The 115,343-nt window shown below is 66.8% G+C and carries 103 protein-coding genes (1 of these 103 running past the window's edge); 42 read left to right on the top strand and 61 right to left on the bottom strand.

Annotated features, from left to right (window positions below):
- Both A5658_RS26705 and A5658_RS26700 read right to left on the bottom strand, forming a co-directional pair.
- On the bottom strand, positions 1-203 hold the beginning of the coding sequence (locus tag A5658_RS26705; protein WP_231997456.1) for an acyl-CoA dehydrogenase family protein. Its footprint begins 913 nt before the window's first position; only the first 203 of its 1,116 coding nucleotides appear in the window; its start codon is at positions 201-203; its stop codon lies off the left edge, out of view.
- Positions 200-1,099, bottom strand: coding sequence for an alpha/beta hydrolase (locus A5658_RS26700; RefSeq protein ID WP_067342482.1), 900 nt, complete (start codon positions 1,097-1,099; stop codon positions 200-202). Before A5658_RS26700 ends, A5658_RS26705 begins: the two co-directional genes overlap by 4 nt.
- A gap of 157 nt (positions 1,100-1,256) precedes the next feature.
- Here A5658_RS26700 and A5658_RS26695 point away from each other — a divergent pair, with 157 nt between their 5' ends.
- Positions 1,257-2,057: a hypothetical protein gene (locus tag A5658_RS26695; protein WP_156751666.1), complete on the top strand. Its 801-nt coding sequence runs from the start codon at positions 1,257-1,259 to the stop codon at positions 2,055-2,057.
- 13 nt (positions 2,058-2,070) lie between these two features.
- On the opposite strand, the gene A5658_RS26690 is transcribed toward A5658_RS26695, so the two are convergent.
- Both A5658_RS26690 and A5658_RS26685 read right to left on the bottom strand, forming a co-directional pair.
- Positions 2,071-2,940 carry an alpha/beta fold hydrolase gene (locus A5658_RS26690; RefSeq protein ID WP_067342478.1) on the bottom strand — a complete coding sequence of 290 codons (870 nt, stop codon included), beginning with the start codon at positions 2,938-2,940 and terminating at the stop codon, positions 2,071-2,073.
- Between the two features lie 63 nt (positions 2,941-3,003).
- Positions 3,004-4,254 (bottom strand): fatty acid desaturase, encoded by a 1,251-nt coding sequence (locus A5658_RS26685; RefSeq protein WP_067342476.1) that lies wholly within the window; start codon positions 4,252-4,254, stop codon positions 3,004-3,006.
- Positions 4,255-4,705: 451 nt separating this feature from the next.
- Between A5658_RS26685 and A5658_RS26680 the strand changes: the two genes are divergently transcribed.
- Entirely contained in the window at positions 4,706-4,957 is a 252-nt protein-coding gene (locus tag A5658_RS26680; protein WP_067342474.1) for a hypothetical protein, read from the top strand.
- Positions 4,958-5,237: 280 nt separating this feature from the next.
- On the opposite strand, the gene A5658_RS28580 is transcribed toward A5658_RS26680, so the two are convergent.
- Complete coding sequence (locus tag A5658_RS28580) at positions 5,238-5,396, bottom strand: DUF6307 family protein (RefSeq protein ID WP_197503233.1); 159 nt, start codon at positions 5,394-5,396, stop codon at positions 5,238-5,240.
- A 530-nt stretch (positions 5,397-5,926) separates the two neighbouring features.
- Between A5658_RS28580 and A5658_RS26675 the strand changes: the two genes are divergently transcribed.
- Positions 5,927-7,105: an alpha/beta hydrolase fold domain-containing protein gene (locus A5658_RS26675; RefSeq protein WP_369830573.1), complete on the top strand. Its 1,179-nt coding sequence runs from the start codon at positions 5,927-5,929 to the stop codon at positions 7,103-7,105.
- Positions 7,106-7,132: 27 nt separating this feature from the next.
- Positions 7,133-8,551 carry a wax ester/triacylglycerol synthase family O-acyltransferase gene (locus tag A5658_RS26670; protein ID WP_067342470.1) on the top strand — a complete coding sequence of 473 codons (1,419 nt, stop codon included), beginning with the start codon at positions 7,133-7,135 and terminating at the stop codon, positions 8,549-8,551.
- 32 nt (positions 8,552-8,583) lie between these two features.
- Here the strand turns inward: A5658_RS26670 and fadD12 are convergent, their stop codons facing one another.
- Together fadD12 and A5658_RS26660 are read right to left on the bottom strand one after the other, a co-directional pair.
- The gene (gene fadD12 / locus A5658_RS26665) at positions 8,584-10,194 is read right to left on the bottom strand and encodes an acyl-CoA ligase FadD12 (RefSeq protein WP_067342468.1); all 1,611 of its coding nucleotides are present in this window, start codon (positions 10,192-10,194) and stop codon (positions 8,584-8,586) included.
- A 2-nt stretch (positions 10,195-10,196) separates the two neighbouring features.
- The gene (locus tag A5658_RS26660) at positions 10,197-11,003 is read right to left on the bottom strand and encodes a 1-acyl-sn-glycerol-3-phosphate acyltransferase (RefSeq protein WP_067342466.1); all 807 of its coding nucleotides are present in this window, start codon (positions 11,001-11,003) and stop codon (positions 10,197-10,199) included.
- A gap of 86 nt (positions 11,004-11,089) precedes the next feature.
- Between A5658_RS26660 and A5658_RS26655 the strand changes: the two genes are divergently transcribed.
- From A5658_RS26655 to A5658_RS26645, 3 genes are all read left to right on the top strand, one after another.
- On the top strand, positions 11,090-11,869 hold the full coding sequence (locus A5658_RS26655; RefSeq protein WP_067342464.1) for a crotonase/enoyl-CoA hydratase family protein: 780 nt from the start codon (positions 11,090-11,092) through the stop codon (positions 11,867-11,869).
- Between the two features lie 87 nt (positions 11,870-11,956).
- Positions 11,957-13,474 (top strand): class I adenylate-forming enzyme family protein, encoded by a 1,518-nt coding sequence (locus tag A5658_RS26650; protein WP_067342462.1) that lies wholly within the window; start codon positions 11,957-11,959, stop codon positions 13,472-13,474.
- A gap of 21 nt (positions 13,475-13,495) precedes the next feature.
- Positions 13,496-13,792, top strand: a complete 297-nt coding sequence (locus tag A5658_RS26645; protein ID WP_067342460.1) for a hypothetical protein — start codon at positions 13,496-13,498, stop codon at positions 13,790-13,792.
- On the opposite strand, the gene A5658_RS26640 is transcribed toward A5658_RS26645, so the two are convergent.
- Together A5658_RS26640 and A5658_RS26635 are read right to left on the bottom strand one after the other, a co-directional pair.
- Positions 13,789-14,409 (bottom strand): TetR/AcrR family transcriptional regulator, encoded by a 621-nt coding sequence (locus A5658_RS26640; RefSeq protein ID WP_067342458.1) that lies wholly within the window; start codon positions 14,407-14,409, stop codon positions 13,789-13,791. The genes A5658_RS26645 and A5658_RS26640 overlap by 4 nt on opposite strands.
- Before the next feature lie 14 nt (positions 14,410-14,423).
- Positions 14,424-14,612, bottom strand: coding sequence for a hypothetical protein (locus tag A5658_RS26635; protein ID WP_067342456.1), 189 nt, complete (start codon positions 14,610-14,612; stop codon positions 14,424-14,426).
- A gap of 229 nt (positions 14,613-14,841) precedes the next feature.
- Here A5658_RS26635 and A5658_RS26630 point away from each other — a divergent pair, with 229 nt between their 5' ends.
- Both A5658_RS26630 and A5658_RS26625 read left to right on the top strand, forming a co-directional pair.
- Positions 14,842-16,212: an NAD(P)/FAD-dependent oxidoreductase gene (locus tag A5658_RS26630; protein ID WP_067342453.1), complete on the top strand. Its 1,371-nt coding sequence runs from the start codon at positions 14,842-14,844 to the stop codon at positions 16,210-16,212.
- 31 nt (positions 16,213-16,243) lie between these two features.
- Complete coding sequence (locus A5658_RS26625; RefSeq protein ID WP_067342451.1) at positions 16,244-18,079, top strand: acyl-CoA dehydrogenase; 1,836 nt, start codon at positions 16,244-16,246, stop codon at positions 18,077-18,079.
- On the opposite strand, the gene A5658_RS26620 is transcribed toward A5658_RS26625, so the two are convergent.
- Positions 18,076-18,693 (bottom strand): TetR/AcrR family transcriptional regulator, encoded by a 618-nt coding sequence (locus A5658_RS26620; protein ID WP_082993436.1) that lies wholly within the window; start codon positions 18,691-18,693, stop codon positions 18,076-18,078. The two genes, A5658_RS26625 and A5658_RS26620, sit on opposite strands and share 4 nt — an antisense overlap.
- Before the next feature lie 61 nt (positions 18,694-18,754).
- On the opposite strand from A5658_RS26620, the gene A5658_RS26615 reads away from it, so the two are divergent.
- A complete protein-coding gene (locus tag A5658_RS26615; protein WP_067342448.1) occupies positions 18,755-19,915 on the top strand; it encodes an SRPBCC family protein in 1,161 nt (386 codons plus the stop codon).
- Between the two features lie 35 nt (positions 19,916-19,950).
- Positions 19,951-21,288, top strand: a complete 1,338-nt coding sequence (locus tag A5658_RS26610) for an adenylate/guanylate cyclase domain-containing protein (RefSeq protein ID WP_067342446.1) — start codon at positions 19,951-19,953, stop codon at positions 21,286-21,288.
- 20 nt (positions 21,289-21,308) lie between these two features.
- Here the strand turns inward: A5658_RS26610 and A5658_RS26605 are convergent, their stop codons facing one another.
- Both A5658_RS26605 and A5658_RS26600 read right to left on the bottom strand, forming a co-directional pair.
- Positions 21,309-22,790 carry an aldehyde dehydrogenase gene (locus A5658_RS26605; RefSeq protein ID WP_067342444.1) on the bottom strand — a complete coding sequence of 494 codons (1,482 nt, stop codon included), beginning with the start codon at positions 22,788-22,790 and terminating at the stop codon, positions 21,309-21,311.
- A 96-nt stretch (positions 22,791-22,886) separates the two neighbouring features.
- Positions 22,887-23,654, bottom strand: coding sequence for a class I SAM-dependent methyltransferase (locus A5658_RS26600; protein ID WP_067342442.1), 768 nt, complete (start codon positions 23,652-23,654; stop codon positions 22,887-22,889).
- Positions 23,655-23,695: 41 nt separating this feature from the next.
- Between A5658_RS26600 and A5658_RS26595 the strand changes: the two genes are divergently transcribed.
- Positions 23,696-24,850 (top strand): glycosyltransferase family 4 protein, encoded by a 1,155-nt coding sequence (locus tag A5658_RS26595; protein WP_067342440.1) that lies wholly within the window; start codon positions 23,696-23,698, stop codon positions 24,848-24,850.
- Here the strand turns inward: A5658_RS26595 and A5658_RS26590 are convergent.
- From A5658_RS26590 to A5658_RS26580, 3 genes are all read right to left on the bottom strand, one after another.
- Positions 24,847-25,290 carry an SRPBCC family protein gene (locus tag A5658_RS26590; protein WP_067342438.1) on the bottom strand — a complete coding sequence of 148 codons (444 nt, stop codon included), beginning with the start codon at positions 25,288-25,290 and terminating at the stop codon, positions 24,847-24,849. The genes A5658_RS26595 and A5658_RS26590 overlap by 4 nt on opposite strands.
- A 64-nt stretch (positions 25,291-25,354) precedes the next feature.
- The gene (locus A5658_RS26585) at positions 25,355-27,049 is read right to left on the bottom strand and encodes a hypothetical protein (protein ID WP_067342437.1); all 1,695 of its coding nucleotides are present in this window, start codon (positions 27,047-27,049) and stop codon (positions 25,355-25,357) included.
- A gap of 12 nt (positions 27,050-27,061) precedes the next feature.
- Positions 27,062-28,306, bottom strand: coding sequence for a DUF3068 domain-containing protein (locus A5658_RS26580; protein ID WP_082993435.1), 1,245 nt, complete (start codon positions 28,304-28,306; stop codon positions 27,062-27,064).
- Between the two features lie 185 nt (positions 28,307-28,491).
- Here A5658_RS26580 and A5658_RS26575 point away from each other — a divergent pair, with 185 nt between their 5' ends.
- Positions 28,492-29,655, top strand: coding sequence for an acyltransferase (locus A5658_RS26575; RefSeq protein ID WP_067342432.1), 1,164 nt, complete (start codon positions 28,492-28,494; stop codon positions 29,653-29,655).
- Here A5658_RS26575 and A5658_RS26570 read toward each other — a convergent pair.
- Genes A5658_RS26570 through A5658_RS26560 form a run of 3 tightly spaced genes read right to left on the bottom strand, consistent with a single transcriptional unit; the run spans position 29,621 to position 33,957 of the window.
- On the bottom strand, positions 29,621-31,087 hold the full coding sequence (locus A5658_RS26570) for an AMP-binding protein (RefSeq protein WP_067342430.1): 1,467 nt from the start codon (positions 31,085-31,087) through the stop codon (positions 29,621-29,623). The genes A5658_RS26575 and A5658_RS26570 overlap by 35 nt on opposite strands.
- A complete protein-coding gene (locus A5658_RS26565; protein WP_067342427.1) occupies positions 31,084-32,064 on the bottom strand; it encodes a phosphotriesterase in 981 nt (326 codons plus the stop codon). Before A5658_RS26565 ends, A5658_RS26570 begins: the two co-directional genes overlap by 4 nt.
- A gap of 57 nt (positions 32,065-32,121) precedes the next feature.
- Complete coding sequence (locus tag A5658_RS26560; protein WP_067342525.1) at positions 32,122-33,957, bottom strand: acyl-CoA dehydrogenase; 1,836 nt, start codon at positions 33,955-33,957, stop codon at positions 32,122-32,124.
- A 159-nt stretch (positions 33,958-34,116) separates the two neighbouring features.
- Here A5658_RS26560 and A5658_RS26555 point away from each other — a divergent pair, with 159 nt between their 5' ends.
- The gene (locus A5658_RS26555; RefSeq protein ID WP_067342425.1) at positions 34,117-34,791 is read left to right on the top strand and encodes a TetR/AcrR family transcriptional regulator; all 675 of its coding nucleotides are present in this window, start codon (positions 34,117-34,119) and stop codon (positions 34,789-34,791) included.
- A gap of 9 nt (positions 34,792-34,800) precedes the next feature.
- Positions 34,801-35,736 carry a R2-like ligand-binding oxidase gene (locus A5658_RS26550; RefSeq protein ID WP_067342422.1) on the top strand — a complete coding sequence of 312 codons (936 nt, stop codon included), beginning with the start codon at positions 34,801-34,803 and terminating at the stop codon, positions 35,734-35,736.
- 52 nt (positions 35,737-35,788) lie between these two features.
- Here A5658_RS26550 and A5658_RS26545 read toward each other — a convergent pair whose 3' ends face one another.
- Entirely contained in the window at positions 35,789-37,162 is a 1,374-nt protein-coding gene (locus A5658_RS26545; RefSeq protein WP_067342420.1) for an NADP-dependent succinic semialdehyde dehydrogenase, read from the bottom strand.
- A gap of 80 nt (positions 37,163-37,242) precedes the next feature.
- Between A5658_RS26545 and A5658_RS26540 the strand changes: the two genes are divergently transcribed.
- Positions 37,243-38,892: an acetolactate synthase large subunit gene (locus A5658_RS26540; protein WP_067342419.1), complete on the top strand. Its 1,650-nt coding sequence runs from the start codon at positions 37,243-37,245 to the stop codon at positions 38,890-38,892.
- 19 nt (positions 38,893-38,911) lie between these two features.
- Here A5658_RS26540 and A5658_RS26535 read toward each other — a convergent pair whose 3' ends face one another.
- The 5 genes from A5658_RS26535 to A5658_RS26515 form a co-directional block, all read right to left on the bottom strand.
- Entirely contained in the window at positions 38,912-40,345 is a 1,434-nt protein-coding gene (locus A5658_RS26535; RefSeq protein WP_067342417.1) for a lipase maturation factor family protein, read from the bottom strand.
- 36 nt (positions 40,346-40,381) lie between these two features.
- A complete protein-coding gene (locus A5658_RS26530; protein ID WP_067342414.1) occupies positions 40,382-42,010 on the bottom strand; it encodes an alpha/beta hydrolase in 1,629 nt (542 codons plus the stop codon).
- 3 nt (positions 42,011-42,013) lie between these two features.
- The gene (locus tag A5658_RS26525; RefSeq protein WP_067342412.1) at positions 42,014-42,307 is read right to left on the bottom strand and encodes a hypothetical protein; all 294 of its coding nucleotides are present in this window, start codon (positions 42,305-42,307) and stop codon (positions 42,014-42,016) included.
- 116 nt (positions 42,308-42,423) lie between these two features.
- On the bottom strand, positions 42,424-46,653 hold the full coding sequence (locus tag A5658_RS26520; protein ID WP_231997455.1) for a DUF3367 domain-containing protein: 4,230 nt from the start codon (positions 46,651-46,653) through the stop codon (positions 42,424-42,426).
- A gap of 13 nt (positions 46,654-46,666) precedes the next feature.
- Positions 46,667-46,840 (bottom strand): DUF2613 domain-containing protein, encoded by a 174-nt coding sequence (locus A5658_RS26515; protein ID WP_067342410.1) that lies wholly within the window; start codon positions 46,838-46,840, stop codon positions 46,667-46,669.
- A 75-nt stretch (positions 46,841-46,915) separates the two neighbouring features.
- Here A5658_RS26515 and A5658_RS26510 point away from each other — a divergent pair, with 75 nt between their 5' ends.
- The 3 genes from A5658_RS26510 to A5658_RS26500 all read left to right on the top strand — a co-directional run bounded on the left by A5658_RS26510 (position 46,916) and on the right by A5658_RS26500 (position 49,986).
- Positions 46,916-48,055 (top strand): glycoside hydrolase family 3 N-terminal domain-containing protein, encoded by a 1,140-nt coding sequence (locus A5658_RS26510; protein ID WP_067342408.1) that lies wholly within the window; start codon positions 46,916-46,918, stop codon positions 48,053-48,055.
- Positions 48,056-48,116: 61 nt separating this feature from the next.
- A complete protein-coding gene (locus tag A5658_RS26505; RefSeq protein WP_067342406.1) occupies positions 48,117-48,746 on the top strand; it encodes a TetR/AcrR family transcriptional regulator in 630 nt (209 codons plus the stop codon).
- 4 nt (positions 48,747-48,750) lie between these two features.
- Positions 48,751-49,986, top strand: a complete 1,236-nt coding sequence (locus A5658_RS26500; protein ID WP_067342404.1) for a chloride channel protein — start codon at positions 48,751-48,753, stop codon at positions 49,984-49,986.
- On the opposite strand, the gene A5658_RS26495 is transcribed toward A5658_RS26500, so the two are convergent.
- Both A5658_RS26495 and A5658_RS26490 read right to left on the bottom strand, forming a co-directional pair.
- Positions 49,972-50,814, bottom strand: a complete 843-nt coding sequence (locus A5658_RS26495; RefSeq protein ID WP_067342401.1) for a MaoC/PaaZ C-terminal domain-containing protein — start codon at positions 50,812-50,814, stop codon at positions 49,972-49,974. The two genes, A5658_RS26500 and A5658_RS26495, sit on opposite strands and share 15 nt — an antisense overlap.
- Positions 50,815-50,816: 2 nt before the next feature.
- Positions 50,817-52,169 carry a 3-oxoacyl-ACP reductase gene (locus A5658_RS26490; RefSeq protein ID WP_067342399.1) on the bottom strand — a complete coding sequence of 451 codons (1,353 nt, stop codon included), beginning with the start codon at positions 52,167-52,169 and terminating at the stop codon, positions 50,817-50,819.
- A 121-nt stretch (positions 52,170-52,290) separates the two neighbouring features.
- On the opposite strand from A5658_RS26490, the gene A5658_RS26485 reads away from it, so the two are divergent.
- Positions 52,291-53,637, top strand: a complete 1,347-nt coding sequence (locus A5658_RS26485; protein ID WP_067342397.1) for an acetyl-CoA C-acetyltransferase — start codon at positions 52,291-52,293, stop codon at positions 53,635-53,637.
- 209 nt (positions 53,638-53,846) lie between these two features.
- Here the strand turns inward: A5658_RS26485 and A5658_RS26480 are convergent, their stop codons facing one another.
- Complete coding sequence (locus A5658_RS26480) at positions 53,847-55,682, bottom strand: acyl-CoA dehydrogenase (protein WP_067342395.1); 1,836 nt, start codon at positions 55,680-55,682, stop codon at positions 53,847-53,849.
- Between the two features lie 191 nt (positions 55,683-55,873).
- Here A5658_RS26480 and A5658_RS26475 point away from each other — a divergent pair, with 191 nt between their 5' ends.
- Together A5658_RS26475 and A5658_RS26470 are read left to right on the top strand one after the other, a co-directional pair.
- A complete protein-coding gene (locus tag A5658_RS26475; RefSeq protein ID WP_067342393.1) occupies positions 55,874-56,887 on the top strand; it encodes an isopenicillin N synthase family oxygenase in 1,014 nt (337 codons plus the stop codon).
- A gap of 40 nt (positions 56,888-56,927) precedes the next feature.
- On the top strand, positions 56,928-57,416 hold the full coding sequence (locus A5658_RS26470; protein WP_067342391.1) for a flavin reductase family protein: 489 nt from the start codon (positions 56,928-56,930) through the stop codon (positions 57,414-57,416).
- Between the two features lie 11 nt (positions 57,417-57,427).
- Here A5658_RS26470 and A5658_RS28575 read toward each other — a convergent pair whose 3' ends face one another.
- The 6 genes from A5658_RS28575 to A5658_RS26445 all read right to left on the bottom strand — a co-directional run bounded on the left by A5658_RS28575 (position 57,428) and on the right by A5658_RS26445 (position 62,181).
- Positions 57,428-57,589: a hypothetical protein gene (locus A5658_RS28575; protein WP_197503232.1), complete on the bottom strand. Its 162-nt coding sequence runs from the start codon at positions 57,587-57,589 to the stop codon at positions 57,428-57,430.
- 62 nt (positions 57,590-57,651) lie between these two features.
- Entirely contained in the window at positions 57,652-58,398 is a 747-nt protein-coding gene (locus tag A5658_RS26465) for a succinate dehydrogenase/fumarate reductase iron-sulfur subunit (RefSeq protein WP_067342389.1), read from the bottom strand.
- On the bottom strand, positions 58,398-60,323 hold the full coding sequence (locus A5658_RS26460) for a fumarate reductase/succinate dehydrogenase flavoprotein subunit (protein ID WP_067342387.1): 1,926 nt from the start codon (positions 60,321-60,323) through the stop codon (positions 58,398-58,400). Before A5658_RS26460 ends, A5658_RS26465 begins: the two co-directional genes overlap by 1 nt.
- 41 nt (positions 60,324-60,364) lie before the next feature.
- On the bottom strand, positions 60,365-61,195 hold the full coding sequence (locus A5658_RS26455) for a hypothetical protein (protein WP_067342385.1): 831 nt from the start codon (positions 61,193-61,195) through the stop codon (positions 60,365-60,367).
- A gap of 77 nt (positions 61,196-61,272) precedes the next feature.
- Positions 61,273-61,569, bottom strand: a complete 297-nt coding sequence (locus A5658_RS26450; protein WP_067342383.1) for a hypothetical protein — start codon at positions 61,567-61,569, stop codon at positions 61,273-61,275.
- Positions 61,570-61,665: 96 nt separating this feature from the next.
- Complete coding sequence (locus A5658_RS26445) at positions 61,666-62,181, bottom strand: helix-turn-helix domain-containing protein (RefSeq protein WP_067342381.1); 516 nt, start codon at positions 62,179-62,181, stop codon at positions 61,666-61,668.
- 50 nt (positions 62,182-62,231) lie between these two features.
- Between A5658_RS26445 and A5658_RS26440 the strand changes: the two genes are divergently transcribed.
- Entirely contained in the window at positions 62,232-62,747 is a 516-nt protein-coding gene (locus A5658_RS26440) for a hypothetical protein (RefSeq protein WP_067342379.1), read from the top strand.
- Between the two features lie 48 nt (positions 62,748-62,795).
- Here the strand turns inward: A5658_RS26440 and A5658_RS26435 are convergent, their stop codons facing one another.
- From A5658_RS26435 to ligD, 6 genes are all read right to left on the bottom strand, one after another.
- The gene (locus A5658_RS26435) at positions 62,796-63,236 is read right to left on the bottom strand and encodes an Hsp20/alpha crystallin family protein (RefSeq protein WP_067342376.1); all 441 of its coding nucleotides are present in this window, start codon (positions 63,234-63,236) and stop codon (positions 62,796-62,798) included.
- Positions 63,237-63,372: 136 nt separating this feature from the next.
- A complete protein-coding gene (locus A5658_RS26430) occupies positions 63,373-63,918 on the bottom strand; it encodes a GNAT family N-acetyltransferase (protein WP_067342374.1) in 546 nt (181 codons plus the stop codon).
- A gap of 21 nt (positions 63,919-63,939) precedes the next feature.
- A complete protein-coding gene (locus A5658_RS26425) occupies positions 63,940-64,845 on the bottom strand; it encodes a 5-oxoprolinase/urea amidolyase family protein (RefSeq protein ID WP_067342372.1) in 906 nt (301 codons plus the stop codon).
- A 3-nt stretch (positions 64,846-64,848) separates the two neighbouring features.
- Positions 64,849-65,496 carry an allophanate hydrolase subunit 1 gene (locus A5658_RS26420; RefSeq protein WP_067342521.1) on the bottom strand — a complete coding sequence of 216 codons (648 nt, stop codon included), beginning with the start codon at positions 65,494-65,496 and terminating at the stop codon, positions 64,849-64,851.
- A complete protein-coding gene (locus tag A5658_RS26415; protein ID WP_067342370.1) occupies positions 65,457-66,449 on the bottom strand; it encodes an ABC transporter substrate-binding protein in 993 nt (330 codons plus the stop codon). Before A5658_RS26415 ends, A5658_RS26420 begins: the two co-directional genes overlap by 40 nt.
- Before the next feature lie 18 nt (positions 66,450-66,467).
- Positions 66,468-67,697, bottom strand: a complete 1,230-nt coding sequence (gene ligD, locus A5658_RS26410; protein ID WP_067342368.1) for a non-homologous end-joining DNA ligase — start codon at positions 67,695-67,697, stop codon at positions 66,468-66,470.
- A 66-nt stretch (positions 67,698-67,763) separates the two neighbouring features.
- Between ligD and fadD2 the strand changes: the two genes are divergently transcribed.
- The gene (gene fadD2, locus A5658_RS26405) at positions 67,764-69,452 is read left to right on the top strand and encodes a long-chain-fatty-acid--CoA ligase FadD2 (RefSeq protein ID WP_067342519.1); all 1,689 of its coding nucleotides are present in this window, start codon (positions 67,764-67,766) and stop codon (positions 69,450-69,452) included.
- Position 69,453: 1 nt separating this feature from the next.
- Here fadD2 and A5658_RS26400 read toward each other — a convergent pair whose 3' ends face one another.
- The 6 genes from A5658_RS26400 to A5658_RS26370 all read right to left on the bottom strand — a co-directional run bounded on the left by A5658_RS26400 (position 69,454) and on the right by A5658_RS26370 (position 76,428).
- Positions 69,454-69,966 carry a DinB family protein gene (locus A5658_RS26400; RefSeq protein WP_067342366.1) on the bottom strand — a complete coding sequence of 171 codons (513 nt, stop codon included), beginning with the start codon at positions 69,964-69,966 and terminating at the stop codon, positions 69,454-69,456.
- 36 nt (positions 69,967-70,002) lie between these two features.
- The gene (locus A5658_RS26395; RefSeq protein WP_067342364.1) at positions 70,003-70,326 is read right to left on the bottom strand and encodes a hypothetical protein; all 324 of its coding nucleotides are present in this window, start codon (positions 70,324-70,326) and stop codon (positions 70,003-70,005) included.
- Between the two features lie 1,144 nt (positions 70,327-71,470).
- Positions 71,471-73,669: an acyl-CoA dehydrogenase gene (locus tag A5658_RS26385; RefSeq protein ID WP_067342360.1), complete on the bottom strand. Its 2,199-nt coding sequence runs from the start codon at positions 73,667-73,669 to the stop codon at positions 71,471-71,473.
- Positions 73,670-73,719: 50 nt separating this feature from the next.
- Positions 73,720-74,685 carry a 2-hydroxyacid dehydrogenase gene (locus tag A5658_RS26380; RefSeq protein WP_197503231.1) on the bottom strand — a complete coding sequence of 322 codons (966 nt, stop codon included), beginning with the start codon at positions 74,683-74,685 and terminating at the stop codon, positions 73,720-73,722.
- On the bottom strand, positions 74,661-75,794 hold the full coding sequence (locus A5658_RS26375) for an alpha/beta hydrolase (protein WP_067342358.1): 1,134 nt from the start codon (positions 75,792-75,794) through the stop codon (positions 74,661-74,663). Before A5658_RS26375 ends, A5658_RS26380 begins: the two co-directional genes overlap by 25 nt.
- A gap of 1 nt (position 75,795) precedes the next feature.
- Positions 75,796-76,428: a TetR/AcrR family transcriptional regulator gene (locus A5658_RS26370; protein ID WP_067342356.1), complete on the bottom strand. Its 633-nt coding sequence runs from the start codon at positions 76,426-76,428 to the stop codon at positions 75,796-75,798.
- 123 nt (positions 76,429-76,551) lie between these two features.
- Here A5658_RS26370 and A5658_RS26365 point away from each other — a divergent pair, with 123 nt between their 5' ends.
- A complete protein-coding gene (locus A5658_RS26365; RefSeq protein WP_067342354.1) occupies positions 76,552-77,127 on the top strand; it encodes a VOC family protein in 576 nt (191 codons plus the stop codon).
- A 5-nt stretch (positions 77,128-77,132) separates the two neighbouring features.
- On the opposite strand, the gene A5658_RS26360 is transcribed toward A5658_RS26365, so the two are convergent.
- Positions 77,133-77,774, bottom strand: a complete 642-nt coding sequence (locus tag A5658_RS26360; protein WP_067342352.1) for a TetR/AcrR family transcriptional regulator — start codon at positions 77,772-77,774, stop codon at positions 77,133-77,135.
- A gap of 72 nt (positions 77,775-77,846) precedes the next feature.
- Here A5658_RS26360 and A5658_RS26355 point away from each other — a divergent pair, with 72 nt between their 5' ends.
- A complete protein-coding gene (locus A5658_RS26355; RefSeq protein WP_067342350.1) occupies positions 77,847-78,734 on the top strand; it encodes an oxygenase MpaB family protein in 888 nt (295 codons plus the stop codon).
- A gap of 5 nt (positions 78,735-78,739) precedes the next feature.
- Here the strand turns inward: A5658_RS26355 and A5658_RS26350 are convergent, their stop codons facing one another.
- From A5658_RS26350 to A5658_RS26320, 7 genes are read right to left on the bottom strand one after another with little or no spacing between them, the layout of a single operon-like run.
- Entirely contained in the window at positions 78,740-79,846 is a 1,107-nt protein-coding gene (locus A5658_RS26350; RefSeq protein WP_067342348.1) for an enolase C-terminal domain-like protein, read from the bottom strand.
- Positions 79,847-79,855: 9 nt separating this feature from the next.
- A complete protein-coding gene (locus tag A5658_RS26345; RefSeq protein ID WP_067342346.1) occupies positions 79,856-80,311 on the bottom strand; it encodes a hypothetical protein in 456 nt (151 codons plus the stop codon).
- Positions 80,308-81,321, bottom strand: coding sequence for an SDR family oxidoreductase (locus A5658_RS26340; RefSeq protein WP_067342345.1), 1,014 nt, complete (start codon positions 81,319-81,321; stop codon positions 80,308-80,310). Before A5658_RS26340 ends, A5658_RS26345 begins: the two co-directional genes overlap by 4 nt.
- A gap of 31 nt (positions 81,322-81,352) precedes the next feature.
- Complete coding sequence (locus A5658_RS26335) at positions 81,353-83,146, bottom strand: glycoside hydrolase family 15 protein (RefSeq protein WP_067342343.1); 1,794 nt, start codon at positions 83,144-83,146, stop codon at positions 81,353-81,355.
- Positions 83,139-84,827 carry a GMC family oxidoreductase gene (locus A5658_RS26330; protein WP_067342340.1) on the bottom strand — a complete coding sequence of 563 codons (1,689 nt, stop codon included), beginning with the start codon at positions 84,825-84,827 and terminating at the stop codon, positions 83,139-83,141. Before A5658_RS26330 ends, A5658_RS26335 begins: the two co-directional genes overlap by 8 nt.
- Positions 84,827-85,573, bottom strand: coding sequence for a gluconate 2-dehydrogenase subunit 3 family protein (locus A5658_RS26325; protein ID WP_067342339.1), 747 nt, complete (start codon positions 85,571-85,573; stop codon positions 84,827-84,829). Before A5658_RS26325 ends, A5658_RS26330 begins: the two co-directional genes overlap by 1 nt.
- A 5-nt stretch (positions 85,574-85,578) precedes the next feature.
- Complete coding sequence (locus tag A5658_RS26320) at positions 85,579-86,058, bottom strand: hypothetical protein (RefSeq protein WP_067342337.1); 480 nt, start codon at positions 86,056-86,058, stop codon at positions 85,579-85,581.
- Between the two features lie 511 nt (positions 86,059-86,569).
- Here A5658_RS26320 and A5658_RS26315 point away from each other — a divergent pair.
- The 12 genes from A5658_RS26315 (at position 86,570) to eccE (ending at position 103,274) form a co-directional block, all read left to right on the top strand.
- Positions 86,570-88,363 carry a thiamine pyrophosphate-requiring protein gene (locus A5658_RS26315; protein ID WP_067342335.1) on the top strand — a complete coding sequence of 598 codons (1,794 nt, stop codon included), beginning with the start codon at positions 86,570-86,572 and terminating at the stop codon, positions 88,361-88,363.
- Positions 88,364-88,798: 435 nt separating this feature from the next.
- Positions 88,799-90,640 (top strand): type VII secretion AAA-ATPase EccA, encoded by a 1,842-nt coding sequence (gene eccA / locus A5658_RS26310; RefSeq protein ID WP_067342333.1) that lies wholly within the window; start codon positions 88,799-88,801, stop codon positions 90,638-90,640.
- On the top strand, positions 90,637-92,193 hold the full coding sequence (gene eccB / locus A5658_RS26305) for a type VII secretion protein EccB (protein WP_067342331.1): 1,557 nt from the start codon (positions 90,637-90,639) through the stop codon (positions 92,191-92,193). The genes eccA and eccB overlap by 4 nt, the downstream gene beginning before the upstream one ends.
- Positions 92,190-96,140, top strand: a complete 3,951-nt coding sequence (eccCa, locus tag A5658_RS26300; protein ID WP_067342328.1) for a type VII secretion protein EccCa — start codon at positions 92,190-92,192, stop codon at positions 96,138-96,140. The genes eccB and eccCa overlap by 4 nt, the downstream gene beginning before the upstream one ends.
- A gap of 24 nt (positions 96,141-96,164) precedes the next feature.
- Positions 96,165-96,470: a PE family protein gene (locus A5658_RS26295; RefSeq protein WP_067342326.1), complete on the top strand. Its 306-nt coding sequence runs from the start codon at positions 96,165-96,167 to the stop codon at positions 96,468-96,470.
- 3 nt (positions 96,471-96,473) lie between these two features.
- On the top strand, positions 96,474-97,910 hold the full coding sequence (locus A5658_RS26290; RefSeq protein ID WP_067342323.1) for a PPE family protein: 1,437 nt from the start codon (positions 96,474-96,476) through the stop codon (positions 97,908-97,910).
- A 46-nt stretch (positions 97,911-97,956) separates the two neighbouring features.
- Positions 97,957-98,250, top strand: coding sequence for a type VII secretion system protein EsxG (gene esxG / locus A5658_RS26285; protein WP_067342322.1), 294 nt, complete (start codon positions 97,957-97,959; stop codon positions 98,248-98,250).
- 27 nt (positions 98,251-98,277) lie between these two features.
- Complete coding sequence (locus A5658_RS26280) at positions 98,278-98,568, top strand: WXG100 family type VII secretion target (RefSeq protein ID WP_067342320.1); 291 nt, start codon at positions 98,278-98,280, stop codon at positions 98,566-98,568.
- A gap of 13 nt (positions 98,569-98,581) precedes the next feature.
- Positions 98,582-99,451 carry an ESX secretion-associated protein EspG gene (locus A5658_RS26275; RefSeq protein ID WP_067342318.1) on the top strand — a complete coding sequence of 290 codons (870 nt, stop codon included), beginning with the start codon at positions 98,582-98,584 and terminating at the stop codon, positions 99,449-99,451.
- Positions 99,452-99,502: 51 nt separating this feature from the next.
- Complete coding sequence (gene eccD / locus A5658_RS26270) at positions 99,503-100,906, top strand: type VII secretion integral membrane protein EccD (RefSeq protein WP_156751664.1); 1,404 nt, start codon at positions 99,503-99,505, stop codon at positions 100,904-100,906.
- Positions 100,903-102,291: a type VII secretion-associated serine protease mycosin gene (mycP, locus tag A5658_RS26265; protein WP_067342314.1), complete on the top strand. Its 1,389-nt coding sequence runs from the start codon at positions 100,903-100,905 to the stop codon at positions 102,289-102,291. Before eccD ends, mycP begins: the two co-directional genes overlap by 4 nt.
- Positions 102,288-103,274 (top strand): type VII secretion protein EccE, encoded by a 987-nt coding sequence (eccE, locus tag A5658_RS26260; RefSeq protein WP_067342313.1) that lies wholly within the window; start codon positions 102,288-102,290, stop codon positions 103,272-103,274. The genes mycP and eccE overlap by 4 nt, the downstream gene beginning before the upstream one ends.
- Here the strand turns inward: eccE and A5658_RS26255 are convergent, their stop codons facing one another.
- The gene (locus tag A5658_RS26255; protein WP_067342311.1) at positions 103,275-104,156 is read right to left on the bottom strand and encodes an amidohydrolase family protein; all 882 of its coding nucleotides are present in this window, start codon (positions 104,154-104,156) and stop codon (positions 103,275-103,277) included.
- Between the two features lie 84 nt (positions 104,157-104,240).
- Between A5658_RS26255 and A5658_RS26250 the strand changes: the two genes are divergently transcribed.
- The gene (locus A5658_RS26250) at positions 104,241-105,008 is read left to right on the top strand and encodes a trans-aconitate 2-methyltransferase (protein ID WP_067342310.1); all 768 of its coding nucleotides are present in this window, start codon (positions 104,241-104,243) and stop codon (positions 105,006-105,008) included.
- Position 105,009: 1 nt separating this feature from the next.
- Here A5658_RS26250 and A5658_RS26245 read toward each other — a convergent pair whose 3' ends face one another.
- From A5658_RS26245 to A5658_RS26230, 4 genes are read right to left on the bottom strand one after another with little or no spacing between them, the layout of a single operon-like run.
- On the bottom strand, positions 105,010-105,813 hold the full coding sequence (locus tag A5658_RS26245) for a Stf0 family sulfotransferase (RefSeq protein ID WP_067342308.1): 804 nt from the start codon (positions 105,811-105,813) through the stop codon (positions 105,010-105,012).
- Positions 105,814-105,847: 34 nt separating this feature from the next.
- Complete coding sequence (locus A5658_RS26240) at positions 105,848-107,248, bottom strand: sulfatase (RefSeq protein WP_156751668.1); 1,401 nt, start codon at positions 107,246-107,248, stop codon at positions 105,848-105,850.
- Positions 107,245-107,928: a hypothetical protein gene (locus A5658_RS26235; protein WP_067342306.1), complete on the bottom strand. Its 684-nt coding sequence runs from the start codon at positions 107,926-107,928 to the stop codon at positions 107,245-107,247. Before A5658_RS26235 ends, A5658_RS26240 begins: the two co-directional genes overlap by 4 nt.
- 49 nt (positions 107,929-107,977) lie before the next feature.
- Entirely contained in the window at positions 107,978-108,298 is a 321-nt protein-coding gene (locus tag A5658_RS26230; RefSeq protein ID WP_067342305.1) for a WhiB family transcriptional regulator, read from the bottom strand.
- Positions 108,299-108,615: 317 nt separating this feature from the next.
- On the opposite strand from A5658_RS26230, the gene A5658_RS26225 reads away from it, so the two are divergent.
- Positions 108,616-109,713, top strand: coding sequence for an FHA domain-containing protein (locus A5658_RS26225; RefSeq protein WP_082993434.1), 1,098 nt, complete (start codon positions 108,616-108,618; stop codon positions 109,711-109,713).
- A gap of 3 nt (positions 109,714-109,716) precedes the next feature.
- On the opposite strand, the gene bluB is transcribed toward A5658_RS26225, so the two are convergent.
- Positions 109,717-110,382: a 5,6-dimethylbenzimidazole synthase gene (gene bluB / locus A5658_RS26220; protein ID WP_082993439.1), complete on the bottom strand. Its 666-nt coding sequence runs from the start codon at positions 110,380-110,382 to the stop codon at positions 109,717-109,719.
- Between the two features lie 108 nt (positions 110,383-110,490).
- On the opposite strand from bluB, the gene A5658_RS26215 reads away from it, so the two are divergent.
- The gene (locus A5658_RS26215; RefSeq protein WP_067342303.1) at positions 110,491-110,820 is read left to right on the top strand and encodes a hypothetical protein; all 330 of its coding nucleotides are present in this window, start codon (positions 110,491-110,493) and stop codon (positions 110,818-110,820) included.
- Here the strand turns inward: A5658_RS26215 and A5658_RS26210 are convergent.
- Complete coding sequence (locus tag A5658_RS26210) at positions 110,804-111,286, bottom strand: hypothetical protein (RefSeq protein WP_067342301.1); 483 nt, start codon at positions 111,284-111,286, stop codon at positions 110,804-110,806. The two genes, A5658_RS26215 and A5658_RS26210, sit on opposite strands and share 17 nt — an antisense overlap.
- Positions 111,287-111,338: 52 nt before the next feature.
- Here A5658_RS26210 and A5658_RS26205 point away from each other — a divergent pair, with 52 nt between their 5' ends.
- Positions 111,339-112,580, top strand: a complete 1,242-nt coding sequence (locus tag A5658_RS26205; RefSeq protein ID WP_067342299.1) for an HNH endonuclease signature motif containing protein — start codon at positions 111,339-111,341, stop codon at positions 112,578-112,580.
- Between the two features lie 49 nt (positions 112,581-112,629).
- On the opposite strand, the gene A5658_RS26200 is transcribed toward A5658_RS26205, so the two are convergent.
- Positions 112,630-114,996 (bottom strand): ATP-binding cassette domain-containing protein, encoded by a 2,367-nt coding sequence (locus A5658_RS26200; protein WP_067342508.1) that lies wholly within the window; start codon positions 114,994-114,996, stop codon positions 112,630-112,632.
- Positions 114,997-115,343 lie beyond the last annotated feature (347 nt).

Below are 115,343 nucleotides of genomic sequence, written 5' to 3'. Positions count from 1 at the left end.
CCCGCCCCGGCGCCGCCGTGCTCCTCGCCGACTAGCAGGCCGGTCAGACCCATGGCCGCGAGCTCTCGCCAGACCGTGGGGTCAAAACCCTTGTCGGTGGCCATTTGTGCACGTACCTGAGCCTCGCCGGAGTGGCGGGCCATCAGGTCGGCGACCGCGCCGCGCAGCGCCCGCTGTTCGTCGCTGACGGCGAATGGTGTCACGCCGTCGCGGCCAGCGCCGACCGCAGGCTCTCGCACTGGCTGGCGAAAAACGCTTTGGACACAGAGGCTTTCGGGACGATGAGGTCGAAGCCATGGAACGCGCCCGACACCGTCTCGACGTGGCACGGCACCCCGGCCGCCGTGAGCCGCTCGGCGTAGGCGAGGTCCTCGTCGTGGAACAGGTCGTTGGTGCCGACCCCGATCCACGCCGGCGGCAGCCCGCTCAGATCCTCGTGGCGCGCCGGAACCGCGACGTTCGGGTCGGCGTTGCCGAGGTAGGCCGCCCAGCCGAAGCGATTGCTCTTCGGGCTCCACAACCGGTAGTTCGGCTTCTCCGGCGTCGACCCGCTGCGGTCGTCGAGCATCGGGTAGGCGAGCAGTTGCAGGCTCGGCTTGATCTCGCCGCGGTCGCGCGCCAGCAGCGCCAAGGCGGCGGCCAACCCGCCGCCGGCACTCGCCCCGCCGATCGCCACCCGGGCCGGGTCGACCGCCGGCAGGGCGGCCAGCCAGGTCAGCGCCGAATAGCAGTCCTCCAGCGGCGCGGGGTAGGGGTGCTCGGGAGCCAAACGGTAGTCCACCGCCGCGACGGTGATGCCCAGTTCGCGCGCGAACCGGCGGCACAGTTCGTCGTCCTGCTGCGCGTTGCCGATGACGTAGCCGCCGCCGTGAATCCAGAGCAGCGCAGGACCGGGCTGGCTGACGCCCGCCGGACGGTGCAGCCGCACCCCGACACCGGAACGCAGGATGAGCGCCTCGACATCGCCCTTGCCGCTCCCGCCGCGCTGGATCACCGACGAAAGCTTGCGGATCAGTTTCAGCGATCTCGGACCGACGAGTGAACGGGGCGCGAAACGGGCGATTGTGCGGAGGTCGGGATGGAAATCGGTGCTCGGCATCGATCCAGTATGGCAACGTCGTCGGGCGCCATGTCCCGGGCTCCGCCGTTAACGCGGAAAACTTGAGTGCGTCCCAATATTGGCTCTTCGCTACAGCACAGTCACGGCGCCGGAGCTTCAAGAACATCATCCGATCCGCCTGTTCATCGGAGCCGGAATGCCATTCGGGTTGTGGCACAGGGTCACCGAGCGATTCGCCTCAGCCCGAGTGCTGGAATTCTATGCATCCACCGAGGGAGATGCGGTGCTAGCCAACGTGGCGGGGACAAAGATCGGGGCCAAGGGCCGGCCGCTGCCGGGCAGCACCGAGATTCGGCTCGCCGGATACGACGCCACGACGGGCCGGTTCATCGAAGATGAGCACGGTTTCGTGCGCCCCTGCGCGAACGACGAGATCGGCGTGCTGTTGGCGAAGTCGCGCCCGGGACTCGACGCCGCGCGCGTGTCGATGCGCGGGGTCTTTGCCCAGGGAGACACCTGGATCACCACAGAGCACCTGTTTCGCCGCGACCGCGACGGCGATTATTGGTTTGTCGATAACAGGAACACCGTGATCCAGTCGATGCGCGGGCCGGTTTTCTGCCAGCCGATTTGCGACGCCCTGGGCGACATCACCGTGATCGACTTGGCCGTGGTCTATCCCGTCGCTACCGACGCCCACGACGTCGCGGTCGCAGCTGTGATGCTCGGCAGCGGCGGCAGCCTCACCGCGGCCAGCCTGACCGCCGCGTTGAGTAGCATCCCGCTCAGGCAGCGTCCCGCCATCGTGCATGTCGTTCACCGGATACCGCTGACGCCGTCTTACCGCCCGCTGTCGACCACACTGCGAGCGGCCGGGCTGCCGGCGCCTGGGCAGACAACCTGGTACCACGACCACACCGATGGCAACTATCGACAATTGGCCACCGCTGTCGGCCCGTCACTGCGTCTGCTCCCGGAACCCGCGCCGAGCGTCTGAGGCCGATTCCGCGTCAGGCCTTTCGATCAGTCAGATCGGCATCGCGCCCTGTGGTGGCGATGAAGTCATCGAGGATGTGGACCACCGCTGCGGGTGACTCGACGTGCGGGAAGTGCCCGACACCGGCGAGCACCTCCAGCCGACTGCCGGGCACGGCTTCGTGAGCGGCGCGGCCATGGGCAACGGGAATGATCCGGTCCTCTTCGCCCCAGATCAACAAAGTCGGCAAGCCATGGCTGACATGGATTTTGCCGAGCGCGCTGACCGCCTGGCCGCGGTAATCGACTACCGAGCGCAACGTCCGTAGGAACGCCTGCCGCGTCTCCCGATCTGCTAACGACGAATATGCGCTCCACATCTCGCCGGCGCGGGGTGACTGGATTCCGGCCGCTGTGAGCCACGAACCCAGTTTGTTGCCGATGTTCAATACTGGCTGCGGCGCAACCACCGGCAGCACCAGCTCCGTTCCGGGGGCCGACAGTATCCGCAATATCCAATTCAGGTCTGGGCCCAGGCCGCCGCTGCTGATGAGAGCGAGGCGTTCGCAGCGGTCGCGATGTTGATAGGTGAACTGCATGGCTACACCGCCGCCTAGCGATTGACCGACCACCGTCGCCCGGCTGATGCCCAGTTCGTCGAGCAGATCACGCAGCAACGCCGCGAACGCGCCCAACGAATAATCCCCGCGCGGCTTGGTCGATTCGCCATGCCCTAGCAGGTCCGGTGCCACCACCCGGTACTTCTTCGACAATGCAGGGATGATCGCCCGCCAGGTCGCCGAGCTTCCCGCCATGCCATGAATCAGCAGCAATGCGTCGCCGGTCCCAGCGTCCCGATAGGCGACCCGTTCGCCGTGAAGATCGAGATAACGCATCTCGTTCATCTGAATCGGCCTCCGCTTGACGGTCTTCTGGCGTGCTCGCACCGTTACCTACGATACCGTAAGTTACCGATCAGTAGTTTTCCGACGCCGCTGGCGCACCGCCGCAATCGCCGTCTTGAGGCCGCGGCGGCGCCCCGACGCCAGGTCGGTCTCACCGGAACCGGGCCGAAGTCCGGCGAACATCCGCTCGCTACGCGTTTCCGCAGCGTCGTCAGCGGTGTCGCGTAAGAAGCGGTCTGGCAGCGATAGTTTGGCGATAGTGCGCCACGTCTTGCCGTACTGCGACAGGAAAGGGCCTGTGGTGTACGGCAAGTCGTACTTGTCGCATAGCTCGCGCACGCGTAGCGAAATCTCGTGTAACCGGTTGCTCGGAAGATCGGAAAACAGGTGATGCTCGATCTGGTAGCACAAGTTGCCGCTCATGAACCGCAGCACCGGCCCGCCCTCGAAATCGGCGCTGCCCAACATCTGGCGCAGATACCATTCGCCCTTCGATTCGCCGATCATGTCGGTCTTTGTGAATTTCTCTGCACCATCGGGGAAATGCCCGCAGAAGATCACCGCATTGGCCCAGATGTTACGAATGATGTTGGCCACCGCGTTAGCCAGCAGTGTCGATTTGTAGGTCGCCGCCGGTGACAGTGAGGTCAGCGCCGGGAACGCGACATAGTCTTTGACAAGCTGCCTTCCGGCTTTGGCTGAGAATTCGCGGATCTGCTGAAGAGTGGCGTCGCGGTCCGAACCGCCGTGCAGGATGTTGCCGAATTCGATGGGCTGCAGGCCAATTCCCCACTCGAACCCGAGCATAAGGATGGTGTTGTACAGCACGTTGCCCAGGGTGTAGCCCTTCCAGGGCTGGTCACGGGTGACCCGCAGGGTGCTGTAGCCGACGTCATCATCCATGCCGAGGATGTTGGTGTACTTATGGTGCTGAAAGTTATGGGTGTAGCGCCAGTGCTTGGATACCCCGGGCATGTCCCACTCCCAGGTCGAGGAGTGGATCTCGGGATCGTTCATCCAGTCCCACTGGCCGTGCATGACGTTGTGGCCGATTTCCATGTTCTCGATGATCTTGGCCAGGCCAAGCGTCACGCTTCCCGCCCACCACGCGGAACGTTTCGAGCTGGCGGCAAGCGCGAGTCGGCCGGCAACCTCGAGGGCCCGTTGGATGGCGATGGTGCGGCGGATGTAGCGCGCGTCGCGCGCGCCGAGGGAATCCTCGATGCCGAGCCGGATCGCGTCCAGTTCAACGGCGAGGTTGTCGATGTCGGCATCGGTCAAATGGGCGAAGGCCGGAACGTCGGTGATCGCCATGCCTGCCCGCCTTTCTTTCGCGTTGGTATGTCGGGCTTGGTTGTTTAGCGACGCGCACTCGGCTCGGCCGCCCGTTGCTGGCCGAGCCGGGCAGTACATCGGGTCGGGCAGTAGTAATGGCGACGGCGTTCGATCGGCGCATCCTTCGTTGCGCGACCGGTCATTTCGGCAACACGCTGTCCTGACCGCGATCGAGCGATTGAGAATGTACGGCGCGAGAGAAGACTCATCGGTTCTGGCGGCATAACGGCCAGACCCATTCCGTACCGGCTGAAGGTTTCAGCACTCTTGACATTACACGCATTGGGGCCTCGTGCTGACCGCCCGGGCCGGGACCGCCCGCAAAATCTTTGATTGACCGATGGCGCAGACCGGAGAATCCTCGAGGTGATCGCCGTATCTTCGCGCTAAGGAGGACGCCGGTGAACGACCAGGACGATCCGGGAGGGCAATGAGTTCAGAACATGCTGTAGAACAGGTGCCGCTATCGGAGATCCGCGAGGGCGACATGCTCCAAGATCCGCGGTCGGGCAAATGGATCAAAGTCTCGCAAACAGCTGACAACACAACGCGCGTCGCCAACGAGCGCCCGGAAGGGGAGACGGCGCCAGCAGAGGAGTACCGCGTCTACTACGGCGATGGAGGTGAGGAGGTCGATTCCCGGTTCGTCACGGGTCTCGTCAACCGTCAAGTGAGAGAGTAGGCGCGCTAGCGATGAGCCCCGTCTCTCACCTCGTGAACCAAGCGCGAAAACCAGCCCGCCTCAAGGGCTTTCCGTCGCCCTGCACGTTGGTCCACTCACCCGGAGCGTAGCTCTGCGGCCGTTTCTCGCCGTCGCGCAGGACGTCGAGGGTGCCGTCGTGGTGCTTGATGTAAGCGTCGCGGCGCATCGTCACTGATGCGTCGTTTGACGAATTACGTGATGAGAGTGCACACGAATCGAAAAGCCTTGTGCTCAACTAGAATTCGGGACCGTCTCTAGTTCAGCGAATCTTCTCGGGAATCGAGTTCAGGGCGTCCAGAACACGTTCTGCCAGTTCGCTGGCTTCCTTACCGCGCAGTTTGCTGTGCGACGCGATGGTGTCCCTTACCAGCTCGAGACGGAGGACGTAGGGCGATTTGGACGTCGTCGGTGAAGCCATGAGCTTTTCCTTTTCAATCGAGCATGTTGGCTCGCAACGGAGCGGCCCGATGTCTACGACATTACGCCGCTTATCGGCTTGGGGGTGCGTAACGTGGAGTCGGTCATTGGCGCAGAATCCCTTATGAGCTGGGCAGGGGTAGTATTTCGAGATCGGGACCAATCAGGCCCCCATGAGAAAGGGGTCCAGTGATGTCCGATAAATCTCCTCGCCAAACAATGAGTAAGAAGTCTGGAAAGTCGTTGAAGGAGAAGCGCGCCGCCAAGCACGCCAAGGCCGCCCTCGGCGCCGCGTCCACCGATGCGTTATTTCACGGCAAGAAGCACTGAAGGACAACGACTTTCATCGTCGGCGGCTAGGCACTAAAGGCCGACGAACGGTAGACGGCCCGAGTTCGGCAGCGTCGTCGTCCAGCTCGATCCGTCGAGCCTAGAGTTGGACCACGGCGTGCGCGACCCCGCAGTTTCCCGACCACGAATTAGTCACTACGTTTGCCGTTTGGCGGAGACTCTGCGGGGTACGCTGCCCCGATGACAATGACGTCGCGTGCAAAGTGGCTGCTCCGGGCCAAGCCCGGCGACTACATGCTGGCCTGGAGTGATGCGATGGCGTCGCTGCCCATCGTCGGGCGTCACCTCGAACCGCTCGGCGGCCTGACCGCGATGGGCGTCTGGGGTTACCGGCAGATGCCGCGTTTCCTGGCCGAGTCGAAGCAGGCGCCCCGCACCGACGCGCAGCGCCGGGCCGAGCGGGCGCTGACGAACGAGGTGTTGGCCGCCGCGCTGCGTGACGTGGTGCCGAGCAAGGATCTCGACATCGAATGGCCGGCTCCCGACAAGGCCCCGCCGGTCTGGCGCGCGCTGCGGCACCGCCGCTACCTGCACCGCACGTCGGTGCGCTACGGCAAGCTCCCGTCGCAGCTGCTGGATGTGTGGCGTCGCAAGGATCTGCCGGTCCGGCCGGCGCCGGTGCTGGTCTTCGTGCCCGGCGGCGCCTGGGTGCACGGCGGACGTCAGCTGCAGGGCTATGCGCTGATGTCGCAATTGGCCGAGATGGGCTGGATCTGCCTGTCGGTGGAGTATCGGGTCTCCCCACACAACCGGTGGCCGGCGCACATCACCGACGTCAAGACCGCGATCGCCTGGGCCCGTGCCAACGTCGACAAGTTCGGCGGTGACCGCGATTTCATTGCGGTAGCGGGTTGTTCGGCCGGCGGGCACCTGGCCGCGCTGGCCGGGTTGACCGGCAACGTTCCCGACATGCAGACCGAGCTTCCACCGGACTCAGACACGTCCGTCGACGCGGTAGTCGGAATCTACGGCCGCTACGACTGGGAGGACCGCTCGACGGTGGAGCGGGACCGATTCGTCGATTTTCTGGAGCGGGTCGTCGTCCGGCGCCGCATCGATCGACACCCGGAGGTGTTCCGCAACGCGTCGCCGATCGCGCAGGTACATCCAGATGCCCCGCCGTTCTTGGTGATTCACGGCAGCAGCGACGCGGTGATCCCTGTCGCGCAGGCCCGCAGCTTCGTGGAACGGCTCCGGTCGGTCTCGCGGTCGATCGTCAGCTACGTCGAGTTGCCCGGCGCCGGGCACGGCTTCGACCTGACCGACGGCGCGCGCACCGGGGCGACCTCGACCGCGGTCGGGCTGTTCCTGGACCAGGTTTACCGCAACCGGATGATCGCGGCCAAAGAGGTTATTTAGCCGCCGCGCAGTTGTAATGTCCGACGCATGAAGCGGCTGAGCGGGTGGGACGCGGTACTGCTTTACAGCGAAACGCCGAACGTGCATATGCACACGCTCAAAGTCGCGGTGATCGAGTTGGACGCCGATCGTCGGGACTTCGACATCGAGGCCTTCCGGCGGGTGATTCACAGCCGGCTCTACAAGCTGGAGCCGTTCTGCTATCAGCTGATCGAAGTGCCGTTCAAGATGCACCACCCGATGTGGCGGGAGAGCTGTGACGTCGACCTGACGTATCACGTGCGGCCGTGGCGGCTGCCGGCGCCGGGCGGTCGTCGTGAGCTGGACGAGGCGATCGGGGAAATCGCCAGCACGCCGCTGGACCGCGACCACCCGCTGTGGGAGATGTACTTCGTCGAAGGCTTGGCCGACAACCGGATCGCGGTGGTCGGCAAGATCCACCACGCGCTCGCCGACGGGGTGGCCGCGGCGAACCTGTTGGCGCGCGGGATGGACCTGGCGCCCGGGCCGCCGGTCGACAAGATGCGGTATGCGCCCGAGCCGGCGCCGTCGACCGGAGAGCTGGTGCGCTCCGCCGTCGCGGATCACATGCGCCATCTCGGACGAATTCCGGCGACCATCGGTTACACGGCGAAGGGCATCAACCGCGTGCGCCAGAGCTCGCGCAAACTCTCCCCGGAGCTGACGATGCCGTTCACCCCGCCGCCCACGTTCATGAACCATATGCTCACTCCCGAACGTCGTTTCGCCACAGCGACTCTGGCGCTCAGCGACGTCAAGGAGACCGGCAGGGCGCTTGGCGTCACGATCAACGACATGGTGTTGGCGTTGTCGGCGGGCGCGCTGCGCAAACTACGGATGAAATACGACGGGAACTCCGACCATCCGCTGCTCGCGTCGGTGCCGGTGAGCTTCGACTTCTCACCGGATCGGGTGTCGGGCAACCTGTTCACCGGCATGATGGTGGCGCTGCCGGCCGATGTCGACGATCCGCTCGAGCGGGTCCGGCTTACGCATGACTACGCGGTCGACGCCAAGGAGAGCCACCAGTTGCTCGGCCCGGAATTGGTCAGTCGATGGGCGGCCTATTTTCCGCCGGGGCCCTCGGAGTCGTTGTTCCGGTGGCTGGCCCGCCGAGACGGCCAGAACAAGGTACTGAACCTGCCGATCTCCAACGTCCCGGGTCCGCGGGAGCACGGGCGGGTCGGAGGAGCGTTGGTCACCGAGATCTATTCAGTGGGCCCGTTGACCGTCGGCAGCGGCTTGAACATCACCGTGTGGAGTTACGTTGACCAGCTGAACGTTTCGGTGCTTGCCGACGGCGCGACGGTCGACGACCCGCACGAGGTGACCGATGCAGTGATGGACGAGCTCGTCGAAATCCGGCGAGCTGCAGGGCTTTCCGAGAAGTTGACGGTGATCGAAGGGGCGCTGGCTCAGGCCTGAGTCTCCGCTTTCCTTCCTGCCGCTCGCCCAACTCAGGTGCTGCTGGGGCCGATGTGACTCTGCAGGTCACGCCGCGAGATCTTGCCGGTGCTGCCGCGCGGCAATTCGTCGAGCACGATAATCTCGCGCGGCACTTTGTAATTCGCCAGGTTGTCCCGGACGTGTTGCTTGAGGTCGTCCGCGGTGGCGGACGCGCCCGGTGTCAGCACCACGAACGCCGCCAGCCGCTGACCGTACTGTTCGTCGTCGACGCCGAGCACGGTGGCGTCGCTGACCTCGGGGTGCGCGGTCAGCGTCTTCTCGACCTCGATCGGGTAGATGTTCTCGCCGCCGGACACGATCATCTCGTCGTCACGGCCCACCACGTACAGTCGACCCGCGTCATCGAGCCGGCCGACGTCGCCGGACGCCATGAAACCGTCGTGGAAGTTCTTGTTCCCGCCAGAGGTGTAGCCCTCGAAGCGGTTGGAGTTGCGGACGAAGATCTGGCCCACCTCACCGGTGGGTACCGCCCGGTGCTCGGAGTCGAGAATACGAATCTCGGTGCCCAGGATGGGTTTTCCCGCAGTATCGGGCGCGGCCCGCAAATCCTCCGGCGTCGCGGACGCGATCATGCCGGCTTCGGTGGCGTTGTAGTTGTTGTAGAGAATGTTGCCGAACTCGTCCATGAACTTCGTGACGACGTCGGGCCGCATCCGCGAACCGGAGGCGGTCGCGAACCGTAACGAGCGACCGCTGTAGCGCCGCCGCACGTTGTCAGGCAGGTCCATGATCCGGTCGAACATCACCGGCACCACACACAATCCGGTGGCCTGGTGACGGTCGATCAGGTCCAACGTGGCTTCGGGGTCGAACTTGCGCCGAGTAACCACCGTGCAGCCCAGCGACGCGGCGAAGATCAGCTGCGAGAAACCCCAGGCGTGAAACATCGGCGCCACCACGACCGTCGTCTCCTCGGTGTGCCACGGCACCCGGTCGAGGATTGCCTTGAGCTCGGTCGTTCCACCGCCGGAATGCTTGGCGCCCTTGGGATTACCGGTGGTGCCGGAGGTCAGCAGGATCATCTTGCCCTTGCGATCCTTCTTGACCGGCCGCTCTCCGAGGTGAGCGCCGATCAGCTCCTCGACGGTGACTTCGCACTGCTCCGGGTTGTCTGTCCACGCGACGATGCGCAGGGTGCCGGGCTTGTCGGCCAGCGCGCGGTCCACCGATTCGACGAACTCCTCGTCGTAGATCACCACATCGGCGCCTTCGCGGTTGACCACGTCAGCCAACGCGGGACCGGCGAAGGAGGTGTTGAGCAGCAACACGTCGGCGCCGATCCGGTTCGCGGCGATCAGCGCCTCGACGAAGCCACGGTGGTTGCGGCACATGATCGCCACCACCTCCGGGGTTCCGTCGGGCAGCCGCTGCAACGCGGCGGTCAACGCGTCGGCGCGCTGGTCGAGTTGCCGGTAGGTCAGCGAGCCGATCTCGTCGATCAGCGCGGGACGGTTCGGGCAACGCTGCGCCGACATCCCGAATCCGCTTGTGACAGAGAGGCCTTCGCGGCGTGCCACTGCGGCGATGCGCAGGTACTTGTCGGGCCGCATCGGGGCGATGATCCCCGCGCGGACCATGCTGCCCAGCAGCCCGGACGCCATTGCTACCCGATTACCGGGAGGCGACGTTCTTTGGCCAACCCGTCGAGCGCCTTCTGCATGACGCGCCGCACGTGCGAATCGACCGTGTCGATGTCGGGGTCTTCGCCGAATTCGGCTGTCACATCGATAGGTTCGAGCACCTGCATCACGATCTTGGTCGGCAGCGGCAGGTTCACCGGCAGCACCGCGGACAGCCCGAACGGGAAGCCCACCGAGATCGGCAGGATCTTCACCCGCATCAGCTTGTCCAGCCGCAGCGCTTTGGCCAGTCCCATCCCGCGGGACAGATACAGCTGGCTTTCCTGGCCGCCGATGGACACCGCGGGCACGATCGGAACGCCGGCGTTAAGAGCGGCCCGCACGTAACCGGTACGGCCGTCGAAGTCAATCACGTTCTCCGACAACGTCGGTCGGTATACGTCGTAGTCACCGCCCGGGAAGACCACCACCACGCCGCCGGACCGCAGTGCCTCGTCGGCATTTTCGTGATTGGCCCGGATGAAGCCGGTTTTGCGGAAGAAATCGCCGGTAGGCCCGGTGAAGATGACGTCGTGGCTCAGCGTGTATACCGGACGGTCGTAACCGAACTGTTCGTAGAACCCGGTGGCGAACACCGGCACGTCCATCGCGAACAGCCCACCGGAATGGTTCGCCACCACCAGCGCGCCGCCCGGCGGGAACGATTCCAGGCCGCGGATCTCGGCGCGGTGGTAGCCCTTGATCAGCGGACGAATCCAGCCCATCACCCGTTCGGTGAGGCCGGGGTCCCACTTGTTCATCTCGCTGGGTTCGATATCGGTGGCAGCCATTTGGCAGTGATGCTAGTCGAGCAGCCACGGCTCGCTACCATCTCTGCAACACCCGTTACAAACAGGACAAGGAGTGTCACACCGCCGTGAGCACCGAAGAAGCCACCGAACCAGAAGTCCTCGTCGAGCAGCGGGACCGGATCCTGATCATCACCATCAACCGGCCCAAGGCCAAGAACGCGGTCAACTCCGCGGTGGCGCACGGTTTGGCCGACGCGATGGACAAGCTCGACGGCGACCCCGGACTCTCGGTCGGCATCGTGACCGGTGCCGGCGGTTCGTTCTGCGCGGGGATGGACCTCAAGGCGTTCGCCCGCGGTGAGGTTCCCGTCGTCGAAGGCCGCGGCATGGGCTTCACCGAGCGTCCGCCGGTCAAGCCGCTGATCGCCGCCGTCGAGGGCTACGCACTGGCCGGAGGCACCGAGCTGGCACTGGCCACCGACCTGATCGTCGCGTCGAAAGACGCGTCGTTCGGCATCCCCGAGGTCAAGCGCGGACTGGTGGCCGGCGGCGGCGGGCTGCTGCGGCTGCCCGAGCGCATCCCGCCCGCGATCGCGATGGAGCTGGCGCTGACCGGCGAGCCCTTCACCGCCGAGCGGGCGCACGCGCTGGGCATGGTCAACGTGCTCGCCGAACCGGGCGGCGCGCTCGACGCGGCGATCGACCTGGCGGAGCGGATCACGGTCAACGGCCCGCTGGCTGTCGCCGCCACCAAGCAGATCATCGTCGAGTCCCGTGGCTGGAGCCCCGACGAGAAGTTCGCCAAGCAGAGCAGCATTCTGATGCCGGTGTTCACCTCCAACGACGCCAAGGAAGGCGCGACCGCGTTCGCCGAGAAGCGGCCGGCGAAGTGGACCGGCACCTGAGCTCGTAACGCGGCGGGCACGTCGTCTAAGCTTGCATGACAATCTGGGCGAGATTTGTAACGTGTGGACCCCACGGAAAGAGCGACTGTGAGTATTTCGCTACTGCTCGAGATGGCCAGCTCGAGCGATCCCGAGCGGACGGCCGTCGTCTCGGGGGATGTCCGGCTGACGACGCAGCAGCTCAGCGATCTCGCCGACGGCGGCGCGGGCGTCGTCGCCGGCTCGGGTGCCTCGCATGTGGCCTATGTCGGTGTCGGCGGGGCGATGTTGCCGCTGCTGATCTTCGCCTCGGCTCGGGCCGGGCTGGCGTTCACGCCGATCAACTACCGGCTGTCGGCCGACGGGATCAAGGCGTTGATCGCGCGGCTGCCCGATCCGATGGTGGTGATCGACCGCCGCTACCTCGACGAGCTGGGTGGGCCGCAGGGGCTCGACGGGCTAGCCAAGCAGGTCGTGCTGTCCGACGATTTCCTCGCCCAGGCCCGCGAGGGCGAACCGGCCGTGGAATTCGCCGACCCGGACTCGGTGGGCATCGTGTTGTTCACCTCGGGCACCACGTCGCAGCCCAAAGCCGTTGAGCTGACTCACAACAACCTGACCAGTTACGTCACTGGCACCGTCGAATTCGGCTCCGCCGCGCCGACCGATGCGGCGCTGATCTGTGTACCGCCGTATCACATCGCCGGGGTCAGCGCGGCGCTGTCGAACCTGTACGCCGGCCGCAGGATGGTCTATCTGCCCGTCTTCGACGCGCAGGAGTGGGTGCGCCTGGTCGACGCCGAACAGGTCACCAGCGCGACCGTGGTGCCGACCATGCTGGACCGAATCGTCGGCGCGCTGGACGGCACCGGACACCGGCTGCCGTCGCTGCGCAACCTCGCGTACGGCGGATCCAAGGTGCCGCTGCCGCTGGTCCGCAAGGCCCTTGAGCTGTTGCCCCATGTCGGCTTCGTCAACGCCTACGGCCTGACCGAGACGAGTTCGACGATCGCCGTGCTGACACCCGAGGATCACCGCGAGGCGCAGGCCGCCTCGGACCCGGCCGTGGTCAAGCGGCTGGGTTCGGTCGGCCAGCCGGTGCCGAGCGTCGAGGTGCAGATCCGCGGCGAGGACGGCGCGGTGCTGCCGGCGGGGGAGACGGGCGAGCTGTTCGTGCGCGGCGAGCAGGTGTCGGGTCGCTACACCGGAATCGGCTCGGTGCTCGACGCTGACGGGTGGTTCCCCACCAAGGACATCGCGATGCTCGACGAGGGTGGCTACCTATTCATCGGCGGCCGCAGCGACGACACGATCATCCGCGGCGGGGAGAACATCGCGCCCGCGGAATTGGAGGACGTACTCGTCGAGCACCCGCACGTGCGCGACGTCGCGGTCGTCGGTGTCGAGGATCCGCAGTGGGGACAGGCGATCGTCGCGGTGGTGGTGGCGGCCGCCGGAACCGACCCCGATGCCGAGGAATTGCGCGAGCATGTCCGCAAGAGTTTGCGGGGGTCGCGGACCCCTGACCGGGTAGTCTTTCGCGACGAGCTGCCCACCAACGCGACGGGCAAAGTGCTTCGCCGCGAAATCGTCGAAGAGCTTCGCGCCGCTCCGGCCGAGCAGTAAACGAACGCAAGGATCGAAACCATGATCAAGAACGGAACCCGTCTGGCCAGTCAGGTCTGCGACACCCAGGTGATCGTCGTTCGCAGCGCCGACAGCCTTGACGATCTGCGCTGCGGTGGGGCGCCGATGGTTGAGTTGGGCGCCGAGCGTTCCGGTGAGCTGGATCCGGCCTTCTCCGACGGCGCGATCATGGGCAAGCGTTACGTCGACGACGCCGGCGCCGAGGTGCTGGTGACCAAGGCCGGCGCCGGGACCCTGGCGGTGGGCCAGACGCCGCTGAGCCTGAAGGAAGCCAAGCCGCTACCGGCCAGCGACTAGCGCGCCGGAACGCCGTTACGGCGAACGAATTCCCTTGCCTTGACCAGGAATTCGAGCTGCTCGTAGGCCTTGTGCAGCGGTTCGCTGCTATGGCTGGAGCGGCATAACACGACGGCACCCTCCAGGGTCGCGATCGACATCACGGCCAGCGAGTCGGCGTCTGACTCCTCGAATCCGTCGGCGACGAATGCCCACGTGAGCGCTTTGCGCCAATGCGCGAAGATCCGTGCGGCCTCCGTGGACAGGCGGACCTCTTCATCGCATGAGCCGATGGCCGCGGCCACTACCGGGCAGCCGGCGTGGAAATCGCTTTCGGTCAGCTCGCGCTCCCAGAAGTCGACGAACTGGCGCAGCAGGACTTTGGCGCCCCGGCCGGCGGCGTCGTCGATACCGGCGGTGATCGCATCGCCCGCGTACTGCAGGGCCTCGGCGAGGATCTGATTGCGACCGTCCGGGAAGTGGTAGTAGACCGATCCGCGGGGCGCACCGCTACGGGTCAGCACCTCGTCGATGGTGACGCCGGCGGCGCCGCGTTCGCGCATCACCTCGGCGGCGCTGATCAGCATCTTGGTTCGGGTATCGCCGCGCTTACGGCGGGCGTGAGTCGCTAACGACATGGCAGACGACCTTTTCAGGCGGCTGGGGTGTGCCGAAGCTGGGGCATCCGCCAGTGAATGCCCCGCGCGTTGAACCGCACGGGCCGCAGGGTGCTGCGGCGCAATCCGGCCCATTCACCGCTGAGGCGGTAGCCCGCCACATTGAGTTCGACGATCAGCATGATCTTCTCCTGCTGCTGCCATGCGCCGAAGCTGACCGACACACGATTATGGCTTGAAGCATATAAGGCTTGCGTCCAGCAAGCAACTGCTTGGTAGGCCCTGGCGCTGCTCAGATCGAAAAATCCAAGTCGCCCCCCTCGGCCAGGGCAGCCGCAGCGTTTGGTTCAGAGCCGCCTGATTATGTTTTTAACCATAATTAGCGCCAGAAGGCCTTATCGAATCCATAACGTTCCCTTAATTTCCTTATTTTTCGGGATACCGTGCCTAGCTATGGATGTGACCTACCGAGTCGGAGAGAGCGCTGTCGTCCTGGGCGCGGGAATGGCGGGGCTGCTCGCGGCGCGGGTTCTCTCGGAGTTCTACGCCTCGGTGACAATCGTGGAACGCGACGCGTTGCCTGACCGCCCCGGCCATCGCAAAGGCGTTCCCCAGGATCGCCATCTTCACGCCCTGCTCGGCCGTGGCGTGCAGGTGCTGTCGGAGTTGTTGCCGGACGTGCTCGACGAGATGGCCGACGCCGGCGCGGTGGTTCTGCGCGACGGAGATCTTTCGCAGATCTACGCGCGGATGGGCCACTGGGAGCTGGCGCGCTCAGGCACGGTCGCCGACCCGGCCGCATTGACCCTGTGCCTCGCGAGTCGGCCGTTCATGGAGTTCTACGTTCGCCGGCAGGTGGCCACCCTGCCCAATGTGGCCGTGTTAGATCGCCACGACCTCCTTGAGCTTCGTGCCGGAACCGAGGCCGTGACCGGGGTTCACATCGTCAACCGCGACAACGAGTTAACGACCGTGCTGGATGCCGATCTTGTCGTCGATGCGACAGGCAGGGCGGCCCGGACGCCGGCATTCGTGGAGCGCCTCGGCTACGGGCGACCGACGGAGCAGCGTGCCCCGACTGCGGTGGGATACTCCAGTCAGCGCTTCGCCGTCGCCGACGATGCGATCGGCCAGCGCCTGGTCATGGCGAACCGGGGAGCGCGCCATCCTTCGGTGCTTCTGTCGGCCTGCGAGCACGACACATGGATGCTTGCCGTCGGTCGCCCCCTTGAAAGTGGCGGAGCACCAGCCGATTTCGACGAGATGCTGGCCTTGGCCGACGACGTCTTGCCTGGAAGCATCGGTGAGGGACTGCGCACGGCGCGCCCCATTGGGGAGATCGCGACGTTTCGCAACCCCACGTCGATCTGGCGGCGATACGACCGCATGGAGCGCTTTCCAGGCGGATTGCTGGTGATGGGCGATGCGCAGTGCAGCCTCAATCCGATCTACGGCCAGGGCATGACGATGGCGGCGTTGCAGGCAATCACGTTGCGTGATTGCCTGCACGACGGCCGGGACGAGTTGGCGCGGCGATTCTTCGCCGGCAGCGCACGAACCATCGGCCCGGTGTGGGCGCGTAACCAAGCAAACGAGCGAGCGCCCGCCGCCGCCGGCACGCGGTCGATGCAGGCGCGACTGCGCAGCCGCATCGTCAAGGGCGCTCTGATCGCCGCGGCGAAAGACGCCGCCGTCGCCGAACGCCTGCTCCGGGTCGCCCACCTCATCGACCCGCCTGAGCGGGTCAACGATCCCAAACTGCTGACTCGCATCGTCGCCGCCAACGCGCGCCATCACTGTTCGCGACTCGCGCGGCGGAGTTAGGCTCGGCCCAGGCGATCGAAAGGCGTCGGCGATGGGCCACTACAAGAGCAATGTGCGCGACCTCGAGTTCAACCTGTTCGAGTCGCTGAAGCTGGACGAGGTGCTCGCCGACGACGCGTTCGGCGACCTGGATGGCGACTCGGTACGGCAGATGCTTTCCGAGGCTGCGCGGTTGGCCGAGGGTCCGGTGGCCGAGTCATTCGCCGAGAGCGACCGCCATCCGCCGACATTCGACCCCGACACCCACGTCGTCACGCTGCCCGAGCCGTTCAAGAAGTCGCTGCGGGCGTGGTGGGAAGGCGAGTGGTTCCGGGTCGGACTCGACGAGAACGTCGGGGGCGTACCCGCGCCCTCGATGGTGCAATGGGCGATCAACGAGTTGGTCCTCGGCGCCAACCCCGCAGTTTTCATGTACATGGCCGGCCCGATTCTGGCCAACATCCTTTACGGGATTGGCAATGAGCAGCAACGGCATTGGGCGTCGATGGCCATCGACCGCAACTGGGGCGCGACGATGGTGCTCACCGAACCCGATGCCGGATCCGACGTCGGCGCCGGCCGGACCAAGGCGGTCGACCAGGGCGACGGCACCTGGCACATCGACGGCGTCAAGCGGTTCATCACCAGCGGCGACAGCGACGACGTCTTCGAGAACATCCTGCACATGGTGCTGGCTCGTCCTGAGGGCGCCGCGCCCGGCACCAAGGGCCTGAGCCTGTTTCTGGTGCCCAAGTTCCTGCTCGACCCGGAGACCGGCGAGCCAGGTGAGCGCAACGGCGCCTTCGTCACCAACGTCGAGCACAAGATGGGTCTAAAAGTCTCGGCCACTTGCGAATTGACTTTTGGCCAGCACGGCGTCCCAGCGGTCGGCTGGCTGGTCGGCGACACCCACCGCGGGATCGCGCAGATGTTCAAGATCATCGAGTATGCCCGAATGATGGTCGGCACCAAGGCTATTGCCACATTGTCAACCGGCTACCTGAACGCCCTGGACTACGCCAAGACCCGGATCCAGGGCGCCGACCTGACCCAGATGACCGACAAAACGGCGCCGCGTGTGACGATCATTCACCATCCCGACGTCCGCCGCGCCCTGCTGACCCAGAAGGCCTACGCCGAAGGACTGCGCGCGCTCTACCTCTATACCGCGGCGCATCAGGACCCGTCGGTCGCGGCGATAGTCTCCGGCGCCGACGCCGATCTGGCGGAGCGGGTCAACGATCTGCTCCTGCCGATCGTGAAAGGTGTTGGCTCCGAAAGGGCTTACCAAACCCTGACCGAGTCGCTGCAGACCTTCGGCGGGTCCGGCTTCCTGCAGGACTACCCGATCGAGCAATACATTCGCGACGCGAAGATCGACTCGTTGTACGAAGGCACCACCGCGATCCAGGCGCAGGACTTCTTCTTCCGCAAGATCGTCCGCGACCACGGCGCGTCGCTGGCCCATGTGGTCAAGCAGATCGAAGCGTTCATCGACAGCGACGATGCCCGACCCGAACTCGCCGACGCCCGCTCGCGGCTGGCCACCGCCGTCGACGACATGCAGGGCTGGGTCGCCACCATGACGGGGTATCTGGTCGACTCCCAGCAGAACGCCGCGGAGCTCTACCGCGTCGGGCTGGAGTCGGTGCCCTTCCTGATGGCCGTCGGCGATCTGCTGATCGGCTGGTTGCTCCTTGGGCAAGCCGAAATCGCGCTGACAGCCCTCGATAGCGACCCGAGCCCGGCCGACCGCTCCTTCTACAGCGGAAAGGTCGCTGCGGCAAACTTTTTCGTCAAGAACATGCTGCCGCGGCTGACTGCCGAACGCGGCATCGCCGCCAACGTCGACCTCGCGGTCATGCAACTTCGCGAAGAGGCGTTCTAGGCCCGAGCTTGCGGGTCGATGTCGACTGCGGCGGCGACCTGTCGCCAGAGGACGTCGATGATGCGATCGGGCCGCGGACGCGGTGTGCGGCCGAGAGCGGTGACCATCACCCGCTGCATCGCGCCGAACATCGCCGCGCCGGCCAATTCGGGGTCGATGGATGACGGTAGTTCGCAGCGCTTCTGGCCGCGACGGATGCTGGCCGCGGCGTGTTTGACGACGCTGTCGACGTGCCTGTTCTCAGTAAGCGCGACCTCGGGCTCGCGCGATAGCCGGGTGTAGATGATGACGGCCATCGGATCGGTGTAATGGAAGTGCACGCCCCTCTCGAGACGGCTGCGTTCGTGCTGCGCCCAGGTGCCCAGATCGTCGAGATCGAGGTCAAGAACCTCGATGTGTAGGCGGTGGTAGAAATCGTCCAGCAGCGCGCTCACGAGTCCCGCCCGTGTCCCGAAGTACCGGTTGACCAGGCTGGGCACGACACCTGCGGCCTGCGCGACCCACGCGATCTCGATGTGACCATCGTTGGCGATTGCGACGTCGCGGGCACATGTCAGGAGCCGTTCGCGGGTCGCGCGTCCCTTTTGAGTCCTCGGTTCAGCGGTCGTGACCACGGAGAGGATCCTACCAAAAAATAAATTGACGTCACTTCATTTTTGACATAGCATCACGGCCGTGAGTCCTTTAACAAGGCCGCTGATCGCCGACGATGTAGAGATTGTGCGCCGCATACTCAGTCATATTGATGCGGGGACGACCGACGAAGGTGAGGCTTGGCGCGAACCGGTCGAAAACTACCTCGACCCAAGGCGATTCGTGGATGAAATGCGTGTGCTGCGCTCACTGCCCAGCGTGTTCATTCCGTCGGCGGCGATCCCGAATTCAGGCGACCATGTCGAACGAGCTTGCTTCGGTACGCCGCTGTTCGCGGTTCGCGGCAGCGATGGCCGGGCGCGGGTATTCCGCAATGGCTGCCGTCATCGCGGGATGGCGCTGGTTGAGGGGAGCGGATGCTCTCGTGCACTGGTCTGCCGGTACCACGGCTGGACTTATCGTCTCGACGGCTCACTTTCGCATGTTCCGCATGCGGATGCCTTTCCGGATTTGAACACCTCGACCCGGGGTCTCGTCGAAGTCATCAGCCGTGAGGTTGATGGACTCATTGTCATCGGCGCATTAGACCGAGACTGCGCTGACGAAGCGATGGCAGGACTGAGCGACGGGAGCCTGTGGCGCGACAAGCTGCTGCCGGCCAAGCGGCTGGTGGAACAGAACTCCGTTGTGCTGCAGATCAATTGGAAGGTACTCATCGAGCAATTCCTGGAGGGCTATCACATTCGATCGACGCACCGTGAGACGTTCTTCCCGCTCCAGTACGACGACCTCAACATCGTGGAGACATTCGGGTCGAACAGTCGAATCACCTTCCCATACCGCAACATTGAAAGGCTTCGTGACCGTCCGGAGTCGGCGTGGACTACCAAGGAGCGGATGACGTTCGTCTATCAGCTGTTCCCGAACGTGATGATCGCGACGTTTCCGGATCAGGTGATCGTGGTTGTCGTGGACCCAATTGATGTCGACCACTCGATGTTCACCAGCTATACCGTCGCCACACCCGAGGTTGCGGATGCTGCGTTGAGCCCCGCCATAACTGCTCCCACCCTGCTCCAGCAGGGTGCGTTGGAGGACAACGAAATGTCGATGGGTGTGCAGCGCGGGTTGCGCTCCGGGGCGAATGCCTTCGTGGAGTTCGGACGGCACGAAAGTGCCATCGGGCACTTCCACGCCAACCTCGATCGACACCTCGCGCGGCTGACCGAGATTTCTGGCTAGCCTTCGCGTGGCCCACACGGGCGTAAGGTTCGACCATGAACCTCGGGGCCAGGACACCCGACGTCCACTATGCAAAGAGTGGCGGCCTAAACATCGCGTTCTCGGTGATCGGCGAGGGGCCCCACCTCGTCGTCGCGCCTGGCTTTATCTCACACCTCGACATCATGTGGGAGGAGCCGTCGGTCGCGCACTTCTACTCGCGGCTCGCGTCGTTCCGCCGTGTCGTCACCTTTGACAAGCGGGGCACAGGCCTCTCGGATCCGGTGATGCACGCGCCGACGTTGGAACAGTCCGTCGACGACCTGCGCGCCGTCATGGACGCTGCCGGATGTGAACGCGCCGACCTCTTGGGCATTTCCGAGGGCGGCACGATGGCGATGCTGATGACGGCCAGCCATCCCGACCGAGTGAATGCGCTCGTCCTGTACAGCACGTTCTCCCGCCTGCTCCGAGCGCCCGACTACCCGCTAGGCGTCACCGAGGAGCAGCTATCGGCGTTGGTCGAGTTGAGCGCCAAAGGCTGGGGGGAGGGCGTCGGACTCGGCGGATGGGCTCCGAGCCGGCGGGGCGACGCCGATCTGCGGCGGTGGTGGGCGCGGCTGCAGCGGGTTGCCGCCAGCCCGGGCATGGTCCGCAATATCTTCGCGCTCTATCCGCAGTTGGACATACGCGACGTGCTGCCCGCGATTCAGGTGCCGACGCTCGTTCTCCACCGGCGGGACGACCTGATGTTGAGGCTCGAGATGGGCCGCTACCTCGCCGACCACATTCCCGGGGCCAAGTTCGTCGAGCTCGACGGCACCGACCACCTGTTCTTTACGGGCGACGCCGACTCCGTGCTCGATGAGATCGAAGAGTTCCTCACCGGCGTCCGGCCGCTGCCTGCGGTCGAGCGCGTCCTGGCCACCGTGCTGTTTACCGACATCGTCGATTCCACGAAGCGAGCGGTCGAGCTTGGCGACCAGCGCTGGAAGGAGCTGCTCGGCAGGCACGACGCCCAGGTCCGGCGCCAGCTCGAGCGCTTCCACGGCCGTGAGGTCAACACGACGGGCGATGGCTTCCTCGCCCGGTTCGACGGACCCGCCCGCGCGATCCGGTGTGCGATGGCGATCCGCGACGTGCTGCGGAGCCTCGGCCTCGAGGTGCGGGCGGGCGTGCACACGGGCGAGGTCGAGTTGCGCGACGACGACATCAGCGGCGTCGCCGTCCACATCGCCGCACGTGTAGCAGCCGCGGCCAGGGCGGGCGAGGTGCTCGTCTCGCGCATCGTCGTGGATCTGGTCGCCGGGTCGGGCCTCAACTTCAGCGCCCGCGGCGAGCACCGCCTCAAGGGTGTAGCGGGCGAGTGGGGCTTGTTCGCGGTCGAGGGCTGACGGCGCGAGCGTGACGGCGCTTAGTCGGTGGTGTAGCCCATCGGCATCAGCACGCTCTTCTGCTGCGTGTAGTGCTCGACACCCTCGGGACCGTTCTCGCGACCGATGCCCGAGTTCTTGTACCCGCCGAACGGACAGCAGGGGTCGAACGCGTACCAGTTGATCGCGTAGGTGCCGGTGCGGATCTGCTCGGCGACCTTGATGCCGCGCGGCACATCGGTGGTCCACACGCTGCCCGCCAACCCGTACGCCGAGTCGTTGGCGATCTTGATCGCGTCCTCTTCGGTGTCATAAGGAATGATGCTCAGCACCGGGCCGAAGATTTCCTCCTGCGCGATCGTCATCTTGTTGTCGACGTCGGCGAACACGGTCGGCTGGACATAGAAACCGTTGTCCAGTCCTTCGGGCCGCCCACCGCCGGTCACCAGTCGCGCGCCCTCTTCGACGCCCTTGGCGATGTAGCTCTCGACGCGGTCCCGCTGCTTCTCCGAGATCAGCGAGCCGATCTGCGCGCCCGGATCCGACGGTGGACCGACCGGCAGCGAGGCCGCGAAATTGCCTACCGCTTCCACGATTTCGTCGTAGCGCGAACGCGGCGCCAGGATGCGGGTCTGCGCCACGCAGGCCTGACCGCTGTTCATGACTCCGGAGAACACCAGCATCGGGATCGAAGCGGCCAGGTCGACGTCCTCGAGCAGGATGGCCGCCGACTTTCCGCCGAGCTCCAGCGTGCACGGCTTGAGCATCTCGGCGGCGCGCTTGCCGATTTCCTTGCCGACGCCCGAGCTGCCGGTGAACGAGAAGACGTCGATGTCGGGGTTGGACGTCAGCGCCTGCCCGGTCTCGACGCCGCCCGGAACGATCGACAGCACACCCTCGGGCAGGCCGGCCTCGGCGAACACCTCCGCCAAAGCGTTTGCGCTCAAAGGAGTTTCGGCGGCCGGCTTGAGCACCACCGTGCAGCCGGCCAGCAGCGCCGGGCCCAGCTTGTTGATCGCCAGGAACAGCGGGACGTTCCACGCCACGATCGCGCCCACCACACCGAGTGGTTCACGGTAGACGATGGTCTGCCCGTAGCCGCCGTGACGGACTTCCTGCCACTTGACCTGATCGACGGCGGGCCCGGCGAAGAAGTTCAAGCACCCGATGCCGCTCATCCACTGCATGGTCTCGACGGACGTCGGCGGCTGGCCGGTTTCGTCGCTGAGCAGTTTGACGAAGTGGTCTTTGCGCTCCTCCATCAGCTTGAGAGCGCCGGCGATGACCGCCGCCCGCTCCTTCGGCGGCGTCGAGGGCCACGGGCCGTGGTCGAAGGCATCGCGGGCCGCGGCGACCGCGGCGTCAACGTCGGCGGCAGCTGCCAGCGGCACCTTGCCGACGTACTCGCCGGTCGCGGGGCAGTGCACCTCGATGACATCCGACGTGGACGGCTCGGTCCACTTGCCGCCGATGAAAAGCTTGTCGTACTCCGTTGTAGCTTGCTTCGTTGTGACGTCAGTCATTTACCGCCGCTCCTCCTCATCGCTCCGCTCTGCATCGTCGCCGGCGGGCATGCTGGCCACCCTACCCAAGCGACGGCGAAACGAGAACACGTTTCATTATTGCGGCCGAAGCACCAGCACGAGATTGCTCACCAGGAACTCACGCACCACCGGCACGGCCGTCAGCCACCAAGCCCATTTCGGGTGGTAGCGCGGAAACGCGGCGATCAAGGCGCCCGTACTCGCGGCCCAGTCCAGCCCGTCCGCCGCCGACACCGCGAACAACGACGACCCGTAGTTGTTTTTGGCCGGATGGCCGTGTTTACGGGCATACCGCGCCGCGGCCCGGACCCCGCCGAGGTAGTGGGTCAGGCCCATCTCGTGGCCGCCGAACGGGCCGAGCCACACCGTGTAGGACAGCACCACCAGGCCGCCGGGCCTGGTGACGCGCAGCATCTCGCCACCGAGTTCCCATGGCCGCGGCACGTGCTCGGCGACATTCGACGACAGGCAGATGTCCACGCTGTTGTCGGCGAACGGCAGGGCCATGCCCGACGCCCGGACGAACGTCCCGGAGTCCCGCGCCAAAACCGGTCCCGCAGCGTGCATTTCGTTCGGGTCCGGCTCGACGCCGATATAGCGCAGCCCGGCGTCGGCGAATGCTCCCGCGAAGTATCCGGGTCCGCCGCCGACGTCGAGCACCCGTTGCCCGACCGGCCGTTCGCCATGGATGCCCTGCCAGAGGTCACCGACCAGGTCGACGGTGTCGGCGGCCAGCGGGCCGTAGAACCGCGGCGGGTCGGCCTGCTCGTAGCGAAAACTGGCCAGCAGCCGCACCGAGCGGCGCAGGGTCGCCCGCCGCGCAAACACCTCGGTCACGGCCACCGGCCAACCCTACGGTTAGACGCCGGTTAGTCTGGCGTTTGATGTCTGGTCTGCGTTCGGTCCTGTTGCTGTGCTGGCGCGATACCGGCCACCCGCAGGGCGGCGGCAGCGAAACCTATCTGCAGCGCATCGGCGCGCAGCTGGCCGCCTCCGGCGTGGACGTCACGCTGCGCACCGCGCGGTATCCCGGATCGGCGCGACGAGAGGTCGTCGATGGCGTGCACATCGATCGGGTCGGCGGCCGGTACTCGGTCTACATCTGGGCGATGCTGGCGATGGCCGCGGCCAGGCTCGGCCTCGGACCGTTGCGGCGGGTACGACCCGACGTCGTCGTCGATACCCAGAACGGCCTGCCGTTTCTGGCCCGGCTGATCTACGGTCAGCGCGTCGCGCTATTGGTGCACCACTGCCACCGCGAGCAGTGGCCGGTCGCCGGCTGGTTCCTCAGCCGGGTCGGCTGGTTCGTCGAATCATGGCTGTCGCCGAAACTTAACCGTCGCAATCAGTACGTAACGGTGTCACTGCCGTCGGCTCGCGACCTGGTCGGCCTCGGAGTCGAACACGAGCGAATTGCCGTGGTGCGCAACGGGCTCGACGAGGCTCCGGCGCCGTCATTGACCGGCCCGCGCTCGGTGACTCCGCGGGTGGTGGTGTTGTCACGGCTGGTGCCGCACAAGCAGATTGAGGACGCGTTGGACGCGGTGGCACAGCTGCGGACATCCGTGCCCGGTCTGCATCTCGACGTCGTCGGGGGCGGTTGGTGGTCCGAGCGGCTGACCGATCACGCTGAGCGCTTAGGTATCCGGGACGCGGTGACATTTCACGGACATATCGAAGATGCGGCCAAACACCTTGTGCTGCAACAGGCTTGGGTGCACGTGCTGCCGTCCCGGAAAGAAGGCTGGGGCCTGGCGGTCATCGAGGCGGCTCAGCACGCGGTGCCCACCGTCGGCTACCGGTCGTCGGGCGGGCTGGCCGACTCGATCATCGACGGGGTGACCGGCGTGCTGGTCGACGATCACGCCGACCTGGTGGACCGGCTCGAGCAATTGCTGGCCGACCCGGTGTTGCGCGACGAGCTCGGTGCTAAGGCGCAGGTCCGCAGCACCGAATTCTCGTGGCGGACAAGCGCGGACGCGATGCGTTCGGTACTGAAGTCAGTCGCCGCCGGTGTTCGCGTCAGCGGCGTGGTCTAGCGACTGGCCTCTTGCGCCAGTGCTGCCGCGAGCCGCGCGTAACTTCGTTGCAGCGTCTGCTGCAGATTCCTGATACCCGGGACTCGGGGAGTGCACGACGCTGTCCATACGATCAGCGACCCTTCCGGTCGGTCGTCGATGCGGATATCGCCGTGATAGTCCTTAAGGAGCACGCGCTGATACCAGGGAAAAGTTGCGACGTAAGCATGATGGTGGGGCCAAGTGCCGTCCACGATCCGGTCGCGGGTCACGCCGATCCCGATGCGCATCTTTCGCACGCCGCCGACACCTGTGTCGGGCGCTCCCCGCACCTCCCACGACGCGGCGGAAATCCCCGGCATGAAATCCGGCCAACGGTCGAGGTCCATCAAGGCGTCGTAGACGGAGGCCGCGCTCGCCGCCGACGACTGTTCCACTCTGATCGACACCGGGGTGACCATGATGCGCGAATCTACTACGGCAATCCGCGCCGTCAGCCCCAATAAACCAAAAGGTGTCGCGGGGTCACACCACCGGCGATCGCGGCCTGACACCGACCGCCGACCCCGCCGCTCCGCCGAGCAGCATCGCCAGCCACGCCAGATGCGCGACGATCACCACCGCTCGCCGACCCGCCGATGCGCCTCCGGTGTTCCCGCCGACCTGATACAGCATCAGGTCTCGCCCGCGATACGCAACGGGCAGTCGATCCAAAGTCTCTGCGGCCGTGCTCATGTCGCCGGGCGTACCCATCTCGACCACCAACCAGCCCACACCGGCCGCACGTATCTGATCGGGGTCGGCACCGGCCAGCAGCAGTCGCTGTACGTCACGGGCTCGGTCGCCCTCTCCCAGCACCGTCGTCCCGGAGATCGTCAGGTCGCCCGTCATCAACACGTCGGCGCGTAGCCAGCGCGGCAGCGGATCCAGCACCGGCGCCGGCCCGGACCAGGTGAACCGCCGCATGGTGTCGGCCGGCAACACCGCGACCTCGGCGGGCTCGCGGTTGATCACCGCCGCGACCGCCGACCAGTCGCCCGGGTAGTGCACCGACGCGACCTTTCCCCCTGCGCCCCAAGCCAAGTCCGGCAACGACAGAACCAGAGCGAGGCAGCACAGCAGGGCTGCCGAAAACGGTCGCAGCCAGCGTCGTAACGTCAGCACCGCGCCGGCACCGGCCAATGCGTAGCCGGGCATCGCCAATGCGACCCACTTCTGCCCGTCGCGCAGCACCCCCAGTCCGGGCGCGGCCTCGACCGCCGCGTGCAGGACGGCCAAACCCGGGCCGGTGGCCAGCGCAGCGGGAATCAGCACCGACACTGCTGCCAGCACCAGCAACGGCCGCACCGCGCGACACCGGGCAAGCGCGACGCAACCGGCGGCCACCATCGCGAGCATGACAAAAGCGGATACCAGGGCGAAATACGTTGCACGCGAGGCTGGTACCGCGTCACCGTTCCAGATCCCGCCCAGGCTGGCCAGGCTGCCCAGCGTGCCGAGGCCCGGCTCGGCGCGGGCCGCGAACGCGGCGATCCCCGGCGTGTGCGCCCACATATCCGACGCCGACAGGCCCAGGGCCGACGCCGTCAGCCACGGTAGCGCGCCCACCGCGGCGGTGCCCAATGTGATTGCGGCACAACGGCGACGTGACATGCCGGTACCCGGCACCGCGACACACGTCAAGGCGACGACGGCGGCCAGAATCAACCCGGTCGGGGTCAAGCCGGCCAGCGCGATCCAGAATGCCAACCTGAAAATGCCTGTTCGCGAAAGCGTTTCGCTCGTCCGCAACGACACTACGGTCGTCGCCGCCCAGGGCAGGCACCCGTATCCGAGCAGCAGACTCCAATGTCCCTGCAGCAGTCGCTCGCCGACATAGGGATTCCAGATCGCCAACGTGATCGCCGCGAATTCGCCTCCCGCACCGGATTCCGGTACCAGCAGCGCCGCCAGGCGGGCGGCACCCCAGCCGGCCACAAACAGACCCAAGACAAGTAGCGCCTTCACCACGACGCCGCCGTCGACCACGCCGGAGGCCAGCGCGACCGCGAAATCCTGCGGCGTCGCGCGCGGAGCCGAGACCAGCCCGAGGGCGCTATCGGTGAGATACGACCTTGGCGTGGACACCGCGTCGCGCAGCAGCAGATAGCCGGGGCTCAGCAGCGGCGCCACCACCAGCAGCGCCAACGCCAGCGCATACCCCGGACGAGACCAGCGCACGCTCGGGGCTAGCTAGGGAAGATCGGGCGACCCAGACGGCGAAGGACCTCCCGAACTCGACGGGCCGTCTCGCTTCACGTCCTTGGGCGGCGTCGGGATCTTCTCGGTCTCGGCTTCGGCGCCGGGCACTCGCGCCGGCGGTGGCTCGCCGCGCCCGAAGAACCCGTGGTCGTCGCCTTCCGCGTCCGATTCGTTCAACGCGGTCTCGGTCCGCAGGCTGAACGAGCCGAGCAGCAGCCCGCCGATCAAGGCGATAACTCCCGCGGCGGTGAACGTGATCGGCAGCACCCTCGACCACAGCGCCAACCGATCGCGCTCGTTGCGCGCGGCGTTGACCTGCGACTCGACCGTCTCTTCGGTGGAGGTGACCTTGTAGTCGGCCAGCGTCACCTCGGGCTTCAACGCGTCACGCGCGTAATAGTGGTTGGCGCGCTCCTGCTTCTTGACGATCGTCCCCGACTCCGGGTCCACCCAGAACGTCTTCTGCGCGGCGTAGTAGCGGGTCATGGTGATCTTCTCGTCCGGATCGCCCGGCAGGCCCCACATCTCCGCGGAGTTGGTGACCTTGCTGTCTGCGTCGTCGGCATACAACGACGGGTACCTGACCGGCTCGGCGAGCTTGCCGTCGGCGTCGTAGCCCACGTCTTGGACGAACTTGTATGCGGTCAGACCGTTGACGTCTTCTTCGCCGGTGTAGTTGGCCTCGAACGCCTTCTGCGCAATCGGGTCGAAGTACGGGTAGGACCGCTTCTCGGTGTGGAACGGGAAACGGTAGGACAACCCCTCGTGCGGCAGCGCGATGTTGGTCGCCGGGCTTTCGTCCTTGAATCCGCGCGGCTTCTGGACCGCGCCACCGGGATGGGTGTCGTCGGACACCGCCGACGCCGTCTTGCGGTTGAGCGTGACCGTGTCGACCAGGGCGAGCAGCAGACCGGAATCCTTCTGCTTGTCGCTGCGCCGCACCGAGCTACCGACCTGGAACGTGACCACGTCGGCGTTGGCGGGGGATTCCACGTCGATCTGCTGCTGGGACACCACCGGGACGTTCTTGTCCACGACCAGCTTCGGGCTGTACAGGGAAGCGGGGTCGACGACCGTCCCGTTGCCTTCGGCGATCAGCGACGCATCTACGTCGAGCGGAATCTTGGTGATCCTGCTGCCGGTGTAGGTCCACAACAGCAGCGCGGCGATCAACAACGCGGCTCCGAGTCCCATGATCCCGCACGCGGCCATCCGCAACATGACTGCTCGGTTCACGTTGGCGTGACCCTCCTTCTGGTCTCGTCCGGTCCCTGTACCCCTGACGACCTGGGGTTACACCCGCCTACCGCGCTGCGGCGAAGCAAAACTCGTTCGACCCTAACAGCATTATTTAAGGTCTTGATTGACGTGCCCTTATATGGAAAGCCGCGGGCAAATCGGGTGCCGGGCAGACTGTCGCTATGACTGACGAAGACGTGGGCGGCACCCGCAAGTTCCTGCCCGCCGTCGAAGGCATGCGGGCGTGCGCCGCGATCGGCGTCGTCATCACCCACGTCGCGTTCGATACCGGGCATTCCAGCGGCGTCGACGGTCGGCTGTTCGGCCGCTTCGATCTGGCGGTCGCGGTGTTCTTTGCGCTGTCCGGATTCCTGTTGTGGCGTAGCCACGCCGCCGCGGCGCGCGGTCTGGCGCCGCGCCCTGCCACCGGACGCTATCTGCGGTCGCGGGTGGTCCGCATCATGCCCGCATACCTGGTTGCGGTCGTGGTGATTTTGACGCTGCTGCCGGACGGCAACCACCCGAACCTGACGGTGTGGCTGGCGAATCTATCGCTCACCCAGGTCTACGTCCCGCTGACGCTGACCGCCGGGCTCACCCAGATGTGGAGCCTGTCGGTCGAGGTCACGTTTTATCTCGCGTTGCCGCTCCTCGCGATGCTGGCCGCCCGGCTGCCGGTGCGCGCCCGAATCCCGGCGATCGCGACCGTGGCCGCCGCGAGCCTGTTTTGGGGCTGGATCCCGTTTCATGCTTCGCCCGGCCTGAATCCGTTGACGTGGCCGCCGGCGTTCTTCTCGTGGTTCGCCGCCGGGATGCTGCTCGCCGAGTGGATCTACCGCCCGTCCGGTTGGCCGCACCGACTCGCTCGGAACCGGCTGCTGATGGCCGCCGTGGTGCTGGTGGCCTACCTGGTTGCGGCGTCGCCGTTGGCGGGCCCGGCCGGGCTGGTGCCGAGCAGTAACGCGGAATTCACCGTGAAGACCGCGATGGGCGCGTTGGTGGCCGCGGGGCTGGTGGCGCCGCTGGTGCTCGACCGGCCCGACGACAGCCACCGGTTCCTGGGCAGCGCGCCGATGGTGACACTGGGCCGCTGGTCCTATGGAATCTTTATCTGGCATCTCGCCGCGCTGACGATGGTGTTCCCGGTGATCGGACAGTTCGCGTTCCACGGACACATGCCCGAGGTGCTGGTGCTGACGCTGGTCTTCACGATCGCGATTTCCGCGGTGAGCTACGCGTTGGTCGAATCACCATGCCGGGAAGCGTTGCGGCGCTGGGAAACTCGCCACCAGTCACGCCCGGATGCGAAGGTCAGCCCGCGTCAAGAAGACGCAATCGCGCCATGATCTCGTCGCGGACCGCCGAGCGGCGGGCCTTGCCGGCGTCGTCGCGCAGTGGAGTGTCGACGAACTCGACGGTTGTGGGCACCTTGTAGCCGGCGACTCGGTCGCGCAGAAACTCCTGCACCGCATGCTCGCCGAGCGCCCCGCGGGGTTGGACCAGCGCGTAGGGTACCTGCCCCAGGTCTTCGTGGGGAACGCCAACGACCAAGCAGGACAGCACATCCGGATGCTCCGACAGCGCGGCCTCGATCTCGGCCGGATACACGTTGCGGCCGCCGACGGTGAACATGTCGACCCGGCGATCGGAGATGTAGAGGAACCCGTCGGCGTCGAAGTAGCCCAGGTCGCCGAGTGAATCCCAGCCGTCGCGCGACTTCGCGGTCGCGCCGACGTAGCGATAGGTAGGACCGCTGCCCGGGCTGGGGCGCATATAGATCTCGCCCACCTCACCCGGCGGGCACGGGTTGCCGTCGTCGTCGAGCACCTTCATCTCGCCGGCCACGACGATGCCGACCGAGCCGCGATGCGCCAGCCACTGGTCACCCGAGATGAACGTCAGCGCCTGCAATTCGGTGCCGCCGTAGAGTTCCCAGACCTTCTCCGGGCCGAGCAGGTCGATCCAGGCCTGCTTGATCGCAGGCGGACACGGCGCGCCCAGATGCCAGAACCGTCGCAACGACGACAGGTCGAACGCGTCAGGATTGTCGTGGTACACCGGCAGCGCCCGCTGCATGATGGTCGGCACCGTCGTCAGGAAAGTGACGCCGTAATCGCTGATCAGGCGCAAGAACGTCGCTGGCTCGAACCGGCTCATCAGGATCAGGTGGTGACGCATCAGCAGCGCGATGGTCGCGGTGGTGAAACCGGTGTTGTGCGACAACGGAACTGGGACAAGCGTGATGTCGCCCTCTTCGGCGCCCAATGGATAGCCGATCGCCGCCGGTATCCGGCTGTCACCACCGGACTCGATGAGTTTCGGCCGGCCGGTGCTGCCGCCTGAGCCCATCGCCTTCCACACCGGCGATACCGCTTCGGGCAGCGGCTCCTCGGGCAGCGACGGGTCGGGCTCGAATCCTATTGGCACACTAGTGATCTCGGGATGTGACCGGCCGACGAGCAGCTTGGGGGGCCGCAGCTCCAACAGCGCGGCGAGCTCCGCGTCGGGCAGCCGAGCCGACAGCGGCTGCGGCACCGCGCCCAGCTTCCAGCACGCCACCGCCGCCTGGATCCACTCGATCGAGTTGGGCAACACCATCGTCACGTAGTCGCCGACGCCCACACCGCGTTCGGCGTAGGCGCGGGCCAACCGGTTCGTCGAGCGGTCGAGCTCGCCGCGGGTCAGCGTGTGACCGTCGCACGTGACCGCCGGCTCGTCGGGCGCGAGTGCCGCCAGCGCGGAGATCTGGGTGCCGATCGGCGGGACCGGCGCCGTCACGAGTAGGCGCCCTGCCGCTCGAAGATCCGGCGCGGGTTCTCGACAAGCATTGTGTGCAGTTGCTCGTCGGTGACACCACGCTGCTTGAGGGCGGGGATGACGTCGTTGTGGATGTGCAGGTAGTGCCAGTTCGGCGCCATCTGCGGCACCAAATCCTCGGGCAGCGCGTCGAAGTAGCAGTTGGCGTCGTGGGACAACACCATCTTGTCGGCGTGCCCGCGCTCGCACATCGTCGCCACGATGCCCACCCGTTCCTCGAACGGCAGGATCACGTCGATGCCGAACCGATCCATCCCGAGATAGGAGCCGGCGGCGATCAGCTCCTCGAGATAGCCGACGTCGGTGCTGTCGCCGGAGTGTCCGATGATCACCCGGCTGAGGTCGACACCCTCTTCTTCGAAGATCTTCTGCTGCTCGAGCCCGCGTCGCAGCCCCGCGTGGGTATGCGTCGAGATCGGCACGCCGGTGCGCTTGTGGGCCTGGGCCACCGCCCGCAGCACCCGCTCGACGCCGGGGGTGATACCCGGTTCGTCGGTGGCGCACTTGAGGATTCCCGCCTTGATGCCGGTGTCGGCGATGCCTTCCTCGATGTCGCGGACGAACATGTCGGTCATGATCTCCGGGCCGTCCAGCATCCCCCCGGGCCCCTCGTAGTGGAACCGGAACGGGATGTCGTTGTAGGTGTACAAGCCCGTCGCGACGACGATGTTCAGGTCGGTCTCCGCGGCGACCCGGGCGATCCGCGGGATGTAGCGGCCCAGCCCGATCACGGTGAGGTCGACGATGGTGTCGACGCCGCGCGACTTCAGTTCGTTGAGCCGGGCGATGGCGTCGGCCACCCGTTTGTCTTCGTCGCCCCACGCTTCCGGGTAGTTCAGCGCGATCTCGGTCGTCATGATGAACACGTGCTCGTGCATGAGCGTGACGCCGATATCGGTGGTGTTGACAGGTCCGGAAGCGGTATTCACTAACGACACGCAGCCGACTCTAGGACGACCGATCCGCCGCCGTGGGCAGTTCGTGGGATGCGCGGGTCAGAAAGCGTCGTCGTCGAGATCCATCAGCGCCGTCGAGGTGCGGGTCAGGATCCCGCGGGTGGCCGTGATCTCCGGCAGCACGTTGCCCGCGAAGAACTGGGCGGCGGCGATCTTGCCCTCGTAGAACGCCTGATCCTTGGCGGCGACACTGGAACCTAGTGCCCGCAAGGCAATTTCGGCGTGCCAGAGTAGCTGCCAGCCGATCAGCAGATCGCCGACGGCGAGCAGGTAGCGCACCGAGCCGAGGCCGATCTTGTACAGATCGCCGGGCGCTTCGGCCGCTCCCATCAGGTATCCCGTCAGGGTCGCGGTCATCGCCTGCACGTCCTCTAGGGCGGTGCTCAGGTAGGCGCGTTCCACCTTCAGCCGCTGGTCGGCTTCGTCGCTGTCGATGAACGACTGGATCTGCCCGGCGACATGCGCCAGCGCCACGCCCTTGTCACGTGCGATCTTGCGGAAGAAGAAGTCCTGCGCCTGGATCGCGGTGGTGCCCTCGTAGAGCGAGTCGATCTTGGCGTCACGGATGTACTGCTCGATCGGGTAGTCCTGCAGGAAGCCCGAACCGCCCAAGGTCTGCAGCGATTCGGTCAGGTACTGGTAGGCCCGCTCGGAGCCGACGCCCTTGATGATGGGTAGCAGCAGATCGTTGACCCTGCTCGCCACGTCGGCGTCGGCGCCCGAAACCGCCTCGGCGACAGCGGGATCCTGATGCGCCGCGGTGTAGAGGTAGATCGCCCGCAGTCCCTCGGCGTAGGCCTTCTGCATGATCAGCGAGCGGCGCACGTCCGGGTGACGCGTGATCGGCACCCGCGGCGCGTTCTTGTCGAGCATCTGCGTCATGTCGGCGCCCTGGATCCGTGTCTTGGCGTACTCGAGCGCGTTGAGGTAGCCGGTGGACAGCGTGCCCGACGATTTGATGCCGACCAACATCCGCGCGTTCTCGATGACCTTGAACATCTGCGCGATGCCGTCGTGAATGTCGCCGACCAGCCAGCCCTTGGCGGGAAGACCGTGCGCACCGAACGTCAACTCGCATGTCGGCGAGGCCTTGTAGCCCATCTTGTGCTCGAGTCCAGTAGCGAAAACGCCGTTGCGGCCGGTGATTTCGAAGTTGTCCCAGTCGAACAGGTGCTTAGGAACGACGAACAGGCTGAGGCCCTTGGTGCCGGCACTCGCCCCCTGGGGGCGCGCCAGCACCAGGTGCAGGATGTTGTCGACGGTGTCGCCGAGGTCGCCTCCGGAGATGAAACGTTTCACACCTTCGATGTGCCAGGAGCCGTCCGGTTGCTCGATGGCCTTGGTGCGCCCGGCGCCCACGTCGGAGCCGGCGTCCGGCTCCGTCAGCACCATCGTTGCGCCCCAACGTTTTTCGATTGCAGCCTGGGCCAGCTCGCGCTGCTTGTCGTTGCCGAGCTCGTAGAGGATGTCGGCCATCGGCGGTCCGGCGTAGAAGAAGAACAGCGCGGGGTTGGCGCAGATGATCATCTCCAGCGCCGCCCACGTCACGGCGCGTGCCACCGCGGTGCCACCGATCTCGGGTGCTACTCCGAGGCGCCACCATTCGGCGTCCCAGATCGCTTGCACCGTCTTGCGAATCGGGTCCGGCACCGTGATGGTGTGCTGGTCGGGCAGGAACACCGGCGGCTCGCGGTCGGCGGCGACAAACGACTCGGCGACCGGGCCCTGGGCGAAGCGGGCCACCTCGGCCAGAATCTCCCGGCTGGTGGCGCTGTCGAGTTCGCCGACCGAGCCCGAGTCCAGCACCTCGCCGAGCGCTAACGCCTCGAAAAGATTGAACTCGATGTCACGCAGGTTCGCCTTGTAATGCCCCATGAACCCCTCCTTGCGCAGCAGTATGTCGGGAATTGCCATCTCAGGAGGTGATTTCGGGGGGATCGGACATCACGCGTTGTCGGATCGTTTTCCGCGACCCCTTGTGAAGTGACGTGGCTCACAGTAAAATGACCAGTGGTCATTCACCGGAGGAGGGCAATGCCAACGGTCACGTGGGCTCGCGTCGACCCGGCGCGGCGCGCCGCGGTGATCGAGGCCGCGGAGGCGGAGTTCGGTGCGCACGGCTTCTCCGGCGGCAGCCTCAACGTGATCGCGCGGCGGGCGGGCGTGGCCAAAGGCAGCCTGTTCCAATACTTCGCCGACAAACGCGACCTGTACGCGTTCATCGCCGACGTCGCCAGCCTGCGGGTGCGGGCCTACATGGAGACCCGGATCGCGGAGCTCGACTCGACGCGGCCGTTCTTCGAATTCCTGACCGACTGGCTCGACGTGTGGATCGCCTACTTCGCCGACCACCCACACGAGCGCTCACTGCACGCGGCGGCGAGCCTCGAAGTAGACACCGATGCCCGGATCAGCGTGCGCAGCGTCATCCACCGGCACTACCTGGAAGTGCTGCGGCCGCTGGTCCGTGAGGCCCAGCTGCGGGGCGACTTCCGCAAAGATGCCGACACCGAAGCGTTGATGTCGTTGCTGCTGTTGATCTTTCCGCATCTGGCGCTGGCGCCGTACATGCGCGGGCTCGACCCGATCCTCGGCCTGGACGAACCCAGCCCCGAACAGCCGGCGCTGGCGGTACGCCGCCTGGTGGCCGTGTTGTCGGCCGCGTTCGCTTCCGTAGACAGCACAACAAGTCAGCCGCAAAGGATCTGAGGAGGTCTGATGACACGCACTGGTTCGAATTCACTGGTCGCCGGTGGGCTCAACTGGGACAGCTTGCCGCTCAAGCTGTTTGCCGGTGGCAACGCCAAGTTCTGGAATCCCGCCGACATCGACTTCTCCCGCGACCGCGCCGACTGGGAAAAACTGAACGACGACGAACGCGATTTCGCCACCCGGTTGTGCGCGCAGTTCATCGCCGGCGAGGAAGCAGTCACCGAGGACATCCAGCCGTTCATGGCCGCGATGCGCGAAGAGGGCCGGCTCGGCGACGAAATGTACCTGACCCAGTTCGCTTTCGAGGAGGCCAAGCACACCCAGGTCTTCCGGCTCTGGCTCGACGCCGTCGGGATGACCGGGGATTTGCAGAGCTACTTGGAGCCACTCCCGGCGTACCGGACGATGTTCTACGACGAGTTGCCGGACTGCCTCAACGCCCTGTCGTCGGATCCGTCACCCGCGGCCCAGATCCGGGCGTCGGTCACCTACAACCACGTCGTCGAGGGCATGCTCGCGCTGACCGGTTACTACGCCTGGCACAAGATCTGCGTGACGCGCGGAATCCTGCCCGGGATGCAGGAATTGGTGCGTCGCATCGGCGACGACGAGCGCCGTCACATGGCGTGGGGCACCTTCACCTGCCGTCGCCACGTCGCCGCCGACGACACCAACTGGACGGTCTTCGAAAACCGGATGAACGAGCTGATGCCGCTCGCCCTCGACGCCACCGTGCAGGGTTTCGCGCTGTTCGAGGTGATGCCGTTCGATCTGGTCCAGGACGAGTTCATGCAGTACGCCGCGGACAAGGGCATGCGCAGGTTCGGCACGATCTCCAGTGCGCGTGGCCGTCCGCTCGGCGAGATCGACCTCGACTACTCGCCGGTGCAACTGGAAGACACCTTCGCCGACGAGGACGCCAAGGCCCTCGCGGCCGTGTAACCGCGAGCTGGGGGCACCTCCCGCTTGCGGGAGACTGCTCGCGCCAAAACGCTTAGCCCACCCACACCGTCTTGGCGTTGCAGAACGCGCGGATGCCGAGGTTCGCCAGCTCACGGCCGTAGCCCGACCGCTTGACGCCGCCGAACCCCAACTCCGGGTAGGACACCGTCATGCCGTTGATGAAGACCTGCCCCGCCTCGATGTCGTCGATGAAGCGTTCCTGCTCGGCTTCGTCGTTGGTCCACGCGTTCGAGCCGAGCCCGAACGTGGTGGCGTTGGCGATCTCGATCGCCTCGTCGATGCCAGAGGCCCGGTACATCGACGCGACCGGGCCGAACACCTCTTCGGTGTAGAGCGCCATGTCCTTGGTGATCTCGGTGACCACGGTCGGCGGGTAGAACCAGCCGGGCTGGTCGAGCTTCTCGCCGCCGAGGCGCACCTTCGCTCCGGCGGCGACGGCATCCTCGACCTGCTTGGCGATCTCGTCGCGGCCGGATTCGGTGGCCAGCGGGCCCACGTCGGTGTCAGGGTCGGTCGGGTCGCCGACCTTGAGTTCTTTCATCCTCTCGACGAACTTGTCGACGAAGGCGTCGTAGATGTCGGTGTGCACGATGAAGCGTTTGGCGGCGATACAGGATTGGCCGTTGTTCTGCACCCGGGCGGTGACCGCGGTCTTGACGGCCTCGTCGAGGTCCACCGACGGCATGACGATGAACGGGTCGCTGCCGCCGAGTTCCATCACGGTGGGCTTGATCTCGTCGCCGCAGATGGCGGCGACCGCCTGGCCGGCCGGCTCGCTACCGGTCAGCGTGGCGGCCTTGACGCGGGGGTCACGCAGGATGCCCTCGACCGCTTTCGACGACACCAGCAGCGTCTGGAAGCAGTTTTCGGGAAAGCCGCCGCGAGCGATCACGTCGGAGAGATACAGCGCCGACTGCGGCACGTTGGAAGCGTGCTTGAGCAGGCCGACGTTGCCGGCCATCAGTGCGGGCGCGGCGAACCGCACGGCCTGCCACAACGGGAAGTTCCACGGCATCACGGCCAGCACGACGCCCAGTGGCTGCCAGCGGGTGTAGGCCCGCTTCGCGCCGACCTTGGACGCCTCGGCCGGCTCGTCGGCCAGCTGCTTCTCCGCGTTCTCGGCGTAGTAGCGAAAACCTTTGGCGCACTTGAGCGCTTCGGCCTTGGCCGACTTCAGGGTCTTTCCCATCTCGAGGGTCATCATCGCGCCGACCTCGTCGGCCTCTTTTTCGAGCAGGTCCGCGGTGGCGTTTGCCCACTCGGCGCGCTGGGCAAACGTGGTGTGCCGGTAGTCGAGGAACCGTTCGTGAGCGCGGGTGATCGCGGCCTCGACGTCGGCGTCGGTAGCGGGGGTGAAGGTCTTGACTGTCTCGCCGGTGGCTGGGTTGATGGTCGCGATGCCCACGCTGCACTCCTTCGTTGGGAGGGTTTGCAAAAGTCCAACACCCAGCCTGCCACTATCGTGGCCAAAAGGGAGGTGCCGGGATGAGCAAAGCCGCCGAGCTGATAGTCAAGTGCCTGGAAAACGAGGGCGTCGAGGTGGTCTTCGGCCTCCCGGGCGAGGAGAACATTCGCTTCGTGCAGGCGCTGGCCGCGTCCAACATCCGCTATGTCCTCACCCGACACGAGCAGGCGGCCTCGTTCATGGCCGAGATGTACGGACGGGTCACCGGCCGGGCCGCTGTGGTTTCGTCCACCCTCGGACCGGGTGCGATCAACATGCAACTGGGCGTCGCCGACGCCACCACCAACAGCACGCCGCTGGTCGCGATTTCCGCCCAGGTCGGCCAGGACCGCGAGTACAAGGAGTCGCATCAGTACGTCGACTTGGTCTCGATGTTCGCGCCGATCACCCGCTGGGCCGCCGACATCCCGACCGCGCGGGCGATACCGGAGATGGTGCGCAAGGCGTTCAAGCTCGCCGAGACCGAACGGCCGGCCGCGGTGTACCTGGCGGTGCCCGAGCACATAGATGCAGATGATGCCGACTATCCCGACCTGGGGCCGTTGCCGCGCAACGTCGTTCGCGCGGACGCGCCCGCTTTCCGTCAGGTGGCACGTGCCGTCGACATCCTGCGCGAGGCCGAACGCCCGGTGGTGCTGGCGGGGCACGGCGCTGCCCGCTCCGACGCGACCGACGCCCTGGTGCGGTTCTCCGAAAAATTCGAGATCCCGGTCGCCAGCACCTTTCACGGCAAAGGCGTGATGCCCGACGACCACCCCAATGGCATCGGGACGCTCGGATTCATGCGGCACGACTACGTGAACTTCGGGTTCGACAACGCCGACGTCGTCATCGCGGTCGGTTATGAGCTGCAGGAGTTCGATCCCGTCCGGATCAATCCCAAGGCGGACAAGAAGATCATCCACATCCACCGCTTCCCGGCCGAGGTCGACGTGCACTACTCGGTGGATGTCGGGATCATCGGTGACATCAGCGCCTCGCTCGACGCGCTCACCGAGGCGCTCGACGACCACGTCTTCGCCGCCGACCCCGACATTCCGGGATCCGGCCTGCTCGACGAGGAGTTCGAACGGGGACAACAGGATTCGCGGTACCCGTTGGCGCCCGCTCGGGTAGTGGCCGACACCCGCGCGGCACTCGGTCGCAGCGACGTGGTGCTAGTGGACACCGGTGCCACCAAGATGTGGATGGCCCGGCTCTATCCGACTTACGAGCGCAACACGTGCCTGATCTCAAATGGGCTGTCCACCATGAGCTTCGCACTCCCGGGCGCGATGGGGGTCAAGCTGGCCCAGCCGGACTCCAAAGTGCTGGCGGTGGCCGGCGACGGCGCATTCCTGATGAACTCGCAGGAGATCGAGACCGCCGTCCGCGAGAAGATCCCGTTGGTCGTGCTGATCTGGGTAGACGGCGGCTACGGTCTGATCGAGTGGAAAATGGATCTTGAGCTCGGCGAGCACCACTACGTGAAATTTGGCAACCCCGACATCGTCAAGTACGCGGAAAGTTTTGGGGCCAACGGGTATCGGATCAACAAAGCCGACGAGTTGCTGCCCACACTGCAGGCCGCGCTCGCGGACGACGGGGTGTCGCTGATCTGTTGCCCGGTCGATTACTCCGAGAATATGCGGCTGATCGACCGGCTCGGTGAACTCGACGAGACGCTGTAGGGCCGACGCGACACAAAACTTACGCTCCGTGATCCAGCCTGGTGGGCGGCAGGTACTGACCTTCCAGGGTGCGATGCCACCAGGCGTGCTCATGCAGGAGTTCCGACGCGGTGGTGAAGCGGTACCGGTACAACTGCGCGCGCACGTAGCGCGGCGGGGCGTCGGGAAAAGGATTGTGGCGCAGCAACTTTATCGTTGCTCGGTCATTCTGCAGGAGCCGTGTGACGAACGGGCGAAACCATGCGTAGGCGTACTGCGACGAGATCGCGGCGAACCACATCAGCCAGTCCAGGCGGAGGTGATAGGGCGCCCACTGCGCGGGCAACCGCCGCACCCCGCCGGGTTTTCCTTTGAATTCGTATTCCTTCCACACGGTCCGCTCGGTGACGTCCGACTCGTCGGTACCCTCGATCACCACTTCACGGCGGACACGCCCGACGCTCCCGAACGCCCCGTAGGTGTTGACCAGATGAAAGGCGTTGAACGACATATTCATCCGCTGTCGAGGTGACAGCATGTTGCGCACCGGCAAGTAGCTCAGCATCAACGTCAGCACCGTGAACGCGACGACCAGCGCGGTGAACCAGCGCGGCATATCGACCATCGCGGGCTGGTGCGGAATCGGCACTATCGCCGACAGCGACGAGGCGTCGATCGCGCTGAAGGCCAGCAGGATCGTCAACCAATTGAGCCAGGCGAAGTTGCCGGAGGCCACCAGCCACAATTGGGTGACAACGACGATCGCCCCGGCGATGCTGGCCACTGGCTGCGGGGCGAACAGGCCGAACGGGACGATCAGCTGCGCGACGTGGTTGCCTGCGACCTCGACCCGGTGCAGCGGCTTGGGCAGATGATGGAAAAACCAGCTCAGCGGCCCCGGCATCGGCTGTGTCTCATGGTGGTAGTCCAGGCAGGTCAGATCGCGCCAGCAGGGGTCGCCGCGAAGCTTGATCAGGCCCGCGCCGAATTCGACCCGAAACAGCAGCAGGCGGGCCAGCCACATGGCCAGCACCGGCGGAGCCGTCCGGTCGTTGCCGAGAAACGTTGCCAGGAACCCGGTTTCGAGCATCAACGACTCCCAGCCGAACGAGTACCACGTCTGGCCGACGTTCACGATCGACAGGTACAGACTCCACAGCAGCAGCCATGCCACGACGGCCGCCCACAGCGGCAGCACGTCGGCCAGTCCCGCGGCCATCGCCGCCGACAGGGCCGCGCCCGACCACGCGACCGTCGCGAAGAACCGGTCCGAATAGTGGAGGTGGAAGATGCTCGGCGATTGCGCGAACGACTGCCGGGCCAGATACCGCGGCACGGGCAGCAGCCCCCGCTCGCCGATCAGGGCACGGAATTGCCGTGCGGCCGCGACAAACGCGAACACGTAGATGACCGCGATGCCACGCTCGAGTATCAGCCGGCTCAGCCAATACTCCGGTGCGTTCACCCAGGCCATGTTGTCGCGCGTACCCGTCTGATCGGCGGAAAAACGTTACTGCTGCACCGACGGTAGGACCCCGGCGATGACGGCGCCGAAGTTTCGCAGTGCGATGTTGCCGTCCTGCCAGTAGCTGCTGTGCGCGGCGACGCTGGGTAGCCCCAGCGGACCGACGGGACCCGGGTCGGCGGCCAGCCGCCCTGCGCCGAAGCCGGGTGCGATCGGGTCGGCTCCCAACGTCCACTCGGTGACGGCGCCGCCCATGCTGATCGCGTCGTTCTGCGCCCGCATCACGTACACGTGCGCGCCGCCGTGCAGGTCCAGCCGGCTGGCGCGGTCGACCATCATGCCGGGGCTACCCACCGCGATGACATTGTCGACGTCGAGGTGGTGCCCGCCCGCCGCGGCCTCACCGACCACGGTCGAGCCGTAGCTGTGGCCGATCACGGTGTCGACGGACGGCGCGCCGACATGGGACGCCCGCTGCCCGTTTTCGAACGCGTCCAAGCGGTCCGCGCCGCCGCGAGCCGGCTGCGGGAAGGCGGCATGGCTGAGATCCATTGGGCGGTCGTAACCCATCCATGTCGTCACCGCCACGTCGTCCGGCCGAAGCTTCGGGTCGGCAAGCAGCGCGGCGCTGTACATCGCCATCGCTTTGTCGTCGCTGAACCGCAGCCGGGCCAGGCCCTGGCCGGTGCCCGGGACGAAGACCGCGTTGCGGCGGGCGGTATCCGGGTTTCCGATCGACACGGCGCCGCGGCCGTCCTCGTCCAGCAGTCCCAGGTACCGCCTCGGCTGGTTGGTCAAGGTGGCGCGCACCGCGGCATAACCCGCGAGGCGGCCTCTGGCGGCGCTCAGTTGCGACTGCAACGCGTAGACCGCGCCGTCGTCGACGTGCGGCGCACTCATCACGTCGTCGAGGTTGCGCTGTATCCGGTCGACGTCGGACTGGGACTGCTGCGCTAGCTCGTCGAGATGCATCCGGTTGTAGTGGTCCTTGCCCAGGTGGTCCGGGGAATCCCAGGGCATTCCCGGGTGATTGCCGATCGCGTGGTCTTGGCTGTACAGCCAGTCCTTCTCTTCGCCGGTGAGCTGCGACCACAGCGCATTGAACTGTTGAGGATCGGCGGGCAGCGGCGACGACAACGCCGCCTGGATGCGGGTCCGATTGTCGTGCGGTCCCGGCGGTATCGGCCGATCGCCGTCGGCCATGTCGATGGCGCCCGCCAGCTCACGGTCGGCCGAATCCGCCTCTGCGACAATCGCATCCAGTCGGCGCTGCAGCTGCATCTCGGCGATCAACGCCGCCACCGGCGGTCCGCTGAAGCTCGAACTCGCTACCACGGCGTTGGTGGAGCAGTTGATCGTCATCTCCAGTTCGGCAGCATCGCGGCGCAGCGCGGCCAGCGCCGACTGCACGTGGGCGATGTCGTCGGCTGCCTTACCGGCCGCGCGCGCGACCGCCAGCGACTCGTTGCCGTGTGCATCGAGGTCGAGGCGTATCGACGCGTTGGCGTGCCGCCGGGCCTGCGCGGTCTCGCCCTGCCAGCTGTCGAACACCGCCAACGAATTGAGTTGGCGCGCAGCCTCTAACGTCGCCTCCCCGCGCGCGAGGGCCGCGTGGAATACCTCGCGCACGGCCTCGGCGCTCCACCGATCGATGTCGGCGACCGTGAGGGTCACGGGTCAGACCGGACCCAGCGTGGCGGCGTTCTCGGTTTCCATTGCGGCGAAGACGATTCCATCGCCGGCCAGCTCGAGCGCGTGATCGCCGACCCGGGTCAGCAGTCGCCGCGACGTCTGCAGCCAGGTGGCCGCGGTCGTGCCTAGCGCCACGGCCGAGGCGCCCACCCAGCCCGACTCGGCGCCGGCGATCCGGTTGTCCGAAGCCAGGTGCGCGCTCGCCAGATCGTCACCCTGCCCGGCGACGTGTGCCGCCGAGCCGGCCAATGCCTCCAGGTCGATCCCAAAGATCGCCATGTGTCACCACCTCACGGGAAAAGCGTTGCCTATCCGCCTAACAGCAGCGCAGCGGCGCTGCAAGTCACTCGGCGGTGGACAACCCCGGGAATCGGTGCCCTATGCACAGCTGGGCGTTAGCGCTCAGCCGTGCGCTTCACGGTCGAGGCCGCCAGCGCGGCAAGGGAAATCAGTGCCAGCAGTTGCACCCAGACGGAATGGCCCGCGTAGCCGTCGACCGACCGCCACGGGTGACGGGACAGCGCCGCGCCGGCCAGGATCAGCCCACCGGCGCTGAGCCACAGCGTGACGGTGTCGCGCCGGTCGGGACGGGTGCGCAGCACCCATCGCACACCGAGCGCGGCGACGAACACCGCGATGCCCGCGGCCCCGGCGATCAGACCGCCGGCCGCCAGGACCGGGGCGGCCGCCCAGAGGCGGGGCGCCCACGGGTGGGCTGCGGGATCGTCTGGCGGGCGGCGGCGTTGCGGCCACCACGCCAGCAGGGCCAGCAGAGGCAGCAGCGCCAACCCACCCGCGAGGCCGACCCGGTACAGCGAGTTGGGCGCAAAGGCCAGCGTGATCGTGCCCGCCGTTCCGGCCGGCACCAACCAGGCCTGCTGCCACCCGTTGACTGCCAACGCTTTCAGACGAGTTCCGGTGCTGGTGCGCGCCACCCACCCGGGGCTGATGCTTTCCGGCACGACCAGCACCTGCGCCGTCCTGGCCTCTGTCAGGTGCACTTCGCGGCGGGCCGGGCCCCATGCGCCCGTCCTCACCGGTGTGGCGTGGCCGGACGGGGCGGCCCGCGGACCGGTCAGCTCCGCGCCGTCGACGACGAATTGTGGCCCGGGGCTTATCACTAACTCCTGCTGGCCGGTGGGCAGCTCGATCGGCTGCGGGTCACAGGGCCGGGCGGTGATCGGGGCGCCGTCGAGCAGTGCGCCGACCGTCGTGTGGACCTCGGTGCGCACGAAGCGACCCGCGATCGCGATGATCGGACCGTGCTCGCAGTCGATGGCGATCCCCCGAACCCGGTTGCGCGCGGCGTCGGCGCTGGCGATCGGTTTGCCGTCGGTGCCGAGCGCCGCGATCTCGGCGAACCCGGGTGGTTTGAGCTGGTCGAAGCCCACCGCGGTCCGGTCGATGACGTCCTTCCAGTCCAGCAGGCTGATCGTGACGGTGTCGGTCACCCGGGGCTTTAGCGAAAGTGTTTGCGGCCCAGTTGTTTCCAGTCTTCGCGCCTGCGGGCCGTCGCCGAGGTCGACGGCCACCATCGTCGGGTGGGTGGGCACCGGCGACGAGCTGGGCACCACGCGTATCGCGCTCACCTCGGTGGGCTGGGGCAGGGCGAGGGTGAGCGTCGGGGCCGTCTTGTGCTGCACCACCCGTTGCGGCGCCGTCCACGCGGTGGCCGGGTCGCCATCGGTGGCGGCGTAGGCCGCGCCGAGGATGTCGACCGAATCGGAGTCGCCGTGGGCCTGCGTGGTGTCGGGTTCGGCAACCAGGTCGGCCAGCTTGGGACCCGAGCGGGCCCGCACCCAGATCTTCGGCATCACCGACATCGGCGCCGGCACGCTCAACATGCGGCTGAAGGTGGCCGGCGATTCGGCGGCCAGCGCCATCGAAGGCGCGCACTGCACGTTGGTCAGGCCCATCGCGCAGCCCGGTCTGCCCAGCGGCTCAGACCCCAAGTCCCATTGCGCGACAGCGGCATTCGGGGGAGGAGCGGGGACGAGCGCGGTATGCCTGATGTTGATCGGATGCGCGAAGCCGTTGGCGTCGTACTGGGTGATCGACAGGTCGGTGATCGCGAACTGCACTCCGGGCGATCCGTCGTCGGTGCCTATCGCCGTGATCCGCACCCAGGGGGTCTCCCCGTACGGCAGTGCCCCGCTGACCGGCTTGCCCGCCTCGTCGAATCGCAGTGTCGTTGTGCCGGTGGCGGTTTCGATCTCGACCCGGCGGACCTGGGCGCCGACGGTGGTGGCGCTGGGGGTGATCGTGATGACGCTGTTGGTCACCGGATGGTCGAAGTCGACCTGCAGCCACTGGCCGACCGCCGACTGCAGCGCGTTGGACACCCACGCGGTCGCCGAATCGGCGTCGATCGCCGCGGCGGGTGATGCGGCGGTGGCGACGTCGGGTAGCGCCGTCGAATCGGACGATGAGCTGGAGGCGGTCAACCGGCCGCCCGTCCAGGCGCCGTAGACGGTGTCGGCGCCCGGGCTCGGATAGTCGGGCACCCGGTTGAAGGTCCGCCGCGCGTCCCCGGCCGCCCGGATCGCCGACGAGTGATCGTCGACCCGGCCGTAGTCGGTCTCGCGGGCCAGCGGCGTATCCGTCACCGTGGCAACCGGAACCGGCAGGCCCGCCGCCACCGCGTCGGCGGTCAGCAGTGCCGGACCCAGCGGCGGCTGACCGGACAGCCGGCGGCGTTCGTCGAGCCGCAGCAGCGCCTCGGGTCCGCCGTCGACGCGGGGCAACTGCTCGACGTCGGCCAGATACGGACCACCGGTCGGCACATCCACGCGGTAGATCTCGACCGCGGGATAGCGCGGCCGCAACCCGCTGTCGGTGACGAAGCCCGACACCGGGCCGGGCCCGACCGAGTCGCCGAATTCGGCGACCTTGGTCAGCCGCGGCGAGCCGGTGATCGCCCGGTGCACCAGGATCGGGCGGGCCGAGCGCGACGTGTCCGGGTCCAGGTCGTTGCGCACCACGAGATATGAAATGCCTTGGCGGGCAAGCGTATCGGCGAGCCCTGTCGACGGTGTTCCGGCGGCGAACAGGCGCTGCACCGAGTCCAGTGCGCGGATCGTCTGCGGTGGGGTCAACGGAATCGAATCGCGCACACCCCACGGACTGTCACCCAGCACCTGCAACGGTTCGTCGTGGCTGTTGCCCCACAACTGGGTGGCGAACGGCGCACCGGGCACCACCAGCACGCGGCCCGGAGTCGGCGACCCGGTGTTGTGCGCCGTCAGCCAGTCGGCGGTGTCATGCCAGTACCGCGGTATCGCGGCGAACGTGCCCGGCGGGGTGATCCGGCCCGTCCACGCCAACGACGTCGCGGCCGTCAGCGCGGTCAGCACCACCATTCCGACCGCGACCCGCCGGTCGCGTTCCGGGTGGGCAAAAGCGGTCAGCCACAACTGTTTCGGTACCGACCCGGGCAGCGGGACCCGGCCCATCAGCTGAGCTAGCCCCAACACCAGCGGGATGCGGATCAGCGACTCCAGCTTGTGTACGTTGCGTAGCGGCGCGCCGCCCGCGTCGAGGAACGCCTGAACCTGTTGCGCCACCGGCGAACCCAGCCCGCCGCTGTATCCGACGCCGAGCAGCGCCATGCCGAGCAGCAGCATCGTCACCAACCGGCCACGCGCCGGCATGCCCGTCATGGCGAGGCCGGCCAACCCGGCCGCCGCCACCAAGCAGGTGGCCAGAATCGCCACCGACCCGGTCACCAGCGAAGCGCCCGCGGTGGCATTGGGCGCCACGAACGGTGTCCAGCTGTCGGTGCCGCGGAGCACCTCGACCACCGACGACCACTGCGTCGTCACCCCGGACGATTCGATGAAGTCCAGGAACGGCGGGCTGATCCGGGCCATCAGGATCAGCGCGACCAGCCACCACGCCACCGCCAGCGTCATCGCGAGCAGCAACCACCCGGTGTAGCGCCACCACCGTCGGTTAGGTCGATGGCACGCCCACCAGATCATCGCCGGCAGGCACCCGGCCAGCGTCGCGATCGCGTTGACGGCACCCATCAGCGCGACGGCCACCCCGGCCTGACCGGCCAGCCGTCGCACCGAGCGCGCTGGATCGTTGCTGCGCAACGCAATGATCGTCGGCAGCAGCACCCACGGCGCCAACATGATCGGCAGGGTCTCCGACGAGATCGACCCAAGCGTGGTCAGCACCCGCGGCGACAACGCGAACGCCGCGGCCGCGACGACCCGCGACGTCGGGCTGCCGATGCCGAGTACCTCGGCCACCCGCAGCAGCCCCCAGAACCCGACGGTCAGCAGCAGCGCCCACCACAGTCGTTGGGTCACCCAGCCCGGCAACCCCAGCAGGTGGCCGGCGACGAAGAAGGTGCCGTGCGGGAACAGGTAGCCGTACGCCTGGTTCTGCGCCTGTCCGAACGGCAGCTCGCTGTTCCACAGATTCGTGGCGCGGGCCAGAAAACGCAGCGGGTTGGCGGTGAGGTCGAGCTTGGTGTCGGGGGAGATTCGTCCCGGCGACGAGCCGAAGCTCAGGGCCAGCGCCACCGCGGCGACCAACCACAGCCACCGTCGCGACAACGCCACAACGGCTTGAGCTTGATTGCCCGGCTCCTTTTCGGGCCGCTGCTCGGCCCGCATCGTCGCCGGGCGGCTAGCTGCGGTTGCCGTACTCGACCCGGTTGAGCACCGACGACTGCGGGTCGCCTCCGGGGAGCGGCGGCTTGGTGTCCTGCTGCACCATCAACGTGATCCCGAAGATCGCGGCTGCCCCCAGCAACAGGCCGACCACGACACTCGCGGCGGCGGGCGCAACAAAGCGATTCATAGCTGCCCAACCTAGCAGAGCCCGAGGTCGCAGCCTCCCCACCGCAGGCCGCGAACCGCATGACAGCATGGCCGGATGGGTTTGCCACGCATCCTGGCCGTGCTCGCCGCGGTCACCGCGCTGATGACCGGGTGCAGCCATGCCTCGCGGCAGCCTGCGCCGACCACCTCGTCGACGGTCAAAGCCCAACCGCCGGCCAAGCCGGCCTGCGGCGACCCCGCCGCCATCCCGCTGCGTGACAAGCTGGCCCAGCTGCTGATGGTCGGTGTGCGCAACGGCGACGACGCCAAGGCCGTGGTGACGGCCTACCACGTCGGCGGCATCTTCATCGGCAGCTGGACCGACATGTCGATGCTGGGGCCCAACCTCGACAAGGACCTCAGCGCCAGCACCGCGCTGCCGCTGGCGGTCAGCGTCGACGAGGAGGGCGGCCGGGTGGCCCGGCTGTCCAAGCTGATCGGCCCGGCGCCGTCGGCGCGGCTGCTGGCCCAGACGCAGACTCCTGATCAGGTCTACGGCCTGGCGCTGGACCGCGGGCACAAGATGCGTGGCCTCGGCATCACCGTCGACTTCGCGCCGGACGTCGACGTCACCAACGCCCCCGACGACACGGTGATCGGCGACCGGTCGTTCAGTTCGGACCCCGCGAAGGTCACCGAATACGCCCGCCAGTACGCCCGCGGCCTGCGAGACGCCGGATTGCTGCCGGTGATCAAGCATTTCCCCGGCCACGGGCACGGGTCCGGCGACTCGCACACCGGCGGGGTCACCACGCCGCCGCTGTCGCAGTTGCAGAACGACGACCTGATTCCGTACCGGGCGCTGGTGACGGCCGCGCCGATCGGCGTGATGGTCGGCCACCTGCAGGTCCCCGGGCTCACCGGCGACGAGCCGGCCAGCGTCAACCGGGCCGCCGTGCAGCTGCTGCGCACCGGCACCGGCTACCAGGCACCGGCGTTCGACGGCCCGATCTTCAGCGACGACCTGTCCAGCATGCTGGCGATCAAGGACCGCTACAGCGTGCCCGACGCGGTCCTGAAGACGCTGCAGGCCGGCACCGACGTCGCGCTGTGGGTCACCACCGACGAGGTACCCGCGGTGTTGGATCGGCTGGAGAAGGCCGTCGCCGCAGGGGAGTTGACGGTTTCCGGCGTCGACGCGTCGGTGCAACGGATCGCGAAGGTCAAGGGCCACAAGGCGGATTGCGGCCGGTAATCGGGCGGAGCGCGCCCGGATTGCTTACCCTGGATGGGCGCGTTGGCTAGAAGGGGACAGCATGGCAGGTGGTACCAAGCGGCTGCCTCGTGCTGTCCGAGAACAGCAGATGCTCGACGCCGCAGTGGAAATGTTCTCGATCAACGGCTATCACGACACCTCGATGGACGCCATCGCGGCCAAAGCCGAGATCTCCAAGCCGATGCTCTACCTGTACTACGGCTCCAAAGAGGACCTGTTCGGCGCTTGCCTGGACCGCGAACTGGCGCGATTCATCGACGCGGTACGCGCTGACATCAACCTCGACCAGAGTCCGAGAGACCTGCTGCACAACACAATTGTCGCGTTCATGCGCTACATCGACGCGAACCGCGCGTCCTGGATCGTGATGTACACCCAGGCCACCAACTCGCAGGCATTCGCCCATACCGTGCGCGAGGGACGCGAGCGGATCATTGCGTTGGTGGTGCGAGTGCTGCAGGCCGGTACCCGGAATCCCGAACCCGACACCGACTTCGAGATGATCGCGGCCGCGTTGGTCGGCGCCGGTGAGGCGATCGCCACCCGGCTCAGCACCGGCGACACCGACGTCGACGGCGCCGCCGAAGTGATGATCAACCTGTTCTGGCGCGGTCTGAAGGGCAAGCCGACCGACAAAGACGCCGCCGAACCGCTCGCCGAGTTCGACTAGTTGAATGCGTAGCCGCAACACCGATTTCGCGTGTGCGGTCGTGATCGTCGGGCTGCTGGCCGGCTGTGCCGGGTTGACGACATCGCTGGTGTTGCGCTCCATCGAGCACCTCGCCTACCACTACAGCTTCGGCTCTCTGCTGCAGGCCGTGTCGGCGAGCAGCCTGCCGCGCGTCGCGCTGGGCCCGATGATCGGAGGCGCACTCGCCGGGCTGGGCTGGTGGTTTCTCCGGTCGCGGGCCGACGTGCCGCAACTCTCGTCGGCCATCAAGAAAGATCAACGTATTCGCTTGCTGCCGTTCGGCTTCGACGCCTTGCTGCAGGTGCTGGTGGTCGGCTCCGGTGCATCGTTGGGACGCGAGAGCGCGCCGCGTCAGCTGGCCGCCGCGCTGGGAGATTTCGCGACGGGTTGGCTCAAGCGGTTGTCGGCGCAAGACCGGGAGCTTCTGCTGGCCTGCGCGGCTGGGGCCGGCCTGGGTGCGGTCTACGCGGTGCCGCTTGGCGGGGCGCTGTTCACCCTGCGAATCATGTTGAAGACCTGGCATCCTCGCGCGATCGGGGCCGCGCTGATCACCTCCAGCCTGGCCGTGTCGGTCGCCTCGTTCGTTTCGCACAATCGGCCAAATCTCTACTGGCCCAACCCGCAGACGTCTTACCTGCTGATCGGATACGCGATCACTCTGGGTCCGCTGAGCCTGGTGTTGGGCTTGGCGTTCAATCGACTGATGGCCGCGGCCAGCACGCGTGCGCTGAGCCGATCGTGGTTGGTGGTCCCGTCGATCGCCGCCGCCGGCTTGCTGACCGGTATCTGTTCGCACTGGTGGCCCGAGCTGCCCGGCAACGGCAAGTCGATCCTGACCGCGTCGCTGGCCGGTGGGATGACGCTGCCGGTCGCCGCCGCGGTCCTGGTGCTAAAACCCGTTCTGACGGCGGCGTTTCTGCGCGCCGGCGCGGTCGGCGGGCTGCTCACCCCCGCGCTTGCCACCGGCGCTGCGGCCGGAACGCTGTTCGTGCTGGCGATCAACGCCGCTGCCGGGACACACTTTCACGGTCCGGCCATCTCGATGGCCGGCGCGGCCGGTGTGCTGGCGATCACCCAGGGCACACCGTTCTGGGCGGCGATCTTCGTCTGGGAGCTCGCCCGCCCACCGCTGTGGCTGGGATTGGTGTTCCTGGCCGGCGCGCTCAGCTCCTACGGCCTCTCGCGGCTGGTCGAACGCGGCCCGCTAAAGCGCCCGTAGTGTCCCGGTCAGGTGTGGGTAGCCCTTGGAGATGTTGCGCAGGCTGAGGTCCCAGCCGTCCTGGACCCGGTCGACGTACAACCCGGCACTGGCCGGCAGCAGCACCGGCTTGCCGAAGCGTACCGCGTAGGTCACCGCATCCGGGAGGCTGGCCTCCAGGTTCGCCAATACCGCTGCCGCACTGAACATTCCATGCGCGATCACGGTGGGGAAACCGAACAGCTTGGCGCCGACCGAACTGGTGTGGATGGGGTTATGGTCACCGCCGACCGCGGCGTACCGACGAATCTGGCCGGGGCTGATCCGCAGGATCGCCTTGGGCGCAGGTAACTTCGGCTGCTTCTGCGGCGGCGGCTTCGGCTCGTCGGACAGACTGGTCCGTTGCTGGTGCAGGAACGTCGTGACCTGGTGCCAGGCCACCTCGTTGCCGACGCTGACGTCGGTGAGAACGTCCACAAGCAGGCCCTTGCGGTGCTCGCGCAAGTTCTCCGCGTGCACGGCGATCTTGACCGTGTCGCTCACCCGGATCGGGCGGTACTGGGTGATCTCGTTTTCCAGATGTACGGAACCCATTGCGGCGAAAGGGAAGTCGAATCCGGTTACCAGCGACATCACGGTCGGGAAGGCGAGCGCGAACGGATACGTCAGCGGCACCGCGTCGCCGTAACGCAGCCCGGTGACCTCCGCGTACTCGGCCACGTTCGTGCGATCGATGGGCAGCTCGTCGATCGTCACGGTCCGGTCGGGCAGCGTCCCGCCGCGCGGCACGAACGGCAACGCCCCCGCTGCCGCGCGCAGCATGTTCCGAAGACCGCTTGGCTGTGTCACGACTACGCCCCTAGCCATGCCTGGCCGCAGACGCGAATGACGTTGCCCGTCACCGCGTTTGAGGCTGGACTGGCGAAGTAGGCGATCGCCTCGGCGACGTCGACCGGCTGGCCCCCCTGGTACAGCGAGTTGAGCCGGCGACCCACCTCACGGGTGGCCAGCGGGATGGCCTCGGTCATCTTGGTCTCGATGAAGCCGGGGGCGATCGCGTTGATCGTCACGCCCTTCTCGGCGAACTTCGGCGCTAGCGCCTGAGTCAGCCCGATCATGCCGGCTTTGGTGGTGGCGTAGTTGGTCTGCCCGCGGTTGCCCGCGATGCCCGCCATCGACGACAGACCGACCACCCGGCCGCCCTCGCCGATACTGCCGTTGTCGACCAAGCCCTCGGCAAGTCGTTGCGGCGCAAGCAGGTTGACGGCCAGCACCGAGTTCCACCGCGCGTCGTCCATGTTGGCCAGCAGCTTGTCGCGGGTGATCCCGGCGTTGTTGACCAGAATGTCGGCGTGGCCGTCGTAGTGCTCGCGCAGGTGCTCGGTGATCCGGTCGACGGCGTCGTCGGCGGTGACGTCGAGCGTCAGCGCCGTGCCGCCGACACGGGTGGCCGTCTCGGCCAGCGCGTCGGCGGCGGAGTCCACGTCGATGGCCACCACGCGGGCCCCGTCACGCGCGAACACCTCGGCGATCGTTGCACCGATGCCGCGGGCGGCGCCGGTCACGATGCCGACCTTGCCGTCCAGCGGCCGGTCCCAGTCCTTGACCGGGGCGGAATCAGCCGCGCCGACATGGAATACCTGACCGTCGACGTAGGCCGACTTTCCCGACAGCAGGAACCGCAGGGTCGACTCCAGGCCGGTGGCGGCAGGCTTGGCGTCCGGGGACAGGTAGACCAGCGAGACGGTGGAACCGTGCTGTAACTCCTTGCCCAGCGAGCGGGTGAAGCCCTCCAGCGCACGCTGGGCGATCCGCTCGTCGACGCTTTCCGCCTCCTCCGGCGTGGTGCCAACGACGACGATGCGGCCGGAGTGGCCGATGTTGCGCATCAGCGGCGTGAAGAACTCGTGCAGGGCGGTCAGCTTGGCAGGCGCCGTGATGCCGGTTGCGTCGAATACCAGCCCGGCGAACGAATCCGCCCAGCGCCCACCGAGATTGGCGCCCACCACGTCGTAGTCGGAGTCCAGCGCCGTCCGCAGCGGCTCGACCACCCGGCCGTCACCGCCGATCAGCAGGGACCCGGCCAGCGGTGGCTCACCTGCCCGATAACGCCGCAGCTTCTCGGGCTGGGGCACGCCGAGTTGCTTGGCGAGAAATGCACCGGGCCCGGAGTTGACGACTTGGGAGAATAGATCGGGTGCCACTGGGTTGCCTTTCGTGCTGTCGGGTATCTGTACGGTAGCCGAGAGCTAACTTACTCCAGAGTAAGAACAGTGGGTAAGATGGCTCCCAACACCGGATAACCATCAATTGACGGAGATAAGCGTGCCCTCTCAAAGCGCCTCAGCTGAAAGCGCCTCTGCAAGTTCCCAGGCGACCGCCCCCAAGCGACGCGTTGCGGTGCTGGGAGGTAACCGGATCCCGTTCGCGCGGTCGGACCGCGCCTACGCGGAGGCGTCCAACCAGGACATGTTCACCGCCGCCCTCGGCGGGCTGGTCGACCGGTTCAACCTGTCCGGCGAGCGCCTCGGCGCGGTCATCGGTGGCGCCGTGCTCAAGCACAGCCGTGACTTCAACCTGATCCGCGAATGTGTGCTGGGCTCCGCGCTGTCGTCCTACACCCCGGCCTTCGACCTGCAGCAGGCCTGCGGCACCGGGCTGCAAGCGGCGATTGCCGCCGCCGACGGCATCGCCGCCGGCCGCTATGAGGTGGCGGCGGCAGGAGGAGTTGATACCACCTCCGACGCGCCGATCGCGCTGGGCAACAGCCTGCGGCACACCCTGCTCGGGCTGCGCCGCGCCAAGTCGAACGTCGACCGGCTGAAGCTGGCCGGCAAGCTGCCGGCCAGCCTTGGCGTGGAGATCCCGGTGAACAGCGAGCCGCGCACCGGGCTGTCGATGGGTGAGCACCAGGCGATCACCGCCAAGCAGATGGGCATCAAGCGAGTCGACCAGGACGAGCTGGCCGCTGCCAGCCACCGCAACATGGCGGCGGCCTACGATCGCGGTTTCTTCGACGACCTGGTCACCCCGTTCCTGGGCCTGTACCGCGACGACAACCTGCGGCCGGACTCGTCGGCGGAAAAGCTGGCCAAGCTCAAGCCGGTGTTCGGCGTGAAGGCCGGCGACGCGACGATGACCGCGGGTAACTCGACGCCGCTGACCGACGGCGCGTCGGTGGCGCTGCTGGCAACCGAAGAGTGGGCCGCCGAGCGTTCGCTGACTCCGCTGGCCTACTGGGTCGACGCCGAGACGGCCGCCGTCGACTACGTCAACGGCGCCGACGGACTGCTGATGGCGCCGACGTACGCCGTGCCGCGGCTGCTGGCCCGCAACGGGCTCGCCCTGCAGGACTTCGACTTCTACGAGATCCACGAGGCCTTCGCGTCCGTCGTGCTGGCCCACCTGCAGGCGTGGGAGTCCGAGGAGTACTGCAAGGAACGGCTCGGCCTGGACGCGGCACTGGGGTCCATCGACCGGTCGAAGCTGAACGTCAACGGCTCGTCGCTGGCGGCCGGGCATCCGTTCGCCGCCACCGGCGGGCGGATCCTGGCCCAGCTGGCCAAGCAACTGCACGAGGCCAAGGCCGCCAATGGCGGTAAGCCGGTGCGGGGCCTGATCTCGATCTGTGCGGCGGGCGGCCAGGGCGTCGCAGCCATCCTGGAGGCCTGACGGCCGTCGTTTAGCCACGTCAAGCGGCGGGTAGCCATCGGGTCGGAACGCTCCGTGTTGTCGTCAGACCCCCGACCCGATGGCAGCGCGGGGCGTCCTCGAGCCGGGGCCGCCACGGAACGAGGGGATCCCGCGGCGGCCCCTTTTGTGTCCCGATGACAAAATCCCCCCGCCTCAATGGAGGCGGGGGGATTTTGCTGTCTAGCTGATCAGAACGCCGCTTCGTCGAGCTCCATGATCTCGTTGTCGATCGTCTCCAGCACCTGACGGGTGCTGGTCAACAGCGGCAGGAAGTTCTTCGCGAAGAACGACGCCACGGCGATCTTGCCCTCGTAGTACGAGCGGTCGGCGTCGCTGCAGCCGGCGTCGAGCGCCTCCAAGGCGACCGCGGCCTGACGCTGCAGCAGCCAGCCGATGACCAGGTCACCGACGCTCATCAGGAAGCGCACCGAGCCGGTGCCTACCTTGTAGATGCTGGAGATGTCGTCCTGGGCGGCCATCAGGTAGCCGGTCAGCGTCGCGGCCATCGCCTGCACGTCCTCCATGGCGGTGGACAGCAGCGCCCGCTCGGCCTTCAGGCGACCGTTGCCGGACTCGTTCTTGATGAACTCCTCGATCTGCCCGGACACGTGGGCCAGCGCCACACCCTTGTCGCGGACGATCTTGCGGAAGAAGAAGTCCTGCGCCTGGATGGCCGTGGTGCCCTCGTAGAGCGAGTCGATCTTGGCGTCACGGATGTACTGCTCGATCGGGTAGTCCTGCAGGAAGCCGGACCCACCGAAGGTCTGCAGGCTCTCGGTGAGCTTGGCGTACGCCTGCTCCGAGCCGACACCCTTGACGATCGGCAGCATCAGGTCGTTGACCTTGACCGCCAGATCGGCGTCCACACCGTGCAGCGCGTTGGCGACCGCCGCGTCCTGATAGGTCGCGGTGTAGAGGTACAGCGCACGCAGACCCTCGGCGTAGGCCTTCTGGGTCATCAGGCTGCGACGCACGTCCGGGTGGTGCGTGATGGTCACGCGCGGCGCGGTCTTGTCGGTCATCTGGGTCAGGTCGGCGCCCTGCACCCGCTCCTTGGCGTACGCCAGCGCGTTCAGGTAACCCGTGGACAGGGTCGCGATGGCCTTGGTGCCGACCAGCATGCGGGCGTTCTCGATGACCTCGAACATCTGCGCGATGCCGTTGTGCACCTCGCCGACCAGCCAGCCCTTGGCCGGCACGCCGTGCTGGCCGAAGGTGAGCTCACACGTCGCGGAGACCTTCAGGCCCATCTTGTGCTCGACGTTGGTGACGAAGACGCCGTTGCGCTCGCCCGGCTCGCCGGTCTCGAAGTCGAACAGGAACTTCGGCACGAAGAACAGCGAGAGACCCTTGGTGCCCGGACCGGCGCCCTCGGGGCGTGCCAGCACCAGGTGGAAGATGTTCTCGAACATGTCGTCGGAGTCACCCGAGGTGATGAACCGCTTCACCCCGTCGATGTGCCACGAGCCGTCATCCTGCTGGATGGCCTTGGTCCGGCCGGCACCGACGTCCGAACCGGCGTCCGGCTCGGTGAGCACCATGGTCGAGCCCCAGCCGCGCTCGGCGGCCAGCACGGCCCACTTCTTCTGCTCTTCGGTGGCCAGGTTGTAGAAAATCTGGGCGAATCCCGCGCCGCCGGCGTACATCCAGACGGCGGGGTTGGCGCCGAGCAGGTGCTCGTGCAGCGCCCACAGCATCACCTTGGGCATCGGCATGCCGCCGAGTTCTTCGTCCAGGCCGACCTTGTCCCAGCCGCCCTCGATGACTGCGTGCACCGACTGCTTGAACGCCTCGGGGAGCTTCACCGAGTGTGTCTCCGGGTCGAACACCGGGGGATTGCGGTCACCCTCGACGAATGAGTCGGCGACCGGCCCCTCGGCCAGTCGGCTCATTTCGGTGAGCATCTCACGGGCGGTGTCGGCATCCAGGTCGGCGTAGTCGCCTTCACCGAATGCTTTGTCGATTCCCAACACCTCGAACAGGTTGAATACCTGGTCGCGGACGTTGCTCTTATAGTGGCTCACTTGTTCCTCCTCGATGAGAACGCCACTTCTAGGTTGGGTACTTGGGCTAAGTTACCCACCAGTAACACGGCTAAACTATACCGGCGAGTAACCAGTTGCAAGCCACTGTGAGCTAAATATCAACCAACCAGTTGGCTTCACGGCGATCCGGATGGTGGCACGCCCTTCTACCTGCGGCAACGATCAATACGATGGTGACTGTGCGAAGTGTCACGACACTCCCGGAAGTGGACCTACGCCACCCTGCCGTCCAACTGAGGACGCAGCTGCGGGAGGTGGCCCACGAGGTCGGGTTCTTCTACCTGACGGGCCACCGGGTCCCGGACTCGCTCGTCGGCCGGCTGCTGGGCGCGGCGCGACAACTCTTCGCGCTGCCGCAGGCGGACAAGGACGCGATCGCGATGGTTCGCAGTCCGCACTTTCGTGGCTACACCCGGCTCGGCGGGGAACTGACCCGCGGCGAGGTGGATTGGCGCGAGCAGATCGACATCGGCCCGGAGCGCGAGCCGGTCGGTGGCCCCGGCCGGCCCGATTATCTGTGGCTGCAGGGCCCCAACCAATGGCCGGCCGGTCTGCCGGAGTTACCGGGCGTCGTCGCGGAGTGGGACGCGGCGCTGAGCGAGCTTTCGCGCACCCTGCTGCGGCACTGGGCCGCGGCGCTGGGCAGTCCGGCGGGGATCTTCGACGCCGCGTTCGCCGGGGCGCCCGCCACCCTGATCAAGATCGTGCACTATCCGGCGACCGCTGCCACCTCGCAGGGCGTAGGCGCACACCGCGACTCGGGCGTGCTCACGCTGCTGCTTGCGGAGCCGGACAGTCAGGGGTTGCAGGTGCGCGGACGCGACGGCGATTGGGTCGACGTGCCCGCCCGGGACGGGGCGTTCATCGTCAACATCGGTGAACTGCTTGAAATCGCGACCGGCGGCTATCTGCGCGCCACCGAACACCGGGTCAACCTGCGGCGCTCAGCCGGCCGGATCTCGGTGCCCTACTTCTTCAACCCGCGACTGGACGCGCAGATCCCGACACTGTCGCTGCCGACGGAGTTGGCGCGACGGGCGCAGCGGCGCACGGACCCGTCAGACCCCATCCACCCGGTGTACGGGCGCAATGCCTGGAAGAGCAGGCTGCGGGCGCATCCAGACGTTGCGGCCGCCCACGGCTACGTGACGGGCAGCGCGAAAGCTGTAACGCCCGACAGGTAGGGTCGGCACTACGAAATCCCGTCGACGCGAGTGAATCCCGGTGAATACACCTGACAAGCTGACGCCCACCTCTCTGCGCGAGGCCTTTGGTCATTTCCCGTCCGGCATCATCGCCATCGCCGCCGAAATCAACGGGGTCCGGGAGGGCCTGGCCGCCAGCACGTTCGTCCCGGTATCGCTGGATCCGCCGCTGGTCTCGTTCTGCGTGCAGAACACCTCGACGACGTGGCCCAAACTCAAGGATGCCGCGGCCCTGGGCATCAGCGTGCTGGGCGAGTCACACGACGGTGCCGCGCGCGCCCTGGCGGCCAAGACCGGCGATCGCTTCGCCGACCTGGAAACCGTGTCCTACAGCAGCGGTGCGGTCTTTATCCACGGCACCAGCCTCTGGATGGAGACGGCGATCGAACAACTCATTCCCGCCGGAGACCACACGATCGTCGTGTTGCGGGTCAGCGACGTCCGGGTCGACCCTGATGTCGCGCCGATCGTGTTCCACCGCAGCGTGTTTCGACGCCTCGGCGTCTAGGGGCAATCCAACTAGGGACGCCGGCCGAGCTCCTCGCGATAAGCCTGGATTCGGCGCTCGATTTCGGCGCCCTCGTCGTCGCGACCTTCTTTGTGAGCCAGCTCCGCGCGCGCCGTCAACTCGCTGATGGCCGTGCGAATCTCGTTGACGCTGGTGGGCTTTCGGATCGTCATTGGTCACCGCCTTTCCGCTTGTACCCGACGGTACGCGGATCGGCGGCGACTTCACACCCGGCTTATCGGCGGAAAAGCTTGCTGCCCAGCCACACGACCGGGTCGTACTTGCGGTCGGCGACGCGCTCCTTCATCGGGATCAGCGCGTTGTCGGTGATGTGGATGCTCTCGGGGCAGACTTCGGTGCAGCACTTGGTGATGTTGCAATAGCCGAGGCCGTGCTCTTCCTGCGCTTCGTCGCGCCGGTCACGGGTGTCCAGCGGGTGCATCTCCAACTCCGCGATCCGCATCAGATAGCGCGGGCCCGCGAAGTTCTCCTTGTTGTCCTCGTGGTCACGGATCACGTGGCAGACGTTGTTACACAGGAAGCATTCGATGCACTTGCGGAACTCCTGAGAACGCTCCACATCCTCCTGCTGCATCCGGTATTCGCCGGGCTGCAGATCCTTCGGCGGCGCGAATGACGGGATTTCGCGGGCCTTCTCGTAGTTGAACGACACGTCGGTCACCAGGTCACGGATCACCGGGAAGGTCCGGATCGGCGTCACGGTCACCACTTCGTCCTCGGCGAAGGTCGACATCCGTGTCATGCACATCAGCCGTGGCTTTCCGTTGACCTCGGCCGAACACGAGCCGCACTTACCGGCCTTGCAGTTCCACCGCACCGCCAGGTCCGGCGTCTGGGTCTGCTGCAGGCGGTGGATGATGTCCAGGACCACCTCGCCCTCGTTGACCTCGACGGTGAAGTCTTGCAAGCCGCCGCCGGCCTCGTCGCCGCGCCATACCCGCAGGGTTGCGTTGTAGCTCATCAGCCTCTCCGTCCTGGGTGGTCGGCCAGCTCTTCGTCGGTGTAGTACTTCTCCAATTCCGAGATCTCAAACGCCTCGAGCAGGTCGGGCCGCATCGGGATCTGGTCTTTGCGGGTCACCGAGACGTCGGGGACGATCGGGTCGTCGCCGCTGGCGCTGCAGACCAGCAGCACCTTGCGCCACGACGGGTCCATCCCCGGGTGGTCGTCGCGGGTGTGCCCGCCACGGCTCTCGGTGCGCTCCAGCGCGGCCTTGGCCACACACTCGCTGACCAGCAGCAGGTTGCGCAGGTCGAGGGCCAGGTTCCAGCCCGGGTTGTACTCGCGACCGCCGTCGACGTGAATGTGCTTGAACCGCTCGCGCAGCTGCTCGAGCCGGCCGAGGGCCTCGGTGATCTCCTCGGATTTGCGGATGATGCCGACCAGGTCGTTCATCGACTGCTGCAGCTCGAGCTGCAGCGTGTAAGGGTTCTCCGCCGCGCCGCCGGCCGGGGTCTCGAAGGGTGCCAACGCCCGCTTGGCGGCGGTGTCGACGGCGTCCTCGGCCACCTTCGGGCGGTTGGTCAGCCCCCGCACGTAGTCGGCGGCGCCCAGCCCGGCGCGACGACCGAACACCAGCAGGTCGCTCAGCGAGTTGCCGCCCAGCCGGTTGGAGCCGTGCATGCCGCCGGAGCACTCGCCGGCGGCGAACAGGCCCGGAACCGTCGCGGCGCCGGTGTCGGCGTCCACCTCGACGCCACCCATCACGTAGTGACAGGTGGGCCCGACTTCCATCGGTTCCTTGGTGATGTCGACCCCGGCCAGCTCCTTGAACTGGTGGTACATCGACGGCAGTCGCTTCTTGATCTGCTCGGGCGTCAACCGCGAGGCGATGTCGAGATAGACACCGCCGTGCGGGGTGCCGCGGCCGGCTTTGACTTCGGAGTTGATCGCGCGGGCGACCTCGTCACGGGGAAGCAGGTCGGGGGTGCGACGGGCCGAGTCGTTGTCCTTGAGCCACTGGTCGGCTTCCTGCTCGGACTCGGCGTACTGACCCTTGAACACGGGCGGGATGTAATCGAACATGAACCGCTTGTCGTCGGAGTTCTTCAGCACTCCGCCGTCGCCGCGCACACCCTCGGTGACCAGGATCCCCTTGACGCTGGGCGGCCAGACCATGCCGGTCGGATGGAACTGGACGAATTCCATGTTGATCAGCGTCGCGCCCGCGCGTAGCGCCAGCGCGTGGCCGTCGCCGGTGTACTCCCACGAGTTCGAGGTGACCTTGAATGACTTGCCGATACCGCCGGTGGCCAGCACCACGGCGGGCGCCTCGAACAAGATGAACTTGCCGGTTTCGCGGACATAGCCGAAGGCTCCGGCGATCCGCCCCCCATTTTCTGAGCCGTCCTTGATCAACTCGGTGATCGTGGTCTCGGCGAACACCTGGATCCGCGCTTCGTAGTCGCCGAGCTCGGCGAAGTCTTCCTGCTGCAGCGAGACGATCTTCTGCTGCATGGTGCGGATCAGCTCCAGGCCGGTGCGGTCACCGACGTGCGCCAGTCTCGGGTAGGTGTGTCCACCGAAGTTGCGCTGGCTGATCTTGCCGTCCTTGAGACGGTCGAAGAGCGCGCCGTAAGTCTCCAGCTCCCATACCCGGTCGGGGGCTTCCTTGGCGTGCAGCTCGGCCATCCGCCAGTTGTTCAGGAATTTGCCACCGCGCATGGTGTCGCCGAAGTGGGTCTTCCAGTTGTCCTTCGGGTTGGTGTTGCCCATCGCCGCGGCGCAGCCGCCCTCGGCCATCACCGTGTGGGCCTTGCCGAACAGCGACTTCGACACCACGGCGACCTTGAGACCGCGTTCCCGCGCCTCGATGACCGCGCGTAGACCCGCGCCCCCGGCACCGATGACGACTACGTCGTAGGAGTGCCGTTCGACCTCAGTCATTCCAACCTCACTAAACTCTTTGATTACCGTGAATCAGCTTGTCAGCCAATGAATCTCAGGTCGGGAATGGCGCCGCCGGCCACGAGGGCGATGTAGAAGTCGGTGAGCATCAGCGTGCCGAGGGTGATCCAGGCATACAGCTTGTGCCGGGTGTTCAGCTTGCTGACTTGCGTCCAAATCCAGTACCGCACAGGGTGTTTGGAGAAGTGCTTGAGCCGCCCGCCGGTGACGTGCCGGCATGAGTGGCAGGACAACGTGTAGACCCACAGCATGATCACGTTGACGACCATGATCACGTTGCCCAGGCCGAAACCGAATCCGCCGGGGCCGCTGTCGGAGTGGAACGCGACGATCGCGTCGTAGGTGTTGATGATCGAGATGATCCCGGCGATGTAAAAGAAGTACCGGTGGGTGTTCTGCACGATGAGCGGGAACTTCGTCTCACCGCTGTAGTGCACCCGGGGCTCGGCCACCGCGCATGCGGTCGGCGACTGCCACACCGTGCGGTAGTAGGCGCCGCGGTAGTAGTAACAGGTCAGCCGGAACAGCAGCAGGAACGGCAGCGTCAGCGCCGCGAACGGCAGCCACCAGACGTGCGGCAGGATCTGCGGCCAGAAGTCGCTGGCACCGTCGGTGCACGCCGTGCTGAGGCAGGGCGAGTAGAACGGCGTCAGCATGTGGTACTTCGGAACGAAGAAGTAATTCTGTTGGAACGCACGGAATGTCGCGTAAATGACAAATGCGGCGAATCCCAAGTCAATTCGCAGCGGCGACATCCACCACCGGTCGGTGCGCAGCGTGCGCTGGTCGATGTGTGCTCGCGTGGGTGAAAAGACACCGGACGCAGGGCGGTTCGCCGTGGGTGCGCTCATCAAATGTTCCTCTTCGAACGGGCTGTTCGTCGAAGAGTACACATCTCCAGCCCCCGGAAATCCGGCGGGCTTGGGTTTCAGGACCGGTGGTGGCCGCCGACTCCCTCGTGGTCGACGTCGCGCCAAAAGTCGCGGTCGTAATCGGTATCGGGAATGGCGATCTTTTCGCTGGATTGCTGCACTGTGACACGCGCTAAGTCGAATTCGGAAACATCGGTGTCAAGTAATTCGATGTCGCCGAGAAGGCGGTCGGCGTCGATGACGATGCGGCGCACCGCGGGGCTGTCGCCGTAGCGCGACTTCAGCGTGCTCACGCACCGCCGCAAGCCGCCGATGAGGTCGTGCAGTTCGGCCAGTTCGGTAGTGCTGGACAACGGATCTCCCTGGAGGCGAAGGTGTCATGGATCACAGTACGGCTCCATACTATCCAGCGCGCGCCGCCGGCGTGAGACAGATCACGTGTCGCGGGGTCATCCCGGGTGGATCGGCTCCAGCATCCGGTGCGGTCGACGCAGGGCTTCGCTGACAGGATCGTGGCGGTCGCGCGGCCGCCGCGGCGGATGCACGACGATGTCGGCCACGTCCGGCGATTCCCCGCACGACGAACACCGACGGTCTGGCCCGATCGCGCCGCCGCAGTCCGCGTGCCGGTAGCTGCGCCGCCGCGCCTGCTCGACGTAGTTCTCGTTGCCCCAGCTGACCAGCGACCAGATCGTCGGCCACAGGCGCCGGCCCTTCGGGGTCAACACATATTCGTCGCGACCCCTGTCGCCGGGGACCTTGTCCAGCACTCCTTCGTCGACCAGGAGCGAAAGCCGTTCAGCGAGAACGGCTTTCGGCATACCCAGATGTGTGCGGAAGTCGGTGAAGCGCCGCACCCCGTAGAACGCGTCACGGACGACCAGCAGCGTCCATCGCTCGCCGACGACCTCGAGGGTGCGCGCGATCGGGCAAATCTCGGCGGTGTATTCACGCGGTAGGGCCACGTACCGATCCTACCCTTGCAGGTTCATTGACCGAACCATAAACTCGTGCCATGGCCTTTCACACGCAACCGCACGGCATGACCCGCGTCGACATCGAGACCGGCATTCCTTTCGAACAGTTCGTCGCGGCGCTGGAGGAAGCGGCACCGCCGGTCGACCGAACGGCTTTGGAGCGCATCCGGGCCGCCGGCGGGAATTGGGACGACGTGCGCGCCGCCGCGGCCGCCAACGCGCCGCACGACTTGATGGTCTACGCCAAGATCGATGGGCGCGGATTCTTCGACATCGCCGGACATCAGACTCCGGCGATCGAGTATCTGATCGGCAACCACGTGATCGCCGAGACGATGTTCCGGCACGACCCGAAGGCCCTGCTGTACGCGCCGTTGCGGATGCTGGTTCACGGCGATGCCGACGGCAACGCGATCTTCACGATGGACCAGCCCGGCCCGGCGTTCGGCAGTCTCGGCAGCGCCGAGGTGGCCGCGGTCGGCGTCGACCTCGACCGCAAGGTGGCGAACCTGCTCAAGGTCATCGGGGTCGATGTCGGGCAGGCGTTCGGCTGACAGGCCGAATCCGGTGAAGCCGTTGGGCTCCACCGGATTCGAGTGCACCTACTTGCTGATCTCGATGCGCTGCGCCTGGGTTCCGGCGTGGGCGCCGGCGACCCGGACGGTCAGTACGCCGGCGTCGTAGGACGCCGTTACGGCGTCGCCGGTGATGTGCGCGGGCAACTGGAACGAGCGGCGGAAGGATCCGTAGCGCACCTCGCGGAGCGTGCGGCCATCCTTCTCCTCGGCGTGCTCGTCGCGACGCTCGCCGTGGATCACCAGGCGGCCGTGCTCGACCTCGACATTGACGTCGTTTTCGACGTCGACGCCCGGGAGTTCGAGCCGTACCACCGCGTCCTCGCCGTCCTTGACGATCTCAGCGGCCGGGCTGAAACCGGCTGCAACCGGCTTGATCCAGTCGGTCGCCGCGGCCGGTCCGAAGAATTCGCGTCGCCAGCGGTCGACATCCCATGCCGGGCGCGACCACAACGTCAGGTTGCTCATCTGTGTCTCCTCGTGCTGTGTGGGTGCCGACGCTCTGCCGGCATCTACCCAGACAAACTTGAGTCGACCACGCTAAAGTTCCGGCCGAGAGTTCGCCGTCAGCGAACAGCGGCCCAGCGGCGGTGGTGGTCCGCGCCTACCAGACGTCGCCGTCGCGCCAATCGCAGGCCAACGCCGCGGTGGGGTCGAGATCGATCCCGAGCGGTAAAACGAACACCGAGCCGTCGTCGGCGGGCGTTCGGGTCGGCCCACTGGGCGCCAGCACCGACGTGGGCCCGCGCCACGGCAGCCACCCGCGCAGTGTGTACAGCCGCCGGCCGCGGTCCGAAGAGCTCAGCGCGCCGAGCTGGTAACCACCGCGGATTACCTGCTCGCACGCGTCGAGTATCGCGATCGCCAGTCCCTGCCCGCGCCAATCCTCGCGCACGGCAACAGCTTCGACGTAGCCGCAGCGCAGCGCGGCCCCGCGGTAGAGCAGACGCCGCTGGGTGACCGCGCCGTGCGCGATGATCGCGCCGTGATGCCAGATCAGGGCGTGCATGCCGCCCAGCGCGTGCTCCCAGTCGGTGTCGGTGAAGTCGCCACCGAACGCCTCGCTGACCATGTCGCGGGCGCGCTGTCGCGCGTCAATTTCCAGATCGGAGGTGTGGACCAGGCGAGCGGTGTGAACCAGGGTGGGCACATTGCTGGTCTACCAGTTCGCCTAGGCCCTCGCTACCGGAGTCGGCACAGAAGTTGCTATGGATCTCGGGCGAGACCAGTGCAGGCGAACGGGCTGGCCGGGGCGCAGCTGAGCGATCGTGTCGATGTCGCGGTCGGCGATCACACCCACCACCGGGTAGCCACCGGTGACAGGGTGATCGGGGCCCAGGATGACCGGTAATCCGTTAGGCGGCACCTGGATTGCGCCGCGGGCCGTGCCCTCGCTGGGCAATTGGCGGCCCGGGTTGCGATGGGTCAACGGACGCCCCTGGAGTCGCATGCCCACCCGGTCGCTGCGGTCGGAAACCATCCAGACGGTGTGCACCAAGGCGTCGGCGTCGGCGAGCCAGTCGTCACGCGGCCCGGGCACCACCAGCAGGTCGACGAGTTGGTTCGAGATCGCCTCAACCGGGGCCTGCTCGAGTTCGGGATAGTCCTCGGTATGTTGCCCGACCGGCAGGACGTCGGCCGGTTGCAGCGGCAGCGGGCCGATACCCGAGAGCACGTCGTAGCTACGTGAACCGAGCACCGGCAACACGTCGATGCCGCCGCGTACCGCCAGATATGTGCGCAGCCCGGACTCGGGGGCGCCCAGCGAAATCACATCACCGTCGCAGACATGCTGAATACTGTTGGCGCCGAACATCGTTGAGCCGGCGATGGCGTGGGTGTCGGCCCCCGTCACCGCGATGTCGACGTCGCCGCCGCGGACGCGTGCCGCGAATCCGCCCATGGTCACCTCGATGGTGGCGCGGTCGTCGGGGTTGGCCACCAGACGATTGGCCAGCGTGTGCGCACGGCGGTCCGCCGCTCCGGAGCGGGTGACGCCGAGGTGCGCCAGGCCGACCCGACCGAGATCCTGCACGAGCGCCAGCGGTCCGGTCCGCAGAATCTCCAGGGTGGTCATCGGTTAGACCGCCCTGAATCGGACCCGGGCCTCCGGTGTCAGCAGCGCCGGGTCGGGTCGATCGATGTCCCACAGCACCGCGTCGGTGCGACCGATCAGTTGCCATCCGCCGGGGGAGCGGCGCGGATAGATTCCGGTGAATTCGCCGGCCAATCCGACGGCTCCGGCCGGGACGGCGGGGCGTGGCTCCGGGCGACGCGGCACGGCCAGGCGTGGGTCCCCGCCGACCAGGTACGCGAAACCCGGTGCAAAGCCACAGAATCCGACGGTCCAGGGTTGGGCGGTGTGCGCGTCGACCACCTCTTCCCTGGTCAGTCCGGTGAGTTCGGCCACCTCGGCGAGATCGTCGCCGTCGTAGACGACATCGATCACCAGCGGCTCGCCCGCCGTGGTCGGCTTGGCGTAACTTCCCACGTCCAGCTTCTGGAGCCGACGGCGAACGGCCCCCTGCCGGCCGGGGCCGTCGAGTTTGAGCAGCACGGTGCGCGCGGCCGGGACCACGTCGAGCACCTCGGGTATCGCGGCGTCGCGCAGAACGGCCGCCCACGCCAAAACCTCTGCGGTGCTGTCGAATTGCAGCAGAAGCGCTTGGTCTCCGTAGTCGAGGGCAGTCACACTGAATGTAGGGCGTTGGCGATCAGCGGCGGTAATTGGTCGGCCACCAGCGGGTAACTCAGCGGTGACGCGTAGGCGATGGCTCCAGCCTGCTCCTTGGTGGTGAACACGCTGCGCGAACGCTGCTCTGCCACATCGGGATTGGCCAGCAGGGCGGCCTGGTCCGCCTCGCTTTCGGTCGTCCAGATCAACAGTTCGGCGTCGGCGAGCACGGACTTGACCTTGTCGCGGGGGATGAACGCGCGTTGCTGGTCGACGGCCAACGCGGCGAGGCTTTCGGGAAGGCCCAGGCCCATCTGCTTGAGGAAGTCGGTCTGCCAGCCGGTGGTCGCGACCACTTGGTCGTCGTGCAATGTGCCCTGTAGGAGCAACACCCGCTTGTTCTTGAATTGCGGGTACTTGTCCGCGACGGCGGTGAAGCCCTTGTCGACTCCGTTGATCAGCGCGTCCATCTGGCCGGATTGAAAGACCGCCTGGCCGATGGCTTTCGCCTGGTCCTTCCACGGTTCGAAGAACGCGTCGCCGTCGGACTGGGCCAGCGTCGGGGCGATCGCGGCCAGCTTCTGATAGCTGTCCTGATCCAGGCCGGCGTCGCTGGCGACGATTAAATCGGGTTTCAGCCCGGAGATCTCGTGGACCTGAATTCCGTTGTCCAGGTTCAGGACAACGGGTTTGGCGCCGCCAAGTTTGGGCTGGGCCCACGGCCACACCCCGAATGGCTGATCGCCGAACCAGTTGGTCACCGCGATGGGGATGACCCCGAGTGCCAGCAGGTCGTCCTGCCCGGTCAAGCCCGCACTGACCACCCGCTTGGGTGGGTTGGCGATCGTCGTCTCACCGAAGGCGTGCGAGATGGTGACCGGCCCGTTGCCACTGCCGCCACCGGTCGCCGCGGACGGCGCCTTGTCCCGCGAGCAGCCCGCGAGGGCGAGTAGGCCCGCAGCCGCGCCGGCGCTCAGGAAGCTCCGGCGATTCCATTGCTGGTCCACGGCGTGAGCCTAGCGCGATCAGCGGGTCGGCTTGTGCGTCCAAGGGCTGTAGTCGGCAATCAATTCCTCCTGCGGCGGCCGCTCACCGTCGGGCACATGTTGCAGGTTGATCCGGATCCGGTACCAGATCGAGCTCGGTCCGCGCATGCCGTCGACCAGTACGTCGGCCGGCTCCAAACGCTCGGCCGCCGCGGGATGACGCTCCCGCCAGGTGTCGAGCGCGGCCATCGCCTCGTCCTTGGTCTTGGTGCGGGCGATCTCGATCAGCGGCATCACCGATTGACGTCGGCCCGACCCGTCGCGGCGTGCGCCCTTCGGTGCCTTCTCCGCGGGGCCGAGTTCCTCTGCACGCGTGAGCAATTGGTCGAGACTACCGGCGGATTCGCCGATGCCTGCCCAGGGGTCACCGATGTCGGCGTAGCGCTGCGGCACCGTCGCCACGGTGAAATCGGCGGGGTCGCAGTCGGCGACCTCGTCCCACTGCAGTGGCGTCGACACCCGCGCGTCCGGGGTAGCCCGCACCGAGTACGCGGACGCGACAGTGCGGTCTTTGGCGTTCTGGTTGAAGTCGACGAACACCCCTTCGCGCTCCTCTTTCCACCAGCGGCTGGTCGCCAAGTCGGGGGCGCGTCGCTCCACCTCCCGCGCGACGGTCTGCGCGGCCAGCCGCACCTGCCGAAACGACCAGTCCGGCGCGATGCGCGTGTAGATGTGGAAACCGCGCGAGCCCGACGTCTTGGGCCAGGCGGTCAGCCCGTGATCCTCGAGCACCTCGCGGGCCACCTGCGCGACGTCGACGATCTGTTGCCACGTCACCCCGGGCATCGGATCCAGGTCGACACGCAGTTCGTCGGGATGCTCCAGGTCTTCGGCGAGCACCGGATGCGGGTTGAGGTCGACGCAGCCCAAGTTGATCGCCCAGACCAGGCCGGCCGCGTCGCGGATGACCGCCTCTTTCGCCGAGGTGCCGCGCGCATACCGAAGTTCGGCGACGTCGACCCAGTCGGGCCGCTTCTCCGGGGCGCGCTTCTGGAAGACGGCCTCCTGGTCGATGCCCTTGACGAAGCGTTTCAGGATCATCGGCCGACCGGCGACTCCGCGCAGCGCGCCGTCGGCGACCGCCAGGTAGTAGTGGATCAGGTCGAGCTTGGTGTGGCCGGCCTGCCCATCCCGCTCGGGAAAGACCACCTTGTCGGGATGGGTGACCTCGACCTGGCGACCGCCGACGTTTAGCGACACCGGAGCCATGGGCACATGCTAATTCGGCACAGCGTTCCGACCGCCGTGCGACCTACGTCACATAGGGTGGACGACATGCCTAATCTCATTGATTTGCCCGGGCAGGCCTTCGCCAAGATCCACCAGTCCGTCGGACAGTATCTGGCACGCGGCGTGTCTGAACTGCATTACCTCCGCAAAATCATCGAATCCGGAACGTTCCGGCTGGAGAACCCACTGAACTACGCGGCGATGGCCGCCGAGATCGCCAAGTGGGGCGAGATCGGCATGCTGCCGTCATTCAACGCCCGGCGGACACCGGACCGCGCCGCGATCATCGACGACGCCGGCGAGCTGACCTACAAGGAGCTCGACGAGGCGGCTAACGCGGTGGCGCATGGGCTGCTGGCCAAGGGCGTGAAAGGCGGCGACGGCGTCGCGATTCTGGCGCGCAACCACCGCTGGTTCGCCATCGCGGAATTCGGCTGCGCCCGAGTGGGGGCCCGGATCATCCTGCTGAACAGCTCCTTCTCCGGCCCGCAGATCAAGGAGGTGTCCGAGCGCGAGGGCGCCAAGCTGATCATCTACGACGACGAATACAGCGAGGACGTCAGCAAGGCCGACCCACCGCTGGGCAAGCTGCGCGCGCTGGACATCAACCCGGACGGCGAGGACTCCGGCAGCTCCGACGAGACGCTGGCCGACTTGGTCGCCGCCCACAGCCGAGCGCCCGCCCCCAAGGCCAGCAAGCGCTCGTCGATCATCATCCTGACCAGCGGCACGACGGGCACCCCGAAGGGCGCCAACCGTAGTACCCCGCCCACGCTGGCGCCGATCGGCGGCATTCTGTCGCACGTGCCGTTCAAGGCCAACGAGGTGACCTCGCTGCCGGCGCCGATGTTTCACGCCCTGGGTTTCCTGCACGCCACCATCGGCATGTTCCTGGGGTCGACGCTGGTGTTACACAGCAAGTTCAAGCCCGAGCAGGTGTTCGAGGACATCGAGAAACACAAAGTGTCGGCGGTTGTCGTTGTGCCCGTGATGCTGTCGCGGATGCTCGACGCACTGGAAAAGATGGACAACAAACCCGACCTATCCAGCCTGCGGATCATCTTCGTTTCGGGGTCGGCACTCGGCGCCGATGTTGCCGAGCGGGCACTCAAGGACATCGGCCCCGTCGTCTACAACATGTATGGATCCACCGAGATCGCGTTCGCCACGATCGCCGGGCCCGAGCACCTGAAGTTCAACTCCACGACGGCCGGGCCCCCGGTCAAGGGCGTCAAGGTCAGGATCTACGACGACAACGGCAAGGAGTTGCCGCAAGGCGAGGTGGGCCGGATCTTCGTCGGCACCAGCTTCCCGTTCGAGGGCTACACCGGCGGCGGGAAGAAGCAGATCATCGACGGCTTGCTGTCATCCGGCGACGTCGGCTACTTCGACGAGCGCGGCCTGCTCTATGTCAGTGGCCGTGACGACGAGATGATCGTCTCGGGCGGCGAGAACGTGTTCCCCGCGGAAGTCGAGGACTGCATCAGTGGACACCCAGATGTGTTGGAGGCCACCGCAATCGGCGTCGAGGACAAGGAGTGGGGTCACCGGCTGCGCGCATTCGTCGTCAAGAAGGGTGGCGCGGACCTCGACGAAGACGCCGTCAAGAAGCACGTCAGGGACCAGCTGGCGAAGTACAAGGTGCCGCGCGAAGTGATCTTCCTCGACGAACTCCCGCGTAACCCCACCGGGAAGATCCTCAAGCGCGAGCTGCGCGAGATCGACGCCGAGTAGCTCAGCCGTCGAAACCCGTTGCGCCGTCTAGCTGTTCGCGCAGGATGTCGATCTGACCGGTATGGCGGGCAGTCTCCTGGATCATGTGCAGGTAGATCCAGCGCAGCGACACCGTCGTCTCGAGCCGGCCATGCCGGAGCTCGTGGTCCAACGAATATCGCGCGGCGATTCGACGGGATTCCGCGCACTGCGCCTGGTATTCGGCGATCAGGGTGGGCAGGAATTCGTCGGACTGAAGCTCGAATTCCCACGAGCGCTCATGGGTGCGACGGTTGTCGTCGAGCCGTCCCTGCAGGAACTGCTCGAACCAGCCGTATTCCGCCCAGCGCAGGTGTTTGACTAACCCCCCGACGGTGGTCGGCGACGGGACGAGGTGGCGGTGGGCGTCGGCGTCGGAGAGACCGGAAACCTTGCGTACCAGGATGTCTCGGTAGTCGTCGAGGAAGGCTTCCAGCGTGGCGCGTTCGCCGGATACTGCGTGTTCGCGACGATCGGGCCGCTGCGTCTCTGCCATGCGGCCGAAGGTAGCACTCTCGGCCGGCGGTCGATCTCAGCGTCGCTCGCGGATGCTCCGGGTCACTTCGGCGGACAGCTTCGGGTCCCGCAACAGCAGTTCGATCAGCGCGCTGATCACTTCCTGTCCGGTGACCCGCGCATAGCCGAGCCGGTCGGCGGCGTCGCGCTGCCAAATGTCGAGGGCCCGGTGGGTGGCGGGGGAGAGGTCGACGGTGCGCCGGGTCCGCTGGGCGCGCGACGGTTGCTCGGGCTTCTGAAGGTGGTTGTTCTTCCGGATGCTCGGTAAGCGTTCGGTCTGCGCCGAGCCCTCGGCACGCGAGGGCGGCTTGGCTCGGAAAGAGGGCGAGCTGGGGTCCATGCGGCTGACGACCTTCGATTGCGGGGCTTTCAGTAGTTCAGGAGTTAAGTATGTCGGCCCGGGGGCCTGTGTGCAGCGCTGGCACGCCGCGCGGTGCTGGCGCTCAGCGTGACGCCGAGAGCGCGGGGATGGTGACGGCCTCATCGAGTGAGGTTGCTGTCGATCAATTTCGATGCGAATCCGATATATTAATAGCGCACAGGCTTCATTCGCTGAACGGAGATGTCGAATCGCGTTTTATATGTATCTACTGGAATATGTAAAGGCGTAAATCCTGATCGGAGTATCCACGGATCTACTGATGTCAGTAGGCCGTCAAAACGTCATTGTCCAGGTATTATCGACGACATCAGTGGTTACTGAAAGTAGTAGATCCTACCTTCAGGAGGTCCTGAAGGTAGGAAACTATGAATAGCGCTTTTCAGTATTGAAGTGACTTATCGTATACATTAGCTGGTCACAACCAGGAGATACATTCTCAGGCAAAATAGCAACGCCATTCAGGATTTGCTAAGGAACGAAACTTAGCGTTCTTGGTGTCAGTCACTAGACGACGGAGGAGCACCCAAGATGTCTGTTTCACTCTCTTCGGTCCGCCGCGCCGCCGCTAGCGCAGTCGGCGCAGGCGCGGTGGCAGGCGCAATGCTTTTCGGTAGCACGCCCATCGCCCAGGCGGCCCCACCGCCCGTTTCCGGTACCAGCTTCCAGATGTCCGGCCCCCATGGCGTCCCGCTTAGGCCCGGTGGCGGCGGGGGCCACGGCTGGGGCGGCGGCCATGGCGGTCCTGGCCCTGGCGGTTGGGGTCACGGCGGCCCTGGCGGCTGGGGACACGGATGGCACGGCGGCCCGGGGCCTGCCGGCTGGGGCCACGGATGGCACGGCCCCCCGGGCCCTCCTGGCTGGGGCCCGCGTGGCTGGGGCCCGCCTGGCTGGGGTCCGCCTGGCTGGGGCTGGGCTCATCCCGGCTTCTGGGGCAATCCAGGCTTTTGGGGCCCACACCACGGCTGGTGGTGAGCCCCCAAATAACCAGGGGGAATAGGCCGGCCTCGTTCTTGGACAAACGAGGCCGGCCGCCCCCGACCCGTAGCCGTTCACGCCGATCTGAGCTCCGTCAGGTCGGCGTGAACTTTTCGCCAGTGTTGGCCTAGGGATCGCGCGGCAGCCCCAGCAGTCGCTCGGCGATGATGTTGAGCTGCACCTCCGACGTGCCGCCGTAGATCGTGGTCGCGCGGCTCGCCAGCAGGTATTCGGCCCACTTCCCGGACAGCTGCTCGGGGTCGCCGATCGCGCCGTCCGTGCCGAACGAGGACACTCCGAATTCGGCATAGCCTTGGCCGGTCCGCATCGATAGCAGCTTGGAGATGGCCGCCGAGGGCATCGCGTCCCCGCCGGCCAGCGTCAGCAATGTCGAACGCAGATTGAGCACCTTGGCGGCATGGCCCTCGGCGATCAATTGGCCGCCGCGGTTCTGCGCGATCTGATCGAACTGCCCGTCGCGGATGAAATCGACGAACTGGTCCAAACTCGCCAGGAATGGCGCCTCGCTGCTGCCGATCGAAACCCGTTCTGCCGTCAGCGTGTTACGGCTGACCTCCCAGCCGCGGTCGACCTCGCCAAGGACCAACTCGTCCGGGACGAAGACGTCGTCGATGAAGACGGTGTTGAACATCGCGCCGCCGGTGAGCTCACGCAGCGGCTTCACCTCGACGCCCTCGCTCTTCATGTCGAGCAGGAAGTAAGTGATGCCGTTGTGCTTCGGCGCGCTTGGGTTCGTGCGGGCAAGCAGCGCGCCCCACTGGGAGAACTGCGCCGCCGTGGTCCAGATCTTCTGGCCGGTGATCCGCCAGCCGCCGTCGACCTTGGTGGCCTTGGTGCTCAGCCCGGCCAGGTCCGATCCCGCGCCCGGCTCGGAAAACAGTTGGCACCAGACCATTTCGCCGCGGAACGTCGGCGGCAGAAAGCGCTGCTTCTGCTCCTCGGTGCCGAACGCGACGATCGACGGCACGATCCACCCCGCAATGCCGATCGGAGGGCGCCGGACGCGCCCGGTGTTGAACTCCTGGGCGATGACGATCTGCTCGACCGGGTTGGCGTCACGCCCCCACGGCTTCGGCAGATAGGGCAGCACCCACCCGCCCTCGGCGATCGCGGTGTTGCGTTCCTCGCGCGGAATCTCCTTGAGCCCGGCCACTTCCGCGCGGATCTCGGCGCGCAGCTTCTCGGTGTCGGGATCCAGGTCGATGTCCAGGGCGCGCATCCCGGTCTTGGTGGCGGTGTCGACCACGCGCTGGGGGTACGTGGCTTTTCGCCCGAAGCCGGCGGCAATCACCAGCGCCCGTCGGTAGTACACGTTCGTGTCGTGCTCCCAGGTGAACCCGATGCCGCCGTGCACCTGGATGCAGTCCTGGGTGCAGCGCTGCGCGGCGGCCGGCGCGAGTGTCGCCGCCACTGCGGCGGCAAACTCGACCTTGGAACCCTCGGTGTCCCAGCCATTCTCGCGGGCCTCGTCGACGGCGCGGGCCGCATCCCACACCGCAGCGGTGGCGCGTTCGGTGTCTGCGATCATCTCGGCGCACTTGTGCTTGACGGCCTGGAACTGGCCGATCGGCCGGCCGAACTGCTCGCGGATCTTGGCGTATTCGGAAGCCGTGTCGGTGGCCCACCGCGCGACGCCGATCGCCTCGGCCGACAACAGCGTGGAGATCAGCGCGTGCGCGGTGACCGCGTCGAGGTTGCTCAGCACGACGTCGTCGGAGACTTCGACGGCGTTGGCGCGCACATGTGCGATCGGCCGCAGTGGGTCGACGCTGGCGACCGGTTCGATCTCGAGCTGGTCGGCCGGCAGCACCACCCATTCTTCGCCGCTGTCGATCGCCACCGGCAACACCAGCAGCGACGCCTGGGCCGCGGCGGGCACGGCGCGGGCTTCGCCGCGAATCACCAGGGAATTGCCATGCGACGTCGCGGTCAGACCCGAATCCAGCGCGTAGGCGGCGATGACGGCGCCGGAGGCCAGGTCGGCCAGGACTTTGGCGTCAGGGTCGTGGGCCGAGATCAGTGCACTGGCAATCGCGGACGGCACGAACGGCCCCGGAACGGCGCCGTAGCCGAATTCGGCGAGCGTGATGGCCAGCTCGAGGATGCCAAACCCTTGTCCGCCAACGGATTCGGCGAGGTGCAGGCCCTGCAGGCCTTGGTCGGCCGCGGCTTGCCAATACGGCGGCGGGTTGTCGATCGGTGTTTCCAGCGCGGCGTGGAGGACCTCCGACGGCGCTACCCGCGCCACCAGGGACCGCACGGAGTCGGCCAGGTCTTGATGCTCAGGGTTGATTGCGATCGGCATTGGTCGCCTTCCTTGGAATTCCCGGGGCCGGTGACGGCTCGACTTCCAAGCTAACAACCGGTGGGTTGGTTGACTACATGGGCCAATGGCTGCCCGTCGCGAAGTCGACGGCAGTTGGCGACGGCCTCGACCAGATAACGCCGCATGGTGTCTGCCGTGTACCAGGTGACGTGCGGCGTGAGCACCACGTTGTCCAGCCCGAGCAGCGGGTTGTCCGGCGGTACCGGTTCGACGCCGAAGACGTCCAGTCCGGCCGCGGCCAACCGGCCGTCGCGCAGCCCATCGGCCAGCGCGACCTCGTCGACGATCGCACCCCGCGATGTGTTGACCAATACCGCACCGGGTTTCATGCCGGCCAGCGCGGCCCGGTCGATCAGCCCGGCGGTGTCGTCCGTCAGCGGCAGGTGCAGCGAGACGATGTCGCTGGCGGCCAGCAGTTCCGGCAGCGGTCGCCAGCCCGCTAGCCCGTCGTCGCCGGTGCTGGTGTGCAACACCGTGGCGCCCATCGCCGCGACGATGGTCTCGACCTGTTTGGCGATGTTTCCATAGCCGATCAGCCCGACGGTGCAGCCGCCGATGTCGCGGACGGTCTCGCCCAGCTCCGGATCCGACGGCCAACCGCGGCCGTCGCGGGTGGCGCGATCGAGCGCCGGCAGGCGACGCAGGGCGGCCAGCATCAGCAGCACGGTGCCCTCGGCGACCGACGGCGCATTGGCCCCGGGCATGTTTGCCACCGCGATGCCGTGCTTGGTGGCCGCATCGACGTCGATGGTGTTTACCCCGGCCCCGAATTTGTGCACCAGACGGGCGCGGGTGGCGCGAGCCACGTCGCTCTCGGAAAGAGGCCGCAGCACATGCCAGATCACGTCGGCCTCGGGTAACTCGCGGTAAAACGTCTCGTCGTCGTCACACCAACGAATGTCGAGCCAATCAGCCTCCGGCGCAAGGAAATTCAGCACCTTCGGACCGGGAACGAAGTGAGCGAGTACCCTCAGCGCCACCTTTTGGCAATCCATTTGGCAATCGTGTCAGCTTGCTCGCTGCGCGCACCAGGCGTGGTGAAATAGTGGTCGGTGTTGATCGAGCACTGGGATTTGTCGGTGCTGCCCAGCGCATCGTAGATGCGCTGGGCGTCCGATGGGAAGACGCCGGTGTCGGCGTCGGCGTTGATCACCAGCGCCGGACATTTGATCCGGGCCAGATGCGGCTCCGCCCGGGTCTGGGCGGTGCGCAGGCTCCACATCGCCAGCCAGCTGCGCAACGTGCAGGCCGCGGCGATGCCGTGCGCCGACCGGTTGGCCTTGACGGGCAACCCGGCGTAACACATGTTGGGCTGACGCTGAGTCGGCTCGATCGTCGGGTCGACCATACGCGGATCGGCCCACGTCCTCATCACGGTGAACGGTCGATCCGAAAAGCCCGCGGCCCGAACCCGTTTCAGCTCGGTCTCGACCCAGTCGGTGATCGCATGGTTGCGCGCAACCTGCGCCGAGCGGTAGCGCGTCAGGAAGTCCGGCGAGTAAGGCGGTCCGTTGCGTTCGTCGAACAGATCCAGGTCGGGGTCGGTGGCGACCGGATCGTTCTCGTCGACCACTGCGCCGTCCATCCAGGCGGTCAGCACATCGGGGCGGCCGGGGTGGGCCGCGCTGGTCACATAGCCGTCGCCCGGCAGCAGCTCGGTCAGCCCGGCCGCGGGCCGCATGCCGGGCACCGGCGTCACATGTGGGTCGCTGGCCTGCGCCTGGTAGGCGGCCATCAACGAGCCGCCGCCGGAATTGCCAAGCAGCACAATCTTTTCCACGGCCTGGACATCACGCAGCCAGCGCACCCCGACGCCGATGTCGACCAGCGCATGATCCAGCAGGAAGCTGCTCTCGAATCCGCGGAAGCGGGTGTTCCACCCGAGGAATCCGATGCCGCGGGTGGCCAGGTAGTCGGCAAGGTAGTGCTCGGAAAAGTCGATCTGGTAGTGGGCGGCGATCACCGCAACCTTCGGTTTCCGTCCGACCCCGCGGTAGTACAGCCCTTGGCAGGGGTGCCCGCCCGCGCCGGCACGTCGGCCGGTCGGCGACGGCAGACCGATGAATTCGCGGACGACTCCGGGGGTGCCGGCGGTACGAGTCACCTCAGTGGCCCTCCTTGTGGTAGATCGCTCGATAAAAAATGTTGGCCAGTGTCGCAATACAGGCGTCCTCGTCGGGCTTACCGATCGCGGTCAGTTGCAGATGGCAGAACTGGTTGAGCATCGCGACGATCGCCACCGCGACAAGCTGCGGGTCGTCGCCCGCGCAGTAGCCGTCGGTCTGGGCGCGCCGCACCGTCTCGGTGATGAACGAGATCGGGAGGGTACAAACTTCAGCCCAATACTGGGCGAAGTCGTCGTTCACCATCGCCAGCTGCGACATGCTGATTATCTCCGCCAGCAGATGCTTGTAGGTACGCCAGTGCGCGGCCGCGAACTGATACGTACGCTCCCGCGTCGAGAGGCCGTGCTGGGTAACCGACTCCACGGCCTCGCCCAGTTCGTCGCGGAACCGCAGCGCCCACTCGCGGACCATCGCCTCTTTGGAGTCGTAGTAGTTGTAGAACGACGCCGTCGATCGGCCCGCCTCGGCGGCGATATCGGCGACGGTGGTGGTCAAGATGCCCTTGCGGATGATCACCGTCCGCGCGGCGGTATCGATGGCGGCCTGGGTTTTGCGGCCGCGATTCGTCGGCAGCGGCGCGCGACCCGGCGGTAAGTCCGAAACGGTAGACACCGACGGGCCTCCTTGGTCACCATGGGATTCAGTCGACCCCGCGAACAGCGCATTCCCTGAAACAGAGGTGAATCTGATGTTAGGTTCAGATCCTGATCTCCGCCATGGAACGGGAGCCCGGAGATGATCAAGCCGCACAACCGCAACGCCGAATTCGAACTCGGCGGCATCAACCACGTCGCGCTGGTGTGTTCGGACATGGCCCGCACCGTGGACTTCTACAGCAACGTCCTCGGGATGCCGCTGATCAAGTCGCTGGACCTGCCGGGCGGGGCCGGCCAGCACTTCTTCTTCGACGCCGGCAACGGTGACTGCGTCGCGTTCTTCTGGTTCGCCGATGCGCCCGACCGGGTTCCGGGTCTCTCGTCGCCTGCCGCCATTCCGGGGATCGGCGAAATCACCAGCGCCGTCAGCACGATGAACCATCTCGCGTTTCACGTGCCGGCCGAGCAGTTCGACGCCTATCGTCAGCGGCTCAAGGACAAGGGCGTGCGGGTGGGGCCGGTGCTCAACCATGACGAGAGCGAGCGTCAGGTCGCTGCCACCCTGCATCCCGGGGTCTACGTGCGCTCGTTCTACTTCCAGGATCCCGACGGGATCACGCTCGAATTCGCCTGCTGGGTCAAGGAATTCACTGCGGCCGATACCAAGGCTGTGCCCAAGACGTCGGCTGATCGCCGCGTCCCGGCCGCTCACTAGCGGCATCAATCGCGGTACAGGCCCGGATCGGCGAGCCCGTCGAGCAGCGACGCGAGGTGGTCGACCAACTGCTCCGGGTCGAGGCGGACATCGCCGGTCAACCAGGCGCCAATCGTCTGACCCACCCCGCCGACCACGAAATGCGCGGCGGCCTTGATCCGGTCGTTCTCGGGCACGCGCAGCGCGTTCTCGACGTGTTTGCCGGACAGCATGGCGAACAGCGCGCTGGATTCGACCCGCTTGCGTACCACCACCGCGTTGGCCAGGTGCGCGCTGAACAGCAGCCGCCCGATGCGAGGATCGCCGCCGATGGTGCGGACGACGTTGGCCATACCGGCCCGGTTCTGCTCCTCTAGTGGGGCGGCGGCGACCGCGGCCTGCGTGGTGGCGGCCAGTTCGGCGATCACCCAGTCGAACACCGCGGCGACGAATTCGTCTTTGTCGGTGAAGCTTTCGTAGAAGTAGCGAGCCGCCACGCCGGCCCGCCGGCAGATGGCCCGCACGGTCAACTCCGCCGAATCGTCGCTGCCGAGCAGGTCGAGTCCGGCCTCCAGCAGCCGGGCTCGGCGCCCGGCCAGCCGCGCGGCGGCATCGACGCCGCGGTACGGCCGCGCGTTCGTCGTCGGGGCAGGAGTCACGGACCCCATCTTGACACCGGTACACGCCGGCGGGCAATATCAGGAATCACACGTTCTCACAATTTGCGGGCAGGGTGGGCGATGACGGTCAGCGAACCAATCAGGCATGTCGAGCGTGCGGTCAGTTCGCCGCCGATCAGCCGACCGCGGCGCACACCTCGACTCGACGACACCTTGATGGGCATGGCGTTGCTGCTCGGCCCGGCCAACGTGATCATGCAGCTGGCCAGGCCCGGTGTCGGCTACGGGGTGGTGGAGAGCCGGGTGGACAGCGGCCGTGTCGATCTGCACCCGATCAAGCGGGCCCGCACCACGTTCACCTATCTCGCGGTCGCGATGGCCGGCACCGACGCCCAGAAGGAGGCGTTTCGGCGCGCGGTGAATCAGGCTCACGCGCAGGTGTATTCGACTCCCGACAGCCCGGTGCAATACAACGCTTTCGACGTCGACCTGCAGCTTTGGGTGGCGGCCTGCCTCTACAAGGGCGGGGTCGATTTCTACCGGATGTTCATCGGCGAGATGGACGATGAGGACGCCGACCGGCACTACAAGGAGGCGGTCGTTCTCGGCTCGACGTTGCAAGTGCCGCCGGAGATGTGGCCCGCGGACCGCGCCGCGTTTGACCGTTACTGGAACGACCAACTCGACAAGGTCCACATCGACGACGCCGTCCGCGACTACCTGTATCCGATTGCGGTGGGCCGGATCCAGAAGCTGCGGCTGCCCGATGTGATACGCCGCCAACCGGAGAAGCTCAATCTGCTGTTGACCGCCGGCTTTCTGCCGCAGCGGTTTCGCGACGAGATGCAATTCGCCTGGGACGACCGCACACAGCGCCGCTTCGACCGGCTGATCGCCACCCTGCGCACGCTCAACAACGCTATGCCGCAGTTTGTCCGGCGGTTCCCGTTCAACCTTTTGCTGTGGGACCTGGATCGCCGGATCAAAGCCGGCCGTCCCTTGGTATAGCCGGTTCAGCCGACCCGGTACTGCTCGGCGTCGCTGTACTTGAACGCGATACCCAACCCGGGCCGATCCAGGTCGGGCCGCAAGGCCCCGCCGTCGGGCGACAGGGCGCCGTCGAAAAGCATGTGCTCGATACGGTGATGATCGTGGAAGTACTCGAGGTGACGCAGATTGGGCACCGCTGCGGCGACGTGCGCGTGCAGGTTCGGCGCGCAGTGGCCCGAGACATCGACACCGTATGAGGCGGCCACGGCCGCGGCACGAACCCAGTCGGTGATGCCGCCGCAGCGGGTGACATCGATCTGCAGGCAGTCGACAGCCTCGGCGGCCAGCATCCGGTTGAAATAGGCGAGGTCATAACCGTATTCGCCCGCCGCCACGTCTGGGCTCACCTGATCACGCACCTCGCGCAGCCCGGCGAGATCGTCCGACGAGACGGGCTCCTCGAACCACGTGACGTCGTGCTCCGCCATCGCACGCGCGACGCGGACGGCCTGTTTACGCCGGTAGCCACCGTTGGCGTCGACATAAAGTTCGGTGTCGGGGCCGATCACCTTGCGCGCGAGCGCGATTCGGCTCAGGTCGCGATGCTCGTTGGCCCCCCAGGACTCGCCGATCTTGATCTTCACCCGGGGGATCTGCCACGTGTCGACCCACCGTTCGAGTTGGCCGCGGGTCTGATGCTCGTCGTAGGTGGTGAAGCCGCCGCTGCCGTAGATCGGCACAGCATCGCGCGCCATCCCGAGCAGTCGGCACACGGGCATGTCCAGCAACTTGGCCTTGAGGTCCCACAGCGCGGTGTCGACCGCCGAGATCGCGCAGGACGCCAGGCCCGGCCGACCGTTGTTGCGGATCGCCTTGACCATGGATTGCCAAGCGCCGGTGATATCGAGCGCGCGATGTCCTTTCACGGCGCCGGCTAGCGATCCGGCGATCACTTCGCGGCAGGCGCCCGAGACGTAGGTGTAGCCGATCCCCGTCTGGCCACCGGCCGTCACCTCGGCGACGACCAGCGTCGTCGACGTCCAGGCGAATGTGCCGTCGGCTTCCGGCGCGTCGGTCGGGATCGTGTAGACCTGGGCGGCGAGGTCGTCGATGCAGGGGTCGTCTGACATCGGGACCTCCTAGGTGCCCAGGCCGTCACGCAACGCCCGCGGCAGCGTGTATTGGCTGACTGCCACGGCGGCCTGATGGCGGAAGCGGACCAAGAGGTTGAGCAGTTGGCTGGACTCGGACGGGGACGCGACCGCGGGAGTACGTCGGGCCTGTGCCGTTCCGGCGGCGGCGAAGAGTCCGGCGAGCGCCGCGCTGATCAGCGTCAGGCGCCGCGAGCTTCGGTCGACGACGGACCACACAATCATCGAGATCGCGTGCACAAGATCGACCTCGGCGCCCAGCGCCACGCTGACGGCGTCGGGCCGAATGTCGGTCACCGCCGCCTGCGTCAGCAGTCGGGCCCCCAGCACGCGGGTCAGCCTTCGCTCCCGTTTGCTGGCCCGGTCACCGGATACCCTGTGCAACAGCGAGTTTGGAGCTACGAGCAGCAGCAGCCCATAAACGGTACGCGCGAGTGCGGTCATCGCGCCCGCCCGAATGTTTCGCGGACCGCGAGCAGAGCGCCCAGTCCGAGGCCAGCCGCGCCGACGGCCGATGTGACTGGGTGGTGGGAGAACCACAGCTGCGGGCTGTGGCCGTGGGACTCGTCGTCGAAGCCACCGTGGGCCCCGTGGTCACTGCCGGGTTCGTCGTCGACCGGCTGCCAAAGGTTCTGTGGCTGTTGGCCATTCACCCGCTGATCGGTCTGCTGAGACTCGTAGCCGGTGCGGCCCAGATACCGGTCCAGCAGCGGCGCGACGAACTTTTGCGCGACGAGGGTAACCACCGTGCTCTCGCCGACCCAATACTGTTTGCGCTCAGGATGATCGGCGGCATACAGCACGCCGCGCGCCGCGACCTCGGGCTGGTAGATCGGTGGTACCGGCTGGGGATGCCGGGGGAGGCGGGACAGGACCCAGGAGAACTGCGGCGTGTTGACCGCCGGCATCTGCACGAGGGTGATCCGCACTTGCGAATGCTCGTGCAGCAGCTCGCAGCGCACCGATTCGGTGAACCCGTTGACGGCGTGTTTGGCGCCGCAGTAGGCAGACTGCAACGGGATGGAACGTTGGCTGAGCGCGGAGCCGACCTGCACGATGGTCCCCCGGTCGCGAGGGCGCATTTTCGCCAGCGCCGCCATGGTGCCGTGCACATACCCGAGGTAGGACACCTCGGTCACCCGCTTGAATTCCTCGGCTGTGATCTCGGCGAACGGCGCGAAAACTGAGGTGAACGCGACGTTGACCCACACATCGATCGGGCCGAAGGCTGCCTCGGTTTCGTCGGCGGCGGCTGCCACGGCCGAGTAGTCGGCCACGTCGGTGGGAATGGTCAGCGGCTTACCGCCGCCGGCCTCCACGTCGCGGGCCGCGCCGTCGAGCCCGGCCCCGCCGCGGGCGAGCAGCGCGACGTTGGCGCCCCGCTGCCCGAACTCCTTCGCGGTGGCGCGGCCGATGCCGGCGCTGGCCCCGGTGATCACCACGGTCTGTGTCATTGCAGACTGCCTTTCCTCGAAGTGGCTGTAGTCAGTTGTGGTGGACTCCGTCGGTTGCGAGCGTGGCTGTGCACTCCAACATCAACGCGTGTGTGAACGCCTGGGGCAGGTTTCCGCGCAGCTGGCGCTGCCGGACGTCGTATTCCTCGCAGAACAGTCCGGGCGGCCCGCACGCGGCGCGGTTGCGTTCGAACCAGCGCATCGCGCAATTGGCATGGCCCAGTTGATGTTCGGCCAATGCCATCATGAACCCGCAGAGCAGGAAGGCGCCTTCGGCCTCGCCGAGCGCGCGTTCGTCGTGCCGGAAGCGGTAAACGAAGCTGTCCTCGCTGAGCTGGTGGCGGACGGCGTCCAACGTGGCCCGGGTACGGGGGTCGTCGGCCGGCACGGCCCCGCGCACGGGCGCCAGCAGCAGCGACGCGTCGACCTCGGGAAGTCGCGGGCTGCGCTGCCAGTAGCCGTCACGTGGATGCAGGCTGCTGGCCGCGGTGTCGGCGAGGATCGTGTCGGCCAGCGACAGCCAGGCGCTGGCGTCGGCGCCCCCACCGGTGACCTTGGCAATGGTGCGCAGCCCGGCCACACACGCGAGGCGCGACTGAGTCCAGTTTTCGTTGTCGATTTCCCAGATCCCCGCATCCGGCTCCTGCCAACGCTTTTCGATCGCGGCGATGGCAGCTCGCGCGGCTCGCCAGCCTTCGGTGTCGAGCCGGTCGGCCTCGGCGGCGCGGGCCAGCAACTGCAGAGCCGCGCCGAAGACGTCGAGCTGAAACTGTTGGTTGACCCAGTTGCCTATCCTGTCGCTTCCGCCCGGGTAGCCGGGCAGCTCGAGCGTTTGCTCACTGGGCACGCTGCGGCCGGCGACGGTGTACGCGGGTTTGAGGTCCGGGCCGTCTTCGAGCAGTCGGGCACCAACGAACTCGACTGCGCGGTCCAGGAGTTCGGGTGCTTCGACGGTTGCCGCGGCGATACCGGCGTAGACCTGGTCACGGATCCAGGCGTAGCGGTAGTCGTAGTTCTGGTTGGCGTGCGCGCGTTCGGGCAGGCTCGTCGTGGCGGCGGCGACCATGCCACCGCCGCTGCTGGTCAGGCCGCGCAGCACCGCGTAGGAGTGCCTGGCGTCGTGGCGGGCGATCACGCAATCGAGGTCGGGCACGCTGCGCTGCCACGCGTCCTCTGTTGCGGCCCAGGCGATGTGGGGGTCTGGGAGCTCGTCGGAAAGTCTGGCCTCGGATAGCTCCAGCACCAAATCGTGGTGCTCGCCCTCGGCGACGGTGAGATCACACGCCAGCAGCGCCTTGCCGTCGTGCGGTCCTTTCGCGTTTCGCGCGTCGCAGCCTCCCTGCCAGCGCCAGTGCAACCGTCCCGACTTCCCGGCCCAGACGCCGTCGTGGACGCTCATCCGGCCGGGGCCGCGCGCGCCGAACTCCGCGCTCGGCTGCAGCAGCACCCGCACACGAGCGGTCCCGCGGCAGCCGGTCACGCGGCGCAACAGCACCACCCGGTCCACATTGCCGGGAAAGCTCAACGCCTCACGACATTCCACGATGCCGTCGCGGGTGATCCAGCGATTGCGCCAGATCAGGGTGCCCGTCTCGTAATATCCGCCCCAGACATGACGCACGTCGGCCGGCGTAACGGCGTAAATTCCCCCGCCGCCAATGAGATTGGAGAAGACGGCGGCGGAATCCCATCGCGGCGCGCACATCCACGCAATGTCGCCCTGGGGACCGATCAGGGCGCCACGCTCGCCGTCAGCCAGTAGCGCGTATTCCCGCAGCACCCGAGGCGAGAACGTCGCCTCGATGTCGATTCTGCGGTCAGGCACGCGCCCCTACCTTCGCGGGCCGCGCGCTGACCGTGCCGCTGGCCAACCGTTCGGCGAGACGGGACGCCAACGCCATGATGGTCAACGCCGGGTTGGCCGAGCCCTGAGTCGGGCAGACCGAGCCGTCGGCCACGAACAGATTCGGCACACCCCACACCCGGTGATCGCGGTCGACCACCGAGTTGTCGGGGCTGGTGCCCATCCGAGCGCCGCCGATCAGGTGGGCGAACCGCTGTATCGTCAGCACATCCTGGGCGTCGGCCGCGTGCAGGATGTCACTGAGCACGTGGTCGGAATAGGCCATGTTGGCTTTGTCGTTGTCGCACAACGTGTAGTCGAAACGGGCCACCGGGAGCCCGTACGGGTCGGTCTCCTCGGCGAGGGTCACTCGGTTGTCCGGTAGCGGCAACAGTTCGTTGAGCACGCCGATCGTCGCCCAGTGGTTGTAGTCGCGCATGTACTCGCGCATCGCCCGACCCCAATGTCCCTCGGCGAGAACATGTTCGGCCCAGCCGATCGGCATCGGGGATACGGTTTGGACGGAGAAGCCACGGGCAAAGCCGCGGGACGCATCTGTTTCGTAGAACTGTTCGGAGGACACCTCCGGCGGCGGTGCCTTGTACATCCGCACTTCTTCGGACCACCGGCCCGCCGACTGGCTGGCACCCTGCACCATCACATACCGGCCCACCTGATCGTCGTTGTTGCCTAGTCCGTTGGGGAAGCGATTGCTGGCCGAGTTCAACAGCAGTCGCGGCGTCTCGATCGAATAGCCGGCCACGGCAACGACTTTGGCGTGTTGCAGCCGCTCAGTGCCACCAGCCTCGTCGTAGTACACCACCCCGCGGGCGAGGCCGCTCTCGTCCAACTCGACGCGGGCAGCCATGCAATTGGCTCGTACCTCGACGTCGTGAGCCAGCGCATCGGGTAGATGCGTGACATAGGGGCTGGCCTTCGCGTTGACTTTGCAGCCCTGCAGGCAGTAGCCGCGGTAGATGCAGTGCGGCCGGTTACCGAACGTACCGTTGACGATCCCGACGGGTCCGACCCGCATCTCGATGCCCAGCTTTTGCGCCCCGCGCCACAGCTTGGCAGCAGCACCTGAAATAGGATGGGGGGCAAACGAATACCGGTGCGGGTAGCCCCATGGCCAGTTCTGGCCGGCCACGGGTAGCTCGAGTTCGATCTGCTCGTAGTGCGGGCGCAGGTCCTCGTATTCGATCGGCCAATCCGCCCCCACGCCGTCGAGGGTTTTGGTCTGGAAGTCGCTGGGATGAAACCGAGGGGTGTACCCGGCGAAATGCACCATGGATCCGCCGACGCCACGACCGGAGTTGTTCTTGCCCAACTCGATCGGGTCGTCGCCGCCGAGGATGCGCTTCTGTGTCCAGTACAGGCCGTGCGAGCCGGCCTCGTCGGAGACCCAGTCTTCGTCGGGGTGCCAGAACGGGCCGGCCTCGAGGATGACGATGCGCCAGCCCGCGCGGGCCAGCCGTTGCGCCAAGACCGAGCCACCGGCGCCGGCCCCGACGATCACCATGTCGACCTCGTCGTCATCGCCGTAGCGGCGCATCGTTTTTTCGCCCGGCAGATCGCGGGAATGCACGTCGAGCAGGTAGCGGGAGTCGTTGTCCTTGGGCCCGACCGCGCCTTTGAGCAGGCCCCGCCACAGATCGCCCATCAGAGTTCACCGCCCTCGACGACGCGGACCGGATCTTCGTCGGTGGCGCCGGGCATCTCGTAAGGTTCGCGCGCGGCGTCCGACCCGGTCGCGCCGCCCAGCCGCATGAATCCGCGCGGGTAGGCGGGACCACCGAAGCCGATCTCGTTCCAGGCCCACGGGTGGGAATAGAAACCGGACAACGCCCCCCGCATGCACACCGACCAGGCGCGCTTGACGTTGAGCCGCTCCCACGTGCCGCCGCTCAACTGACCCTGAGCGAACTGGCCGATGATCTCTTCGCGGGTGCCGACGTCGGCCGCGGCGAACGAAGCCTTGGCGTAGCGCTCGGACGCGGTCTCGTCGAGGGCCTGCAACACCATGCGCCAGGTGTCACGGTCATCGGGCATGTCGGCGTACTGGTAGCCGTCGAGCCGACCGTCGGCGAGCTTCGAGTCGACGGCTTCTGCCACCGGCACCCGCGGTTCGGTGTCCTGGGCAAGCACGGTGTCACAGAACGCTCGCAGGCACGGCTCCTCGCCTGCGGTGAAGAACCGCAACGGACCGGGCTGTTCCAGTCGCGCGAGAACGACCTTTCTGGTGGCGTCGTCCCATGTGTCGGCCGTTTCCAGGACGTCGAAATCGGGGTAGCGGCCGATCATCTGCGGGGTGGTGCCGCGGCGCTGCCTGGGCAGCCAGGACGGATGGGGAGGCTTGCCGTCCGGGCGCAGGTTCGGCAGGTGGTCGGGACGTGACGTGTCGGCCATCGGGGTTATCGCCGAAACTTCTCGCGCCGCAGGACCGCCGCCAGCAGCCCCATGCCGCCCACCATGCACATCAACCCCGGCGCCGCGATCGGCGGGCCCATCGGCACGTTGTAGGACGCGTTCTTCCAACCACCCGGCTTGCGGGCGACTCCGCGAGCGTGGAAATACTCGCCCATCAGACCGTTGATCGTGTAGACGCCGGCGGTGATGGGCAGCCACCGCTTGGCCCACCGCCGGGAGAAAACGCCGCCGATGCCGGCGACGACCACCGGCGGCGTCACCACCACCGGACTCCACATCCATTTGTTGCCGAAGCTGGCCTTGTAGTGCTCGAAGTAGATCTCCGCGGTCGTGACGACGGCCGCCATCGCCGTCAGCCCCGCCAGGGAGCGTTCGAACCGACCGTGCGCGACGTCGTAGAGGGCACGCTCTGCCAGCTGCTTGGGTTCACCTGGATGCCGTCCGACGTTGTCTAGCAATAACATTGGCAATTCTCCCCTCTAGTTCCGCTCTGCTGTGGGACGGCGCAGGGCAGAAATCGCGTTCGGCGTCTGCAAGCCATGCAGGCGGCATGGGTTTGCTGAGGACGGGTTAGCTGCGTGTTCAACTAGGTGGTCCGGTCGCGCGCGTGCACGCGTGCGAACTGCACCCCGGGGCCGTACCCGCAAAACTGACCCGACAAACCCTGAATCCTGCGACGGCGCTGCGGATCTCGTTGTCAACCGGTTGATAGTGCGGGCGGCATCATGCCCAGCGCTCCCGTGGCCTCGGCGTCGGCGCAATTATGAAAACTTCCCGCTTGCTAGCTGTGAAGTGGATGGCAAATGAGTAGCGCCGGCCATTGCGGGTAATACCGCCATGGTGCGGTTCTCGGAAGCCGCCGACTTGGCCGCTGCGCAGCACAGGCGTAGGGCGGTTGAGTCCGCTTGGGAAACCGTCGCACGCGTCAAGAAGCGGCGATTCGGCAACACGATCGTCTGAGCAGAAAGGGAAGCCATGTCGAAGCAAGAGGTCGCCGACTACTTACTCGAGCGGCTACGAGCTTGGGACGTCGAGCAGGTCTTCGGCTATCCCGGCGACGGCATCAACGGAATTTTGGCCGCGTTCGGACGCGCCGAGAACAAGCCGAAGTTCATCCAGTCGCGGCACGAGGAAATGAGTGCCTTCGAGGCGGTGGGATACGCGAAATTCTCGGGTCGGGTGGGAGTCTGTATGGCGACGTCCGGCCCGGGCGCGATCCACCTGCTCAACGGTCTCTACGACGCCAAACTCGACCACGTACCGGTGGTGGCGATCGTCGGGCAGACCAATCGCAGCGCAATGGGTGGGTCGTACCAGCAAGAGGTCGACCTGATGAGCCTATTCAAGGATGTCGCCAGCGACTATGTCCAAATGGTCACTGTCCCAGAGCAATTGCCCAACGTGTTGGACCGCGCGATCCGGGTGGCGTTGACCCAACGTGTCCCGACGGCGCTGATCATTCCCTCCGACGTTCAGGAGTTGCCGTATTCGCCACCGACTCACGCGTTCAAGATGGTGCCGTCCAGTCTTGGCATCGAGTGGCCGGCCATTGATCCCGACGACGACGCCATCTCTCGCGCCGCCGCCCTTCTCAACGAGGGCAAAAAGGTCGCGATGCTGGTGGGTACCGGGGCGCGCGGGGCTGCCGACGAGCTCGCCGAGGTTGCCGACTTGCTCGGAGCGGGCGCAGCGAAAGCCCTACTGGGTAAGGACGTGCTTTCGGACGAATTGCCTTGGGTGACAGGCTCTATCGGGTTGCTGGGAACCCGGCCCAGCTACGAGATGATGCGCGGGTGTGACACTCTGCTGACCGTGGGCTCGAGCTTCCCCTATACCCAGTTCATTCCGGAGTTCGGCCAGTGCAAATCGGTGCAGATCGACGTCGACGGCAGGTTCATCGGGATGCGCTACCCGTACGACATCAACCTCGTGGCCGACGCCAAATCCGCGTTACGCGCGCTCATCCCGCTGCTTCGACGCAAGGAGGACAGGTCGTGGCGCGAGGGGATCGAGAAGAACGTGGCCCGGTGGTGGGAGACCATGGACAAGGAGGCGATGGTGGCGACCGAGCAGGTCAACCCGTTGCGGTTGTTCTCCGAGCTGTCGCCGCAGCTGCCCGAAAACGCCATCGTCACAGCCGATTCCGGCTCGGCAGCCAACTGGTACGCCCGCAATCTACGCTTCCGTGGCGAGATCCGCGGTTCGCTGTCCGGCACCCTGGCGACCATGGGCCCCGGCGTCCCCTACGGCATCGGGGCCAAGTTCGCCCATCCGGACCGTCCGGTGATCGTCTTCGCCGGGGACGGCGCCATGCAGATGAACGGGATGGCCGAGCTGATCACGATCAAGCGGTACTGGCGCGAGTGGGACGACCCGCGGCTGATTATCGCGATCTTGCACAACAACGACCTCAACCAGGTCACCTGGGAGATGCGCGCGATGGCCGGTGCGCCGAAGTTCGCGGAATCGCAGAACCTGCCCGATGTCGACTTTGCGGCATTCGCGGCGGGCCTCGGGCTCAACGCCTCGTCGGTCAAGGATCCCGAGGAGCTCGCGGACGTGTGGCGTGACGCGCTGTCGGCCGACCGGCCGACCGTTTTGGACGTCTACACCGATCCCGACATGCCGCCGATTCCGCCGCATGCCACCTGGGACCAGTTCAAGGCGGCGACCACGGCCGTGCTGGCCGGCGACGAGGACCGGGTGGGCTTCGTCAAGACCGGCCTGAAAACCAAGGCGCAGGAGTTCTTGCCGCACAAGAAGAACTGAACCCAATACCCCCTACCCGATCGGGGTCTTGTATCTACGACACGACGTCGTATTGAATGCCGTCGTGGCCGGATCGGACGACACCAGTGCGCTGTTGAGCGGGCGTAGGGCCGACCTGTCCTCGCACCGGACGCCGGGACAGCCACAGCGCGATCAAGACGTGAGAACCCGATGGCGTACAGTTCTCCGTTAATGACACTCATTTTCATTAAGCTGGTCGGGTGGCGACGGAATGTAGACATTTGTCTCCGCGCGGCCAAAAGGCGCTGCCAGAGTTCGGACACGCGGTTTGACGTGCAGCGCTTGCGCTTTGGCGGCGGAGTGATCCAGACCGGCCGTCCAGCGAAGACGTGCGTCTCGACACCCAGCTTATGCAATGCTAACTTCGCCCGAAGTTAGCTTAGGCAACACTACGTCTGAAGGGGAGACTGAGGCGTGGAAATCGCTGACACCGGCGGTGTCGCCACCCGGCCGGCGACGGTCAGGGTGGACGACGACATAACGAGTCGCTTCGCGACCTGCTGCCGCGCGCTCGGGCTCACCATCTATGACCGCACGCGCCCGGCGGATCTGGCCGCAGCGCGGTCCGGCTTCACCGGTCTGGTTCGCATCGCGCACGACCAGGCCGACGCATGGATCGGACTGGCCGCCGCGGGTGACACGTCTTTGTCTGTGCTGGAAGCGATTTCGCACAACTCCGCCACAGCGGGTGTGCTGCGGCGCCAGGTTGAACTCCCGGACGGCGCGTTGGGCTTCCTCTACGACACTGGTCTCTACCTCAAGTTCCGCGCGACCGAGCCGGACGATTTCCACCTCGCCTATGCCGCGGCGCTCGCCGGCGACGGCCGGTTTGCTGCGGCCCACCAACTGGCCAGTGATGTCAGCCGGCGTCGACCAAGCTCACGGGAGGCCCGCTGGGTGATGTCGACGATCCACTACCGCGCCGAGCGCTGGGCTGACGTGGTGAAACTGCTATCGCCGATCGTCAACGACGCCAACCTGGAGCCAAACTTCGCGCACGCCGTCAAGATCGCCCTCGGGATTTCGTTGGCGCGGCTTGGCATGTTTGCTGCGGCGCTGTCCTACCTCGAAGAGCCGGACGGCCCGGTCGCCGTGGCCGCGGTCGACGGGGCGTTGGCCCGGGGGCTGTCGTTGCGGGCCGACGGCGACGAGGACACCGCGCGCGAGGTCCTGCAGGACCTGTACGCCGCCAACCCGGAGAACGCTCAAGTCGAAGAGGCCTTGACCGATTCCAGCTTCGGGATCGTGCCCACCACCGCGGACCGCATCGCCGCGCGCATCGATCCCTGGGACGTCACCACCGAGCCCAAGCCCGGCGACTTCGTCGACCCCGGTGCGCAGGAGCGCAAAGCCGTCCTGCTGTCTGAGGCCGAGCGCGAACTCGACGAGTTCATCGGCCTGGAGAAGGTCAAGGATCAGGTCGCGCGGCTCAAGAGCGCGGTGGCGATGGAGTTGGTCCGTAAGGAGCGCGGGCTGGAGGTGGCGCAGCGCACCCACCACCTGGTCTTCACCGGCCCGCCCGGGACCGGCAAGACGACAATCGCGCGTGTCGTCGCGAAAATCTATTGCGGCCTTGGGCTTTTGAAGAAAGAAAACATCAAAGAGGTTCATCGTGCCGACCTGATCGGCCAGCACATTGGTGAGACCGAAGCCAAGACCAACGCGATCATCGACAGCGCGCTGGACGGCGTGCTCTTCCTCGATGAGGCTTACGCGCTGGTCGCCACCGGCGCCAAGAACGACTTCGGCTTGGTGGCCATCGACACGTTGCTGGCACGGATGGAGAACGACCGTGACCGGTTGGTGGTGATCATCGCGGGTTACCGCGCCGACCTCGACCGCTTCCTGGACACCAACCAGGGTCTGCGGTCGCGGTTTACCCGCACCATCGACTTCCCGTCCTACCAGCCGGCCGAGCTGATCGAGATTGCCAACTTCATGGCCACCCGGCGCGACAGCGCCTTCGAGAAGGCGGCACTCGACGATCTGGAATCCCTGTTCGCCCACCTGGCCAACACCACCAAGGCCGATTCGGCAGGCGTCGAGCGCCGCGGACTCGACATCGCCGGCAACGGACGATTCGTTCGTAACGTCGTCGAAAAGTCGGAAGAGGAACGGGAATTCCGGTTGGACCACTCCGAACACGCACAGACCGGTGAATTCACCGACGAGGAGCTCATGACGATCACCGCCGCCGACGTGGCCAACACCGTGCCGCCGTTGCTCGAGGGTCTGCGGCTGGAGATGCCGGCATGACCGACCCATCCGACGATCGGCGCACGTTCGCGTCGCGCACCCCCGTCAACGACAACCCGGACAGCGTTGCCTACCGACGCGGCTTCGTGACTCGTCACCAGGTGACCGGTTGGCGATTTGTCATGCGCCGCATCGCTTCTGGTGTGGCACTGCACGATACGCGGATGCTGGTCGACCCGCTGCGCACTCAGACGCGCGCGGTCCTGATGGGCGTCGTCGTGTTGGTCACCACATTGGTGGGATGCTTCGTGTTCTCGCTGATCCGGCCGAACGGGTCGGCGGCCAACAACGCGATATTGGCGGACCGGTCCACGGCCGCGCTGTACGTGCGGGTCGGCGATCAACTGCATCCGGTGTTGAACTTGGCGTCGGCCCGGCTGATCGCCGGTAAGCCGGCCAACCCGACGATGGTGAAAAGTACCGAGCTGGACAAGTTTCCGCTCGGCAACCTGATCGGTATCCCGGGCGCGCCCGAGCGGATGGTGCAGAACACCCGCAAGGACGCCGACTGGACGGTGTGCGACGCCGTGGGAGGGACGGCGCCCGGTGTCACGGTGATCGCCGGAGTTCCGGACAGTTCGGGTGCCCGGGCGGCGGCGGTCGACGCGGGCAAGGCCATTCTGGTCAGCAATCCGTCCAGTGCATGGCTGCTGTGGGATGGCCGGCGCAGCCGGATCGACCTTGCAGACCACGCGGTGACCAGCGCGCTGGGCTTCGGCGCCGACGTGCACACGCCACGTCCGATCGCCGCCGGGTTGTTCAACGCGATTCCCGAGTCGCCGCCGCTGGCCGCCCCCGCGATCCCCGATGCCGGCAGCCCGGCCAAGTTCCCGGTGCCCGCACCCATTGGTGGTGTCGTGGAATCACATGGGCTGGAGAGCAATTCAGCCAACTACTACGCGGTACTGCCCGACGGTCTGCAGCAGGTTTCACCGGTGCTGGCCGCAATCCTACGCAACGCCAACTCCTATGGCCTGGACCAGCCGCCGCGCCTGAGCGCCGACAAGGTGGCCAAGCTGCCGGTATCCCGGCAACTGGACACCAGCCGCTACCCCGAGCAGCGCGTCAGTCTGCTCGATGCCGCCCACGACCCGGTGGCGTGTGCGCACTGGAGCAAAGCCTCCGGTGCCAGCACGAATTCGCTGACGCTGCTGGCCGGTTCGGCGCTGCCGATTCCTGACTCGGTGCACACCGAGGACCTGGTCGGTGCGGGCGCGGGTGGAACCGCCAGCCGCGTCGCGATGGCCCCCGGCACCGGGTACTTCGCCCAGACCGTCGGTCAGAGCGCTGCCTCGCCGGCGGCCGGGTCGCTGTTCTGGATCTCCGACACCGGCGTGCGCTACGGCATCGACAACGAAGCCGGAGTCACCGGAAACGCGAAAACCGCTGATGCGCTTGGGCTAACCGCGCCGGCGACGCCGATCCCGTGGTCGGTGCTGTCGTTGTACGCGCCGGGTCCGACGCTGTCGCGAGCCGACGCGCTGATCGCGCACGACGGACTGGCGCCCGACTCCCGACCTGGCCGTACCTCTGCCGAAGGGCAAAACCGATGAGCCGCTTGATCTTCGAGGCACGCCGCCGGCTGCCCTCGCCGGTGACCCGTAAGGGCAGCATCAGCATCGAAGCACCCCCGGAACTGCCGCGGGTGATCCCGCCGTCGTTGTTGCGCCGCGCGCTGCCGGTGGTGATCGTGCTGCTGATCGTCGGGATGATCGTCGCGATGGTCGCCACCGGGATGCGGCTCATCTCTCCGCAGACGTTGTTCTTCCCGTTCGTGCTGCTGCTGGCCGCCACCGCGTTCTTCCGTGGGGGCGATAACAAGTCGCGCACCGAGGAAGTCGACGCCGAGCGCGCGGACTATCTGCGCTACCTGTCGGTGGTCCGGGACAACATCCGGGCGCAGGCCGCCGCGCAACGCGCCGCCGCGCAGTGGTCGCACCCGGATCCGGCCGAGCTGGCGGCGATTCCTGGCTCGCGACGGCAGTGGGAGCGTGACCCGCAGGACGGCGACTTCCTGGTGGTGCGCGCCGGCGTGCACTCCGCGGCCTTGGACACCGCGCTGCGGGTCAACGACACCGCGGACGAGGTCGACCTGGAACCCGTGTCGCACAGTGCATTACGCAGCCTGCTGGACACCCAGCGCACGGTTCACGACGTTCCGACCGGTATCGACCTGACGAAGCTGTCGCGCATTACCGTGCTCGGCGAAGAAGACGAGGTCCGCGGTGCGCTGCGGGCCTGGGTCGCCCAGGCGGTGACCTGGCATGATCCGACGGTGCTGGGCGTCGCGGTCGCCACACCGGACCTGGAATCGCCGGACTGGTCATGGCTGAAATGGTTGCCGCACGTCGACATCCCGGCCGAAGCCGACGGTGTGGGCCCGGCGCGCTATCTGTCGACCAAGCCCGACGAGCTGGTCGCGCTGTTGGGGACCACGTTGTCCGACCGCCCGGCATTCGCGAATGGGTCGGCAGATGCGTTGCGGCACTTGCTGATCATCGTCGACGACCCTGACTTCGACCTGGCCGCCTCGCCGTTGGCCGCCGGTCGGGCAGGGGTCACGGTGGTGTACCGATCGACCACCGCTCCGCACCGCGAACAGTATTCCGATCCTGAGCGGCCGATCCTGCGAATCGCCGACGGCGCGATCGAACGCTGGCAGACCGGCGGCTGGCAGGGCTACATCGACAGCGCCGACTCCCTCGGCGTCGACGACACCGTCCACGTCGCGCGTCGGCTGTCCCGCTGGGACTCCAACCCGACGCACAGCGGGCTGCAATCGACCGCCACCCGCGGCGCCACGTTCACGACGCTGCTGGGCATTCCGGACGCGTCCCAACTCGACGTCCCCACGCTGTGGGCGCCGCGGCACCGCGACGACGAGTTGAGGGTGCCGATCGGTGTGACGGCGACCGGCGAACCGCTGATGTTCGACCTCAAGGACGAAGCCGAGGGCGGCATGGGCCCGCACGGCTTGATGATCGGTATGACGGGTGCCGGTAAGTCGCAGACCCTCATGTCGATCTTGTTGTCGCTGTTGACAACTCACTCGGCAGACCGGCTCATCGTGATCTACGCCGACTTCAAGGGTGAGGCGGGCGCGGACATCTTCCGAAACTTCCCCCAGGTCGTCGCGGTGATTTCGAACATGGCCGAGAAGAAGTCGCTGGCCGACCGGTTCGCCGACACCCTGCGCGGCGAGGTCGCCCGCCGGGAAGTGATGCTGCGCGAAGCCGGCCGCAAGGTGCAGGGCAGCGCGTTCAACTCGGTGACCGAGTACGAGAACGCGATCGCTGCCGGGCACGACCTGCCGCCGATCCCGACGCTGTTCGTGGTCGCCGACGAGTTCACGTTGATGCTGGCCGACCACCCCGAATACGCGGAGCTGTTCGATTACGTTGCGCGCAAGGGCCGCTCGTTCCGGATCCACATCCTGTTCGCGTCACAGACGCTGGACGTGGGCAAGATCAAGGACATCGACAAGAACACCTCGTACCGGATCGGTCTGAAGGTTGCCAGCCCGGCGGTGTCGCGGTCGATCATCGGTGTGGAGGATGCTTACCACATCGAAGCGGGCAAGGAGCACAAGGGCGTCGGCTTCCTCGTACCTGCGCCCGGCGCCGCGCCGATCAAGTTCCGCAGCACCTATGTCGACGGCATCTACGACCCGCCGCAGACCCCGAAAACGCTTGTGGTGCATTCGGTTCCCGAACCCAAGCTTTTCACGGCGGGGCGGGTGGAACCCGACCAGACCACGATCATCGCCAAGAACGGACACGACGAACCGATCGCGCCGTCACGGAAGCTGATCGCCACCATCGGCGACCAGCTGGCCCGCTTCGGTCCTCGCGCACCCGAGCTGTGGCTGCCGCCGCTCGACGAGGTGATTCCGCTGAGCGCGGCCCTGGCCCGGGCGTCGGTGCCCCGTGGCGAACTGCGCTGGCCACTGGGTGAGATCGATCGGCCGTTCCAGATGCGCCGCGATTCGCTGGTGTTCGACGCCCGATCCTCGGCCGGCAACCTGCTGATCCACGGTGGTGCGAAGTCCGGTAAATCGACTGCGCTGCAGACGTTTATCCTGTCGGCGGCGAGTCTGCACTCGCCCCGCGAGGTGAGTTTCTACTGCCTGGACTACGGCGGCGGTCAGCTGCGGGCGCTCGAAGACCTGGCGCACGTCGGCAGCGTCGCGTCGTCGTTGGAGCCGGAACGCATCCGCCGCACCTTCGGCGAGCTCGAGCAGCTGCTGCGGTCACGTCAGCAGCGGGAAGTCTTCCGCGACAAACAAGGGCCGGACGACGGGCTGGGCCAGGTGTTCCTGGTCATCGACAACCTGTATGCGTTCAGCCGCGACAACACCGACCAGTTCAACACCCGAAACCCGTTGCTGGGCAAGGTGACCGAACTCGTCAACGTCGGGTTGGCCTACGGCATCCACGTGGTCGTCACGACGCCGAGCTGGCTCGAGGTGCCGTTGGCGATGCGCGACGGTCTGGGCATGCGGCTGGAGCTCAAGCTGCATGACGCGCGCGACAGCAATGTCCGGGTGGTCGGTGCGCTGCACCGTCCGGCCGAAAGTGTGCCTGCCGACCAGCCGGGGCGTGGTCTGACCATGGCCGCAGAGCACTTCCTGATCGCCGCTCCCGAACTGAAGCAGATGCCCGCGATCAATGCCCTGCATGAGGGGATCACCGCGCCGCCGGTGCGGTTGCTGCCCACCAACCTCGACCCCGCCGCGCTCGAACCGGTGTACGGGGGCGCCGACCGGATTGTCATCGGTCAACGTGAAGAGGACCTGGCCGCGGTGCAACTCGACTTCGCCCAGAACCCGTTGCTGATGGTGTTGGGTGACACCAGGACCGGCAAGACGACGTTGCTGCGGCACATCATTCGCACCATCCGCGACAACTCGACCCCGGACCAGGTCGCGTTCACCGTGCTGGACCGCCGGCTGCATCTGGTCGATGAGCCGTTGTTCCCGGACAACGAGTACACCGCGAACATCGACCGGGTTACACCGGCGATGCTCGGGCTGGCGGGACTCATCGAGAAGCGGCGGCCACCGGCAGGTCTGGACGCGTCGCAGCTGACCGGCTGGTCGTTCGAAGGCCACACCCACTACCTGATCATCGACGACGTCGACCAGATCCCGGACACTCCGGCGATGACGGGACCCTATGTGGGACAGCGTCCTTGGACCCCGTTGATCGGCCTGCTGGCGCAGGCCGGCGATCTCGGTCTGCGGGTGATCGTCACCGCGCGGGCCAGCGGTGCCGCGCATGCGCTGATGACCAGCCCGCTGCTGCGTCGCTTCAACGACCTGCAAGCCACCACGCTGATGCTGTCAGGTAACCCGGTGGACGGCGGGAAGATTCGCGGTCAGCGGTTCGACCGGCTGCCGGCCGGTCGGGCGATCCTGCTGACCGATAGCGACACCCCCACGTACGTGCAGTTGGTCAACCCGCTCGTCGACGAAAGTGTCGCCGCCGACGGCGGTCGGTGAGTTTCAACCAAAGGAGTAGTTGTCATGACACTGCGAGTTGTTCCCGAAGGTCTGGCGTCGGCCAGTGCCGCCGTCGAGGCGATCACGGCCCGGCTGGCGGCCGCACACGCGGGCGCCGCACCGGCCATCACGGCCGTGGTCCCCTCCGCTGCGGACCCGGTGTCGCTGCAGACCGCGGCCGGCTTCAGCGCTCAGGGCTCCGAGCACGCGGCAGTGGCCGCGGAAGGCGTCGAGGAACTCGGCCGCGCCGGTGTCGGTGTCGGTGAGTCCGGTGTGAGCTACACGGCGGGCGACGCCGCTGCCGCAACGACATACGGCGCCGGCCTGTAGCCGATGACTGCGCCGGTGTGGATGGCTTCGCCGCCTGAGGTGCATTCAGTGCTCCTCAGCAGCGGTCCTGGCCCCGGGTCGCTGATGGCGGCCGCGGGTGCTTGGTCCGCGCTGAGCGCTGAATATGCCTCGGCGGCAAGCGATCTCACCTCGCTGCTCGGCGCGGTACAGGCAGGCGCATGGCAGGGTCCGAGCGCCGAAGAATACGTCAGCGCGCACCTGCCCTACCTGGCATGGCTCACCGAGGCCAGCGCGAACAGCGCCGGCGCGGCAGCCCAGCACGAGATCGCCGCGGCTGCCTACACCACCGCGTTGGCCGCGATGCCGACGCTTCCGGAGTTGGCGACCAACCACGTCATCCACGGCGTGCTGATCGCGACGAACTTCTTTGGTATCAACACGATTCCGATTGCTCTCAACGAAGCCGACTACGCCCGGATGTGGATCCAGGCGGCCACCACGATGGCGACTTACCAGGGGATCGCCGGCTCGGCGCTGGCGTCGTCTCCGCGTACCGAGGCCGCCCCACCGGTGCTGAAGTCCAACAATGCGTTGTCTGCGGCGGCCAGTCCGCCGTCGTCGGGAAACTTCCTGACCGACATCTACAACCAGTTCGTGGCGCTCCTTCAGGATCCGAGCGGGACGCTCAGCGCTATCCTCGCCAACCCGAGCCAGTGGTTCCCGCTGTTGTTCTTCATCGCCTACGAGGCGTTCTTCATCCCGTTTGGAACGACCTTCTGGTCGGTCCTGCTCAGTTCGCCGGCGTTCTTGCCGCTCATCCTCGCTCTCGCGCTCAGCACCTTGGCGAATCCGGCTGCACCGGAGCCGGCGCCCGATGTGGTTGGGGCGCCTGGGTTTCGGGGCGGACAGCCCGGCGGGATGCCGGCCGCGGCGCCTGCGACGACGGGTGGGGCAGCCGCCGCGACCAGTGGGTCGACCTCGGCGGCCGGCGCGACGGCCGGGGCCACGCCCACGGCGGCACCGGCGCCCGCTTTCGCATACATGGTGGGCGGGATGGATCCCGACGACGGCCCCGGACCGACGCTGATCGACCGCGACGAGACCAAGGCGCCGGCCGGCTCGATCGCCGCCGCTGCCGCGGTTGCCGCGGCGAGCCCCGCCAAGTCGCGGGCGCGGCGCCGCAGGCGCGCGATGCAACACGACCATTACGACGAATTCGCCGACATGGACGTCGATGTCGACCCCGACTGGGGCACCCAGGACGACCGGGAGCTCGTTTCGGCGGCGGTGGCCTCGGGCAGTGGTTCGGGTTCGCTGGGGTTCGCCGGCACGGTGGGCAAGGACGGTGCTGCAGAGGCCTCGGGACTTGCGAGGTTGAGCAGCAACGAATTTGGTGATGGTCCGCGCATGCCGATGGTGCCGGGCACATGGGAGCAGCAGGCACGTGAGGGGCACAGCTGGGAGGGGGAGCGCAACTGAGGTGTTGGCGTGGCAACGGTAATCAAATGAGGAAAGGATTTCAGGGATGAGTTTGTTGGATGCTCACATTCCGCAGTTGGTGGCGTCGCAGTCGGCGTTTGGTGCCAAGGCGGGGTTGATGCGGTCGACGATCGGTCAGGCCGAGCAGGAGGCGATGTCGGCGCAGGCCTTTCATGCCGGCGATTCGGCGGCGGCGTTTCAGGCCGCGCATGCCCGGTTCGTCGCGGCGGCGGCGAAGGTGAATTCGCTGCTGGATATCGCGCAGGCGAACTTGGGCGATGCGGCGGGTACTTATGTGGCCGCTGACAGTGCTGCGGCGAGCAGCTACCCGGGCTTCTGAAACCAGGTCTGACAGAAAGGGTTTGTGATGTCGCAGATCATGTACAACTACCCGGCGATGCTGGCGCATTCGGCGGACATGGCCGGCTACGCCGGCACCATCCAGAGCCTGGGTGCCGATATCTCCGCCGAGCAGGCCGCGCTGCAGTCGGCGTGGCAGGGTGACACCGGGATGAGCTATCAGGCCTGGCAGGCACAGTGGAACCAGGCACTGGAGCAATTGGTGCTGTCGTATCGGGCGATGGCGAGCACGCACGAGAACAACACCACCTCGATGCTGGCCCGCGACTCGGCCGAAGGCGCCAAGTGGGGCGCTTAGGTCCCCAGCGTCAATGACTAACGAGCCCAACGCCGTCGAGCTGACCGTCGATCAGGCGTGGTGCATCGCCGAAACCGTGGAAGCGGGAACGTTTCCGTGGGTCTTGGCGATCACCACGCCATACACTGATGCCGCCGAACGGGGTGCGTTCCTCGCAACCCAGACCGCCGAACTGGCCCGCATGGGCCTGGTGTCGGCCGACGGCGTCATCAATCCGGCGGTCGCCGACTGGATTCGGGTGGTGTGCTTTCCGGAGCGGTGGCTGGACCTGCGCTACGTCGGGTCCGCCGCCGCCTCTGGGGGCGACGATCTGCTGCGCGGCATCATTGCCCGGCGCGGTCGCAAAACTGTTGTGGCGCTGCGTAATGCGCAGCTGGTCACCTTCACGGCGATGGATATTGATGACTCCCGCGCGCTGGTGCCGGTCCTCGGTGTCGGCCTTGCGCAGCGCCCGCCGGCGCGGTTCGACGAATTCAGCCTGCCTGCCCAGGTCGGGGCGCGGGCCGACGAGCGGCTGCGCAACGGTGCGCCGCTCACCGAAGTCCTTGACTACCTGGGTATCCCGCAGTCAGCGCGGCCCGTGGTCGAATCGGTGTTTACCGGGCCGCGCAGCTACGTGGAGATCGTCGCGGGCTCTCACCATGACGGCCGGCACACCAGCACCGAGGTCGGCATGAGCCTCGTCGACACCGAACTGGGCAGGGTCCTGGTCAGCCCGTCGCGGGCGTTCGACGGCGAGTGGATCTCCACCTTCGCACCCGGCACGTCATTCGCCGTCGCCGTTGCCGTCGAACAGCTCACCGGCCAACTGCCGGACGGCCACTGGTTTGAGGGCAACCGGCTCTCCCGAGACTTCAGCAGCACCAACCCACAAACTGTCTGATTCACCAAGAGAAAGAGAAGCAATGTTCCGCAGAATCCTGAGGAGTCGGTGATGTCCAGCACTGTCATACCCATCGTGCGGGTCGCCATCCTTGCGGACAGTCGCCTGACCGAGATCGCCCTGCCCGCAGACCTGCCGCTGCGCGAAATCCTGCCGGCTGTCGAACGTTTGGTCGTTCCGGCCGTCGCTGACGACGCCGCGGGCACCGAACCCGCCACTCCCGCGCGACTCAGCCTCGCGCCGATCGGGGGCGCACCGTTCAGCCTGGACGCAAGTCTGGGCACAGTCGGCGTCGTCGACGGCGATCTGTTGGCTTTGCAGCCGGTACCGGTCGGGCCCGCCGCGCCCGGCATCGTCGAAGACATCGCCGACGCGGCCGTCATCTTCTCGACGTCGCGGCTGAAGCCCTGGGGTACCACGCACATCCAGCGCGGCGCGATCGCGGCGCTGATCGGATTGGTCTGGGCGGCAACCGGTCTCGGGGTTGTCCACCGAGTGGCCACCGGCTCGCCGATCGGGACGATCGCGGTGGGCGCCATCGCGCTGCTCGCCGTGGTGGCCGCCCTGATCGCGCGCTCGCCGCGGGTCGCCGGTGCCCTCGCCGGCGGCGCCCTGGTGCCGATCGCCGCGGCGCTGGCGCTGGCGGTGCCGGGACACTTCGGCGCGCCGCAGGTGACGCTGGCAGCGGCCGGCGTCGCCGCATGGTCGCTGATCACCCTGGTCCTGCGCGAAAACCATGGCGCCATAGCCTTCTTTACCGCGACCACCGTGCTGGGCGTGGGCGTGCTGCTGGCCGCCGGCGCGAGCTCGCTGTGGCAGCTGCCGTTGGTGACGTTGGGCGCAGGCCTTCTCGTGGTCGCGTTGCTGGTGACCATCGAAGCCCCCCAGCTGTCCGCGCTGTGGGCACGCTTCCCGCTGCCGGTCATTCCCGCGCCCGGTGATCCCACCCCGTCGGCGCCGTCGTCGCGAGTCCTCGCCGACCTGCCGCGGCGGGTGCGGATCAGCGACGGGCACCAGACCGGATTCATCGCCGGCGCCGTCCTGCTCAGCGTGATCGGGTCGATGGCCATCGCGTGGCGGCCGGAAACGTTGTCCCCCTGGGGCTGGTATGTGATCGCGGCGACCGCGGCCGCGGCTGCGTTGCGGGCGCGAGTATGGGATTCGGCCGCGTGCAAGGCGTGGCTGTTGGCCCAGCCGTTCCTGGTCGCGGTCGGCCTGGTCGTGCTCTACTCCGCGACCGCGGACTACCTGACGGCTCTGGTGCTCGCGGCGGTGCTCGCGATCCTGGTGCTGGCGTGGGTCGTGGTCGCGCTGAGCCCGACGATCGCGAAGCCCGAGACCTACTCGCTGCCGCTGCGCCGCCTCGTCGGTTTCGTCGCGTCGGGAATCGACGCGTCGCTGATTCCGGTGATCGCCTACCTGGTCGGACTGTTCGAATGGGTGCTCAATCGATGAGTTCTGCTCGCACTCGGCGATTCGGTTGTCTCGCAGCGGCTTTGGTAGCCGTGGTGTGGGCTTGCCCGCCCGCGCTGGCGATCGACCGGCCGCAGGTCGATCCCGGCGCGCCGCCCCCTCCCGGCGCGCCCGGTCCGGCGGCGCCGATGGAAAAGAGCGGCGAGTGCAGCTCCACCGGCGCCATCTCGGGCACCGACTTCAAAGCGGTGCCCCCGAGCCAGCAGATTCTCGATCCCGCTGCGGCATGGCGGTTTTCCCGCGGTGACGGTCAACTGGTCGCCGTTCTCGACACCGGTGTGCGGCCGGGGCCCCGGCTACCCGGTGTGCAACCCGGTGGTGACTACGTCGAGTCCACCGATGGGCTCACCGACTGCGACGGGCGCGGAACCGCGGTTGCCGGCCTGATCGCCGGCCAGCCCAGCGACGACGGCTTCACCGGGATCGCCCCGGGCGCCAAAGTGGTGTCGTTGCGGGTGACTTCGTCGAAGTTCGCGGCTCGCGGTGTCGGAGGCGACCCCAGCCTGGCGAAGGCGGTCGTCGACGTGACCGCGCTCGGCCGCGCGATCGTCCACGCCGCCGATCTCGGGGCCCGGGTCATCACCGTCTCGGGAATCACCTGCGTGCCCGCCGATCGCAACGTCGACCAGGGGGCACTGGGAGCCGCGATCCGCTATGCCGCAGTCGACAAAGACGCGGTGATCGTCGCCGCGGCCGGCAACGTCGGCGCTGCCGGCGCCGCCAGCGGAGCGGCGTGCGATTCCAATCCGCTCACCGACCTGAGCCATCCCGGTGATCCGCGTAACTGGGACGGCGTCACGTCGGTGTCGGTGCCGTCGTGGTGGCAGCCCTATGTGCTGTCGGTCGGCTCGCTGACCCCCGGCGATCAGCCGTCGAAATTCACGATGGCCGGTCCGTGGGTGGGTATCGCGGCTCCCGGCGAGAGCATCGTGTCGGTGAGCAATCGCGACGACGGCGGACTCGCCAACGGCCTGCCGAACGAGCACCAGCAGCTGGTGCCGCTGGCGGGCACGAGCTACGCCGCCGGATACGTTGCCGGAGTCGCGGCGTTGGTCCGCAGTAAGTACCCGGAGCTGAACGCCACTCAGGTGATCCAGCGGATCACCGGGTCGGCGCACAACGGCGCCCGGGCGCCGTCGAACGTGGTCGGTGCCGGTGCCGTGGATCCGGTGGCCGCGCTTACCTGGGACCTTCCCGCCGCCAATGGCGACAAGTCACCCATCAAACATGTTGCGGCGCCGCCGGAACCCGCGAAGAAGAGCCCGTGGCCCCGGATCGTCGCATTCGGTGGAACCGCCGCTCTGGTATTGGCAGTCGTGGCCGCCGCCGCGATCGCCGCACGCCGACGAAAGGAACCAACACTGTGAGCGCGCACCCATCCACCTCACCGCCCACCGGACGGATCACGTTGGTGCTGTTGGCCGTTGCGGCCGCCGCCCCCGCCTTCCCGTGGCACTCGGTGCGTGAACGCTGGGTGCTCGGCGTCGCGATTTTCGCGGTGATCGTGCTGCTGGCGCGCTGGCGGGGACTGCCCGTCACCACGATCCTGTACCGCCGGCTGGCGATCCTGCGCCCCAACCGGGGGGCCCGTCGGGCTGAGGAGTCGGTCACCGATGTGCGCACCACCGCGCTGCTGCGGGTGACGCCGCCACTGGGCGATGCCGACTCGCTGCCGCTGCCACTTGTCGCGAGCTACGCGCAGCGCTACGGCCTGCGGGCCGATGCCATCAGGGTCACCAGTCGCGACAGCACGTCGGAGGTCGGCACCCGCGAACGCGAAACCTGGATTGGCATAACCCTTTCCGCGGCCGACAATCTCGCGGCACTGCAGGCCCGTTCGGCACAGATTCCGCTGCACGAGACCGCCGAGGTCGCGGCGCGCCGGCTGGCGGATCATCTGCGCGAGAGCGGCTGGACCGCTGCCGTCGCGAATCCCGACGACGTGCCGTCGCCGTTCCCGCGTCCGGCGAAGGAGACCTGGGTCGGTCTCAGCCAGGGCAGCTCGAATTACGTTGCCGCCTATGGCGTCAAGGTCGACACCGCGCTGCCCAACACGCTCGCGGCGATCTGGTCGTACCCGGTCCGCGAAGTCTGGACGGCCGCCGAGGTGTCCGGTTCGGGCGATAACCAAACCCTGGCGGTCGCTTGCGCATTCCGCACCGATGCCAAACCGGCCGCCAGTGGGCCACTGCCCGGGCTGATTTCGAAGTCCGGCATCCAGCGTGCGGCGTTGACCGCGTTGGACCCGCTGTCGAATCAGCGTCTGGACGGCCACGTCGCGCTTCCCGATTCGCTGCTCCTGGAGCGACTGCGCTGGGCCAGCACCGCCCAGCCGCAGCCGGTCGCGTAACTAGCCGAACAAATCCGCGGCGTTGTCATGGAACACGCCGCGCAGCCACGCGTCGTCGATGCCGGGCAACCGCGTCAGTGATCGCATGGCGTCGGCGTAGCCATGGGGGATGTTGGGAAAGTCGCTGCCGAAAAGGATGCGGTCGCCCAAGTCGCGCAGCCGATTCAGCTGCGAAGGCGGGAACGGCATGACTTCGTCGATGAACGGCGTGAACGCCATCGTGGTATCGAGGCGGACGTCGACCGAACCCTCACAGATGTCCATGAACTCGACATACTCGGGCATGCCTAGATGCGCGACGATCAGCCGCAGCCGCGGGAAACGTTGCAGCAAAAGCCGTATCGGCTCGGGCCCGGTGTGCTCGCCGGGCGCCGGGCCGGACCCGCAGTGAATGACAACGGGTATCCGGGCGTCCTCGATGGCGCCCCAGACCGGGTCGAGGAGCGGATCGTTGGGTTCGTAGCGGCCCACTTGGACGTGCGCCTTGAAGACCTGCGTTCCGGCATCGATCGCGGTCGCCACGTACACACCGGCGTCCGGCTCGGGGTAAAACGTCGCGGTGGCAAGGCAATCCGGTGTCTCCCGAGCGAATTGCACTGCCCACTGGTTGAGCCAGGCCGCCATATCGGGCTTGTGTGGGTAGACCAAGGCGGTAAAGCGGCGCACACCGAATCGCCTCAGCATCTCGACGCGTTCGGACTCCGCCGTTCGATAGGCGATCGGCCACTCGCGGCCGACCAGCGGTCCGGCGGAATCGAAGTAACGCCACACCTTGTCCATCACCGATTTCGGCATGAAGTGGGTGTGGACGTCGATCACGCCAGGCAAGCCCAGCGCCGACCAGACCTGCCGTACCTCGGCGGCCTCGTCTTCGTCGGGCATGGTCCGTCCTCGGCTCGTCTGGCAGGCGGGTAATACCGTTTGTCTATATCAGTCGGCCCGACCGCTGTTGAACAGGAGGACCCCATGTGGGATCCGGAAGTCTATCTCGACTTCGCCGATCACCGCGCCCGTCCGTTCTACGACCTGCTCGCCCGCGTGGCGGCCAAGGATCCGCGTCGGGTGGTCGACCTTGGCTGCGGCCCGGGTAACCTCACCGGTCAGCTGGCCCGCCGCTGGCCCGGGGCCGTCATCGAGGCCATCGACAGCTCGCCGGAGATGGTGGACGCCGCCCGACGGCGTGGGGTGGACGCGTCGGTCGGTGACCTGAGAACCTGGACGCCGCAACCCGATACTGACGTCGTGCTGAGCAATGCCGCGATGCATTGGCTGCCCGAGCACCGCGAACTGTTCGTGCGTTGGGCCGCTCAATTGGCCGCCGGGTCGTGGATCGCGGTCCAGATGCCGGGAAACTTCGAATCTCCGTCACACGCAGCGGCGCGCCTTGTCGCAAGCCGTGAGAAATTCGCAAATAGGCTGCGCGACATCCCGTTTCAAGTCGGAAAAGTGGTCGACGAGCCAACCCAATACGCCGAGCTGCTGATTGACGCCGGGTGTACCGTCGACGCCTGGGAGACCACCTACGTCCATCAACTCACCGGCGAGCATCCGGTGCTGGACTGGATCAGCGGGAGCGCGCTGACACCGGTCAAAGAACGGCTCAATGAGCGGGACTACCAATACTTTTGCGACGAGCTCATTCCGTTGCTGGCCCAAGCGTATCCGTCCCGGCCGGACGGGACCACGTTCTTCCCGTTTCGGCGGGTGTTCTTCGTCGCCCGGGTCGGCGGCTGAGCTACTCCGGCAGTCCCAGCCGCCGGGCGTCGTCGCGGTAGCGCTCCTCCCACTCATCCGTGTGCTCGTCGGCCAGGCGTTCCGGAGTGTGGTCCGGGGCCAGCCGGGGATCTTGACCGATCGCCTTCAACACCGTCGCGACGATCGAGGACAAGTTGCGCCACAGCGCCGGATAGGGCACATCGATCGGCTCGATGCCTTCTTCGGCGAACCAGGCGCGCCAGCACTCGTCCTGCTCGCGCAGCATGGTGACGACGTGGGCGATCGCGCCGGCGTGATAGGTGGCCCGCGAGTCGTGCTCAGGGTGCGGTCGGCCACGCCACATCCGGGTCTGCACTGCCCGCCAGAACGACACCGCCTGCGACACCACATCAGGGCGGTGAACATGCACATAGACCGGCTCGCTGCCGATCACGTCCCGAATGGCCGCCCGCAGACCGTCACCGGAGCGATCCGGCAGCGTCGACGCGCGCTGCTGCAGCAGTGGTGTCTGGTTCCACATCAGCTTCCCGCCCCAGACCCCGTTCGGCGTGCGGCCCGCACTGCGGATGTGTTCACGCCAGGCGACCGACGATGCGGTATCCGGTGTCCCGGGGTCCAGTGGGTCGAGCAGGTGCAGGATCGTCTCGTCCTCGGCATCGGCGAACCACTGGCGTGGCTGCGGCGCCATCCCCGTGGTCGGCAGGTATTGGAAGAACTCCTGCGGCTCGCCCGCGCTGCCGGTGGCCCGCAGCGACTCGGCCAACAACGTGCTGCCGCAGCGCTGCGAGGCGAGCACGAGATAGGGCGTCGGATGCGCGGGCACCGAGAGAGCCTAACCGCACACCCGGGGGTCGTGTTCAGGGATCCGTTTGGCGGGTTGCCTCGTCGATTCCCCGATCGGCGGCAATACCGGACCGACTGGTCGGAGCCTTCTCGTGAATCTGCAGATACGTTTCGGTGTACCGGGCGGCAATGCGGGTGCCAGCGAAATCCGACGGTATGACGTCGCCGGTCCGCTGGCGCCAATCATGTAGGCGGACAGCAAGATCGGCGGCGATCTGATCGGCGCCGTCATTGCCATCCGTGGTCAGCAGGTTGTTGGTTTCGGTGGGATCTGAGCGCAGGTCGTAGAGTTCGCGTTCCGGTCGCGGGGCGGTGACCATCGCAGCGACGGCGTGCCCGGAGGGGCTTTCCTCGATGTCCCATGGGAGATCCAACAGCGGTCGTTGTGCGTAGTTTTCGATGTAACTGAAATCCTTCGTCCGGATCGCGCGAATGGGATCGAACGAGTCGTGATAGGTCTTGGCGGTGTAGACGTGGTCGCGCACGGGCTCGGAATGGTCCTGGGTAAGCAGCGCCTGGGCGTGTGAGATTCCTTCGATGTCGGCCGGCTTTGCGACGCCAAGCAATTCCAACAGCGTGGGGACCAGGTCGACGCCGCTGAAGAGGTCGTCGTATACCTTGTGCGGCACGCTCATTCGCGTCGGTGGCCGGACGATCAGTGCGATTCCGGTGCCCGCTTCGTACAGTGTCGACTTGGCCCGCGGAAAAGCCGCGCCGTGGTCGGTGAGGAAGACCACCCATGTGCTGGCGTCCAGCCCGGTGTCGGCAAGTGTGTCCAGTATTCGGCCGACGGCCGCGTCGGCGGTGGTGATCGACCCGTAAAACTCAGCCAGATCCTGGCGTACCTCAACGGTATTGGGCAGATAGTCGGGCATCTCGACAGCGTCGATGTCGGCGGGCTCGTAGCGGTCCCGCGGATAGGGCCGGTGAGTTTCGAAAAAGCCTGCCGTCAGCAGGAAGGGCTGCCCGGTGTGGTGGTTGCGCAGCCAATGCTCGGCCTGCTCGACGACATACTCGCAGTACGAGTTCGAGACGTCGAATTCGTCGAAACCCAGCCGCGCCGGATGAGAGGTCTCGTGTTGCATCCCGAAAAGAGCTGAGTACCAGCCGGATTCAGCGAGAATCTGAGGTAGCGTGCGAACGCCGGGGCGATACTCCCAGCCGTGGTGAGCCAGCCCGACCAGGCCGTTGCTCTGTGGATAGCGGCCGGTGAACAGCGATCCGCGCGACGGTGAGCACAGCGGTGCGGTGGCGTGCGCGCGGGTGAACAGGATGCCTTCGCCGGCCAGCTGATCGAGCCGGGGGCTCGAGACGTCGGCGTGACCGTAGACGCCGAGATAGCGGCCCAAGTCGTGCCAGTGCACGAGCAGCACGTTGTCGCGGTGCGCGTCTGGGCCGCGACCCGGGCCGCTCACCACTGCGGCGGCGGAGGCGGGCCGGGCGGCCACGGTCCACCGCCCGGATAATCGCCGGGCCTCGGGCCGCTCGTCAGATGCGGCGGCATTCCCAACAGCACCCGGAAGGCCGGGACGAACATCAATCCTCCGACGACCGCGATGACCAGACCTGCAATCAGGTCGTAGGTAATTCGGCTGGTTGCGCCGTAACGAGCTTCGAGTCCGATCGACAAGACAAGCATGACGATGCCGCCGCCGAGGATCAGGAATTGGCCCGTCTGCCTCTTCACGAACAGCATCACCGCGCCGCCGGCCACGGCGAGGCACGCCGCGATGATCAGGAAGAGGCAGACGACCATCGCCACCGGAACAGTGGGCACCATCTTCTCGATCTGCTGTCGGCACATGTGGGCGTACTCGCCGCCGAACCGGTTGCACACGTCCGCGGCACGCGACACCGAACTATTCAGGTTGATCCAAAGCGTCAGCGTGAGGATCGCGCCCAGCAGCCCCAGTAACCCGATCGCGGCCAGGCTGATCCAGCCGAAGGTCTGCTGTGACGTCGGGGCCGGCGTAGGTGGGCCATAGCCGCTCCACTGTGGTGGGCCGTATCCGGGCTGGGGCGGTTGTTGGCCGTAATCGTCCGGACCGGGTGGGGGTCCCCACTGTGGAGGTGGACCCGGCGGCGGTGGTTGCACCCCGGCATCGTAACCGCCGCCGGGCCGATCAATTCGGATGCGCGATGCGCTATGCGCCGGGTAGGACGATGCGGCGCCGGGCGCGATATCCAGGTCGGACCGGATAGCCGCCGTGTGCGGCCAGCGAGCGCACTTGGCGAAGCGCAAAGTCGCGACCCCGGCCGGACTCGGGGATCACGACGCCGGCCCACAACCCCTCGGCGCCCGGTGTCTCCCACGCTTCGCGTGCGCACCGCCAGCGAAGGGGGCAGGCGCGGCAGAGAGCTTTTGCCTCGTCGTCCGGGTTGGTGGTCCATCGTTCCGGGTCGGTAGTGCAGACCGGCACGAATTCGTCGGACGCCGCGGTGAGCGTTACCACGGTGGCAGTCATTGCTTGTATCCCTCCTGTTGCGATGCGGACGCATCGCTGTTGCTACGACTCTAGGGTTTCTGTAGCAGCAATGCAACGGTTAAAGCGAAGCACTGCTTCAAAAAGTCGATGACCCGCCGGGCATGCACTGCCTCGGTGCCACTGACGTGCCCAAACGATTCGGCAGCGGTGCTATGGTGAGCAGGCTAAGGGTCGAGTAAGACCGACAAAACGTAGCGACAAGCGCGGCAGGTCGACACTAGAACCGAAGCATCAGGCAGCCGCTGTGGCACCCCCCGGCCCGGCAATGCGTAGCACCGATTCGACATAGGAGCGTGATGACAACCGGCCAGAGCGCCTCCGCGTCCACACCCGATTTGTTGATCCGGATCGGAGCCCAGTCGCATCCGCTGAGCGCCGACAAGGGCGTCGCCGTCATCGGCAGAGACCCCTCGGCGACGGTGCGCGTCAACGACGGCCGGATCTCACGCTCGCATCTGCGGCTCGAGCCGCGCCACGACGGCTGGCAGGTGATCGACACCAGCACCAACGGGATGTTCATCGACGGAGTGCGTCGCAACTCGGCGCTGATCACTGCTCCGGTGACGATCCATTTGGGCGATGCGGACGGGATTCCGGTGACGCTCGTGCCCGGCGGGCCGCGCGAGGAGACCGTGCGGACCGCTGTCGAGCCCGAGGCAGACGACGAGGACAACTGGGACGAGTTGGCCGAGACCGACCCAGACGTGGCCCGGGCCGGTCGCGCGGTCGCCGCCCGTCGCCGCGAACTCGACATCACCCAACGCAGCCTGGCCCGGGACAAGGTCATCAACGCGGGCACGTTGATCGCGTTCGAAAAGGGACGCAGCTGGCCGCGCCGCGGAACCCTGGCCAAGTTGGAGGAGGTGCTCAATTGGCCCGCCGGCACCATCACGCGGATTCGCAACGGCGGTTCGGTCGCCGTCGGCAACGAGGTCACCGAGGTGCTGACGGATACCGTTCAGGCGCCGCTGATGGCCGAGGCGGTCGAACTGGCCATGCACAGCATCGGCACCGCGGTCAGCGCGCTACCCGACCCGTCGGATCCGGGCTTCACCCGGCAGGCCACACCGATCCTGGCCAATCTGCGTCAGCTCGAGACCGTGGCCGCCAACGCGGCACGCAATGCCCGCGGCACCCCGTCGGTGGTGCTGGCACTCAGCGCCGTCCGGCGGCGATACAACGAACTGATGCTGCGCGCCGCCGAGTCGCCGTCCGCCACCCTGGGCCAGCGGGTCTACGGCGCGCGACACAGTGCGGAATTGAGCGTCGAAGAGGCCGCCAACGCGGCGGGCGTGTCGACGGAGACTCTGCTTGACGCCGAGGCCGAGCGTCCCGTGCCGCCGGACGCCGTCGCGGCGATCAACACGCTCATCGCGCAACTCGCGATGAGCTGAGGTTCATGTCGCGGCGTGCGGCGGCTGACCCCAGTGGTTCTCCGACACGAATTCGGAGAGCGGGCGTCCCAGCGCCCAGCCGTCCAATTCCAGCGAGGGGCGGTCGGGGAAATCCGGCACCGGGCCGAGGCACAGGATCGCGACCGGCTCCGCATCGGCGGGCATCGACAACAGCGACGCCAGCCTCGGCGGATCGAACAGCGACACCCACCCCATCCCGAGACCCTCGGATCGTGCTGCGAGCCAAAGGTTTTGGATAGCGCACGACACCGACGCCAAGTCCATCTGCGGCATGGTGCGTCTGCCGAACACGTAGCTGCCCCTGCCGTCGGACAGGGCGACGACAAGCAACTCCGCGCAATCGAGGATGCCCTCGACCTTGAGCGCGAGAAATTCCTGTGCCCGCGGACCCAGCGCGTGCGCGGTCTGCAGACGCTCCTCGTCGACCAGCGCGTGAATGCGCTTGCGTAATTCGTCGTCGGTGATCCGGATGAATCGCCATGGCTGCATCAGCCCGACGTTGGGGGCCGCGTGGGCCGCCTGCAACAACCGGGCCAAGACGTCTTCGGACACCTTGCTGTTCGGGACGAATCGCCGCATGTCGCGTCGCTCGGCGATCACCCGGTAGATGGCCAGCCGCTCGGGCGTGCTGAATGCGTGATCGTCCACAACGCCATCGTAGGAACCGCGGCCCGTCTCGGCGGTCAACTGTGGCACTCGACGCGTCGGCCGCGGTCGACCAGACTCATCGAAAGAACCCACGGAAGGGATGGCCTCATGAAAATCCCCGAGTCGCTGGAGCAATTGCCGATTAATGGCAGTCGGTCTCGCGTCTACGGCGAGCCCTATCGGACGGCGGATGGCGCCACGGTGATCCCGGTTTCCAAGGTCCGCGCGGGCGCGTCGACGCCGGTCGGCATATTCGTCATCCAGGGCGACACCCCACGATGGGTCGCCGCGGTCGACGCCGATCGGATCGCGCTGATCGGGGTCATCACCGGGTTGATCGCGGCGGTGCTCGGCAGTCTGGCCGTACTGCGCCGGCCGCCGTGGCCGGACCTGTCGGCGACGTCAGCGGTGTGGTTGCAGCCTAAGGGCGGTAAGTGACCCCGACCGCGCGCAGTACGTATTCCGGCGGCATATCGAAGGTCAGTGAACGCCGCGGCAACTTGGCCAGCACCTCGTCGGGAATGTCGAGCTTGTACTGCAGGGACAGGTGACCGGAGAAGGTCTCGTCCAGATCGTCCACGTCGGCTTCCACCTGTAGCCCGGTCGACGAGATCTCCACTGTTGCCGCGCCGGATTGCGTTGCGTCCCAACGTACGTCGACGGTCGGGCCGGCGAGTTTGGGCAAGGATGACAGTGTCGCCAGTGTGCGCTGCGAGGTGAACACGACCGACCCGACGTAGCTCGCGACGCTGTGCGCCGACCGCAGGCCCGGGATGGCACCGCTGAATCGGCGCGTGACGGGAACAAAGTCGGCGAGATGGATAAGCCCCTCGGCTTCGACGGCGGCCCGCACGTCGGCGGGCAGCTTGCCGACGCCGAAGAGCCTGCGGACGAAGACCGGCATCACTCCAGTATTACCGCCGAAACTTGTCGGACCCTGGTGTGAGGATGCAGTTATGTCCGTGACCGCAGCGCCGCCCGAGGTGGTGAGCCGTTCCGAGCGTCTTGAGGGCTTATTCGAGGAGATGTCGGAGCTGGCCGGTCAGCGCAACGCCATCGATGGGCGCATCGTGGAGATCGTTGCCGAAATCGATCGCGACGGACTGTGGGGTGCGACGGGTGCGCGGTCGGTGGCGGCGTTGGTGGCCTGGAAGCTCGGTGCCTCGTCGGGGCATGCGCACACGATCACGACGGTGGCGCGCCGGCTCGAGGAGTTTCCCCGCTGCGCGACGGGCATGCGGGAGGGTCGACTGTCGCTAGATCAACTCGGCGTCATCGCAGGACGAGCGGGCGAGGGCTCCGACGCCCATTACGCGCAGCTGGCCGCGGTCGCGACGGTCAACCAGTTGCGCACCGCGGTCAATCTGGAACCGCGACCTGAGCCCGATGCTGGCCCGCAACCGGGGCCCTCGATCACCAAGACCGCCGACGAGCAGTTCAGCTGGTGGCGGATCAAACTTGGGCACCTGGACGCGGCGACGTTCGACGCGGCGCTGGCATCTCATCGTGACGCGTTAGTCGCCGAGTGGAAGCGCGTTCACGACCAGGGCGCATCGGATATCGTGCCGCCGTTGCCGGGCACCCTCGAGGCGTTCATGCGGCTGGTCGAGTCGGGCTGGGACGCCGAAGCGGCCCGTCGGCCACACGGGCATCACACCACGGTGGTGGTGCACGTCGATGTTGAGAAGTCCGCTGCTGCATTGCATCTGGGTCCGCTGCTCACCGACGCTGAACGCCAAGAGCTGACCTGCGATGCCACCTGCGAGGTGTGGTTCCAACGCCACGGCGAGGTGATCGGCGCCGGCCGCGCCACCCGGACGATCAACCGGCGGCTGCGCCGCGCGCTCGAGCACCGCCACCCCACCTGCGCGGTGCCTGGCTGTGAGGCCACCCGCGGTCTGCACGCCCACCACATCCGGCACTGGGAAGACGGCGGTGACACCGAGCTGGCCAACCTGGTACTGGTGTGCCCGTATCACCACCGCTTGCACCACCGGGGACTCATCACCATCACCGGACCCGCCGATCAACTCGTCGTCACCGATGAAGACGGCGACCCACTGAGCTCAGCATCACTTGCACGGCCTCCCAAGCTTCCCCCGCCCGCCGTCCCGCCATGGACCGGGCCACTCGGCGAACGCGCCGACTGGTGGTGGTACACGCCCTTCCAACCCAAAGCACCACCGTCAAACAACTAGAGCTCAAACGCTCCGCGGCACAGAGGAATTCGATTCCGATACCCGCACCTCAGCGCGCCCGCTTACCCAGCCGCAACCGATAGCGGACCAGGCCGGCGAGGACGATGCCCAGCACCGCCAGCATGACGACGTCCTGCAGCCACGCGCCGGCCACATGTCGCCACAACCGGTCCGCGGGCAGTCCGGCCTCGACGCTGTTGAGGTCGACGGTCGAGGCCGAGGCCGCGAAACCCCAACGCGCAGGCACGAACCAGGCCAGCTGATCCAGGACCAGCCGTCCCGTCACCGGAATCAGGCCGCCGGCCAGCACCATCGACACCATGATCGTCACCACCAGCATCGGCAGCACCTGCTCGGTGGAACGGGCCAACGACGATAGCGTCAACCCGACCATCGCCGACGTGATCGCGGTCAGCGCCAGGCCCAGGTACAGCTCCAGAACTCCTTGCGCCACACCATGTCCCAGCAACGCACCGCCGTGCGTGGGTGCGCCCTTGCCGATCGTCATGATGGCCACCATCACCGCGATGCCGATCAGCGCCGCGACGCTGTAGACAATCACCTTCGCGATCAGATAGGCCGATGCGGACAGTCCGACGGCCCGCTCGCGCTGAAAGATCATTCGCTCGCCGACGAGATCGCGGACCGTGAGCGCGGTGCCCAGAAACACCGCGCCGATGTTGAGCAGGATCAGGATGTCGATCGGCTCCTCTGTCGGGCCGGCGGGTCCGAACCCGGTGCTGCCGGGCACTGCCAACGACAGCACGCCGAGGACAAAAGGCAGCACCGCCAGGAACGCGAAATAGCCGCGATCGGAGGTGATCAGCCGAGTCTGGCGGCGTACCAGCGTCAATACCTGCCGCCACGAACTGGTCCGCGGGGGCTGCCCCAGCGGCGCCGCGCCCGCGGTCGGCGACGGTCGGCGCGGCGAAGCGGGGTGACGGGACAGGTACGCCCGATGCGCGGCGTCGGGGTCGGTGCTGACGCGGGCGAAGATGTCGGCCCAGTCGGTGCTGCCCATCACCGGCCCGATCTGCTCGGGCGGGTCGGCGAACGCGGTTTTGCCGCCCGGCGCCAGCAATAGGATCTGGTCGCACATGCCGACATAGGTCAGCGAATGCGTGACGACGATGACCACGCGCCCGGCGTCGGCGAGCCGCCGCAGCATCGTCATCACCTGACGATCCAGCGCGGGGTCGAGCCCCGACGTCGGCTCGTCGAGGATCAGCAGCGACGGGCCGGTCAGCAGCTCCATCGCCACCGACGCGCGCTTGCGCTGTCCGCCGGACAACTTGTCGACGCGAGTGCCCTTGTGCGGCGTCAATTCCAGCTCGTCGAGCACCCGCTCGACGACTTCGCGACGGTCCTCGGCAGTGGTGTCGGGCGGCAGCCGCAACTCGGCGGCGAAGTTCAGTGCCTGCTCGACGGTGAGTTGCCGGTGGACGACGTCGTCCTGGGGCACCATCCCGATCCGCGAGCGCATCGAGGCGTACTCGGCGTGCACGTCGTGTCCGTCGAACGCGACCAGCCCCGCGCTGCGCGGCAGCGCACCGCCGATCAGCTTGACCAGTGTGGATTTTCCGGCCCCGGACGGCCCGATCACCGCGGTCAGCGTCCCGGGCTTCGCGGTGAACGAGACGTCCTGCAGCAGTTGGCGGCCGTCGATCGTCAACGCCAAGCCGTGCGCGGTGAGGCCGCTGATCCGAGTCGCGGCGGGCTGGGGGACGAGGGTGTTGCCGGTCGCGAGCAGGTCGGTGTTCCCGATCGTGACGATGTCGCCGTCGCGCAGCCTCGCGGTGGTGATCAGCGTCCCGTTGACGAAAGTGCCGTTGCTGCTGTTGTTGTCGCGGATCTCGAGGCCGGCCGGCGTGGACTGCAGCGTCGCGTGCACGCGGGAAGCCAGCGCGTCCTCCACGACGATGTTGTTGCTTTTGGCCCGCCCGATCGTCGCCGAGCCCTGGGACCGGACCGGGGACGGCCGACTCGGCGGCGGCGGCGACGGCGCCGGGCGCAGCGGTGGCCGCGGGTGCGCCTGGGTCGGGGGCACCGACGGTGGAGCACTCGGCGGCCGCCCGGCGGGACGGCCCGCCGGGCGAAATGCTGTCGTCGCGGGGTTGTCGCCGCGGGCCGGCGACGACGGCGAGGGCGCGACGCGGAACGTCAACGTCGGGCCACGCGGGCTGCCCAGCGCGACGCTCAGGCGATCCCGGATCGGGATCACGTTCGCCCGCGAGCCGTCGATGAAGAGCCCGTTTTGGCTCTTGTCCACTGCCACCCAGTTGCGGCCGTCGAACCGCAGGATCGCGTGTACCCGCGAGATCAGCGTCAGGTCGTCGGGGTTGATGTCCTGGAAGCAGATGTCACATTCGCGACCGCGGCCGACGATGACGTCCCGGTCGTGCGGGAAGGTGTACATCGCCGACCCGAGCCAGACCGTCAGCGGCGGCACATCGACACCGCTCGCCGTGGCGAACTTGGTGGTACGGCCGTCGTCGGGGGGCGGACGGCTGTGATCTGTCGGTGACATCTATCGCTTTCTATACCCGAGGATCCAGGGGGCAACTCTTACGAACATATCGGTGCACCAGCGACGAAGGTGGCGAGCGGTGCGCCGCGGCCGCGCGGTGACCCGATCGACGCTAAACCTTGACTTGACCCACCGATCCGACTGCGCCGACGATAAGACGGTGCGCCGACTGCACCCCCCTTGGGAGCTGTCGCCAGGGGTACAACGGCTGCGCACACCGCAGCGCACAGTAGACC

The organism is Mycobacterium sp. 1245111.1, assembly GCF_001673405.1.
Taxonomy (GTDB): Bacteria; Actinomycetota; Actinomycetes; order Mycobacteriales; family Mycobacteriaceae; genus Mycobacterium.
The sequence above is the reverse complement of the archived record's forward strand: the minus strand, read 5'-3'. Positions and strand labels throughout refer to the sequence as shown.

Coding starts and splice junctions, on each gene's coding strand:
- A5658_RS26700 (WP_067342482.1), bottom strand. CDS start 1,099: ATGCCGAGCACCGATTTCCATCCCGACCTCCGCACAATCGCCCGTTTC.
- A5658_RS26695 (WP_156751666.1), top strand. CDS start 1,257: ATGCCATTCGGGTTGTGGCACAGGGTCACCGAGCGATTCGCCTCAGCC.
- A5658_RS26690 (WP_067342478.1), bottom strand. CDS start 2,940: ATGAACGAGATGCGTTATCTCGATCTTCACGGCGAACGGGTCGCCTAT.
- A5658_RS26685 (WP_067342476.1), bottom strand. CDS start 4,254: ATGGCGATCACCGACGTTCCGGCCTTCGCCCATTTGACCGATGCCGAC.
- A5658_RS26680 (WP_067342474.1), top strand. CDS start 4,706: ATGAGTTCAGAACATGCTGTAGAACAGGTGCCGCTATCGGAGATCCGC.
- A5658_RS28580 (WP_197503233.1), bottom strand. CDS start 5,396: ATGGCTTCACCGACGACGTCCAAATCGCCCTACGTCCTCCGTCTCGAG.
- A5658_RS26675 (WP_369830573.1), top strand. CDS start 5,927: ATGACAATGACGTCGCGTGCAAAGTGGCTGCTCCGGGCCAAGCCCGGC.
- A5658_RS26670 (WP_067342470.1), top strand. CDS start 7,133: ATGAAGCGGCTGAGCGGGTGGGACGCGGTACTGCTTTACAGCGAAACG.
- fadD12 (WP_067342468.1), bottom strand. CDS start 10,194: ATGGCGTCCGGGCTGCTGGGCAGCATGGTCCGCGCGGGGATCATCGCC.
- A5658_RS26660 (WP_067342466.1), bottom strand. CDS start 11,003: ATGGCTGCCACCGATATCGAACCCAGCGAGATGAACAAGTGGGACCCC.
- A5658_RS26645 (WP_067342460.1), top strand. CDS start 13,496: ATGATCAAGAACGGAACCCGTCTGGCCAGTCAGGTCTGCGACACCCAG.
- A5658_RS26640 (WP_067342458.1), bottom strand. CDS start 14,409: ATGTCGTTAGCGACTCACGCCCGCCGTAAGCGCGGCGATACCCGAACC.
- A5658_RS26630 (WP_067342453.1), top strand. CDS start 14,842: ATGGATGTGACCTACCGAGTCGGAGAGAGCGCTGTCGTCCTGGGCGCG.
- A5658_RS26625 (WP_067342451.1), top strand. CDS start 16,244: ATGGGCCACTACAAGAGCAATGTGCGCGACCTCGAGTTCAACCTGTTC.
- A5658_RS26610 (WP_067342446.1), top strand. CDS start 19,951: ATGAACCTCGGGGCCAGGACACCCGACGTCCACTATGCAAAGAGTGGC.
- A5658_RS26605 (WP_067342444.1), bottom strand. CDS start 22,790: ATGACTGACGTCACAACGAAGCAAGCTACAACGGAGTACGACAAGCTT.
- A5658_RS26595 (WP_067342440.1), top strand. CDS start 23,696: ATGTCTGGTCTGCGTTCGGTCCTGTTGCTGTGCTGGCGCGATACCGGC.
- A5658_RS26590 (WP_067342438.1), bottom strand. CDS start 25,290: ATGGTCACCCCGGTGTCGATCAGAGTGGAACAGTCGTCGGCGGCGAGC.
- A5658_RS26575 (WP_067342432.1), top strand. CDS start 28,492: ATGACTGACGAAGACGTGGGCGGCACCCGCAAGTTCCTGCCCGCCGTC.
- A5658_RS26560 (WP_067342525.1), bottom strand. CDS start 33,957: ATGGGGCATTACAAGGCGAACCTGCGTGACATCGAGTTCAATCTTTTC.
- A5658_RS26555 (WP_067342425.1), top strand. CDS start 34,117: ATGCCAACGGTCACGTGGGCTCGCGTCGACCCGGCGCGGCGCGCCGCG.
- A5658_RS26550 (WP_067342422.1), top strand. CDS start 34,801: ATGACACGCACTGGTTCGAATTCACTGGTCGCCGGTGGGCTCAACTGG.
- A5658_RS26540 (WP_067342419.1), top strand. CDS start 37,243: ATGAGCAAAGCCGCCGAGCTGATAGTCAAGTGCCTGGAAAACGAGGGC.
- A5658_RS26535 (WP_067342417.1), bottom strand. CDS start 40,345: ATGGCCTGGGTGAACGCACCGGAGTATTGGCTGAGCCGGCTGATACTC.
- A5658_RS26525 (WP_067342412.1), bottom strand. CDS start 42,307: ATGGCGATCTTTGGGATCGACCTGGAGGCATTGGCCGGCTCGGCGGCA.
- A5658_RS26520 (WP_231997455.1), bottom strand. CDS start 46,653: ATGCGGGCCGAGCAGCGGCCCGAAAAGGAGCCGGGCAATCAAGCTCAA.
- A5658_RS26515 (WP_067342410.1), bottom strand. CDS start 46,840: ATGAATCGCTTTGTTGCGCCCGCCGCCGCGAGTGTCGTGGTCGGCCTG.
- A5658_RS26510 (WP_067342408.1), top strand. CDS start 46,916: ATGGGTTTGCCACGCATCCTGGCCGTGCTCGCCGCGGTCACCGCGCTG.
- A5658_RS26505 (WP_067342406.1), top strand. CDS start 48,117: ATGGCAGGTGGTACCAAGCGGCTGCCTCGTGCTGTCCGAGAACAGCAG.
- A5658_RS26500 (WP_067342404.1), top strand. CDS start 48,751: ATGCGTAGCCGCAACACCGATTTCGCGTGTGCGGTCGTGATCGTCGGG.
- A5658_RS26475 (WP_067342393.1), top strand. CDS start 55,874: ATGGTGACTGTGCGAAGTGTCACGACACTCCCGGAAGTGGACCTACGC.
- A5658_RS28575 (WP_197503232.1), bottom strand. CDS start 57,589: ATGACGATCCGAAAGCCCACCAGCGTCAACGAGATTCGCACGGCCATC.
- A5658_RS26465 (WP_067342389.1), bottom strand. CDS start 58,398: ATGAGCTACAACGCAACCCTGCGGGTATGGCGCGGCGACGAGGCCGGC.
- A5658_RS26460 (WP_067342387.1), bottom strand. CDS start 60,323: ATGACTGAGGTCGAACGGCACTCCTACGACGTAGTCGTCATCGGTGCC.
- A5658_RS26455 (WP_067342385.1), bottom strand. CDS start 61,195: ATGAGCGCACCCACGGCGAACCGCCCTGCGTCCGGTGTCTTTTCACCC.
- A5658_RS26440 (WP_067342379.1), top strand. CDS start 62,232: ATGGCCTTTCACACGCAACCGCACGGCATGACCCGCGTCGACATCGAG.
- A5658_RS26435 (WP_067342376.1), bottom strand. CDS start 63,236: ATGAGCAACCTGACGTTGTGGTCGCGCCCGGCATGGGATGTCGACCGC.
- A5658_RS26425 (WP_067342372.1), bottom strand. CDS start 64,845: ATGACCACCCTGGAGATTCTGCGGACCGGACCGCTGGCGCTCGTGCAG.
- ligD (WP_067342368.1), bottom strand. CDS start 67,697: ATGGCTCCGGTGTCGCTAAACGTCGGCGGTCGCCAGGTCGAGGTCACC.
- fadD2 (WP_067342519.1), top strand. CDS start 67,764: ATGCCTAATCTCATTGATTTGCCCGGGCAGGCCTTCGCCAAGATCCAC.
- A5658_RS26400 (WP_067342366.1), bottom strand. CDS start 69,966: ATGGCAGAGACGCAGCGGCCCGATCGTCGCGAACACGCAGTATCCGGC.
- A5658_RS26395 (WP_067342364.1), bottom strand. CDS start 70,326: ATGGACCCCAGCTCGCCCTCTTTCCGAGCCAAGCCGCCCTCGCGTGCC.
- A5658_RS26385 (WP_067342360.1), bottom strand. CDS start 73,669: ATGCCGATCGCAATCAACCCTGAGCATCAAGACCTGGCCGACTCCGTG.
- A5658_RS26380 (WP_197503231.1), bottom strand. CDS start 74,685: ATGGATTGCCAAAAGGTGGCGCTGAGGGTACTCGCTCACTTCGTTCCC.
- A5658_RS26365 (WP_067342354.1), top strand. CDS start 76,552: ATGATCAAGCCGCACAACCGCAACGCCGAATTCGAACTCGGCGGCATC.
- A5658_RS26360 (WP_067342352.1), bottom strand. CDS start 77,774: ATGGGGTCCGTGACTCCTGCCCCGACGACGAACGCGCGGCCGTACCGC.
- A5658_RS26355 (WP_067342350.1), top strand. CDS start 77,847: ATGACGGTCAGCGAACCAATCAGGCATGTCGAGCGTGCGGTCAGTTCG.
- A5658_RS26350 (WP_067342348.1), bottom strand. CDS start 79,846: ATGTCAGACGACCCCTGCATCGACGACCTCGCCGCCCAGGTCTACACG.
- A5658_RS26345 (WP_067342346.1), bottom strand. CDS start 80,311: ATGACCGCACTCGCGCGTACCGTTTATGGGCTGCTGCTGCTCGTAGCT.
- A5658_RS26340 (WP_067342345.1), bottom strand. CDS start 81,321: ATGACACAGACCGTGGTGATCACCGGGGCCAGCGCCGGCATCGGCCGC.
- A5658_RS26330 (WP_067342340.1), bottom strand. CDS start 84,827: ATGGGCGATCTGTGGCGGGGCCTGCTCAAAGGCGCGGTCGGGCCCAAG.
- A5658_RS26325 (WP_067342339.1), bottom strand. CDS start 85,573: ATGGCCGACACGTCACGTCCCGACCACCTGCCGAACCTGCGCCCGGAC.
- A5658_RS26320 (WP_067342337.1), bottom strand. CDS start 86,058: ATGTTATTGCTAGACAACGTCGGACGGCATCCAGGTGAACCCAAGCAG.
- A5658_RS26315 (WP_067342335.1), top strand. CDS start 86,570: ATGTCGAAGCAAGAGGTCGCCGACTACTTACTCGAGCGGCTACGAGCT.
- eccB (WP_067342331.1), top strand. CDS start 90,637: ATGACCGACCCATCCGACGATCGGCGCACGTTCGCGTCGCGCACCCCC.
- eccCa (WP_067342328.1), top strand. CDS start 92,190: ATGAGCCGCTTGATCTTCGAGGCACGCCGCCGGCTGCCCTCGCCGGTG.
- A5658_RS26295 (WP_067342326.1), top strand. CDS start 96,165: ATGACACTGCGAGTTGTTCCCGAAGGTCTGGCGTCGGCCAGTGCCGCC.
- A5658_RS26290 (WP_067342323.1), top strand. CDS start 96,474: ATGACTGCGCCGGTGTGGATGGCTTCGCCGCCTGAGGTGCATTCAGTG.
- esxG (WP_067342322.1), top strand. CDS start 97,957: ATGAGTTTGTTGGATGCTCACATTCCGCAGTTGGTGGCGTCGCAGTCG.
- A5658_RS26280 (WP_067342320.1), top strand. CDS start 98,278: ATGTCGCAGATCATGTACAACTACCCGGCGATGCTGGCGCATTCGGCG.
- A5658_RS26275 (WP_067342318.1), top strand. CDS start 98,582: ATGACTAACGAGCCCAACGCCGTCGAGCTGACCGTCGATCAGGCGTGG.
- eccD (WP_156751664.1), top strand. CDS start 99,503: ATGTCCAGCACTGTCATACCCATCGTGCGGGTCGCCATCCTTGCGGAC.
- mycP (WP_067342314.1), top strand. CDS start 100,903: ATGAGTTCTGCTCGCACTCGGCGATTCGGTTGTCTCGCAGCGGCTTTG.
- A5658_RS26255 (WP_067342311.1), bottom strand. CDS start 104,156: ATGCCCGACGAAGACGAGGCCGCCGAGGTACGGCAGGTCTGGTCGGCG.
- A5658_RS26250 (WP_067342310.1), top strand. CDS start 104,241: ATGTGGGATCCGGAAGTCTATCTCGACTTCGCCGATCACCGCGCCCGT.
- A5658_RS26230 (WP_067342305.1), bottom strand. CDS start 108,298: ATGACTGCCACCGTGGTAACGCTCACCGCGGCGTCCGACGAATTCGTG.
- A5658_RS26225 (WP_082993434.1), top strand. CDS start 108,616: ATGACAACCGGCCAGAGCGCCTCCGCGTCCACACCCGATTTGTTGATC.
- A5658_RS26215 (WP_067342303.1), top strand. CDS start 110,491: ATGAAAATCCCCGAGTCGCTGGAGCAATTGCCGATTAATGGCAGTCGG.
- A5658_RS26210 (WP_067342301.1), bottom strand. CDS start 111,286: ATGCCGGTCTTCGTCCGCAGGCTCTTCGGCGTCGGCAAGCTGCCCGCC.
- A5658_RS26205 (WP_067342299.1), top strand. CDS start 111,339: ATGTCCGTGACCGCAGCGCCGCCCGAGGTGGTGAGCCGTTCCGAGCGT.
- A5658_RS26200 (WP_067342508.1), bottom strand. CDS start 114,996: ATGTACACCTTCCCGCACGACCGGGACGTCATCGTCGGCCGCGGTCGC.